At 41.7% G+C, this 115,343-nt stretch carries 95 protein-coding genes, 1 pseudogene and 1 riboswitch (1 of these 97 running past the window's edge); of the genes and pseudogenes, 48 read left to right on the top strand and 48 right to left on the bottom strand.

Annotated features, from left to right (window positions below):
• Positions 1-218, bottom strand: partial view of a type I restriction enzyme HsdR N-terminal domain-containing protein gene (locus VM932_RS03650; protein WP_293163291.1) — the start only. The gene continues 229 nt to the left of window position 1, outside the view; the window shows 218 of its 447 coding nt (coding positions 1-218); its start codon is at positions 216-218; the stop codon falls past the left edge of the window.
• A 26-nt stretch (positions 219-244) separates the two neighbouring features.
• Here VM932_RS03650 and holA point away from each other — a divergent pair, with 26 nt between their 5' ends.
• A complete protein-coding gene (holA, locus tag VM932_RS03645; RefSeq protein ID WP_326277213.1) occupies positions 245-1,246 on the top strand; it encodes a DNA polymerase III subunit delta in 1,002 nt (333 codons plus the stop codon).
• A 2-nt stretch (positions 1,247-1,248) separates the two neighbouring features.
• On the opposite strand, the gene VM932_RS03640 is transcribed toward holA, so the two are convergent.
• The 6 genes from VM932_RS03640 to VM932_RS03615 all read right to left on the bottom strand — a co-directional run bounded on the left by VM932_RS03640 (position 1,249) and on the right by VM932_RS03615 (position 11,520).
• Positions 1,249-1,626 carry a DoxX family protein gene (locus VM932_RS03640; RefSeq protein ID WP_163624625.1) on the bottom strand — a complete coding sequence of 126 codons (378 nt, stop codon included), beginning with the start codon at positions 1,624-1,626 and terminating at the stop codon, positions 1,249-1,251.
• A gap of 101 nt (positions 1,627-1,727) precedes the next feature.
• Positions 1,728-4,136, bottom strand: coding sequence for an alpha-ketoacid dehydrogenase subunit alpha/beta (locus VM932_RS03635; RefSeq protein WP_326277212.1), 2,409 nt, complete (start codon positions 4,134-4,136; stop codon positions 1,728-1,730).
• A 327-nt stretch (positions 4,137-4,463) separates the two neighbouring features.
• Positions 4,464-7,349 carry a gluzincin family metallopeptidase gene (locus tag VM932_RS03630; protein ID WP_326277211.1) on the bottom strand — a complete coding sequence of 962 codons (2,886 nt, stop codon included), beginning with the start codon at positions 7,347-7,349 and terminating at the stop codon, positions 4,464-4,466.
• Positions 7,309-7,995, bottom strand: coding sequence for an LOG family protein (locus VM932_RS03625; protein ID WP_326277210.1), 687 nt, complete (start codon positions 7,993-7,995; stop codon positions 7,309-7,311). The genes VM932_RS03630 and VM932_RS03625 overlap by 41 nt, the downstream gene beginning before the upstream one ends.
• A 20-nt stretch (positions 7,996-8,015) precedes the next feature.
• Positions 8,016-10,877 carry an excinuclease ABC subunit UvrA gene (gene uvrA / locus VM932_RS03620; RefSeq protein ID WP_326277209.1) on the bottom strand — a complete coding sequence of 954 codons (2,862 nt, stop codon included), beginning with the start codon at positions 10,875-10,877 and terminating at the stop codon, positions 8,016-8,018.
• Positions 10,878-11,187: 310 nt separating this feature from the next.
• The gene (locus tag VM932_RS03615; RefSeq protein WP_326277208.1) at positions 11,188-11,520 is read right to left on the bottom strand and encodes a hypothetical protein; all 333 of its coding nucleotides are present in this window, start codon (positions 11,518-11,520) and stop codon (positions 11,188-11,190) included.
• Positions 11,521-12,109: 589 nt separating this feature from the next.
• Here VM932_RS03615 and VM932_RS03610 point away from each other — a divergent pair.
• Genes VM932_RS03610 through VM932_RS03600 form a run of 3 tightly spaced genes read left to right on the top strand, consistent with a single transcriptional unit; the run spans position 12,110 to position 14,938 of the window.
• The gene (locus tag VM932_RS03610) at positions 12,110-13,849 is read left to right on the top strand and encodes an AAA family ATPase (RefSeq protein ID WP_326277207.1); all 1,740 of its coding nucleotides are present in this window, start codon (positions 12,110-12,112) and stop codon (positions 13,847-13,849) included.
• 37 nt (positions 13,850-13,886) lie between these two features.
• A complete protein-coding gene (locus VM932_RS03605; protein ID WP_326277206.1) occupies positions 13,887-14,591 on the top strand; it encodes a hypothetical protein in 705 nt (234 codons plus the stop codon).
• Positions 14,592-14,599: 8 nt separating this feature from the next.
• On the top strand, positions 14,600-14,938 hold the full coding sequence (locus VM932_RS03600; RefSeq protein ID WP_326277205.1) for a YegP family protein: 339 nt from the start codon (positions 14,600-14,602) through the stop codon (positions 14,936-14,938).
• A gap of 62 nt (positions 14,939-15,000) precedes the next feature.
• Here the strand turns inward: VM932_RS03600 and VM932_RS03595 are convergent, their stop codons facing one another.
• The 4 genes from VM932_RS03595 to VM932_RS03580 form a co-directional block, all read right to left on the bottom strand.
• Positions 15,001-15,621 carry a JAB domain-containing protein gene (locus tag VM932_RS03595; RefSeq protein WP_326277204.1) on the bottom strand — a complete coding sequence of 207 codons (621 nt, stop codon included), beginning with the start codon at positions 15,619-15,621 and terminating at the stop codon, positions 15,001-15,003.
• 137 nt (positions 15,622-15,758) lie between these two features.
• Positions 15,759-17,954 (bottom strand): transferrin receptor-like dimerization domain-containing protein, encoded by a 2,196-nt coding sequence (locus VM932_RS03590; protein WP_326277203.1) that lies wholly within the window; start codon positions 17,952-17,954, stop codon positions 15,759-15,761.
• A gap of 799 nt (positions 17,955-18,753) precedes the next feature.
• Complete coding sequence (locus VM932_RS03585; RefSeq protein WP_326277202.1) at positions 18,754-20,211, bottom strand: Gfo/Idh/MocA family protein; 1,458 nt, start codon at positions 20,209-20,211, stop codon at positions 18,754-18,756.
• A gap of 204 nt (positions 20,212-20,415) precedes the next feature.
• Positions 20,416-21,165, bottom strand: coding sequence for a hypothetical protein (locus VM932_RS03580; RefSeq protein ID WP_326277201.1), 750 nt, complete (start codon positions 21,163-21,165; stop codon positions 20,416-20,418).
• 363 nt (positions 21,166-21,528) lie between these two features.
• Between VM932_RS03580 and VM932_RS03575 the strand changes: the two genes are divergently transcribed.
• Positions 21,529-21,810, top strand: a complete 282-nt coding sequence (locus tag VM932_RS03575; RefSeq protein WP_326277200.1) for a hypothetical protein — start codon at positions 21,529-21,531, stop codon at positions 21,808-21,810.
• A gap of 327 nt (positions 21,811-22,137) precedes the next feature.
• Here VM932_RS03575 and VM932_RS03570 read toward each other — a convergent pair whose 3' ends face one another.
• Positions 22,138-22,758: a GntR family transcriptional regulator gene (locus VM932_RS03570; RefSeq protein WP_293163338.1), complete on the bottom strand. Its 621-nt coding sequence runs from the start codon at positions 22,756-22,758 to the stop codon at positions 22,138-22,140.
• A 70-nt stretch (positions 22,759-22,828) separates the two neighbouring features.
• The gene (locus VM932_RS03565) at positions 22,829-23,302 is read right to left on the bottom strand and encodes a hypothetical protein (protein ID WP_326277199.1); all 474 of its coding nucleotides are present in this window, start codon (positions 23,300-23,302) and stop codon (positions 22,829-22,831) included.
• 186 nt (positions 23,303-23,488) lie between these two features.
• Here VM932_RS03565 and VM932_RS03560 point away from each other — a divergent pair, with 186 nt between their 5' ends.
• The 4 genes from VM932_RS03560 (at position 23,489) to VM932_RS03545 (ending at position 27,183) form a co-directional block, all read left to right on the top strand.
• Positions 23,489-24,277 (top strand): hypothetical protein, encoded by a 789-nt coding sequence (locus VM932_RS03560; RefSeq protein WP_326277198.1) that lies wholly within the window; start codon positions 23,489-23,491, stop codon positions 24,275-24,277.
• A 102-nt stretch (positions 24,278-24,379) separates the two neighbouring features.
• The gene (locus VM932_RS03555) at positions 24,380-25,750 is read left to right on the top strand and encodes an aldehyde dehydrogenase (protein WP_326277385.1); all 1,371 of its coding nucleotides are present in this window, start codon (positions 24,380-24,382) and stop codon (positions 25,748-25,750) included.
• 131 nt (positions 25,751-25,881) lie between these two features.
• On the top strand, positions 25,882-26,679 hold the full coding sequence (locus tag VM932_RS03550; protein WP_326277197.1) for a universal stress protein: 798 nt from the start codon (positions 25,882-25,884) through the stop codon (positions 26,677-26,679).
• 285 nt (positions 26,680-26,964) lie between these two features.
• Entirely contained in the window at positions 26,965-27,183 is a 219-nt protein-coding gene (locus tag VM932_RS03545; RefSeq protein ID WP_326277196.1) for a hypothetical protein, read from the top strand.
• A 59-nt stretch (positions 27,184-27,242) separates the two neighbouring features.
• Here VM932_RS03545 and VM932_RS03540 read toward each other — a convergent pair whose 3' ends face one another.
• The 6 genes from VM932_RS03540 to VM932_RS03515 form a co-directional block, all read right to left on the bottom strand.
• Entirely contained in the window at positions 27,243-27,671 is a 429-nt protein-coding gene (locus VM932_RS03540; protein WP_326277195.1) for an FKBP-type peptidyl-prolyl cis-trans isomerase, read from the bottom strand.
• A gap of 183 nt (positions 27,672-27,854) precedes the next feature.
• Complete coding sequence (locus tag VM932_RS03535) at positions 27,855-28,049, bottom strand: hypothetical protein (RefSeq protein WP_326277194.1); 195 nt, start codon at positions 28,047-28,049, stop codon at positions 27,855-27,857.
• A 176-nt stretch (positions 28,050-28,225) separates the two neighbouring features.
• Complete coding sequence (locus VM932_RS03530; RefSeq protein ID WP_326277193.1) at positions 28,226-28,807, bottom strand: YdeI/OmpD-associated family protein; 582 nt, start codon at positions 28,805-28,807, stop codon at positions 28,226-28,228.
• A gap of 4 nt (positions 28,808-28,811) precedes the next feature.
• Positions 28,812-29,198: a DoxX family protein gene (locus VM932_RS03525; protein WP_326277192.1), complete on the bottom strand. Its 387-nt coding sequence runs from the start codon at positions 29,196-29,198 to the stop codon at positions 28,812-28,814.
• Positions 29,199-29,298: 100 nt separating this feature from the next.
• Entirely contained in the window at positions 29,299-29,760 is a 462-nt protein-coding gene (locus tag VM932_RS03520; RefSeq protein ID WP_326277191.1) for an SRPBCC domain-containing protein, read from the bottom strand.
• A 1-nt stretch (position 29,761) separates the two neighbouring features.
• Entirely contained in the window at positions 29,762-30,085 is a 324-nt protein-coding gene (locus VM932_RS03515) for an ArsR/SmtB family transcription factor (RefSeq protein WP_293163383.1), read from the bottom strand.
• A 565-nt stretch (positions 30,086-30,650) separates the two neighbouring features.
• On the opposite strand from VM932_RS03515, the gene VM932_RS03510 reads away from it, so the two are divergent.
• The 3 genes from VM932_RS03510 to VM932_RS03500 are packed head-to-tail and all read left to right on the top strand — an operon-like array spanning position 30,651 to position 31,571.
• On the top strand, positions 30,651-30,857 hold the full coding sequence (locus VM932_RS03510) for a (4Fe-4S)-binding protein (RefSeq protein ID WP_326277190.1): 207 nt from the start codon (positions 30,651-30,653) through the stop codon (positions 30,855-30,857).
• Positions 30,858-30,863: 6 nt separating this feature from the next.
• Positions 30,864-31,148, top strand: coding sequence for a GNAT family N-acetyltransferase (locus VM932_RS03505; RefSeq protein ID WP_326277189.1), 285 nt, complete (start codon positions 30,864-30,866; stop codon positions 31,146-31,148).
• Between the two features lie 9 nt (positions 31,149-31,157).
• On the top strand, positions 31,158-31,571 hold the full coding sequence (locus tag VM932_RS03500) for a thiol-disulfide oxidoreductase DCC family protein (protein WP_326277188.1): 414 nt from the start codon (positions 31,158-31,160) through the stop codon (positions 31,569-31,571).
• On the opposite strand, the gene VM932_RS03495 is transcribed toward VM932_RS03500, so the two are convergent.
• Both VM932_RS03495 and aroC read right to left on the bottom strand, forming a co-directional pair.
• Entirely contained in the window at positions 31,568-32,905 is a 1,338-nt protein-coding gene (locus tag VM932_RS03495) for a dicarboxylate/amino acid:cation symporter (protein WP_326277187.1), read from the bottom strand. The genes VM932_RS03500 and VM932_RS03495 overlap by 4 nt on opposite strands.
• Positions 32,906-32,962: 57 nt before the next feature.
• Positions 32,963-34,027 (bottom strand): chorismate synthase, encoded by a 1,065-nt coding sequence (gene aroC, locus VM932_RS03490; protein ID WP_326277186.1) that lies wholly within the window; start codon positions 34,025-34,027, stop codon positions 32,963-32,965.
• Between the two features lie 356 nt (positions 34,028-34,383).
• Between aroC and VM932_RS03485 the strand changes: the two genes are divergently transcribed.
• Positions 34,384-35,301: a UDP-2,3-diacylglucosamine diphosphatase gene (locus VM932_RS03485; RefSeq protein WP_326277185.1), complete on the top strand. Its 918-nt coding sequence runs from the start codon at positions 34,384-34,386 to the stop codon at positions 35,299-35,301.
• Here VM932_RS03485 and VM932_RS03480 read toward each other — a convergent pair.
• The gene (locus VM932_RS03480; protein ID WP_326277184.1) at positions 35,272-38,175 is read right to left on the bottom strand and encodes an FAD-binding and (Fe-S)-binding domain-containing protein; all 2,904 of its coding nucleotides are present in this window, start codon (positions 38,173-38,175) and stop codon (positions 35,272-35,274) included. The genes VM932_RS03485 and VM932_RS03480 overlap by 30 nt on opposite strands.
• 101 nt (positions 38,176-38,276) lie before the next feature.
• Between VM932_RS03480 and VM932_RS03475 the strand changes: the two genes are divergently transcribed.
• Together VM932_RS03475 and VM932_RS03470 are read left to right on the top strand one after the other, a co-directional pair.
• Positions 38,277-38,777: a hypothetical protein gene (locus VM932_RS03475; protein ID WP_326277183.1), complete on the top strand. Its 501-nt coding sequence runs from the start codon at positions 38,277-38,279 to the stop codon at positions 38,775-38,777.
• Between the two features lie 99 nt (positions 38,778-38,876).
• Entirely contained in the window at positions 38,877-39,998 is a 1,122-nt protein-coding gene (locus VM932_RS03470) for a DUF4369 domain-containing protein (protein ID WP_326277182.1), read from the top strand.
• A 241-nt stretch (positions 39,999-40,239) separates the two neighbouring features.
• Here the strand turns inward: VM932_RS03470 and VM932_RS03465 are convergent, their stop codons facing one another.
• Both VM932_RS03465 and VM932_RS03460 read right to left on the bottom strand, forming a co-directional pair.
• Complete coding sequence (locus VM932_RS03465) at positions 40,240-41,154, bottom strand: patatin-like phospholipase family protein (protein ID WP_326277181.1); 915 nt, start codon at positions 41,152-41,154, stop codon at positions 40,240-40,242.
• Positions 41,151-43,241 carry a M1 family metallopeptidase gene (locus tag VM932_RS03460; protein ID WP_326277180.1) on the bottom strand — a complete coding sequence of 697 codons (2,091 nt, stop codon included), beginning with the start codon at positions 43,239-43,241 and terminating at the stop codon, positions 41,151-41,153. The genes VM932_RS03465 and VM932_RS03460 overlap by 4 nt, the downstream gene beginning before the upstream one ends.
• 46 nt (positions 43,242-43,287) lie before the next feature.
• Here VM932_RS03460 and recG point away from each other — a divergent pair, with 46 nt between their 5' ends.
• The 5 genes from recG to leuB all read left to right on the top strand — a co-directional run bounded on the left by recG (position 43,288) and on the right by leuB (position 50,245).
• Entirely contained in the window at positions 43,288-45,393 is a 2,106-nt protein-coding gene (recG, locus tag VM932_RS03455; protein ID WP_326277179.1) for an ATP-dependent DNA helicase RecG, read from the top strand.
• 200 nt (positions 45,394-45,593) lie between these two features.
• Positions 45,594-47,006, top strand: coding sequence for a 3-isopropylmalate dehydratase large subunit (gene leuC, locus VM932_RS03450; protein ID WP_326277178.1), 1,413 nt, complete (start codon positions 45,594-45,596; stop codon positions 47,004-47,006).
• Positions 47,007-47,026: 20 nt separating this feature from the next.
• Entirely contained in the window at positions 47,027-47,623 is a 597-nt protein-coding gene (gene leuD, locus VM932_RS03445) for a 3-isopropylmalate dehydratase small subunit (RefSeq protein WP_326277177.1), read from the top strand.
• Between the two features lie 30 nt (positions 47,624-47,653).
• The gene (locus VM932_RS03440) at positions 47,654-49,171 is read left to right on the top strand and encodes an alpha-isopropylmalate synthase regulatory domain-containing protein (RefSeq protein ID WP_326277176.1); all 1,518 of its coding nucleotides are present in this window, start codon (positions 47,654-47,656) and stop codon (positions 49,169-49,171) included.
• A 15-nt stretch (positions 49,172-49,186) separates the two neighbouring features.
• A complete protein-coding gene (gene leuB, locus VM932_RS03435; RefSeq protein ID WP_326277175.1) occupies positions 49,187-50,245 on the top strand; it encodes a 3-isopropylmalate dehydrogenase in 1,059 nt (352 codons plus the stop codon).
• Between the two features lie 254 nt (positions 50,246-50,499).
• Here the strand turns inward: leuB and VM932_RS03430 are convergent, their stop codons facing one another.
• The 10 genes from VM932_RS03430 to VM932_RS03385 all read right to left on the bottom strand — a co-directional run bounded on the left by VM932_RS03430 (position 50,500) and on the right by VM932_RS03385 (position 63,155).
• A complete protein-coding gene (locus VM932_RS03430) occupies positions 50,500-52,092 on the bottom strand; it encodes an NADP-dependent glyceraldehyde-3-phosphate dehydrogenase (protein ID WP_326277174.1) in 1,593 nt (530 codons plus the stop codon).
• Positions 52,093-52,253: 161 nt separating this feature from the next.
• Positions 52,254-53,519, bottom strand: coding sequence for a threonine ammonia-lyase (ilvA, locus tag VM932_RS03425; protein ID WP_326277173.1), 1,266 nt, complete (start codon positions 53,517-53,519; stop codon positions 52,254-52,256).
• Positions 53,520-53,536: 17 nt separating this feature from the next.
• Entirely contained in the window at positions 53,537-55,012 is a 1,476-nt protein-coding gene (ilvC, locus tag VM932_RS03420; RefSeq protein ID WP_326277172.1) for a ketol-acid reductoisomerase, read from the bottom strand.
• Between the two features lie 24 nt (positions 55,013-55,036).
• A complete protein-coding gene (gene ilvN, locus VM932_RS03415) occupies positions 55,037-55,564 on the bottom strand; it encodes an acetolactate synthase small subunit (protein WP_326277171.1) in 528 nt (175 codons plus the stop codon).
• Positions 55,565-55,639: 75 nt separating this feature from the next.
• Positions 55,640-57,373 carry a biosynthetic-type acetolactate synthase large subunit gene (ilvB, locus tag VM932_RS03410; RefSeq protein WP_326277170.1) on the bottom strand — a complete coding sequence of 578 codons (1,734 nt, stop codon included), beginning with the start codon at positions 57,371-57,373 and terminating at the stop codon, positions 55,640-55,642.
• 36 nt (positions 57,374-57,409) lie between these two features.
• Positions 57,410-59,086 carry a dihydroxy-acid dehydratase gene (gene ilvD, locus VM932_RS03405; protein ID WP_326277169.1) on the bottom strand — a complete coding sequence of 559 codons (1,677 nt, stop codon included), beginning with the start codon at positions 59,084-59,086 and terminating at the stop codon, positions 57,410-57,412.
• Between the two features lie 359 nt (positions 59,087-59,445).
• Positions 59,446-60,285: a 5-oxoprolinase subunit C family protein gene (locus VM932_RS03400; protein ID WP_326277168.1), complete on the bottom strand. Its 840-nt coding sequence runs from the start codon at positions 60,283-60,285 to the stop codon at positions 59,446-59,448.
• On the bottom strand, positions 60,278-61,012 hold the full coding sequence (pxpB, locus tag VM932_RS03395; RefSeq protein ID WP_326277167.1) for a 5-oxoprolinase subunit PxpB: 735 nt from the start codon (positions 61,010-61,012) through the stop codon (positions 60,278-60,280). The genes VM932_RS03400 and pxpB overlap by 8 nt, the downstream gene beginning before the upstream one ends.
• On the bottom strand, positions 61,009-61,752 hold the full coding sequence (pxpA, locus tag VM932_RS03390; protein WP_326277166.1) for a 5-oxoprolinase subunit PxpA: 744 nt from the start codon (positions 61,750-61,752) through the stop codon (positions 61,009-61,011). The genes pxpB and pxpA overlap by 4 nt, the downstream gene beginning before the upstream one ends.
• 206 nt (positions 61,753-61,958) lie before the next feature.
• The gene (locus VM932_RS03385) at positions 61,959-63,155 is read right to left on the bottom strand and encodes an Nramp family divalent metal transporter (RefSeq protein WP_326277165.1); all 1,197 of its coding nucleotides are present in this window, start codon (positions 63,153-63,155) and stop codon (positions 61,959-61,961) included.
• 181 nt (positions 63,156-63,336) lie between these two features.
• On the opposite strand from VM932_RS03385, the gene VM932_RS03380 reads away from it, so the two are divergent.
• Positions 63,337-63,780 carry a hypothetical protein gene (locus VM932_RS03380; protein ID WP_326277164.1) on the top strand — a complete coding sequence of 148 codons (444 nt, stop codon included), beginning with the start codon at positions 63,337-63,339 and terminating at the stop codon, positions 63,778-63,780.
• Here the strand turns inward: VM932_RS03380 and VM932_RS03375 are convergent.
• From VM932_RS03375 to VM932_RS03345, 7 genes and pseudogenes are all read right to left on the bottom strand, one after another.
• The gene (locus VM932_RS03375) at positions 63,777-64,226 is read right to left on the bottom strand and encodes a hypothetical protein (RefSeq protein WP_326277163.1); all 450 of its coding nucleotides are present in this window, start codon (positions 64,224-64,226) and stop codon (positions 63,777-63,779) included. The genes VM932_RS03380 and VM932_RS03375 overlap by 4 nt on opposite strands.
• A 151-nt stretch (positions 64,227-64,377) precedes the next feature.
• Positions 64,378-65,884 (bottom strand): annotated as a pseudogene (locus VM932_RS03370) (YifB family Mg chelatase-like AAA ATPase).
• Between the two features lie 110 nt (positions 65,885-65,994).
• The gene (locus VM932_RS03365; RefSeq protein WP_326277162.1) at positions 65,995-68,382 is read right to left on the bottom strand and encodes a penicillin acylase family protein; all 2,388 of its coding nucleotides are present in this window, start codon (positions 68,380-68,382) and stop codon (positions 65,995-65,997) included.
• A gap of 82 nt (positions 68,383-68,464) precedes the next feature.
• Positions 68,465-70,444, bottom strand: coding sequence for a protein-disulfide reductase DsbD family protein (locus tag VM932_RS03360; protein WP_326277161.1), 1,980 nt, complete (start codon positions 70,442-70,444; stop codon positions 68,465-68,467).
• The gene (gene tilS, locus VM932_RS03355) at positions 70,441-71,748 is read right to left on the bottom strand and encodes a tRNA lysidine(34) synthetase TilS (RefSeq protein ID WP_326277160.1); all 1,308 of its coding nucleotides are present in this window, start codon (positions 71,746-71,748) and stop codon (positions 70,441-70,443) included. The genes VM932_RS03360 and tilS overlap by 4 nt, the downstream gene beginning before the upstream one ends.
• Positions 71,749-72,165: 417 nt before the next feature.
• Positions 72,166-73,455 carry an anthranilate synthase component I family protein gene (locus VM932_RS03350; RefSeq protein ID WP_326277159.1) on the bottom strand — a complete coding sequence of 430 codons (1,290 nt, stop codon included), beginning with the start codon at positions 73,453-73,455 and terminating at the stop codon, positions 72,166-72,168.
• A 3-nt stretch (positions 73,456-73,458) separates the two neighbouring features.
• A complete protein-coding gene (locus tag VM932_RS03345) occupies positions 73,459-73,995 on the bottom strand; it encodes an NADPH-dependent FMN reductase (protein WP_326277158.1) in 537 nt (178 codons plus the stop codon).
• A 130-nt stretch (positions 73,996-74,125) separates the two neighbouring features.
• On the opposite strand from VM932_RS03345, the gene VM932_RS03340 reads away from it, so the two are divergent.
• On the top strand, positions 74,126-75,322 hold the full coding sequence (locus tag VM932_RS03340) for a heparan-alpha-glucosaminide N-acetyltransferase domain-containing protein (protein WP_326277157.1): 1,197 nt from the start codon (positions 74,126-74,128) through the stop codon (positions 75,320-75,322).
• Between the two features lie 131 nt (positions 75,323-75,453).
• Here the strand turns inward: VM932_RS03340 and lpdA are convergent, their stop codons facing one another.
• Together lpdA and VM932_RS03330 are read right to left on the bottom strand one after the other, a co-directional pair.
• Positions 75,454-76,857 (bottom strand): dihydrolipoyl dehydrogenase, encoded by a 1,404-nt coding sequence (lpdA, locus tag VM932_RS03335; RefSeq protein ID WP_326277156.1) that lies wholly within the window; start codon positions 76,855-76,857, stop codon positions 75,454-75,456.
• A gap of 204 nt (positions 76,858-77,061) precedes the next feature.
• Positions 77,062-77,526, bottom strand: a complete 465-nt coding sequence (locus VM932_RS03330) for an Lrp/AsnC family transcriptional regulator (protein WP_293163492.1) — start codon at positions 77,524-77,526, stop codon at positions 77,062-77,064.
• A 150-nt stretch (positions 77,527-77,676) separates the two neighbouring features.
• Here VM932_RS03330 and VM932_RS03325 point away from each other — a divergent pair, with 150 nt between their 5' ends.
• The 10 genes from VM932_RS03325 to ribB all read left to right on the top strand — a co-directional run bounded on the left by VM932_RS03325 (position 77,677) and on the right by ribB (position 88,113).
• Positions 77,677-78,897, top strand: a complete 1,221-nt coding sequence (locus VM932_RS03325; RefSeq protein WP_326277155.1) for an aminotransferase class I/II-fold pyridoxal phosphate-dependent enzyme — start codon at positions 77,677-77,679, stop codon at positions 78,895-78,897.
• A 71-nt stretch (positions 78,898-78,968) separates the two neighbouring features.
• Positions 78,969-80,459 (top strand): Na+/H+ antiporter NhaC, encoded by a 1,491-nt coding sequence (gene nhaC / locus VM932_RS03320; RefSeq protein ID WP_326277154.1) that lies wholly within the window; start codon positions 78,969-78,971, stop codon positions 80,457-80,459.
• Positions 80,460-80,668: 209 nt separating this feature from the next.
• Entirely contained in the window at positions 80,669-81,313 is a 645-nt protein-coding gene (locus VM932_RS03315) for a peroxiredoxin (protein WP_326277153.1), read from the top strand.
• A gap of 5 nt (positions 81,314-81,318) precedes the next feature.
• On the top strand, positions 81,319-81,633 hold the full coding sequence (locus tag VM932_RS03310; protein WP_326277152.1) for a thioredoxin family protein: 315 nt from the start codon (positions 81,319-81,321) through the stop codon (positions 81,631-81,633).
• Positions 81,614-81,871, top strand: coding sequence for a DUF6952 family protein (locus VM932_RS03305; protein ID WP_326277151.1), 258 nt, complete (start codon positions 81,614-81,616; stop codon positions 81,869-81,871). Before VM932_RS03310 ends, VM932_RS03305 begins: the two co-directional genes overlap by 20 nt.
• Positions 81,872-82,006: 135 nt before the next feature.
• A complete protein-coding gene (locus VM932_RS03300) occupies positions 82,007-82,372 on the top strand; it encodes a diacylglycerol kinase family protein (RefSeq protein ID WP_326277150.1) in 366 nt (121 codons plus the stop codon).
• Positions 82,373-82,434: 62 nt separating this feature from the next.
• Entirely contained in the window at positions 82,435-84,819 is a 2,385-nt protein-coding gene (locus VM932_RS03295) for a DNA translocase FtsK (RefSeq protein ID WP_326277149.1), read from the top strand.
• A 4-nt stretch (positions 84,820-84,823) separates the two neighbouring features.
• Positions 84,824-85,471 carry an outer membrane lipoprotein periplasmic chaperone LolA1 gene (gene lolA1 / locus VM932_RS03290; RefSeq protein WP_326277384.1) on the top strand — a complete coding sequence of 216 codons (648 nt, stop codon included), beginning with the start codon at positions 84,824-84,826 and terminating at the stop codon, positions 85,469-85,471.
• A gap of 3 nt (positions 85,472-85,474) precedes the next feature.
• Positions 85,475-86,977 (top strand): LptF/LptG family permease, encoded by a 1,503-nt coding sequence (locus VM932_RS03285; protein ID WP_326277148.1) that lies wholly within the window; start codon positions 85,475-85,477, stop codon positions 86,975-86,977.
• Positions 86,974-88,113, top strand: a complete 1,140-nt coding sequence (ribB, locus tag VM932_RS03280; RefSeq protein ID WP_326277147.1) for a 3,4-dihydroxy-2-butanone-4-phosphate synthase — start codon at positions 86,974-86,976, stop codon at positions 88,111-88,113. The genes VM932_RS03285 and ribB overlap by 4 nt, the downstream gene beginning before the upstream one ends.
• Positions 88,114-88,593: 480 nt before the next feature.
• Here the strand turns inward: ribB and VM932_RS03275 are convergent, their stop codons facing one another.
• Positions 88,594-90,456, bottom strand: a complete 1,863-nt coding sequence (locus tag VM932_RS03275; RefSeq protein ID WP_326277146.1) for a TonB-dependent receptor plug domain-containing protein — start codon at positions 90,454-90,456, stop codon at positions 88,594-88,596.
• A gap of 69 nt (positions 90,457-90,525) precedes the next feature.
• Positions 90,526-90,756, bottom strand: a riboswitch (cobalamin riboswitch).
• Between the two features lie 269 nt (positions 90,757-91,025).
• Here VM932_RS03275 and VM932_RS03270 point away from each other — a divergent pair.
• From VM932_RS03270 to VM932_RS03250, 5 genes are all read left to right on the top strand, one after another.
• Entirely contained in the window at positions 91,026-92,177 is a 1,152-nt protein-coding gene (locus VM932_RS03270) for an ABC transporter substrate-binding protein (RefSeq protein WP_326277145.1), read from the top strand.
• On the top strand, positions 92,178-93,209 hold the full coding sequence (locus VM932_RS03265; protein WP_326277144.1) for a FecCD family ABC transporter permease: 1,032 nt from the start codon (positions 92,178-92,180) through the stop codon (positions 93,207-93,209).
• The gene (locus VM932_RS03260; RefSeq protein WP_326277143.1) at positions 93,209-93,988 is read left to right on the top strand and encodes an ABC transporter ATP-binding protein; all 780 of its coding nucleotides are present in this window, start codon (positions 93,209-93,211) and stop codon (positions 93,986-93,988) included. The genes VM932_RS03265 and VM932_RS03260 overlap by 1 nt, the downstream gene beginning before the upstream one ends.
• An 858-nt stretch (positions 93,989-94,846) precedes the next feature.
• The gene (locus VM932_RS03255) at positions 94,847-96,181 is read left to right on the top strand and encodes a DNA recombination protein RmuC (RefSeq protein WP_326277142.1); all 1,335 of its coding nucleotides are present in this window, start codon (positions 94,847-94,849) and stop codon (positions 96,179-96,181) included.
• A gap of 10 nt (positions 96,182-96,191) precedes the next feature.
• A complete protein-coding gene (locus VM932_RS03250; protein WP_326277141.1) occupies positions 96,192-96,557 on the top strand; it encodes a 6-phosphogluconate dehydrogenase in 366 nt (121 codons plus the stop codon).
• On the opposite strand, the gene VM932_RS03245 is transcribed toward VM932_RS03250, so the two are convergent.
• Positions 96,547-96,777 carry a DUF559 domain-containing protein gene (locus VM932_RS03245; RefSeq protein ID WP_326277140.1) on the bottom strand — a complete coding sequence of 77 codons (231 nt, stop codon included), beginning with the start codon at positions 96,775-96,777 and terminating at the stop codon, positions 96,547-96,549. The two genes, VM932_RS03250 and VM932_RS03245, sit on opposite strands and share 11 nt — an antisense overlap.
• A 207-nt stretch (positions 96,778-96,984) precedes the next feature.
• On the opposite strand from VM932_RS03245, the gene VM932_RS03240 reads away from it, so the two are divergent.
• The gene (locus VM932_RS03240; protein ID WP_293163549.1) at positions 96,985-97,530 is read left to right on the top strand and encodes an acyl-CoA thioesterase; all 546 of its coding nucleotides are present in this window, start codon (positions 96,985-96,987) and stop codon (positions 97,528-97,530) included.
• Here VM932_RS03240 and pgl read toward each other — a convergent pair.
• Positions 97,511-98,236, bottom strand: coding sequence for a 6-phosphogluconolactonase (gene pgl, locus VM932_RS03235; protein WP_326277139.1), 726 nt, complete (start codon positions 98,234-98,236; stop codon positions 97,511-97,513). The two genes, VM932_RS03240 and pgl, sit on opposite strands and share 20 nt — an antisense overlap.
• A gap of 43 nt (positions 98,237-98,279) precedes the next feature.
• A complete protein-coding gene (gene zwf, locus VM932_RS03230) occupies positions 98,280-99,812 on the bottom strand; it encodes a glucose-6-phosphate dehydrogenase (RefSeq protein ID WP_326277138.1) in 1,533 nt (510 codons plus the stop codon).
• 165 nt (positions 99,813-99,977) lie between these two features.
• Here zwf and gndA point away from each other — a divergent pair, with 165 nt between their 5' ends.
• From gndA to VM932_RS03190, 8 genes are all read left to right on the top strand, one after another.
• Entirely contained in the window at positions 99,978-101,387 is a 1,410-nt protein-coding gene (gene gndA / locus VM932_RS03225; protein ID WP_326277137.1) for an NADP-dependent phosphogluconate dehydrogenase, read from the top strand.
• A 10-nt stretch (positions 101,388-101,397) separates the two neighbouring features.
• A complete protein-coding gene (locus tag VM932_RS03220) occupies positions 101,398-102,249 on the top strand; it encodes a ChaN family lipoprotein (protein WP_326277136.1) in 852 nt (283 codons plus the stop codon).
• Between the two features lie 91 nt (positions 102,250-102,340).
• On the top strand, positions 102,341-104,368 hold the full coding sequence (locus tag VM932_RS03215; protein WP_326277135.1) for a S9 family peptidase: 2,028 nt from the start codon (positions 102,341-102,343) through the stop codon (positions 104,366-104,368).
• A 185-nt stretch (positions 104,369-104,553) separates the two neighbouring features.
• The gene (locus VM932_RS03210; RefSeq protein ID WP_326277134.1) at positions 104,554-106,230 is read left to right on the top strand and encodes a hypothetical protein; all 1,677 of its coding nucleotides are present in this window, start codon (positions 104,554-104,556) and stop codon (positions 106,228-106,230) included.
• A gap of 201 nt (positions 106,231-106,431) precedes the next feature.
• Complete coding sequence (locus VM932_RS03205) at positions 106,432-107,055, top strand: class I SAM-dependent methyltransferase (protein WP_326277133.1); 624 nt, start codon at positions 106,432-106,434, stop codon at positions 107,053-107,055.
• A gap of 183 nt (positions 107,056-107,238) precedes the next feature.
• A complete protein-coding gene (locus VM932_RS03200; RefSeq protein WP_326277132.1) occupies positions 107,239-108,990 on the top strand; it encodes a serine hydrolase in 1,752 nt (583 codons plus the stop codon).
• A gap of 378 nt (positions 108,991-109,368) precedes the next feature.
• Entirely contained in the window at positions 109,369-111,051 is a 1,683-nt protein-coding gene (locus VM932_RS03195) for an N-acyl-D-amino-acid deacylase family protein (RefSeq protein WP_326277131.1), read from the top strand.
• A gap of 172 nt (positions 111,052-111,223) precedes the next feature.
• Complete coding sequence (locus VM932_RS03190) at positions 111,224-112,672, top strand: serine hydrolase domain-containing protein (protein WP_326277130.1); 1,449 nt, start codon at positions 111,224-111,226, stop codon at positions 112,670-112,672.
• Position 112,673: 1 nt separating this feature from the next.
• On the opposite strand, the gene VM932_RS03185 is transcribed toward VM932_RS03190, so the two are convergent.
• Positions 112,674-112,934 (bottom strand): MoaD/ThiS family protein, encoded by a 261-nt coding sequence (locus VM932_RS03185; RefSeq protein WP_326277129.1) that lies wholly within the window; start codon positions 112,932-112,934, stop codon positions 112,674-112,676.
• 208 nt (positions 112,935-113,142) lie between these two features.
• Between VM932_RS03185 and VM932_RS03180 the strand changes: the two genes are divergently transcribed.
• On the top strand, positions 113,143-114,225 hold the full coding sequence (locus VM932_RS03180; RefSeq protein WP_326277128.1) for a vWA domain-containing protein: 1,083 nt from the start codon (positions 113,143-113,145) through the stop codon (positions 114,223-114,225).
• A gap of 73 nt (positions 114,226-114,298) precedes the next feature.
• Positions 114,299-115,246 (top strand): 3-keto-disaccharide hydrolase, encoded by a 948-nt coding sequence (locus tag VM932_RS03175; protein WP_326277127.1) that lies wholly within the window; start codon positions 114,299-114,301, stop codon positions 115,244-115,246.
• The last annotated feature ends 97 nt before the right edge of the window (positions 115,247-115,343 follow it).

Raw genomic sequence — 115,343 nt, 5'->3', positions numbered from 1 at the left:
TAGCGTTTCTTGAGTTTGTTGACCGTTAGTTGCTTTTCGGCATTCACCAGGCTTTTAGGGTAGTTTTTCGTATACACCAAAAAATGAAGTACATGCTGTCGTACCCATTCTTCAGGTTGGAGTACCACAAATTTTTTACGTATATCGTCAAAAATGTACTGTCTATTTTGGCTATTTTTGATTCGAAATGAATAAGACGGAAAGTTCAAAGCTTGCATGCTACAAAACTGGTGATATAAATTGAATGGACAAAGTAAAAGAGATTGTATCGGAAATCAATAAGGGAAACCCAAAACCTATTTATTTTTTAATGGGGGAGGAGCCTTACTATATTGACCGTATTTCCCAGTACATAGCCGAAAATGTTCTTACGGAAGATGAAAAGGGGTTTAACCAAATGGTGCTTTATGGCAAAGAGACCTCTGTTGATGAAATAGTAGCCAATGCCAAGCGATTTCCGATGATGGCCCAGTACCAGGTTGTTATAGTTAAAGAGGCACAGCACCTTTCCAGAACCATCGAGAACCTTGTTCCGTATGCCGAGAACCCCCAACCAACCACTATTTTGGTGCTTTGTTACAAGTATAAAAAATTGGATAAGCGTAAAAAGCTCTACAAGACCATAAAAAAGAGTGGGGAACTTTTTGAAAGTAAAAAGCTTTACGATAATCAAGTTGCAGATTGGATAAGAAGAACCTTGGCCAGCAAAAAATATAAGATATCGCCAAAGTCTTGTGTGATGCTCGTGGAGTTTTTGGGAACGGACTTGAGCAAAATCAGCAATGAGCTTGATAAATTGACCTTGGTGGTGCCCCCAACTACCGAGATCACACCTGATTTGATAGAGGAGCATATCGGTATCAGCAAGGATTTCAACAATTTTGAGCTAAAAAAGGCAATTGGTGAACGCAACGTAAAAAAAGTGTCCCAAATTATGGACTACTTTGCACAAAATCCAAAGGACAATCCATTTGTGGTTACTGTTACGCTGTTGAACACATTTTTTACACAGTTATTGCAGTATCATGGGCTTAAGGACCATTCTCCAGGCAATGTGGCCAAAGTGTTGGGGGTAAACCCATACTTTGTGAACGAATACGTAGTGGCCGCAAAAAACTACCCTATGAAAAGGGTGAGCGGTATTATCTCCTGTCTAAGGACATTGGATTTAAAAGGCAAAGGGGTAGGGGCCAGCAATATGACACAAGCTGACTTATTAAAAGAACTCCTTTCCGAAATAATTTAGGATTACCTTTTGTCCACACTGTATTTACCTGGACCCAATAGCATGATGACCACAAATATGGTTAGGTAAAGTAAAGCCATCTCCTTTTTTCCGAATGGATCAGCTCCGTGGATCATAAAACCTGCAACAAACATAGTTATTGCGGTAGGTATAGCGGCCCATCTGGTTTTAAAACCTATAATGATTAAAAGTGGACAGATAAATTCACCAACAACGGCCAAAAAAAGAGACGGAGCTTGACCAATGCCAAAAGGGTTGGCAAATTCCGTGTTACCGTTGATTAGATTCATAAGTTTAGGGTAACCGTGGGTTAGCATAAATGCAGAGGGAACAATTCTTAGCAAAGCAAGCCCTAGGTGTATCAAAGTATTGTTTTTCATTCTTGGGGAAAATTTTAATCCATGTGAATGTATAAATTATGTTTTAAAAAACGTAACAATAATTGACGAAAAGTGTTTTTGGGTTGACGTACGCCAAAACATTACCTAAGCGCTGGATAGGAGTTAGGGTCGGATTCGTGCATAATTTGGTAAACCTTCTCAAAGATATCCTCGGCGTTGGGTTTGGAAAAGTAATCCCCATCTGATGCGTAAGCTGGACGGTGCGCTTTTGCCGACAAAGTTTGCGGAGCACTGTCCAAATAACGGTAGCCTCCTTGTTTTTCAACCACTTCTTGCAATAAATAGGCAGAACATCCACCGGGAACATCTTCATCGATTACCAAGAACCTGTTGGTTTTTTGCAGGCTTTTTACCACATCATGTTCCAAATCAAACGGAAGTAAGGATTGGGCATCGATCACTTCAGCATCTATACCTACTTCCAAAAGGTCGTTGGCTACTTTTTCCACGATCCTAAGGGTAGATCCGTAGGATAGCAATGTAATGTCCGTTCCTTCTTTTAGGGTTTCCACTTTACCGATCGGCGTGCAAAACTCACCTAAATTGGAAGGTTTCTTTTCTTTTAAACGATACCCGTTCAGGCTTTCGATAATCAAGGCAGGTTCGTCACTTTTCATAAGTGTGTTGTAGAAACCTGCGGCCTGTGTCATGTTTCTAGGAGTAAGGATGTACATTCCCCGCAACAAATTGATCAATCCGCCCATAGGTGAGCCAGAGTGCCATATTCCCTCCAAGCGGTGTCCTCTGGTACGTACAATAAGCGGTGCCTTTTGTTTTCCGACGGTTCGGTACATTAGCGTTGCCAAATCGTCGCTCAATGTTTGGATAGCGTAAAGGATGTAATCCAAATATTGTATTTCGGCAATGGGGCGCAGCCCACGTAGTGCCATTCCAATTCCTTGGCCTATTATGGAAGTTTCACGTATTCCCGTATCGGCAACCCTTAATTTTCCATATTTCTTTTGAAGCCCTTCAAGCCCTTGGTTTACATCTCCGATATTTCCGGTATCCTCGCCAAATACCAAAGCTTCCGGGTACTTCGAGAAAAGGGCATCAAAATTATCCCTTAAAATGATTCTTCCATCAACCTCGTCCTCATTGGAATAGGAGGGGAGTACTTGTTTCACTTTGGTGGCTTTATTGCCAAGTTCATTATATAGATGTGAGCTAAATTGTGGTTCGTTGGTTGCCAAGAAATCGTCCACCCATTGTTGAAGCTGTTTTTTCTCGGGTGTGGATTCTCCCAAAAGGTAACGGAGCGCTTGTCTGGATTTGGACGCTAAATCTTTTTTCAGGGGTTCCTCGATGGCAATTAAGTCGTTTTTCAACTTGTTTATAAAAGCACGATTTGGACTTTGGTTAGCTGCCTTTTCAAGTAGGGGTACCAATTCTTTTTTAGCGGCCAATTGTGGTTTTAAAAACTCGGACCATGCTTCTTTTTTGGCGGCACGCACTTTGTGCTTTATTTCGCGTTCCATTTTTTTAAGGTCCTCTTCGGTGCTTATGCCGTTCTCAAGAATCCACTCTCTAAAACGTTTGTTGCAATCATTTTCCCGCTCCCATTCCAAACGTTCGGAGGACTTGTATCTTTCGTGCGAGCCCGAGGTAGAGTGACCTTGGGGCTGGGTAAGCTCTGTTACGTGGATAAGTACGGGCACATGCCCTTCTCTGGCAATGTCCGAGGCATTTTCAAAAGCATGGATCAGGGCGGTGTAATCCCAGCCCTTTACTTTTAATATTTCAAAGCCTTTTTTGTCGTCATCACGTTGCAATCCGCTAAGGGCTTCGGAGATGTCGCCTTTGGTGGTGTGGTATTCCGATGGCACGGAAATACCATATTCATCATCCCAAATACAGATGACCATGGGTACTTGCATTACACCGGCGGCATTCATTGTCTCAAAAAAATGTCCTTCGCTGGTACTGGCGTTACCGATGGTCCCCCAGGCTACTTCATCCCCATTCTTGGAGAAGTTGGTCTGATCAATGCCTTCAACGTTACGATATATTTTAGAGGCTTGGGCCAAACCGAGCAAACGGGGCATTTGGCCTGCTGTACAAGAAATATCTGCGCTACTGTTTTTTTGTTCCGTTAGGTTTTTCCAAGAACCATCTTCATTTAAACTATGGGTTACAAAATGGCCGCCCATTTGCCTTCCGGCACTCATGGGCTCTTTCTCCAGATCGGTTGTGGCATAGAGTCCGTGAAAAAAGGCTTTTGGACTTAAATAGCCTAATGCCATCATAAAGGTCTGGTCACGGTAATATCCACTTCTAAAATCACCATCTTGAAATGCCCTTGCCATGGCCAACTGTGGAAGTTCCTTTCCATCTCCAAAAATACCAAACTTGGCTTTTCCGGAAAGTACTTCCCGTCTCCCCATTACACTACATTCCCTGCTGGTGACAGCTGTTTCATAATCTTGAAGAATCTGAGATTTGAAATCGTCAAAGGAAATATCGCTACTTGTACTTGGGTTAGGTTTCATGAATTGTTGAGGATTTCTGCGAAATTACTAAAAATCCTTCAAAATTGCAATGCAGAACTTCGTTAATAAAATATAAATAATTCAAAAATACACTTGGTATATTATTTATTTATCATTTTAGCGATGCAAAAAAAGCTTTTGATTATCATATTGACAAAATAAATAATTTATTAAAACCAACTATCTCCAAGGCAAGCCATAAGAATATTTCGCTGATTTCATTTTAACGCCATGGTCAAAAACCGAAATTCTATTTTTGGATTCCCGTTTTTACGGGAATGACAGTTGTAATGAAAACCCCGATGCTTGTGCGGGAATTCTTTTTTATTAAAACCACTTTCTTGTAAACAACCCTATCAAGGTTCTAGGGCTTATGGTAACCACAAAACGAATACGTTGCCCATAATCGTTCTGGGCAATTTCCCAACCTCTATTTGAATATACGGGAAAATAAAGTTCAAAATAATCGGTAACCAAATTTAGCCGTATTCCAGAATCATAAACAAAGCGGGCATTATCTCCTTTGTTTTTTATAAAACCAAGATCGCCATATGCTTCTATCCATCTCCAAATGTTGGTGCTGGCATTTGTGGTGGCTATCCAGTCGTTGGCAAACGGGTTCTCCAGTTTTGATTTAAACCCGCCTTCGGCAATAATAACTTGTTGGCTGTATAGCCCAGAATCTTCCGATCTTCCCAAATAGGCCAGGTCGTACATATAATCTGTGGGCCTGTCCAGGGCAAAGCTAAAAAAGTTGGACTCTGTTTTGTTGCGTAAAAACTTACCTGCATAAAACCTTACGTTCAATTGTCTGTTACTTTGAAACAATTTTCGGTATTCCAATTCAAAAGCTAGTTTGGTAAATTCACTGGAATGTTGGGCATCTACCGACCAAGAGGAATAGTTAAGTATATTGTTGTCCACATCGGTATACCTAACGTTCATAACACTGTAATCTGGATCAGTGTCCAATTCGCCCACAAGATTATCGTCGATACTTCTAAAAACACTCCTGTACCTTAATAGCAAATATTGTCTTCTGTTGGAAAGCAAATCTTCGGGTCGCCACCCAAAACTCACGGAAGGCGTCAATGTGGAAAACCTAGAGTTTTCCTGAAAATGCGAAGACGATGCTGAAAACGAATAATTGGTAACATAGAGCCCGGTTTTTTTATGATATTTACGGTATCTAAAACCAACTTTTCCTACAAAGGTGCGTTCCAAAAAGGAATAAGTGGGCGATATGTCGTACTGGAATTGTCTTTCCAGAAAGGTTTTGTTGTAGAGCCTTAGTCCGGGTGTTATGCCATCGTATAGGTTAAAGTTTGCAATGGGGACATAAAACACCTGATTGTAATAAGGGTCCTCGGTGTCCTTAAAGAATTGGAACTTTAATTTTTTATTGCTCGACAGCCAACCGTTCAAAGTCTTCCAATTATCACGCTGATTGAATTCGGGGATTTTTTGATCGTAGTTCAAAACCAAACGATCTTCACTCTTTCGGGGAATGGTAAAGCTTTCGGTGGTATCTATGTCCGAAAACCAATACTGGGATACCACGGAATCATTTTCGAGTCCAAAAACCGATATGGGCACTTTGGTTCCCCGTTTATTCTTAAGTACAAAGGTGATGGAATCTTCGGTTTTTTCAACCTTCTTGATTTTGAAATCAATCTTTTTGTCTGTGGACACGTATTCTTCAAAAAACCAATCCACTTCCTTATCAGCATATTTTTCGATGGTTTTTCTAAAATCAGCAGCCGATACAAACTGTTTTTGTTTGTAATTTTTGAAGAAATCCAGTACCGTACTGTCTATTTTCTTCTCACCCAAATAAGCGGACAGATAGGACATGCCGAGACCTGCTTTGTACCCATTGGCAATTTTTTGGTTGAACTTGATCAGGGAATCATTGGAGGTTGTTAATGCTTGGTCTATGTTTTTACGTGCAGAGAGCATGCTGAAGAGAGAATACTGCTCGTTAAAATCCATTTTTGCCAAATGGAAGTTTTTTAATCCCCAAATTTTGGAAAGTTTGCCTATCAGCTTTTGATCGGGGTAATGCTCTTCCACATATTTGATCATCAAATAGTATCCAATCGCATCGTTCACCCATCGTTCCTTTCGTGGATCTAGGTATAAAGACTCCTTTAAATAATTGCGAATGGCCGTCTTCAAAAACTTCATCTCAAATTGAAACTGTTCTTCGTAGGGCCTTATAAAGGATGGAAGCTGACTGATTCCGTACAGCGGAGATCTATTATAGTCGAATTCGCTCACCAAAAGATTATCATGAGGGTACCCTCCTAAGTTTTCATGAAGAAATTGTGCAATTTTTATAATGGATATTCCTTGGGATATTTCCTCGTACTTGTTCGATTCAATATCCGTAGTGATGGTGAGGTAATCCGTAACGTGCTTGGTGAACCTTTTATCAATGGTGAGAATAATTTCACAGTTTTTCCTCTTGTCGCCAATAAGCTGCACATGTTGCCCTCCCGGAAAATTTGAAATACTGGACATTCGGTAGTTTGATGCCAAGAACAACCGCTCTGGGAAGGTAAAATTAATTCGGGTCTCCGTAATGTCCGTATAGAGGTCATCAAGGTTTATGTTGTTGTACAATTTCCAGTCACCATCAAAAACAGCTGGGGTCAAGTACCAATCCTGTAAGTTGTAGCCAAGGTTATCGGTGCGTCCGTAACCCGTAAACTTGGCACTGGGCAATTTAATGGTATAGGTAAAAAACAACTGAATGGATTCATGGGGTTTTAGGACTTCGTTCAGCGTAACGGAAATGATATCCGAATTCCCCTCCCGTTTCCAATCCAAACCAGCGTAGTTGTCATCCACAATGGTTTTAATGGTGGTTTTGCCTCTTTCCCTGTCTTTTGCCAAATGTAGACTTCGGTTAAATTCTTCTGCAAACCGCTTGGCAAGTGCCGTGTTTTTGTTGGAATATGCATGGTTCCAATCGTTGAAATACAATGTGGAAAGCCCCTTGTCCGATTGGTTTACATAGGTGAAATGTTGCCGAATGCGTATTTGGTTGGTGGGACCATCGAGTGTGGCCACTATTTCATTTTTGTGCTGTCCCCAAAGTTTGGGACACATCATTATAACAAGCAGCGAAATGCTAAGTAATACCCGATGGTTGATCAATACAATAAGATTAAAAATTTGGACTAAGGGTTCTGCCCTTGTAAAAGGCATCAATAATTTCGACGACTTCATCCTCGGTGTCCACTAATTTGATTAAATCCAGGTCTTTTGCGCTAATATTGCCAGCCTCGACCAGGGTATTCTTGATCCAATCCATAAGTCCTTTCCAGAACTCCGTACCAACAAGTATAATTGGGAATGTATGTATTTTGTGTGTTTGAATAAGTGTGAGGGCCTCAAAGAATTCATCCAACGTACCAAAACCTCCAGGCATTACCACAAAGCCTTGGGAATATTTTACAAACATTACTTTTCTAACAAAGAAATAATCAAAATCAAGGCTTTTGTCATCGTCAATGTAAGGATTGTCGTGCTGTTCAAAAGGCAGGTCTATGTTCAAGCCCACCGATGTCCCTCCAGCTAGGTTGGCCCCTTTGTTACCTGCTTCCATAATACCCGGTCCACCTCCGGTAATGACGCCATAACCGGCCTCGGAAATTTTTTTGGAGATTTTTACCGCCAAATCATAATAAGGGTGACCTTCCCGAACTCTTGCGGACCCAAAAATGGATACACATGGGCCTATTACGCTCATTTTTTCAAATCCATTGACAAACTCGCCCATAATCTTGAAAATGGCCCATGAATCGTTTGTCTTGATCTCATTCCATCCTTTGGAATGTTGTTCTTTTCGCATCTGCATAGTTGTCTCGTATTTTAAACCGCGCGTTTAATTTTTTGTTTTGTGTTTTCTAATTCTTTCCTCAAGAATTTGGCTGTGTAGCTTTTCTTGTCTTTAGCCACCTCTTCCGGAGTTCCCGTTGCAACAACCGTTCCACCACCTCTTCCTCCTTCGTAACCAATGTCTATAATATGGTCCATCATTTTAATAACGTCCATATTGTGCTCGATCACTAAAATGGTGTTGCCTTTGTCCACCAATCGTTCAAGCACTTCCATAAGCACTCGAATATCTTCAAAATGGAGGCCCGTGGTTGGCTCGTCGAGGATGTAAAAGGTATTTCCAGTATCACGTTTGGAAAGCTCCGTGGCCAACTTTACCCTTTGGGCCTCACCGCCGGAAAGGGTAGTGGACTGCTGTCCCAATGATATATAACCCAGGCCTACATCTTTTATTGTCTTAAGTTTACGATGAATTTTTGGAATATTTTCAAAAAAATCCACCGCTTCGTTGATGGTCATCTCCAAAACATCTGCAATGGATTTTCCCTTGTAGCGTATTTCCAAAGTCTCCCGGTTGAATCTTTTACCATTGCAGGTCTCGCATTCCACATAAACATCGGGCAAAAAGTTCATTTCAATCACTTTTAGACCTCCTCCTTGGCAGGTTTCGCAACGCCCTCCGGTTACATTAAAACTAAAGCGACCGGGTTTGTACCCTCGAATGGTAGCTTCGGTAGTTTTGGAGAATAAGGAACGTATTTCGCTAAAAACACCCGTATACGTTGCTGGATTGGAACGTGGGGTTCGACCAATCGGGGATTGGTTGATGTCGATAACCTTGTCAATATGCTGTAAGCCCGTAATTTTTTTATACGGCATCGGTTTTTTTACCCCATTAAAATAATGTGCGTTCATAATAGGGTAGAGGGTTTCGTTGACCAAAGTGGATTTGCCGCTTCCTGAAACTCCTGTGACCCCGATAAGTTTTCCCAAAGGGAAATCTACCGTTACATTTTTAAGGTTATTTCCCGTACAGCCCGAAAGGGTGATTTTTTTACCGGTTCCTTTGCGTCGTTTTTCGGGCACTGGAATTTCGAGCTCGCCCGTAATGTATTGTGCGGTTATTGTATGGTGATCGATCAATTCTTTTGGACTGCCTTCGGAAATGATTTCCCCGCCGTGTTTTCCCGCTTTTGGACCAATATCAATCACATGGTCGGCACTTTCGATCATATCCCGGTCGTGTTCCACCACAATAACGGAATTGCCTATATCGCGCAATGCCTCCAAGGATTGGATCAAACGTTCATTGTCGCGTTGGTGCAGACCAATGCTGGGTTCGTCCAAAATGTAGAGCACGCCCACCAATTGCGAACCTATTTGTGTGGCCAATCGAATACGTTGTGCCTCGCCGCCGGACAAAGATTTGGAACCTCGGTTCAACGAGAGATAATCCAGCCCAACATCCAGCAAGAAACCAACACGGGACTTGATTTCCTTTATGATTTCCTCGGCAATCTTTTTTTGGTTGCCTTCCAGTGTATCTTCTAAATGTGTAAAGAAATTGGCAAGTTCGGCAATATCCATCTGTGCCAGTTCGGCAATGTTCTTACCATCAATTTTAAAATAGAGAGACTCCTTTCGCAAACGAGAACCATCACAAGTGGGACATTCCACTTTGTCCATATAATCTTTGGCCCATCGCTTTATCGAAGCGGAATTGGCTTCTTCGTATTGGGTTTTGATGAAATTGGAAATGCCTTCGTAATCAATTTTATACTGCCTTTTTACGCCAAGACTTTTGGAGTCTACCTCAAAACTTTCCTTGCCACCGTTCAAAATAACGTTCATGGCTTCTTCTGGAATCTTTTCTATGGCATCCGTTAGTTCAAAATTGTAGCGTTGCGCAATGGTTTCCAGTTGTTTAAAGGCCCACGATTTTTTGTATTCTCCCAAAGGTGCAAGGCCTCCTGATTTGATGGATATTTTTTTGTTCGGGATTATTTTATCCTCGTTCACTTGAAACACATGGCCCAGGCCACTGCATTCTGGGCACATTCCTTTTGGCGAGTTAAAGGAAAAAGTATTGGGTTCGGGAGTGGGATAGGAGATACCGGATGACGGACACATTAAATCCCTACTAAAGTAACGCGGCACTGTTTCGCCCTCTTCCAAAATCATGAGCACATTGTCTCCGCTGTACATGGCCGTATTGATGGTTTCGCTCAACCGTTTATGAAAATCCTCGCTATCGCTAACCTTCAAACGATCTATTACAATCTCAATGTCGTGGGTTTTGTAGCGATCCACCTTCATCCCTTTGGTAATGTCGGTAATTTCACCATCAACCCTGACTTTTACAAAGCCTTGCTTTGCAATCTGTTCAAAAAGTTCGCGGTAATGTCCTTTTCTGGACTTGATTACCGGTGCCAACACATTTATTTTTTTGCCGAGGTAGGTTTCAATGATCAAATCTTTGATCTGTTCATCGCTATAGCTTACCATTTTTTCGCCCGTGTTGTAACTGTAGGCGTCTCCTGCGCGGGCAAAGAGCAAGCGTAGAAAGTCGTACACCTCGGTAATGGTGCCCACCGTAGAGCGGGGAGATTTTGAAGTGGTTTTCTGTTCAATGGCGATTACGGGGGAGAGCCCATCAATTTTATCCACATCGGGCCGTTCCAATCCGCCCAAAAACTGTCTGGCGTAGGCCGAAAAGGTTTCAATGTACCTACGTTGCCCCTCGGCATAAATGGTATCGAAGGCTAGGGAGGATTTCCCGCTGCCCGAAAGTCCTGTGATTACAACAAGCTTTTCGCGGGGAATGGTGACATCTATATTTTTTAGGTTATGGACCCTTGCGCCCTTAACCTCAATATGTTCTTCGTAATTGATCATAAATCATAGCAAACCTCAAATGTAGCGATTTGGGATGTAAAAAGGAAGTGGCCTTTTGTTTTCGTTTTTTGTTGATCGATGGTTTATTTCTGAGTTTAGAAACTGTCATTTCTGTAATAACGATTTGGTTCCCGTCCCTGAGCTGTGGTCATTCAACCAATCCGAAAATAAGCGATGTAACAAACGGCACTGGATTCCGTGTAAAGTACGGAATTACACTTGAGAGATTTCTCGTTGCTTCGCCCGCTCAAAATGAAGCAATGGGCAAAGGTGCCGTTATGTTTACGGTTCTTTTCAATTGACCATAAGGTTAAACTAAGTGGCGAAAGTACTTGGGAATGGGCATTTGTTCCATTTTCCAAGTACTTTTTTTATGATGCTCGTCGGTGACCTCTATAAAAAAGTAACTTGCGCCTCCCTTCATTTTTGAAGTAATGTGTTCCACGGTAAAAACCCGTTCTTCAAATAAAAAAATGTATTCTGTGGTTTCCCCGTTCTGGGCTTGCTTCATTTTTCCGTCCCGAAGGATCAAGTTGGGTTTGGCCAAGATACTATTGCTTTTGTGCCAACACAAATAGCGTATTTCTCCGCTACGTAGCTTATCAATTTTAATGGTGTATTGCCCATCGCCAAAATAGGCCAAAATACGCTCAATATCGGGATGTCTCCAAAAAATGGCTAAGTAGGTTTACGTTGGTTTGGAATGGATTCAACGCCAATATGTGCTTGGCTATTGTATTACACCCTGTTTCTTTTTCCCCAATGGGCACCATGTAGCCATCCGGCTATGTAAATAATAAATCCCAAAGCTACCAAGCAGAATATCTGTAAGGCGTTTATAGTTTCAAGTGTAGTCATTGTCTTATTTTGATGACGAAACTACACGATACGCAATAATTCTGCACACCCAATTGACGAATGGCTCATTTGGATTGATGAATGGTGTTTTTGAAGCAACAAAGATTAAAAATTGTACAAAAAAAGTTTGGGAAATTGACCAAGGGCATTGCCGTAGTATGATTTGGACGCTGCGATGGGGGATTGGTAAGAGGAGCAAGAACTTTAGGTTTTTTTTGTGGGGTTACGAGTCTCTGTAATAGTTTGCTTGTTAATTTTTCATATATTTAGATTCTGAAATCCCCCTCAGTATATCTTCCCCTAATATAATGATTTGACCTCCTACTTATTAGTTAACATGACATTTTAGAAATTAACATCGTCTCAAAACAATTATGATTTATAAAGAGTTTACCATTGAGAACTTTAAAGGAGTAGATAAAGTAAATGTTAGCTTAGATAAGGATGAACTGGTTTTATTACTTGGTCTAAATGAATCTGGTAAAACAACAATACTAAAAGGGATTGAAACCTTTGATTATTTGAATGATTTATCAAAAGATTATGATAATAATTTTTTTCGGACAATCAGAAAGAAATCTGACGTAAGTTCGGATACCCCAGCAATGATAACTGCTCTTATTGGACTGGAAGAGATTTTAGAAATTAAGGATTATCAGGGTATTTTCGAACGAGGTCTGTTGAATAAAAATAAAAAGGATAATGTAGAGGCTTTTTTTCACTTTCTCAATAATGAAAAGAAAGTAAAGATTCAAAGGGTTATTCCGTTTAAAGGGGGTAATCCAAAACAATACTATTATCAATTTATTTCAGATCATCCTTTTGCAGAAGATCAGTTTTCTAGAATTCTTGCCAAAGAAATGGTTCATCGGTGCCCTTTCATAATTTACTTTGAAGATTTTAAAGATCGTATCCCTGAAAAAATATTTACGTCCAAAACTAACGATGCGTTTAATGTGGACTGGTATGATATTATTGATGGGCTCTTCTATAACACAGATAAAGAATTTTCAGTAGCAAATTTTAAAAAACTCTATTCAAGGTCAAATAGAAGGGAAAGAGATGCAAAAACGGTACTGAAAAGAGTTAATAAGACTCTAAACACCTCTTTTTCTGAAAAGTGGAAAGAATTGTCAGGTGTTAAAGATATTGAAGAAACTGAACTTACATATAATATACCTAAAAGTTATTTTGAAATTTCTATTACAGATACTGATGGTACAACTTATGCTGTGGATGAAAGAAGTAAAGGTGCACTATGGTATTTGTCATTTTTAATGAAAACTGAATTTAGAAGGAAAAAACTTAGAGTTAATTCAGGTAAACCGATTTTTTTAATTGATGAGCCAGCTAGTAATCTACATTCAACTGCACAGCAAAATATGATATCTGATTTTAAAAAATTGGTTGAAGACACTTCAGTTGTTTATAGTACTCATAGCCAATATCTAATATCTTTAGACAACATCAAAACAACTTACATTATAGAGAGAAATAAAGGCGTAGTGAAAAGCACACTATGGTCTGATTACATAAAAGAGGATAAATCAAATGAAACCTATTATCAGCCATTGGCAAATGTGTTAAAGATAATTCCTAATTCTTTAACCATTCCTTGGAATAAGGCTATAATAACAGAAGGACCTTCTGATCGGAAAGTTTTGTCTACTATGTATAAGATTTTATTTCCAGAACAAATTCCTGATTTTGTAATTTACCCTGGAACATCCGCCCAAAACCTTGAAACATTAATATCTTTTAATCTTGCGTGGAGCGCAGACTTTAGGGTAATGCTTGATTCCGATAAAGAAGGTAAAAGAGCAAAGGAAAAATACTTGAAAAATTTTGATTTAGGGGAAGAATTGGTAATCCTCCTGCCAATTGACAATAAAAAGATAGAGGGTTACTTCAACGAAGATGAAAAGAAAGAACTTTATAAAATCTCTTTTGGAAAAGAAAAAGAGGAAAGAGTTAATAAGAAAGAATTTTCAAGTATGTTTTCAATACTTAATTCACATCCCGAAAAATTGGATGTAGCATCAAAAGCAATTGGAGAAGAAACAATCTTTAGATTTAAAGGACTTTTCAGCGCTCTAGAAATTACCCAAAATTAAATTTTAATAAAACTTGATTTTCTAATCATTGATAATAATGCCAAATAGAAAAGCATTAATTCTGAAACTTCTTCTAACCGAATCAGAGGAAAATGAAACCTTAATCATTGAAAAGCAGTTGGAATTGTACAACTACGATTTCAGCAGTTTTAAAATTGAAAATAATGATCAGCTTAAAGATTCATTAGAAAGTGGAGAGAAATTTGATATTATTTATCTAAGTGCTCATGGTGATGAAAATGGATTTGCTAACGAGGCCGGTGATTATGAATGCTCATGGAAGAATTTTGGAGAATTATTATATAATTCTAGTTGTTTGGATGAGGATAATATTCTGTTATTATCCTGTTGTCAGGGAGGATTAAATAAAGTAGCGTATGATATGTTTTATATTTGCCCTGAAATTGGATATCTATGTGGTCCTAGGCTATCATTAAATAGCGGGGAGATGCTTGCTGGGTTTAGTGTGTTTTTGTTTAATTGTGCATATCTAGGACTGGATCCTACAGTATCTGCCGAGAAAGTATTAAAAGCAACGGATATGCGATTTAAATGTTTTGACAGGTTGGATACTATTACAGAAACAGCATTTCTGGTTCATACTGAGGTACTAGAGATTATTCCTGTTGATTTAAATCAAGACGGGGTCAAAGAAGGTATAATTGTTAACCAAAAACCAAGGGTTAAACCAATTGTTTACACAGAAGAGGATTCAGAACAACAAATTGAGGATTCTAATTAATAGCTAAAATGTCAGCAAAATTTAAAATATTTAGATCTACGAGTGATGGGTATTATTACTTTAGGTTGGTTTCATACTCAGATAAGACCTTGATAGTTAGTGAGGGCTATACAACAAAACAAGCCTGTTTAAATGGTGTTGAATCTATAAAGAAAAACTCACAAATTCCTGGCAAATTCGAAGTAGCTCAGGCTCGAAATGGGAAATATTTCTTTAGACTTATCGCTGGTAATGGTCAAATAATTGGAACCAGTGAATTCTTTTCTTCAAAATCAGCTTTGGAAAAAACTTTGGATTTGGTCCGTATTAATGCAAATACTGCGGAAGTTTTAGATTTAGTTTATTAGACCTATAGTGAATTAAAACTATAATCCACAGAAATGGTTTTGGGTCTTTTGGGATAGAACGTCTAAATCCCCCCAATAACCTTCAAACTCAACCCCGTTAGTTCTTTAATGGTGGCATCGTCATAGCCTTTGGCTTTCATCTTCTTGGCAATTTCAAGGGAGTTCTCCTTTTTGGCCCGCTTTTTCTCCGTATCAATCTTAAATTGTTCCAGTTCCTGCCTTTCGGGGCCCATGATCTCAAACAGGCCGTTTTTCTTTAGTTCGTCCATCACACCTTGGTCGGCAAAACTGGTGTAATGGGTCTCGGTGATCACCAAATGGTCCAGCACCTCCACTTTTATGAGTTTGCCCGCTTTTAGCATGTGGTCGGTAAAGGTAATATCGGCATCGGTAACTTCGTGCGAGCCGCTGGGGTGGTTGTGCACCAAGATCAGTTTGCCGGCTAGTTTGTAGATCGCCATACGGAACACATCGGGCGGGTCTGCATTTACCCTATTGCTGGCCCCAAGGCCAATAAGCTCCACGAACAAGATCTTGTTGTTGTGGTTAAGGCCCACCACCCAAAAATGCTCTTGGCTGCGGCGTATCTTGTTCTCGCGCAGCAATACCTGCTGCATGATCGCATATATGTCCGCGGAGTTGAGCACTTTGATCTTTTGTTCTTGGGTAAGCCGTACGTTCATAATAAATGTGTTGCAATTTGGGTCTGGGAAAGGTAGTCCATGCCCGTGAGAAAAACAAGAATGCCATTCTGTGGCATAAAAAACCGCCCCCCACGATATTTTGCAAGAGACGGTTTGGTTTTGTCAGAGAAATCCAGTTACTGCACTAGGCTGTTCAGTTGCTGTATTTGCGCATCAAAATGTTTAAGGGTGGTGGCCAACACCCCGATTTGTTCCTGTGCTTCTTTCCATTCCTGCTGTTCAATGGCCTCGCGCACGCCTGGAAGTGTTTTTACCCCATAGCCCGTGTAAAATCCGGGGGCATAGATCTGGTGCTTGAACCAATCCCTACGGGGCAGCCCCTTATCCTGCAACAATGCTTGCTCCATGCCCATCAACTTTTGGTTCAGTTGTGCCTTTTTGGCACCGGACAGGGCAAGTACATCGGCCTTGGAAAAGGTGGCTATGCTTTTCTTTAAGTCGGCAACCACATTTTGTATGGGAGAGAAGTCCAAATAGGGTACTTCGTCCTGCAATTTTGCAGGTGCTACGGGTTTTTTGGGATCCATGGTCAATTGGTAGGCATCCTGTTGCACCAATTTGTTGTGTTTTTCCACTTCGGCACGCATATCTTCCAAAGTTTTCATCACCTCGCCCAAATAAGTTTCAATGGTGCTGTGCCATTGGGTGAGTTCAAAAGGCAATACCTCGGCATTTGCCAAACGGAGCGAAATACGTCCTGCGGTGTTGGCCAAGGCCACGCCATAGTCGAACCCGGGATCTTTAAAACGGGTGTAGTGGGTGTAGGTATCGTAAATGGTATGGTATTCCCCACCGGAACCTTCGCCACCATAGCCCAAGTTCAAGGAGGCAATACCCGTATGCTGTATAAAAGGGGTATAATCCGAACCAGAACCGAGGGCGGACAATGTAAAGGAATTGTCGCCACCACGTATTACATTCGCCGCCTTGCGACGCTCCGCTACGGAAACCCCTTTTTGTGGATCGGTCACCGTATGGGCCACTTGGCTCACCATGGCCTGTAGCGAGTGGGAACCTCCGACACCCAAATACCCACGGCTGTTGCCATCGGTGTTGATGTAGGCCACGGCTTTTTCTTTTAGTTCCGGAATATGGTCCTCTACCCATTCCGTAGAACCGATAAGTCCGGGTTCTTCGGCATCCCAAGCGCAATACACTAGGGTACGCTTGGGTTTTTTGCCCGATTTGGCCAATTCTCCGATCACGCGGGCCTCTTCCATTAAGGCGACCATGCCGCTAATGGGGTCGCTGGCACCGTGTACCCATGCATCGTGGTGGTTGCCACGGATTACCCATTCATCGGGGAACTCGTCGCCCTCCAAGGTAGCGATCAGGTTATGGGCAGGCTTCAACTGCCAGTCAAACTCCAATTTTAAATGCACTTTGGCGGGTCCGGGCCCAATGTGATAGGTGAGGGGCAAAGCGCCTTTCCAAGAAGCTGGGGCCACAGGGCCTTTCAGGGCTTCCAACAAGGGTTGCGCATCCTCGTACGAAATGGGCAATACGGGAATCTTGGTGATGGTCGGTGCTTCTTCGCGCTTTAAACGCTTCGCATCTTTGGTGGCGGCATAGCCGGGCGTTAATACATCACCGGGATAGAGCGGCATATCCATTACGGAACCGCGTTGCACGCCCGTTTTGTTTTTATAGGCCCCTTCGGGGTACACATCGCCTTGGTAATAGCCATCATCCTTTGGATCGGAATAAATGATACAACCAATGGCACCCTTTTCGGCAGCCAGTTTGGGTTTAATGCCTCGCCAAGAACCGTAATATTTCGCAATAACGATCTTTCCCTTTACATCGATGCCCAATTTTTCGAGTTCTTCGTAGTCGCTGGGTACGCCGTAGTTTACGAAAACCAGTTCGGCCTCCACATCGCCATCGGTGGAGAAGGCGTTGTAGCTGGGCAATAGTTTATCGCCCTGGGCGGTGTAGGGGTCGCCCTCCACGGGAACGGCTTCCAGTTTGGCGGTGTATTGGGTAGGGGCGGTGAGCTCCAGCACCCGCACCTTGGGGTAGGGGAAAAGCACGTGGTAGGTATCGATCTTGGTTTTGTAGCCCCAAGATTTAAACTGTTTTTCCATCCATTTTACGTTCTTTTCGCCGTATTCGGTGCCTACCCAATGGGGTTCGGCGGCCAATAGTTTCATCCATTGGTCCAAATTGTTGGCGGAAAGTTGTTTTTCGTAGTCAGCTTCGAGTTGTAGTTGCTCGTCCGAAGCTTTTTCACTGAACCCAATGATCTTGTCTTGGGCCGTTACACTGATTGTCCCTAATAATAGGAGTAGGGGTAGTAATTTGTTTTTCATTGTTTTGAATTAGCACTTAAATTTAAGTATTTCCTTGGTTAATTGGTTATTGGTTGTTGAGTTATTCGGTTATTGGGTTATTGGGTTATTGGGTTATTGGGTTATTGGGTTATTGGTTATTGGTTATTGGTTATTAAATTATTGGAAGTCGGGTGTCGGAGGTCAGTTGGCAATAATTCGGATTCTTTCTTTTTGACACTAATTTCACGAATACCACAAATTTTTTCCGTCCTTGCTCTTGATGCTTGAACTTGAACTTGAGTTTGCAGTTGGCAATAATTCGGATCCTTTCTTTTTGACACTAATTCCACGAATGCCACAAATTTTTCCGCCCTTGCTCTTGATGTTTGAACTTGTACTTGTACATGAACTTGAGTTGGCAGTGGGCAGTTGGCAATAATTAGGATTCTTTCTTTTTGACACTAATTTCACGAATACCACAAATTTTTTCCGCCCTTGCACTTGATGCTTGAACTTGTACTTGAACTTGAACTTGAACTTGAACTTGAGTCTGATGCCTGGTTCTCGAATCTCTTGTTAAATATTAAAAATGATGAAGTACACCGAAAGGGTAATACTCTTCAAAAACAAAAGAAGTCTAAAAAGCAACAAATTTTGAATTTGTCGGGTTGTGTCCTTCAACTACGCTCAGGAAAAACTAAAGTTGAAACCCAATGATCATCAACATTTAGGTTCTCGACTACCTACCCGTCCGGCAGGCGGGCGCTCGAACTGACAGACAACAAACTTTTTAGACTTCTTAAAATTTTAAATCCTTAACCGTTGTGGTTTTTGATTGTTACATTTCCCATCCCTCACGGTAGGTGCGGGTAACAAATTGGTTAGCATCATCAAAATTGGTGATGTTCATATTCTCCCCGTCCCACAATAGTTTTTTACGACCATAGAACTCCATATTCCCCTCGGAGTTTTCTCTTCGTAACATATAACTGCGGATAGCGAGATTGCCCATCAACACAGTTTCGGTCATAGGCCCGGCGTAATCAAAAGAAGAGGTAAGGTCTAAATGTTCCTGACTGCCAAAACCTGCCTTGCAGGCATCCACCCATTTGCGTTGGTGGCCATACTCGGGTTCGGGCATTTCCTCAACCTCGGGGCCAAACTCGGTAACACCATTGTTCATGTATAATTTGGGTGTTAAAGGCGAACTATCGTTAATGTTTGTGGAAATAACGCCATGTTCTCCATGGATAAGCACCCCATTTTGACTTCCTGGCCCTCCAATATCACTGTCGGCAGGAATAATCTCTGGATGGGATGGTCTGATTCCACCATCGCTCCACGTCATGGTCAACGGAGCGGCAGTTTTGTCGGTAGCCTCATAATTTAAGGTAATGAACGAAGAAGGTGGACAACCTTCCGGGTGATAATCGGGATTCCACATTTGAGAGAATACTGTGCCTACGCTACATTCAGCTGCAGTGGGGTACCCTAATTTTAGAGTTCTGTAGGGTATGTCGATTAAGTGACAGCCCACATCGCCCAAGGCTCCAGTACCATAATCCCACCAGCCTCTCCAGTTGAAAGGGTGAAGGTTTGGCGTGTATGGTCGCATTGGGGCGGGGCCTAACCATAGATCCCAGAATAGGTCGTCGGGTTTGCAGGAAGGATCGGGTTTGGGCATTTCATTGCCTTGTGGCCATACGGGGCGGTTGGTCCATATTTCCACTTTGGTGATTCTTCCCAAAGCTCCGGAATCTACCCACTTTTGTACCAAGCCCAATAGCGGGTTGGACCCACCTTGGTTCCCCATCTGGGTCACCACTTGTTTGTCCCTTGCCATTTGGGTCAGCATTCTTGCTTCGCGTATATTGTGGGTCATGGGTTTTTGCACATACACGTGTTTGCCGCGTTGCATGGCGTAGGCTGCTGCTGGACCATGGACGTGGTCGGGCGTACTGATGGTCACTGCATCTATATCTTTTACGGTATCGAGCATTTCGCGATAATCGTTGAACAGTTTAGCTTTGGGAAAACGCTCCACCGACCGTTTTGCCGATCCGGAAAAATCGACATCGCAGAGGGCCACCACGTTTTCGCGACCGTTAACGGAGGCGTTGGCAATGTCGCTCGCGCCTTTACCGCCCGCACCTATGGCGGCAATGTTCAAGCGGTCGCTGGGAGCCAAAAAGCCGGGGCCGCCCAAAACATGGCGCGGTACAATAAACACGCCGGATGCCAGCGCAGTGTTCTTTACAAACTTTCTTCTACTTTGGGAATTGGATTTTTTTTCCATTTTTTGTTTACGATGTTTTAATTTTTAATTGCTAAACAAGATAGGAAAAAATGAGCTGAGCCCTTATTGGGATTTTGTGATATGTGTAAAATTAGGTGGGGTGGGAGAGAGGGGATGTGGACTTATCGGTTTAACTATTTAGAACTATATACTGTTAGATAGCACCTATTATTTGCACATAATCGTTGATAGCAAATGTATGCCTCAGTTCAAAGCTCCAGTATAATTCATAATAAAGCGGACTACATTTTTCTCAGGTATTTCAATTAGACTTATAGTTCCTTTTTCACTTAACCTTTGGTTCATTGTCTTTTTGGACATTGAATTTTCTTTTAAATGGAATAGTATTAAATGTCCATTTATCACTATGGAGTATGCTGTTGTGTGTCCAATTTTATGTTTCCTTGGCTGACCAATAAAATTAGAAAACCCGGTTTTATCACCGAATTTAAAAATCACAATCTCAATATCATTTTCTTTTGAAGGATTGTTTTCTAAAATTTGTTTTCTGATTTTGTCCGCATAAGGACCCAAATTAACTTCTTTATATTCAACTCTACTAGAAATATGCGACCTAAAAAGAAGTGAAAGCAAGAACAGCTTTGTTTTTTTATAATCTAGATTCGAAACATTTATAAAATTTAATCCTTCATCATTTGTATTATTTTCACAATTTATCTTTTCCTTTAAATTATTCTTTAGAACTCGAGAAATATATGTTTCATAAACTCCAATTATTTCATTGTCGCATTTATTGCATAATATTCCTCCTTCATAACTTCCTGATGATGGTTTTGAAATTTGTGGATTATCACTTTTTAAATCCTTTGAATCAAATGCTCTTAATTTATGTTTTTCATCATAAAGATTTGCGTGTAAAAAATCGGATATGATATGAGATGTTTTGATTAATTTTTTTTCCTCCTCACAAAGTTTACAAATTCCTACGAGCATATTTTTGCTAACATTAAAGATATGAATCGTTTCTAATGATTTATATCGACCGATACTGAATCAAGTTCAGCAGAGCTAACGAAGTTCACCGAAATTCCCTTCAAAATCAATAGGTTAAGCCCAATGTTTCCACGAAGTTATCAACCGCTACTCAACCCCATTGCAATGCGTTTGTAGATAAAATGTATATTTGGAGTGCGAAACACATCTTTTTATCCTACCGCCCACCAACCTCAACGTGTCTTAAATAGAAGATAAAGGGTAGGCAAACGGGTGCAAGTCCCGAAGACCAATCAGGGCGTAGCTTTGATGTGTTTCGCGGTGACCTATCCTCTTTGTTTAACTTTTTTAACCACTCCTGTTATGCGAAACACAGAAGGTCAAGGGTATTGTCCCCATTGCAAGAAGGACATTACTGAGGACAAAGCGCAAAGCGCACCCAAAATTTCCCGAATGCTTACCCCAGAACAAGTTGAACTCTTGGAGTTTGCCGATTATTTGGATGGCCCGGACTTGGTAAAATCCCTTAAATTGGTACACGATGTTGTCCTTTACCATTCCCATGGACCTATAAACGAGGCGGAAAAAGATGCGCTCTTCAGTCTAAAAGGCCTTTGGGAGTGTATTGAAGGGATTGTGGAGTAGAAATTGGGGGTCTCAGGGAGTATGCTGTAGCCCAATAGCAGTACCGCAGTAATTTAGAAGAAGCCCGGGACTGAGAAATCTCTTTTGGGCTCGGGCCTATGGTAGTTTGACACGAATTACACTAATTTGCACAAAGGGTCTCCAGTCTTACATCTCGATTCTTATCGAAATGACGAAGATTGTCAGAAAAACTGATAGTTTGTCATTCCTGCGTCCCGTTCTTCAACGGGATAAACAAGCAGGAATCCATCCACTGCCGGATTATTTCGAACCGACCAACAGGAGTGTGAGAAGTCTAAAAGATAAATAACTCCAACAATAAAAAAGTTAACCGTTATTAATGTGGATTTGTCCTCCAATATGTTCCAAAATGGACATCCAATGCATTCGTAAAATCAAGGCGGCCGTAGGTACGTTATCTTCTTGGATGGCCTCGACCACGGAGCGGGTTTGCGTACTTAGTTTTTTGAAGAACAAAAAGTCTTGGATAAAATCATGCTCATAAAAATGAAGCCTTAGCTTGAGGTCTTTTAAAATTTGCAACAAAATTTTATTGGTGCAATGCCGTACCAATTGATTGTGGAAATTGTACCGAATTGCAAGTCCTTCGGCAGTACTCTCAGTATTCTCCATTTTGGTTTGGAGCGTGTTCAAAAGATCCATTTCGTCAAAATTAAACACGGAATTCTCCAAAGCCATAACTTCTAGCTGGGCTACTATTTCGATAAGGTTCTTAACTTCGGTTTTGGAAAGTTTTGCCACTACAAAACCGCGATTGGGTATGGCTTGTAATACCTGAGCCTGCTCTAACTGACTCAAAGCTTCGCGAATAGGGGTAACGCTGACCCCGGTATCTCTGGAAAGGGCGGCCAAGTTAATGGTTTTGCCCACTTTTAACGCTCCATTTTGGATTTGAAGCAACAAATGCTCTTTTATTTTATCCCTCAAAATAGATTGTTTGGCCATGGCTTCAAGTCAAGTATCGGGTATTTAATTATTCGCGCTGCAATAAAAATCACTACCGTTTCTCATAAACATAGCTCTCTACTCCCGGTAGTTCCTCCTCTTCATTTTTTATAATTCTATTGCCATCCAATTGTAGGACATCCAAAGTAACGCTGCCTTGAAAAGCTATTTCGTTGCCATCGCTGGCCCAGGCCCCGGTTGACGAATTGGTACCAAAACAATCCACATAGTATTGATTATTGGTAATGGCCGTTATGTTAAAGTTGGATTGTTCGTATTGATAGGTGGTGTCGTCTTTAAGAACCAGGGTTCCCGAAATACAAGTTTCCTCATCCAAGAGATTGGAGGAGAGTTGTCCATCACCATCTAAGTCCACAGCAGCACTTAAATTGACTTCTACCAAATCCCAAGTGCCCACAAGGGCTGCACTGGAAAATCCATTATCGCCGTTACCATCATCATCACTGCAAGAAAAGATGGGGAGCAGGATTAAAAGCAATAGCGAAAGTGATTTGATTTTTTTCATAGAACCTTAATTTACGGGATAATCGAGATTTGACCTCCGAGGCTTGCCTAAAGTTTGCTTACTTCTTGTTGAAAATAACATAATTTCAAGAATAATATTTTAATATCCGCTGTATTTCATCGATTTAACGATGCTATCTACACTAAATGGTAAATGGCAACGTTTTTTTGGTAAATACACAATCAAATGAAGAAACTTACCCTAAGATTTTTATCGATTACTTTTGCCAGCTTTGCGCTGATCGGTTTTCAATCCTGTAGTGATGATGCTAAGCCTGGCGAGGGAGAAGCACTTACCCAAGCGGAATTAAAGACCATTTTAACCACCGACGATATTGCTGGAGCGGCCGATACTACATTGGCAGGACTTTTTGCAGGAAATACCGCCAAAACGTCCACAGCAAAGGACGGGGAGTGCTACTCAGCCGAATATACTGAAACTGGATTTGTGGCAACCTTTAACAATTGCGTGCTCAACGGAACGGACAACGTAAACGGAACCGTGACCGTTACTTACGAGGTAGGGGGGGAGACCGCCGCCTTCACAGCTACTTATCAGGATTTCTACGTGGGCAACATTAAAATAAACGGTACTAGAACTTTTGAAATGTCAGCGAGCAGTGATCAAACTTCTATTACTTTTTCGGTAGTAAGCAACATGTCCGTTGAAATGGAAGATGGTTCTGTAATTTCTGAAAATGGGACAAAAACATTCGGCATCACCTTTGGTGATAGCTTGGAAAGTGCCATTTTTACCCTTTCGGGCAGTTGGACCGTTGAAGCGGATGGAAATACTTATGCCGTGGAAACTTTGGAAGACCTGCAAGGAAATGCTTCTTGTCAGTACATGACCACCGGAACTATGGTTGTTTCCAAAAATGGATTGGCCGTTACCGTGGATTTTGGTAATGGGGAATGTGATAATATGGTCACGATCATCTACCCGAACGGAGCCACAGAAGAGATGACGCTTTAAAACGTCTTTAAAATATATTTTAAAAGCACTGGTCTGTACCGGTGCTTTTTATTTTATGACATTCCTAGTTAGATTGTTTATATTTAAGGAAACAATCTATTTATCGTGAAGCATTTGGTAGCGGCCCAGAATGAGTTTTTTGCCACTCAAAAAACAAAGGAAGTCTCATATAGAAAATACCACCTCAAAAAATTACGGCAAGAAATTCTTGATCAAGAAAATGCTATTTGCAATGCACTTTATGCCGATTTTAAAAAACCGAAATTCGAAAGCCTCGCCACCGAAACCCAATTGGTTTTGGCCGAACTCAAGCATGCTATTAAAAATGTACGCTCATGGAGGGAACCCCAAAGCGTAGGGGCTTCATTGTCCAACTTTCCATCAAAGGACTGGATCCAGGCCGAACCCTATGGAAAAGTACTTATTATTTCGCCTTGGAACTACCCGTTTATGCTCGCCATTGCACCCTTGGTGGGAGCCTTGGCCGCTGGCAATACCGCCATCTTGAAACCATCGGAATTTAGTCCGCATACTTCCAAGATGATTGCACAAATTATTCAAAAAGTATTTCCTCCGGAATACGTAACCGTTGTGGAGGGTGGAGTAGAGGTATCCGCCCAGCTTTTAAAGGAAAAATGGGAGTATATCTTTTTTACGGGAAGCACCCGAGTGGGCAAAATTGTCTATCAAAGTGCTGCGGCACACCTAACACCGGTTACTTTGGAACTGAGCGGCAAAAATCCTTGTATTGTGGACGAAACGGCTTCCGTAAAACTGGCCGCAAAACGTATTGCCTGGGGTAAATTTATCAACGCAGGGCAGACCTGTATTGCCCCGGACTATATTTTAGTGCACAAAAGCATTAAGGATTCCTTGATAGATCATCTTAAACAAAACATCACCCAATTTTATGGGAAAGAAATGGAAACATCGGAGAATTTTGCCCGGATTGCCACCAAGAAACATTATCAAGAGCTTAAATCGATGCTTGAGGGACAGACGCTGTTATTTGGCGGGTCTTTTACCGATGATGACCTCTATATAGCACCCACTTTAGTGGATGAACCCGCGTTGGACAGCTTCATTATGGAAGGTGAGATATTCGGTCCCATTCTTCCTATCATCTCCTACGAAGAGGAAAGTGAATTGCATGATTATATCGCCAAGTACCCGAACCCACTGGCATTTTATATATTCTCCAACGATAAAAAGTTTCAAAAACGCCTGATGAACCAATATTCTTTCGGTGGGGGCACCATAAATGATGTCGTGGTGCACATCAGTAATACCAATTTGCCGTTTGGCGGAGTGGGGCAATCGGGAATAGGGGGGTACCATGGTAAATTTACCTTTGACCTTTTCTCGCACCATAAATCCGTGACAAAAAGAGGTACGTGGTTAGATGTGCCGCTGCGATATGCACCTTACAATATTCCTTTGAAATGGGTAAAAAAAATAAAGCACTTGTTTTGATGGATCAAGGTTTTACCAAATTTTATAAGGTCATTTTAGCAATATCACATTTTTTATCTTAATCTAACGTTAAACCATTGAATATTAAGGGTTTTGGTACTATCTTAGGGTGAATCATCAAAACTACATCTATGGAAGGGAATCAAAAAAAGTATCGCATCTCCGTTTTGTTGGACATGTCCAAGAATTCTTCGTTTGTATTGAACAGTGCCGTGGAATTGGCCAAAAGGGTAGAGGGCACCATTGAGGTTTTCCATGTAAAACCTACCACAAACATTATTAAAGGGGACAGCCAACTCTCCGCCATTCGAACATTGAACCAGGACGACCGATCTACACGAGCGGAGATCAATGAACTTATTTCCAAGATAAGTGAAAAGGAAAACCTTTCCATTGGCTATAAATTGGAGTATGGCAACGTAAAAAACAGGGTGAGGGATTATTTGGCGCTCCAAAACCCGGATATTTTGGTTTTGGGCAAGCGCAGGCCAAGATTGGGAATGTTTTTTGAAAGTATTACGGATTTTGTAATTAACCAGACGAACAACACCAATGTGCTGATTTTGGGCGAGGACGATAAATTCCATTCGTTTGAGGACATTAATTTGGGATTTTTTGGAGCAGAGCTTGCAGAAACCAATCTGGAAGTGATACAAGACCTAAAACGGGACAGTAAAAAACCTGTGCGACATTTTGATATTTCGAACGAGGAAACATCGCAAAACCGGAATTATCCTTGGCACAAAACAGTTTCGTACAAGTTTAGAAAAGGTGCCAATGCCTTGGATGGTCTCGTAAATTATGTGTCACGCACCAATACACAACTTTTGTGCGTGCCCAAAAGCGGCAAAAATTTTATGTTTAAACCGAGCCCTATAAAATCGGTAATTAGAAAAGCCAAGGTGCCATTAATGGTTTTGGCCAAATAAGGGGCTTAGGGGAGTATTGTTATGCTTCCTGATATTTTCTATTTTACATAACATAAATTATAGTACAAATGTCGTCGTGTTGCATTTTAAGGATTTCGCCTTGCGTAAGCTATAATTTTCCATTTTGTAAAATATCCCTCGTGTCAGGGCTATTTATTAGAATTTTCAACAGGGTCATGAAACATTAACTAGCGGTCGACTACCCCGCATCCTTTCATTTGTACCTATAATTTTCGTTATATTTAATTGACGTGCGCAAACGCTCGATTGTTTTACAAAAGCAATATGCTACGCGCTTTTTCTTTTCCACACAATTTGCCCACGCTTGCCCCGGCCAAAAGCAAAAATTTTCTACCCGAATTGAACTATGTTCTTAGATGGTTGGACAAGGCCATTTATATGTTCCATTACCTCCCTGCGGATGCGTTTTCAGAACTGGGCCAAGCGGTTATAGCCATCCATGTGGGACAGCAAGCAAAGTGTTTACCCATGAGCAGGACGTAGACCCAAAAAAAGCCCCATCGTTTTGACAGGGCACCTTTATTCTCTATGTTGTTGTTACACTAAAGTATCTCGACCACTTCAAGGTCGAACACCAAATCTTGGCCCGCCAACGGGTGGTTGGCATCTATAATAATATCTTCCTCTTCTACTTTTGCAACGCGAAACTGTTGTTCTTGCCCTTGTGCATTGGAACCTACCAATCCCATCCCAACTTCTGGCTTAAGATCTTCTGGCAATTGTGATTTTGATATTTTTTGAAAAAGCGCTTCGTTAACCTCTCCATACGCATCTTCCTTATCGATGGTAATGGTTTTCTTTTCATTAACAGCCATATCTATAAGTCCCTTTTCAAATCCTGGTATAAGTTGCCCTTGACCTAAGGCTACTTCCATGGGTTCTCTTTCCAACGAACTGTCAAAAACCTGTCCAGTAGTTAATTTACCCGTGTAGTGTACCTTTACGGTATCATTTTCTTTTACTTTACTCATAATTATAGTTTATAATTTTATAATCAAAACATTGCAAATATACAGGGTATAAAATGGTTAAAAGAATGAGAGGAACATTGGTTTCTTAAAAAAACCGTCCGAAGCCTAGCTAATGCTAGTTTGTTTTTATTTTATTTACTGCAACTTAGAATTAAAACAACAGTTTTTTTTGACTGTTTGCCATTACTTTTTGTTGACATTTACCAACTTATCGTCGTTCCACTTGCCACCAGCGACCACATCGCCCTCTGCATCGTAAAACTTACTGGTTCCGCTACGCTTGTCATCCTCCCACTCACCTGTGTATATTTGGTCCCGGGATATTTCAATGGACAGAAAAACCGCTGTATTGTCCGGTTTTGTGGCTTCTCCATTCATTCTTAAAAATATTGATTTGGGCCGTTGGGTTTTCTTTGGAGGCAAACGTTATGATCCACCCAAGGTCCATGGCTAACTCCATCCCCAAGAAATCTAGATAAAAAGCCTTGCTCGCTTCCAGATTATCGGAATACATATTGGGAACAATTCTTCGCATGGTACTTTTTGTTGATGGTTTACATTTCGTTATATCCTTTCCCTTCAAAAATCTTAGGGATGGACTTCTCTACTCTCGATACACGGGTTTTGGATTGTTTGGCTTGTGAAACATAGAGCATGTACCCGCGTTGGCGCCCTGGGGTCAATGCTTCAAAAGCGGTCTTAAAATCTGTATCGGTATCCAGTTTGTTTTGAAGCTCTTCGGGCATATCAAATTCAGTGGTTTTCTTCATTTTGACTTCCAATCCGGCTTTTTCCACCTCAATAGCTTCATGGATGTAGATTTTCAACAATTTTTCCATATTCAAAATCTCCTTCACATTGGTAAATCGAATCTGGCGGGCCGATTGCACATTTTTGGTCTGTTGAATCAAAATTCCTTCGATATCCTTCAGCAAAACACCCTTATGAAACAACAGCGCACAATACTCCTTAAATCCATGGATCAAGACCACATTGCTCCCTTGAAACGTGTAACAGGGCACACCCCACTTAAGTGCTTCGGTAAGGCCCGTATCGAGGACTATTTTACGTAATTGTCGATAGGCTTCCTGCCATTGGGATGTTTTTTCAAAGAAGAAATCAACTTTTGGGTTCATGGAGTTATTGGTTTTGTGTTGTGATAACTTTTCTGCCAGCTGGTCTAAAATACCAAGAAATCAGGGTCAATGCCAATAACAAGGAAGGTCCAAAGAAATCAGCGGCCCCATCACCTACCGCCAAATGGGAAAAAATAGCCCCTGTCATTGTAAAAACAAAACCGGCATAGGTCCATTCCTTGAGTACGGGAAACTTGGGAATTAGAATGGCCACAAAGCCCAAAAGTTTCCATACCCCGATAATATGAAGAAAGTACAACGGATAACCCAAATGTTCCATCATTTCAACCTCCTCTTCCATCTCAATTGATTGTACAATGCCTGTGGAGGTCATTCCCAGGGCTAGCCAAACGGTGGCTACCCAATAAATAATTTTACTACGTTTTGTCATGATATGATTTTTTAGGCTTTTGTGTTTGCAAAACTTTTTCCTGTCATTTCGACTTCGCTCAATGTGACAGGAAAAAGCTCTTATCGTTGGAGACTTGTTATTATAACTGTTCCATTACTTCCTGCAAGCGGTTATGTGCCATATTAACCCCTTGAGCAAAGGGTAGTTTTAGCATACGGTCCCGATCATCCACCGATTTATAGATCATGTGTATGGTGAGCTTGCTCGTTGTATCGGTAAGGGCCTCAAATTCTAAAAACTCCAACTGGACCGGAAACTGAGCATTTTCCATTTCAAAGGTCCTGATGATTTTTAGATTTGGTACAAATTCGTGTATGGTTCCATTGAACCGATGCTTGTTTCCCTTCGGATCGGTGGTTTCAAACTGATAACTACCGTGTTTCCGATTGTCAAGTTTTAGTACTTGGGTACCCATCCATTGCTCTACGATTTCAGGTTTTTCATACGCTTTAAAAAGCGTTGCCACGGGCAGTTCAAATTCCCTGGTAATCCAAATTTCCTGTTTTCTGTCCTCAGCATGGACTTTGGTTTTTCGTTCCATATTATTTTTTGGGCAGTTGTTTTTTCATAATGGTTTCGAGCGTATTGAACCTATCGTCCCACATATCCCTAAAAGGTGCTATAAAATCGGCAATTTCCTTTAGTTTCTGTGGATTGAAATGATAGTAGATCTCCCTCCCCTGCTGTTCTTGGTTAAGTAGTTCACATTCGGTAAGTATTCGGATATGCTTGGAAATGGTCTGCCGGGATGAATCAAATTCCGCCGCAATGGCTCCCGGTGTCATGGCGTTGAGTGCCACCATGGCAATAATGGCCCTACGGGTCGGGTCGGCAATGGCCTGAAAAACATCTCTTCGTAATTCCATTTACGCAGCTATTTGACTGCAAAAATATATGCAACCACTTAACTGCGCAAATTTATTTTGAATTCAACAATGTAAGGTGCAAGGTCAAAAAAAAATCTATCGAACTTAAAAATCGCTAAACGCTTCTTCCAACAAGGTAAACGAATCCATGACTACTATGTGTAGAATATCGACAAAATTTATTTGACAGCTATTTTGGAAGAAGGGAAAAATGCATATAAAAATAAAACCACTCCTATGGATTTGAAATCCATAGTTTTCAAAAGAATGGAATTCTTTGTCATCTGGCATCAAGTCCTCCCTTAATCTCCCCAAACAGGTTCGGGACATCCTCTCCAAAGGAGGGAAACTGCTCCCCTTGGGGAGACCGGAGAGGGGACCATCCAAAAAATTTATAGAAACTAAAGTAACTGCAATAAAACCTGACTGACGTCAGGTTTAAATCTCGATTATCGAGTAAACTATATTATCTTTACTTAAGCTGGTTCAGTATCCATTTTGTTTCTAAACCTATGTATGCCCAAAAACATTGGTTGGTGATAATGAGAACTAAACCCCAACAATTATGACAAAGAAAGAATACACCAACGGAGAGGTTACCATATTATGGCAACCCGAAAAATGCATTCACTCTGGAATATGTGTAAAAACATTGCCCAAAGTGTATAAACCAAAAGAGAAGCCTTGGGTCAAACCTGAAAATGCCACTAGTCAGGAGTTAATAAATCAAGTAGCAAAATGTCCTTCGGGAGCATTGAGCATAAAAAAGTAGCGTGTTTTGGTTAAAATAGAGAGAGAAGAAGATCAAAGAAAAGGTAGGTTTGTAATTTATGATGACGGTGAATTTGCTGGTGAGATGACCTACACTTGGGCCGGAACAACAAAATTTATCATAGACCATACGGGAATAGAAGAAGCGTTCGGAGGAAAAGGATATGGAAAAATGCTGGTAATGGAAGCTGTAGCGTTTGCTAGGGATAAAGGCGTGAAAATTTTACCGCTCTGTCCATTCTCAAAAGCAGAATTTGATAAAAACAGCAGCATTGCGGATGTCAGGTTTTAGCCAAGTGTTATGAACAAGCTGGAAAACAAAAAAATAATCCTGTTCGATGGTGTGTGCAACCTTTGCAACAGCTCGGTTCAGTTTGTGATCAAACGGGACAAAAAAGATGTATTCCGCTATGCGGCCCTACAAAGTGATGTGGGGCAACAATTGGTGAACCAACGCCATATTGACACCAGTCAGGTAGATTCCATTATCCTTATAGAACCTGGCGTGGCTTACTATACTAAATCCGATGCTGCATTGGAAATTGCCCAAGACCTTGGTGGATTATGGAAATTGACCGCCGTTTTTACATGGGTCCCTACTTCCATTCGAAATGGAATCTATGATTTTATTGCCAAAAACCGCTATAAATGGTTTGGAAAACAGGATACCTGTATGATTCCTACCCCTGAGTTAAAAGCAAAGTTTTTGGATTAACTATCTTTTCCTTTTACCTCATCCAAATGATCATCCCATTCCTCTACATGCGGGTCACCAAGTTTGCCAACAGATTTGGCGACCAACATGGAAACTGTGGCATCACCGGTAACATTTACCACGGTTCGGCACATATCCAATGGTCTATCAACGGCAAAAATCAAGGCCAGACCTATGGCCAATTTATCGGCAGGAAAACCAATGGACTCCAATACAATTACCAACATTACCATTCCCGCACCTGGAACGGCCGCAGAACCGATGGAAGCCAACAAAGCTGTCAATACAATGGTCAACTGATTGCCAAAAGTCAGGTCAAAACCAAGCGCTTGTGAAATAAATACGGCTGCAACACCTTGGTACAAACTAGTACCGTCCATGTTGATGGTGGCACCTACGGGCAACACAAAACTGGATACCTCTTTGTGCACCCCAATGTGTTCCTCTACCCTTTCCATCGTAACAGGTAAGGTAGCCGCACTGGAACTGGTGGAAAAAGCCAACAGTTGTGCAGGACTTATTTCTTTTAAAAACCAAAACGGGTTCTTTTTGGTAACAAGTGCAACCACGGTGGAGTAAAAAACAATCATAAGTGCAAGACCCAATAGAACAACTCCGGCATATTTAAGTAGCGCCAATAACAATTCAGGATCACTGGAAGACACCACTACTCCTGCCAACAAAGCAAATACGGCATACGGAGCGGTCAACATAATCAAATCGACCATTTTGAGCACCACATCATTGAGAGAATCAAAGAAATTTTTTAGTGGTTTTGCTTTTTCCTCTCCAATCAACAGCATAGAGATACCAAGAAAAATAGTAAAAAAGATCACCTGAAGCATCAAAGCATTATCCGTCATGGCCGCCAATGCATTATCGGGCACCATATCTTCCAAGAATTGTAAGGGACCACTATCCTTTTGTCGGGAAGCCTCTTCCAGCTTGGAGGTAACCCCTGCATCGTTTCCATAAGTATCGGTGAGTTTGGTCACCGTTTCTTCCGAAATTCCACTGCCCGGGTTCATTGCATTTACCAACAAAAGTCCGATCGTAATGGCGACAACCGTGGTAACTATATATATTCCAATTGTACGGAGGCCAATATTTCGAAACTTTGAAATGTCCTTAAGGTCCGAAATACCTTTAACCAAGGATGCCAAAATAAGAGGTATGGCAATTAACTTGAGAAGTTTTACAAAAATGGTCCCTAAAGGCTGAATCCAATCATTTACAAATTCCTTGCCCCAGCTAATTTGGGTCATTGCAAATCCAAAAAGAATACCAAGTAGCATCCCGATTAGGATTTGCCAGTGCAATTCCAATTTCTTCATAAAGTAAGATTATGGACGGAAAGATACTTTTTTGATTGGAAACGTCCTAACGCAGACCTAGATTTTGTTGGTACGGGCCAAAAGTGAGTAATCTGCCAAAACCAATGCGGCCATAGCTTCTACAATAGGAACCGCTCTTGGAACAACACATGGATCGTGCCTGCCCTTGCCTTGGGTGGTAATTTTTTCACCCTCTTTGTTGATGGTTTCATAGGATTGTAGCACCGTAGCAACGGGTTTAAATGCCACACTGAAGTAAATATCCATTCCGTTGCTTATTCCACCTTGAACCCCGCCACTACGATTGGTTTTTGTAGTGCCATCGGTATTGAAAGCATCGTTATGCTCGCTCCCCTTCATGGCAACACCGGCAAAACCGCTCCCGTACTCAAAACCTTTTACGGCATTGATGGACAACATTGCTTCTCCCAATCGGGCATGTAGTTTATCAAAAACCGGCTCTCCAAGACCAATGGGTACATTTTGTATGACACAGGTGATAACACCACCAATGGTATCTCCCTCTTTTTTAATGGATTTGATGTACTCCTCCATTTTTTGCGCCATTTCGGTATCGGGACAACGAACGGCATTGGATTCAATCTTGGAAAAATCCAATTCTTGATAAGATTTGTCTAATTTCATCTCGCCCACTTGGGAAACAAAGGCATTTATTTTTACATCGGTCAAAAATTGCTTTGCAATGCTCCCTGCCACTACCCTGCTGGCCGTTTCGCGGGCAGAGCTTCTTCCGCCACCACGGTAATCACGGAAACCGTACTTCTTGTCGTACACATAATCGGCATGAGATGGTCGGTACGAATCCTTGATGTGTGAGTAATCCTTGGATTTTTGGTTGGTATTATGAATGGCAAAGCCGATTGGAGTACCTGTGGTTTTTCCTTCGAACACTCCGGAATAAATTTCAACCGTATCGGGTTCCTTTCGTTGGGTAACTATTGCAGATTGCCCCGGTTTTCTTCGGTTGAGCTCCAACTGAATCTGTTCCAAGTCCAATGATATCCCAGCAGGACAACCATCGATAATGCCCCCCAATGCTTTGCCGTGGGATTCACCAAAGGTGGTGATCCTAAAAAGTTGTCCAAACGAATTTCCTGCCATTCGGTATAAAATTATGTTGCCTCAAAGGTAGATGTTACAAATCTAATTCAAAAACAAGGTTTTGGCTTAGAACTCATTTAAACTTTTTCAATTGGCTAAAGAATTGCCCTTTTGCACCCACTTTTTTGTCTTTTCATCCTTCCGTAGCTCTGCTATGCAACTCGAAAAGGTCTTCAACTGGGCACAAATTGACTAATTTTCGCTTCAATCCTAAAGGTTTAAATAAGTTCTTAATGTTATTGTAACATAATTCATCTTGGGGTGATATTTTTTTAACAATATCCTCATGAATTAATGATTTCAATTTGATTTCTATTTTATTCCTACCGTTTTATTTTGCAGTAAACCCTATACCGTTGAAAAAAAGGAAGATAGAATTGGCAGTTGTCTCAGATGTTCATTTGGGAACTTATGGCTGTCATGCAGATGAACTCATCACATATCTTAATAGCATCCAACCCAAAAAGCTGATTTTAAATGGGGATATTATTGATATTTGGCAGTTTAGCAAAAGGTATTTCCCCCCTTCCCACCTAAAGGTCCTGAGAAAGGTCATAGGCATGGCCTCCAAGGGCACCGAAGTTTACTATATCACTGGAAATCATGATGAAATGCTCCGAAAGTTCAGCAATACTTCAATGGGGAACTTTAAGATCATGAACAAATTGGTACTCAACCTCGATGGTAAAAAAGCATGGATTTTTCATGGTGACGTGTTCGATGTTTCCATACAAAATGCCAAATGGTTGGCCAAGTTGGGCGGCTATGGTTATGACCTTCTTATTGTGATCAATAGTTTCCTGAACTGGTGCTTGGCCAAAATGGGCCGTGAAAAGTATTCGCTCTCCAAAAAAATCAAAAATAGCGTGAAGGGTGCTGTAAAATACATCAACAATTTTGAAAAGACCGCTGCGGAACTTGCTATAGAAAACGACTACGATTATGTGGTCTGTGGACATATCCATCAACCCAAAAAAGAAGTTTACGAAACCAAATATGGTAGTTGCACCTATTTAAATTCGGGCGATTGGGTAGAAAACCTGACCGCTTTGGAATATTCGTTCAAGCGTTGGAAAATATACCATTACAATCACGATAGATTATCCCCGTTCTTTGTGGATGAAGATTTAAAGGAAATGGACATGAACGACCTTATTGCTTCCATTACCGACAAAGAGGTGGACATTGAAGACATTACAGAGCAACACCTTAACGAAAGCGAAGAAAGTATAAACCGTGATTTCTTAGATGACCAAAGCCTTTCTCAAGATTGAAACCGGGTGTTGTGCCTCCCTTTTCGTCCCATCCTTGATTTGATGCCTACAACTTGTTCCGTTCGCCGCGATCAAGGTATCTTCCGAGCTTTTTCTCACAGCTGGGAACAGCTTGAGCTCCCCTACCTGCATACTGGTTTCGTAATGTTCCTTTTCGTAGCCAAAAGAGCCTGCCATTCCACAACAACCGGACGGTATAATGGTTACTTTGTAGTTTTTCGGTAGATTCAACACATCAAAAGTCACCTTTTGGTTGCTCAATGCTTTTTGATGGCAATGCCCATGAATTTTAACGGTCCGTTCCGCTTCGGTGAAGCTATCCGAAGAAATATGTCCTGCAGCAATCTCTGCGGCTAGAAACTCTTCAATCAAAAATGAGTTGGAAGCCAGTTTTTGTAATTGCTCCTTATCATCGTACAATCTTTGGTATTCATCCCTAAAAGATAGAATGGCCGATGGCTCCAAACCAACAATGAGTGTCCCATCATCCAAGATGCCTTTTAACCTTTTCATGTTTTGGGCCACCAATTTTTTGGCTTGCTTCAAGAACCCTTTGGAAAGATAGGTCCGTCCACTTTCACCATAAAACAATTCCACATCATAACCCAATCTGCACAATAGCTCAATGGCATCCTTCCCGATTTGAATATCCAAATACCTTGCAAACTCATCAATATAGAGAACAACGGGTCGTTTGGAAATATCCGTACGCTTTACACGGTACTTTTTAAGATGATCTTTAAAATTGAAGCGTCCCACTTTCGGTAAATTCCGCTCCGGGGCAACGCCGACCGCCTTTTTTAATATGCCACCTACCGTTTTAGACCCGTACATCCAATTGGTGATGCCAGGAAATTTACTTCCCAATGCATTCAATCGGGTGTTGTGGGCAAATAGTTTGCTACGCAACGAATATCCGTTCGCTTCTTGGTAATTGTATAAAAACTCCGCTTTCAACGCAGCAACATCCACATTACTTGGACATTCGCTGGCACAGGCCTTGCAGCTCAAACATAGATCAAAGGCGCTTTTGAGCTCTTCATGATCGAACCGATTGGTTTTTTCTGAATTGGTCAAAAACTCCCTAAGCGCATTGGCCCTGCCACGCGTAGTATCTTTTTCATCTTTGGTGGCTTGGTAGCTTGGGCACATACCCCCGTTCATGTGGTGACTTTTTCTACAATCCCCGCTTCCGTTACATTTTTCCGCAGCTTTTAAAATGCCCTGGCTATCGGAAAAATCCATCAAAGTCTCCACTTCTGGTTCTTTACGGTCAACCTCATAGCGCAAAGATTCATCCATGGGGTAGGCGTCTACAATTTTGCCGGGATTGAGTACCAAATTGGGGTCAAAAAGTGCTTTCACCCTTTTCAACAGCTCATAATTCGCTTCACCTATCATTAGAGGAATAAATTCGGCACGCACAATCCCATCACCATGCTCGCCACTAAAACTTCCTTGATATTTTTTGGTGAGTTTGGCCACATCTGTGGTAATGCTTCGGAACAAAACCACATCTTCCGACTTTTTTAAATTGAGAATGGGGCGCAAATGCAATTCTCCAGCCCCTGCATGGGCATAATACACCGCATCTTGGTTATAGCCTTTCATAATCTGGGAAAATTCCCCGATAAAATCCTTGAGGTCTTCCAGGGCAACGGCCGTATCTTCAATACAGGCCACAGCTTTTCTGTCACCCACCATATTGCCCAAAAGGCCGAGTCCGGCCTTGCGGAGTTCAATGGCTTTGTTAATATCGTCACCGTACAAAATAGGGTTGGCATAACTCAGCCCTGACTTTGCAATAGTTTTTAAAAGTTCATCCAGTTGTTTGTCCAAATCTTCTTTGGAATCCGCTTTTACTTCCAACATTAAAATTCCTGCGGGGTCTCCTTCCACAAAAAAACGGTTGGCCAATTGAGCCCTGTTGTTTTTGGTGCAGTCCAGAATCACCTTGTCCATCATCTCGCACAAATGAAGGTTATGTTGCATCACAGGAGCCACATCGCTCAAACAATCCTCCAAGTTCTTGTAGTGCGTTGCCACCATTGCGGCATATTGCGGCGGTATTTCATCAAGCTGAAGCGTTACTTCGGTGGTAAATGCCAGTGTTCCTTCGCTTCCGGATAATAATTTACATAGGTTGAAATCGACATTATCATCCCCAAAAACATTGTTTTTGAGCAATTCATCCACCGCATATCCGGTATTTCTTCTGTGGATGCTGGGTTTAGGGAACTCGGATTTGATATTGTTCCGTATTTCTGGATTAGAAAGCTCCTCAAAGAGTTTGCTGTAGATTTTTGCTTCCAGCGAGTCACCATCTTTCTTTTCTTCGAATTCTTTTATGGAAATACTGGAGAAAAAAGCATCACTTCCGTCGGACAATACACATTGCATGGCCAAAACCTTGTCGCGTGTAACGCCGTATTGAATGGAAGTGGTGCCCGATGAATTGTTCCCGACCATCCCTCCTATCATACAACGGTTAGAGGTGGAAGTGTTCGGCCCAAAGAAAAGACCAAATGGTTTTAAGTACTGATTGAGCTCGTCACGAACTACACCAGGTTGTACAGTAACTTGCTTTTTATCCTTATCCAAACTGATGATTTTGGTAAAATGGCGACTTACATCGACCACAATACCATCTCCCACACACTGACCCGCCAAAGAGGTTCCCGCAGTACGGGGAATAAGTCCAACTTTATTTTTATTCGCAAATGCGAGCAAGGTTTTTAAATCTTCTGCGTCTTTGGGATAGGCCACGGCGGTAGGCAGCTTCCGATATACCGAGGCATCCGTCGCATAAATGGCCTTGCTCAATTCATCGAACAACAACTCGCCTTTCATTGCTTCAGAAAGGTCTTTTAACATTTTTTTATCCAATTTGGAATACTTTATGGGAACTAAAACGGTTTTTCAAACGTAAATCTAACACAAAACTATCTCTAATTTTTAACTTAAAAGAGAAACACATGAAGATTACCACATTATTTGCAGCACTTATGTTATTTGCAACAGCCAGCTTAAGTGCACAAAGTATATCCGAACACGCCCTAGGATTAAGGTTGGGCGACAGCGATGGCTTTGGGGCCGAAATTTCCTATCAAAAATCCATTGGACAAAATAACCGTGCTGAATTTGACCTTGGCTGGCGGGACAGTAGGTATTTTGATGCCTTTAAACTAACCGGAGTTTACCAGTGGGTTCACCAATTGGATGGCAATTTTAACTGGTACTATGGTGTTGGCGGGGGATTGGGTAGCGTCGATTTTGATCATCCAGATCCTGATTTTGACGATGATTACGATGGCCTTTTTGTATTCGCCGCCGGGGATATTGGTATAGAATATGATTTTGATATTCCTTTGCTACTGTCCTTGGACTTTAGACCTGAAATAGGTTTGGTAGGTTACGACGGTTTTGACAACGATTTTGATTTTGACATAGCACTTGGTATCCGATACCAATTCTAATAGCGTATAGATTTAAGAAGAACCCTTGGCTTTACCAAAATGCCAAGGGTTTTTTTATGCCATAAGTATTGAATACCTTAGCGGTCTAAACATTTTGAAATGAAAAGACTATTTGCAATATCCTTGGGAGTGCTGTTTTTAGCATCTTGTAATTCCGACCCAAAAGGATACACTTTAAAAGGCACCATAACCGGCGAACCTGAAAATGGCACCCAAATATTTTTAAAAACCACAGATTCCGTCAACCAATTGGTGGATGTTGATACCGCAGCGGTTGAAAATGGCTTGTTCAGCTTTAGCGGAAATCAGGTAGAGCCTAAAATGTACTATATTTTTGTAGATAAAGTTCGTGGGAATATGCCTGTGATCGTAGAAAACGGCACGATAGAAGTTGAGTTCCAAAAAGATAGTATAGCTCAGGCCAAACTTAAGGGGACAGAACAAAACGAGATATTTATGGGCTTTTTGGAAGAATCCCGTAAACTATCTGAACGTGCAAGATCTATGCAAGATGACATGCGTTTGGCTGCTCAGGAGAGAGATACTGCCACCGTTACAGCATTGCGCGAGGAGTTTATGGAGTTCCAAGAAGATGCGAAAAGCTTTAATATAAACTTTGCCAAGGAAAACCCAAATGCATATGTTTCTGTATTGATTATTGGAAACCTTTTGGCCACAAAAGCTGCTCCTGCTGATGAAATCAAGGCAATGTTCGAAGGGCTATCACCAGAAATGAAGGCTACAGAACCTGCTAAAAAGATTGCGGAACAACTCGAAAATTTAAAATCCACCGAAGTCGGGGCCGTAGCACCGGACTTTTCTGCCCCTACTCCAACTGGCGATGTACTTGCACTCAGCGATGTTACCAGCAATGCTAAACTCACTTTGGTCGATTTTTGGGCAGCATGGTGCAGGCCATGTCGTGCGGAAAACCCCAATATTGTATCGGTTTATAAAAAGTATCACGAAAAAGGTTTTGACATCCTTGGTGTTTCATTGGATAACAAAGAAGAGCATTGGAAAAAAGCCATTAAATCCGATGGTTTGGTATGGAACCATATCTCGAACTTACAGCGCTTTCAAGATCCAATTGCTCGTTTATACAACATTAACGCGATACCAGCAGCATTTTTATTGGATGAAAATGGCGTTATCGTAGCAAAAGATTTAAGAGGTCCTGCATTGGAACAAAAAGTAGCTGAAATCCTAGGTAAAAGCTAATCAATTACATTATTGATAATCAAAGAAGGTCTTGATGCATTCAGGGCCTTTTTTTGTTGGAGTCGGTTTTACAGTTCGCAGTAAGCAGTGTCAGTTGGCAGTCCGCAGTAACTGAACAACCCAATAACTTAGTCAGAAATCCATTTTTTCTTGAAAAATCAGGCTGAATAGCATCGTATGCTGAAAAAGGGAAGAGATAACTCATCAACAGAACAACGCTACAATCGAGTAACCGAATAGCCTACTCTTGCTTTTCAGGTTCTATTGGGCTCGTTTGCTCGTTCTTGTTCTTGGCATACAAATAACCACGTTTCCACCATAAGGTCATTCGTTCCTTGTTAAAGATCAATGAGTTTGTGGTAAGGACCGTTGGCGTATAGTAAAAATTAATAATCGCCCCCTTTCGATTGGCCACTAACTTGCCAATTCTGATATTTTGGTTTTCGATACGGTCCAGCATAAAGCCAAAAATGGTGGTAATCAAATCAAACGGGTTTTTAGAAGACATCCGGTTTAAATGGTTCACCTCAGTATGGAGCACCACCACATCTACCTCCGTTGCCCCACGATTCAACGCTTCTTCAATGGGGACTAAAGTTCCCAAGCCGCCATCGGCATATTCACAGCCATTTTTTTTGACCAAGCTCATAAACGGTGTGTAGTTGGACGAAATCCATATCCAATCACAGAATTCATCATACGTGCAATCGTTTATGGACTTATACTCTACTTGGTTCAACGAAAGATTGGAAACCGTTACGACCACATCCATCTTACTTTGTTTCAATTCGTCAAATTCCTCCACTGTAATGGATTTACGTATTAATTTTCTGAGATTCTCACTTTCTCCGAAGGTTTTTTTACCCTTGATAAAGTTTTTGATCACATTCCAATGGTTTATGGCAATAATCTCAACCCCATACTTTTTTTTAATGATGAATGGACAATTACTGAAAATACTGTCTTGATTAACGTTTGAATAGATATTCTTGATTTTGTCCAACTTGTTTAGGGCCAAGTGGGAAATCAATAGGCTCCCTGTGGATGTCCCGACAAATAAATTGTAATCGTGTTTGGCTTCTTGAATTAAAAATTGGGCAACACCGCCTGCAAAGGCTCCCTTGCTACCTCCTCCCGAAATGACCAATGCCCTCATTCCCCTAAAGTTTTCTCCAAATATTGTTTTTCTTGTTGACTTAACAAAGGGTAAAGACTCTTAATGCGAGCTGTATTACCTTCAGATTGCAAAAAGTCGTTCAGTATCCCCCTTGCCGATTTTTTAAAGTGCCACACATGATGATTGCAGGCCTCCACCAAGTTTTTGAGCGTAGTATCTGTAAACCCACCTATATTGTTCAAGTATTGGAATGCAAGTAGGCGTGTCTCAAAATGATGTTCAGAACCCGTATAACCACTTAATTCATCAAAATACAATGGTTTTACACCTGAATTGTATTCGGGTGACACCAAAGCTAGAGTTAGCCATAATAATCGAATGTTTTTGTTGGGAAACCCTGTAATCCCATCCGTTTCATTGAGATATTTGCTTCTGTTTTGGGGAAAATCGGACCACAATCGGTATAGAGCAGCCTCTAAGGTCGTGTAGCTCTTATCCTTTAAAAGTCCTTCAATATCCGTTTGAAGTTCACCCGAAATTTTATTCTGCGAAAGGATAATAGCCTGCCGTACTTTTAAACCTTCAGATTTGATGATGTCTCCTAAAAAGTCTACGGACAGCTTACTTCCATAATCCAAAACCAAGTTTTCCTTTAATTGGTTGGATTTTATCTTGGCCCAAGCCCGTTTTAAAATCTTTTCAATATTCTCAGGCTTTTCTGCCATCCTATTTTTAAGCTCAAAATAGGTTTTGATGGATACATTTTTTTCTTCCAAAAAAGCAACTACTTGATCATAAGGAAATTCAGGATTCTCCAACCACAACTTCTCAAAATCTTCAAGGTCGGTATTGGAAACCATTTCCATTTCCCCTATAAAATTGGGAATGGTCACATTTTTAAACGCGTATTTGTTTAGGTAGTTCTGAACGCCTTTTTTAAAAGCTCCCTCTCCCACTCTATCTCTGAGCATTACCAAGACCCAAGCGCCTTTTTCATAAAAAGTAAGGCTGCCTGCATTCGGATTGCGAAGCGCCTCGCCACCGTCATCTCCAGAAAAACGTTGTAAGGCATTGGCCGTTTCCAACAATTGCCAATAGTAATAGTCCTCCCCAAAAATATCCTTTTCCGCCAAATACGCATAAAAAGTGGCAAAACCTTCGTGCAGCCAATGGTGTTCACTGCTAGTTTCGGTCACTAGATTCCCAAACCATTGATGCGCCAGCTCGTGTGCATTCACATTGACGTAATTTTTATCCACAAAAGCTGTCGAATCAATCACATACTGGTTGGAAAAAATGGTACAAGTGGTGTTTTCCATACCCGCGTACAGAAAATCCTGCACGGGAACCTGTTTGTAGTTCTGCCAAGGATAAGCCACGCCTATTTCGTTCTCCAAAAAATCGAAAATTTGCTGTGAGTATCTGTAGGTTGGCTCCACTTTTGTGAAATCCGCAGGTTCGTAATACAGTTCAATCGGGACTCCTGAGGATGATTCAATCGTTTTTTTATTGTAATCCGCGATGGCATACCCCACGAGATAGCTACTCATCGGTTTCTCCATATCAAACTGCCACAAATACCCTTTGGAATCTGACAAGGTGTCTTTCTTTACCAATTTCCCGTTCGCAATTACAGTATAATTCTGTTTTAGGATGATATCCAGATCAAACTCCACCTTTTCAGCCATATCATCAAAACTGGGCAACCAATGACTGGTATATTTTCCTTGGCCTTGGGTCCAAACCTGCTCATTGTTCCTGACACCATCGTCCCATCCTAAAAAATATACCGTTTGTTTTGGTTTGGCTACATATTCTAGTTTGAGCATATGATTACCGCCCTTTTCCAGCTTTTTTTTGATGGTTATTTTTCGACCGTTGTAATCAAAATCTATCTTTGTATGATCCAGAAAAACCGATGAAAATTCCAAGCCTATAGCATCAAGGTAAATGGAACCCACATCTTCAATTACATCAAATTGATAGGTCACGCTACCGTTTATGAGGTTTTCGGAAGGTGTGGGCTCTATCAAAACTTCAGCACGGACAAAGTCAACCTTATCCTGAATTTGGGCGGACAACAACTGCACAAATAAGAAAAAAACAAGAATGGGGCTCAGCTTCATACCATCATCTTATCAAAAGTCCTTCCAAATTACATATTTTAGTTCGATGAATCCCAATTTTCTGCAAACTCCCATAGCATACCTCAAAGGAGTTGGTCCAAACAGGGCCGATGCCCTAAAGGCCGAATTGGGCATTGAGACCTTTAAAGACCTGCTGCACCTCTTCCCTAACCGCTATTTGGACAGAACGAGTTACTATAAAATCAATCAACTGCAACCCAGCGGTGCCGATGTGCAAGTAGTGGGTAAAATTATCCATATAAAAACCGTAGAGCAAAAACGGGGCAAGCGTTTAGTGGCCACTTTTGTGGATGAAACAGGGCAAATGGACCTCGTTTGGTTCCGAGGTCACAAATGGATCAAGGAGAATTTAAAGCTCAACGAACCCTACGTGGTTTTTGGCAAGGTGAACAAATACGGAAGTACATTTTCCATGCCCCACCCCGAAATGGAAACCCTGCAAAAACATCAAAAGGGACTAAAAATGGTGATGCAGCCCATCTACCCTTCTACTGAAAAATTAAGCAATAAGGGAATCACCAATCGGGTCATCGGTAAAATGATGCAACAGTTGTTTTTGGAGTGTAAGGGGCAGTTTCCAGAATCCTTATCTCAAAGTATTTTGGAAGAACTAAAATTGATTTCGAAGAGCTCCGCTCTTTTCAACATTCATTTTCCTAAGAATCAAGAATTGTTGGCCAGAGCACAGTTTCGGTTAAAGTTTGAAGAGTTGTTTTTTGTGCAATTGCGATTGATATCCCAAAATTTACAACGGAAACAAAAAATAAAAGGAATGCCCTTTGAGGCCGTAGGCGAAAAGTTTACCGAATTCTTTGAAAACCACCTCCCTTTTGAACTCACGAATGCCCAAAAACGAGTCATTAAGGAAATTCGGAACGATTTGGGGAGCAATGCCCAAATGAACCGATTGCTGCAAGGCGATGTGGGCTCAGGTAAGACCATTGTGGCATTAATGTGTATGCTATTGGCTATTGACAACGGGTTTCAAGCCTGCTTAATGGCTCCAACGGAAATTTTGGCCACCCAACATTACAATGGGCTCAAGGAACTTTTGGAAAACATGGACGTTAAGATTGCTCTATTGACCGGTTCCACGAAAAAGTCCGAACGCACTTTGCTGCATAATCAGTTAGAAAACGGCAATTTGAACATTCTGGTGGGCACACATGCCGTTTTAGAGGACAAAGTACAATTCAAAAACCTTGGTTTGGCCATTGTGGACGAACAGCACCGATTTGGTGTGGCGCAACGATCTAAATTATGGCACAAAAATCAGACTCCCCCCCATATTCTGGTAATGACAGCAACTCCCATTCCCAGAACCTTGGCCATGAGCCTTTATGGCGATTTGGATATTTCTGTTATTGATGAGTTGCCTCCTGGAAGAAAACCCATCAAAACAGTGCACCGATACGACAGCAACCGATTAAAAGTGTTTGGGTTCATCAAAGATGAAATCAAAAAGGGGAGACAAATCTATATTGTGTATCCGCTGATCCAAGAATCGGAAGCCTTGGATTATAAAGATTTAATGGATGGTTATGAAAGTATTGTCCGTGATTTTCAGCAACCCGAATACCAAATTTCCATTGTACACGGCAAAATGAAGCCGGCTGACAAAGACTATGAAATGGAGCGTTTTGTTAAGGGCGAAACACAGATTATGATTGCCACCACAGTTATCGAGGTGGGCGTGAACGTACCGAATGCTTCCGTAATGATCATTGAGAGCACCGAGCGCTTCGGGCTATCGCAATTGCACCAGCTACGAGGTCGCGTTGGCCGAGGTGCGGAGCAGAGCTTTTGTATTCTAATGACGGGCCATAAACTATCTGAAGATGCCAAAACCCGTTTACAAACCATGGTAGGCACCAACGATGGTTTTGAAATTGCAGAGGTCGACCTTAAACTTCGCGGTCCCGGGGATTTGATGGGCACCCAACAAAGTGGCCTGTTGACATTAAAGATTGCAGACATTGTGAAGGACAATCAAATCCTAAAAACAGCCCGCTACCATGCCATTCAACTGCTGAAGAATGACCCTAGACTTGAAAAATCGGAAAATGCACCTATTTTAAACGCTTATTCCAAAATGATGGCCAACAAAACCATTTGGAATTATATTAGTTGATTCCGATTAGGTTTGTAATTGGTATATGGTACAATTCTTCACACTTCATTGTTATAAATTGAAAATCAACCCTTACCATTTGTTAACTTTAAATACAATCGCTTGAAATTGCGGTTGAACATCGTAATTTTACCACTAACCGATAATCGGTTTCACATACAAATTTTAACTTTGTAGGCTTACAAATTATTGAAGACACAATGAGCAAGACACTATTTGATAAAGTTTGGGATTCCCACGTGGTAAAGCATATTGAGAACGGCCCGGATGTACTCTTTATTGACAGGCATTTGGTCCACGAAGTAACAAGTCCCGTAGCTTTTTTAGGATTAAAGAACAGAGGAATAAAAGTATTGTACCCAGAGCGCACTTTTGCCACCGCGGACCACAATACCCCTACACGAAACCAACACTTGCCCGTAAAAGACCCCTTGTCCGCCAATCAATTGAGGGCTTTGGAGGAAAACGCCAACGCCCACGGTATTCCATACTGGGGACTTGGGCATAAGAAAAATGGAATTGTACACGTAATTGGTCCAGAGAACGGAATAACCGTACCTGGAGCCACCATTGTTTGTGGAGATTCACACACCTCTACGCACGGAGCCTTTGGCGCCATTGCCTTTGGTATCGGTACCAGTGAAGTGGAAATGGTATTGTCCACCCAATGCATTATGCAGCCCAAGCCTAAAAGTATGCGCATCAATGTAAGCGGAGCATTGAGCGAAGCGGTCACCCCAAAAGATGTGGCGCTTTTCATCATTTCCAAATTGTCCACCTCTGGTGCAACTGGCTATTTTGTTGAATACGCCGGAGATGTCTTCAAAAATATGTCGATGGAAGGTCGTATGACGGTTTGTAACCTCAGTATTGAAATGGGTGCCCGTGGCGGCATGATCGCTCCGGATGAAAAGACGTTTGACTACATCAAAGGAAGAGAATATACGCCAAAAGGAAAAGATTGGGATGCTGCCATGGAATATTGGGAAACCCTTTATTCTGATGATGATGCCGAATTTGACAAAGAAGTAACTTTTGATGCCAGCGAGATAGAACCAATGATCACCTTCGGTACCAATCCAGGGATGGGTATCGGAATCAGCAATAACATTCCATTGGCCGAAACCATTGATGGTGCCGTTGCGACGTACAAAAAATCCTTGGAGTATATGGACTACAACGAAGGAGAGCCTATGGTAGGCAAGCCTATCGATTTTGTATTCCTTGGAAGCTGTACCAATGGTAGGATTGAAGATTTTAGAGCTTTTGCCTCCATCATAAAAGGAAGAAAAAAGGCTGACAACGTAACCGCTTGGTTGGTTCCCGGTTCCCACAAAGTGGAAGAGGCGATCAGGGAAGAAGGTATCTTGGATATTTTGACCGAAGCTGGCTTTGAATTGAGAGAGCCCGGCTGTTCGGCTTGCTTGGCAATGAACGATGATAAGATTCCAGCAGGTAAATATGCCGTAAGTACTTCCAACAGAAACTTTGAAGGACGACAAGGCCCCGGCGCCCGTACGCTGCTCGCTAGTCCGTTAGTGGCCGCTGCAGCTGCCGTTACTGGAAAAGTAACTGACCCAAGGGAATTAATGCACGAAGAAGTTTTAGCATAACAACTGAAAATTGAAAAATAATGGCTTACGATAAATTCAACATACTAACAAGTTCAGCGGTACCATTACCTATCGAGAATGTGGATACCGACCAAATAATCCCAGCACGATTCTTGAAAGCTACCGAGCGTAAAGGATTTGGCGACAATCTTTTCCGTGATTGGAGATACAATTCCGACGGAACTCCAAAGGAGCAATTCGTTTTGAACAATCCTATCTATTCCGGAAAAATTTTGGTAGGAGGTAAAAACTTCGGTTCAGGTTCATCTAGGGAGCACGCGGCTTGGGCCGTTTACGATTACGGTTTTCGCTGTGTGGTTTCCAGCTTTTTTGCAGATATTTTTAGAGGCAACTGTTTGAACATCGGTGTACTTCCCGTTCAAGTGACTCCTGAATTTTTGGACAAAATTTTCAAGGCGATTGAGGCTGACCCAAAAACAGAGTTGGAAATCAACCTACCAGAACAAAAGATTGCCATTTTGGCCACGGGTGAAAGCGAAAGTTTTGACATCAACGATTACAAAAAGGACAATATGCTCAATGGCTTTGATGATATCGACTATTTGTTGAACATCCAAGACGATATTGAGAAGTATGCCGAAAACACACCTCTGTAACCTATTGCTCGGAACACGACGGCATAAAAAATGAAAGCACGCACCATTGAAATTATGGACACCACCCTGCGGGATGGTGAACAAACCTCTGGGGTTTCCTTTTCCGCATCGGAAAAGCTCACCTTGGCCAAGTTATTATTGGAAGAACTCAAGGTAGACCGTATCGAAGTGGCCTCCGCCCGTGTTTCGGAAGGAGAACTACAGGCCGTAAAAAATATAACGGATTGGGCTAAAACGGAAGGTTATCTTTCCAAAGTGGAAGTGTTGACTTTTGTGGACAATGGCGTTTCCCTTAAATGGATGCAAGAAGCAGGTGCCAAAGTGCAGAATCTGCTTACCAAGGGTTCATTAAATCATTTAACCCACCAACTCAAAAAGACTCCAGAACAGCATTTTGCAGAAATAGAAAATGTAATTTCCGAAGGGCAAAAACTAGAAATTGACACCAACGTTTACTTGGAAGATTGGAGTAATGGGATGCGAAACTCCAAAGAGTATGTGTTTCAGTTCCTGGATTTTTTGACAAAGCAGCCCGTCAAGCGAGTATTGCTTCCGGATACCCTTGGCGTGCTTACACACACCGAAACAGGGGCTTTTTTTAAAGAAATTGTTGAAAAGTATCCGAACACCCATTTCGATTTTCACGGACACAATGATTACGATTTAAGTGTAGCCAATGTTATGGAAGCAGTAAGAGCAGGCTGTCACGGTTTACACCTTACCGTTAATGGCATGGGTGAACGTGCAGGCAATGCACCACTTGCCAGTGTTGTTGCCGTAATCAACGACTTTTTACCCGAAATCAAGATTGGTGTAAAGGAATCATCCCTTTACAAAGTAAGTAAATTGGTATCTGCCTTTACAGGCTTCAGCATACCTGACAATAAACCTATTGTTGGAGATAATGTATTTACACAAACCGCTGGAATACACGCAGATGGAGACAGTAAAAAGAATCTTTACTTCAATGATTTGCTTCCAGAGCGATTTGGCAGAAAACGCAAATATGCCTTAGGAAAAACATCAGGAAAAGCGAACATCCAAAAGAATCTTCAAGAGCTTGGTTTAACTTTGAATGACGACGAATTGAAAAAGGTTACCGAGCGCATCATTGAGCTTGGCGATAAAAAAGAACGTGTCACCAAAGATGATTTGCCTTACATCATTTCTGATGTATTGGACAGCAATCTGCATCAGCAAAAGGTATTTGTAAAGTCTTACGTGCTCACCCATTCCAAAGGATTGAAGCCATCCACTACCCTTTCCATAGAAATTGAAGGGAAAACATACGAGGAAAGTTCACAAGGAGATGGACAGTTTGACGCTTTTATCAACGCTTTGAAGAAGGTATACAAAAAGGAAGGCAGGGAATTGCCGAAATTGGTGGACTATGCCGTTCGCATCCCTCCAGGCAGTAATTCCGACGCACTTTGCGAAACTATAATCACCTGGCAGACCAAGGAAAAAGACTTTACCACCCGCGGACTCGATTCAGATCAAACGGTATCCGCCATCAAGGCCACGGAGAAAATGTTGAATTTAGTATAACAGATAATAAATAGAATGAAACTAAACATAGCGCTCTTGGCCGGAGATGGAATTGGCCCAGAAGTAATAGATCAAGCTGTAAAAGTATCCGATGCCGTAGCTGCGAAGTTCGGACACGAAATAAGCTGGACTCCTGCCCTTACAGGAGCCGCAGCGATTGATGCCGTAGGTGAACCGTACCCGGATGAAACCCACGAAGCCTGTGTTGCTGCAGATGCCGTTCTTTTTGGAGCCATTGGTCATCCACGTTTTGACAACGACCCATCCGCTAAAGTACGTCCAGAGCAAGGATTATTGAAGATGCGTCAAAGGCTGGGATTGTTTGCCAATGTTCGTCCAACCTTCACTTTTCCCTCGTTGATTGATAAATCTCCATTGAAAAAAGAAAGAATTGAAGGTACCGACCTTGTTTTTCTTCGTGAATTGACCGGAGGTATCTATTTCGGGAAAAGAGGTCGTGAAGACAATGACAATACCGCTTACGATACCTGTACCTATACACGCACCGAGGTTGAGCGTCTGGCCAAGAAAGGTTTTGAAATGGCCATGCAACGCTCCAAAAAGCTATGCTGTGTGGATAAAGCCAACGTTTTGGAAACTTCTCGCCTGTGGAGAGAGACTGTTCAAAAATTGGAAAAAGACTATCCTGAGGTTGAAGTATCCTATGAATTTGTGGATGCCGTAGCGATGCGTTTGGTGCAATGGCCCAGTGCTTATGATGTGTTGATCACAGAAAACCTGTTCGGAGACATTTTAACCGATGAAGCTTCAGTGATTTCTGGGTCTATGGGATTGATGCCCTCAGCATCCTTGGGCGAAAAAACTTCCTTGTTCGAACCCATCCATGGATCATACCCTCAAGCCGCAGGAAAGGACATTGCCAACCCATTGGCCACTGTGCTTTCAGCCGCCATGATGTTCGAGACCGCTTTTGGTTTGAAGGAAGAGGCTGAAGCCATTCGCGAGGTGGTGAACAAATCGTTGGCCGATGGTGTGGTTACCGAAGATTTGGCCGATGGCGGAAAAGCCTACAAAACCAGCGAAGTTGGTGATTGGTTAGCGAAGAATATTTAATCAACCCACACATTAAAACCATAAAGAAAGCCCCGAAAATGGGGCTTTCTTTATTTGTTGCTACTCGCTGTGCATTTTGAATATTTCAGCAGCAAGAGAGTGTAAGTTCGAATATTTTCCAAAGGAAAAAGTATCGAAACAAGGTTTTTGTCAATAAAATTCTGATTCTCGATACATTTTTTTCGTTCCTACAAAAAACACTCGAATTGACGAATTTTCATAAAAATATACAGCGAGCCCTTACCGTATTTACACTACAAAATATAATCCGTACTCAAGAAGTTGCTCACTTTAGCCTCCATTAATTGTTCTACGGTCTGGGTGTTCAAATCATTGTCTTTGAAAGCAACAAATGTTCTGATGGAGAAAGATCTCAGGGCATCATGCACGCTCAAAGTAGATTGTGCTGAGTCTTTTCTTCCTGTAAACGGATAAACATCTGGCCCACGCTGGCAAGAACTGTTAAGGTTTACGCGACAGACCAAGTTGGCTAAAGAATCAATCAGCGGAGACAAAGTATAAACATCCTTACCAAACAAACTCACTTGCTGTCCGTAGTTGGATTCTGCCATATCGTCCAAAGGTTCTTCAATTTCTTTAAATGAAAGTACGGGAATTATAGGCCCAAATTGTTCTTCTTGATATACCCGCATATCTTTGGTCACAGGATACAACACGGCTGGCCATATGTAATTATCAAAATGCTTCCCTCCATTTTTGTTGATGATTTTAGCCCCTTTTGCCAAGGCATCATCCAACAACTCTTGGATATATGCTGGCTTGTCTGTCTCGGGGAGCGGGGTCAAGTTGACGCCATCATCCCAAGGATTTCCGAATTTTAGTCCGTCCACTTTTTCAGCAAAGCTCTTCAAGAATTTATCTTTCACTTCATCGTGTACGTAAACCACCTTCAAGGCGGTGCAACGCTGTCCGTTAAATGACAATGTTCCGGAAATGCATTCATTGACCGTTAAGTCCAATTCAGCATCAGGAAGTACTATGGCCGGGTTTTTTGCTTCCAATCCTAGAACCAAACGCAATCTATTGCTCTTTGGGTGTTGATCCTGCAAAGCATTGGCAGAAACACTATTCCCGATCAAGGCCAGCACATCCACCTTTCCTGTTTTCATTATAGGCGCCGCTACAGCCCTTCCTCGACCAAAAAGTATATTCACCACTCCTTTGGGAAAACTGCTCTGAAATGCCTCCAAAAGCGGTGTGATCAGTAGGACCCCGTGCTTTGCTGGTTTAAAAATGGTAGTATTTCCCATAATGATGGCCGGAATCAACAAAGCAAAGGTCTCGTTCAATGGGTAGTTGTATGGACCAAGACACAAAACAACACCCAACGGGCCTCTTCGAATATGGGCATATACACCATCATGCTTCTGAAATTTAGCACTATCGCGGTCCAATTGTTTGTAATCCTCTATGGTATCATAAATATACTCAACGGTACGGTCAAACTCCTTATAGGAATCCGGTTTGGATTTACCTATCTCCCACATCAGCAGCTTTACGACTTCTTCGCGCTTCTGCTCCATCTTCTTTACAAAAGATTCCATGCATTCAATACGGTCCTTTACTTTCATGGTCGGCCATAGGCCTTGGCCTTTATCATAAGCGGCCAAAGCAGCATCCAACGCCTCCATCGCTTCGGGCTCCCCCATATCGGGCACACTTCCCAAGGTTGTAGGGGTATATTCTTCTGTAGAGGAAATCGTAGAAACCACAGGACTTGTATCCCCACTCCATTTACGGAGCTCTCCATGCACCAAATAGGTTTTTTGATGGATTTCTTCAGTGATTTGATATTGTTCAGGTATTGCTGTTTTAGTTGTAGCCATTACTAGTTGTTTTAAGCGATTAGTGTTGAGTGAAATGGTCGCCCATCCTATACAAAATTAACATAAAAACGAATGATAGCTCTTTAAGTTTTTATGCAATTGGTTTCGAAAACGATGGAAAACCCAGTTTATAAAAACGATGCTTAAAAATGTTGGTGGCATCACACCAAATATTGAAACAAATCGGGTTTGTTGTTGAGATAATCCCCAAAGAAGTTGTTTTCTTTCATTCGTCGGATCAAGGGTTGTAAATCGTCAGGAGATTTAAGTTCCACGCCAACAATTGCCGGTGCGTTCTCCCTACTTGACTTCTTCGAGTATTCAAAATGCGTGATATCGTCAGTAGGCCCAAGGATATCTACCACAAATTCCTTTAATGCTCCCGGGCGCTGTGGAAACCTTACAATAAAATAATGCTTCAACTGGGCATAGAGCAAGGCTCTTTCCTTTATTTCCGCGGTACGGGTAATGTCGTTATTGCTTCCACTGACCACACATACCACATTCTTGCCCTTAATTTCTTCCTTAAAATAATCTAGGGCAGCAATAGTCAAAGCCCCTGCCGGCTCCACAACAATCGCATCCCGATTGTACAGATCCAAGATGGTTTGGCAGACCTTTCCTTCGGGAACGGTGACCATTTTGTGCAGGCACTCCCTGCAAATGGGATAAGTCAATCCTCCTACTTTTTGAACAGCTGCACCATCGATAAACTTATCAATGTTTTCCAACTCCACCAGTTCGCCCTGTTCAATGGATTTTAGCATGGATGGCGCCCCTTCGGGCTCTATGCCAATAATTTTTGTGTTGGGAGACAGGGCACGAAATGTACCACAAAGTCCTGATGCCAATCCTCCTCCGCCAACAGCAACAAAAACATAGTCGATAGGTTCGCTGGATTGTTGCAGAATCTCCAACCCAACGGTAGCCTGTCCTTCAATGGTCTTTTCATCATCAAATGGATGCACAAAGGTTTTCCCTTCTTGCCCACAGAACAATTGGGCCGCTTTTTTGGAATCGTCAAAAGTATCTCCCTCCAAAACCACATCAACCCAATCGCCACCAAACATTTTAGTCTGATCTATTTTCTGTTTTGGAGTCACCACGGGCATATAAATAGTCCCTTTTACCTGTAAATGACTACAGGCAAAGGCAACACCTTGCGCATGGTTTCCTGCGCTGGCACAGACCACTCCGCTATCCAATTGTTTTTGACTGAGTGAACTAATCTTATTGTACGCACCACGGATTTTGTAGCTGCGGACTCTGTGAAGGTCTTCCCGTTTTAGGAGAATATTGGCCCCATGGGATTTGGTAAAGCGGATACTTTGCTGCAAAGGCGTTTCTTCCGCCACTTGGGCGATAATTTTTGCTGCTTGATAAATATCCGCTATTTGCGGAAAATAAGTTTCCACAGTGTCACTCATGGGCCAATGGTTTTGTTTTATCCGATTGGCTTCATGGCCGTCATGGATGCACGCAACCTGGCACCAACAACTTCTACATCGTGCTCACGGATAGCTTTGTTTACGGCAATCAACCTCAGGTTGTCCACTCCGGTATCTTTACCTTCACCAAAGTGCTTACCAATAATATCGGTATCCACTTTTTTCATGAAATCGGTCAAAAGTGGTTTACACGCATGGTCGAACAAGTAACATCCGTACTCAGCCGTATCGGAGATTACGCGGTTCATCTCGAACAATTTCTTTCTCGCAATGGTATTGGCAATTAACGGCGTTTCGTGCAACGATTCGTAGTAAGCCGAATCACCAATAATTCCAGACTCGGTCATGGTCTCATAGGCCAATTCCACCCCAGATTTCACAAAAGCGACCATCAACACACCATTATCGTAGTATTCTTGCTCCGAGATTTCCATATCTCCTGCGGGCGTCTTTTCAAAAGCGGTTTCTCCCGTGGCAGCTCTCCAGTCCAATAGGTTTTTATCCCCATTGTCCCAATCCTCCATCATGGTTTTGGAGAAATGTCCGCTCATAATGTCGTCCATGTGCTTTTGGAACAAAGGACGCATAATTACTTTCAACTCTTCGGCCAAATCATAGGCTTTGATCTTGGCTGGATTGGACAAACGATCCATCATATTGGTGATCCCCCCTTGCTTTAAACCTTCTGTGATGGTTTCCCATCCATATTGAATCAATTTGGAAGCGTAAGCGGCATCAACACCTTTTTCAATCATTTTGTTGAAAGAAAGGATGGAACCGGTCTGCAACAACCCACAAAGAATGGTCTGCTCACCCATTAAATCGGACTTTACTTCGGCCACGAACGATGATTCCAGAACACCTGCCTTATCCCCACCTGTACCGGAAGCATAAGCTTTGGCTTGCTCCAAGCCTTTTCCTTCAGGGTCGTTTTCCGGGTGTACGGCAATCAAAGTCGGTACTCCAAATCCTCTTTTGTACTCTTCGCGCACCTCGGAACCGGGACTTTTTGGCGCTACCATAATCACGGTAAGATCCTCACGCACCTGCATCCCCTCTTCCACAATGTTGAAACCGTGGGAGTAAGATAGGGTTGCTCCTTTTTTCATCAAAGGCATTACTGTGCTTACCACGTTAGTGTGCTGCTTGTCCGGAGTAAGGTTAATGACCAAATCGGCTGTTGGAATCAATTCCTCGTAGGTTCCAACAACAAAGTTGTTTTCCTTGGCGTTTTTGTAGGATTGACGTTGCTCCTTGATTGCAGCTGGACGCAGGGCATAGGAAATATCCAAACCAGAGTCACGCATGTTCAGTCCTTGGTTCAACCCTTGGGCGCCACACCCAACTATTACTATTTTCTTTCCTTTCAGTGCGGTAACACCATCAGCAAACTCGCTGGAATCCATAAATCTACATTTTCCCAATTGGGTCAGTTGTTCGCGAAGTGATAGTGTGTTAAAGTAATTTGCCATTTTAAATATTTGATTTTATGCTATTTAGTTTTCTTGAAATTCCTGTAATATTTCGCTTATTGGCATCGCTGCCTTGGTTACCGTAATTCTACCCGAACGCACAAACTGCATAATGCCATAAGGCAGAAGTGCATCGTGCATTTCGTCTATTTCGTGCCTACGGCCTGTTTTTGCCAGGGCAAAGAACTCACGGTTTACGGTAACGATCTGCGCATTGCTTTCTTTGATGATGTTTTGAATCTGCCTTTCATCGAACAACAAATACGAAGCAATCTTGAACAACGCCGATTCTTGATAAATAGTTTCGTCATCCGTATGGTAATACGCCTTGATGACCTCTATTTGCTTCTCTATCTGACCAACTATCTTGCGTGTCCAATCCTCGGTCGTGAAAACCACAATCGTAAATTTAGAAACACCCTCAATCTCTGATTTTGAAACATTTAAACTCTCAATATTGATGTGTCGCTTTAAGAATATTCCTGATATTCTGTTGAGCAGTCCTACATGATTTTCGGAATACACCGAGATGGTATACCATTGTTTTTCCATAATACTTTGTATGCTTGCAACTTGAAAAACGTGAAGGGAAATGTCCTTGCAGTTGATTAAGGTGCGGTCTATATTCTATTTTAATCTAATGTCAGAAACAGAAGCGCCAGATGGAATCATTGGGAAAACATTGTCCTCCTTTTCCACTTTCACTTCCAAAAAGTATGGGTCTTTGGATGCAATCATTTCCTGCACGGCCGCTTTAAGGTCTGTACGTTCTGTTACTCTTCTTGATTTAATTTGATATCCCTCGGCGATTTTAACAAAATCTGGGTTTGTCATTACCGTGGAAGCATATCGTCTATCGAAGAACAGTTCTTGCCATTGACGCACCATGCCCAAGTGGTCGTTGTTCAAAACCACAATCTTTACGGGCACATTATGTTGGAAAATAACACCAAGCTCCTGAATCGTCATTTGATAACCCCCGTCTCCTATGATTGCCACCACCTCGCGGTCCATAGCGCCCATTTTGGCTCCAATGGCGGCAGGAAGCCCAAATCCCATGGTACCCAAACCACCAGAGGTTATATTGCTCTTGGATTGTTTGAACTTGGCATAACGACAAGCAATCATTTGGTGCTGACCCACATCCGAAACAATTACAGCTTCATGACCGGAAGCTACATTGATTTGCTCAATTACCTCTCCCATGGTCAACCCTTCCTTGGTCGGATAGATGTCATTGTTGATTAAGGTATCATATTCAATTTGATACATTTTATCAAATTCGGCCTTCCACTCCTTGTGCTCATTTTTATTTACTAAAGGCAATATCTCACTCAAAGTTTCCTTGGAATTGCCCAAAACGGCCACATCCACTTTCACATTTTTATTGACTTCCGCTGGGTCTATTTCAAAATGAATAATCTTGGCTTGCTTCGCATAGGTATCTAAATTTCCTGTTACACGATCATCAAAACGCATTCCTATGGCAATGAGCACATCACATTCGTTGGTGAGCATATTGGGGCCATAGTTACCGTGCATCCCTACCATACCCACATTTAGTGGATGGTCGGTATCCATTGCGGATAGTCCAAGAATGGTCCATGCTGCTGGAATTCCTGTTTTTTCTACAAAGGCTTTGAGTTCTGCTTCAGCTTCTCCCAAAATCACACCCTGACCAAACACGATAAATGGTTTTTTGGCACTATTAATCAACCCCGCAGCCTTTTCGACACTGTTTGGTTCTACCTTTGGAACAGGTTTGTAACTCCTGACCTTGGTGCACTTTTCATACACAAAATCCAATTCGTCGAACTGAGCATTTTTAGTTATGTCTATCAAAACAGGCCCAGGCCTTCCTGATTTGGCAATATAAAATGCCTTGGCCATTATTTCCGGAATCTCTTCCACATTGGTAATCTGGTAGTTCCACTTAGTAACCGGTGTAGAAATACCTACGATATCCGTTTCTTGGAAGGCGTCGGAACCCAAAAGGCTTCGGGTCACCTGCCCCGTAATACATACCATTGGGGTAGAATCTATCTGCGCATCGGCAATTCCGGTTACTAAATTGGTCGCTCCCGGCCCAGAAGTTGCCATGGCAACTCCTACCCTACCCGTAACCCTTGCGTAGCCTTGAGCTGCATGTGTTGCACCTTGCTCGTGGCGCGTTAAAATATGGGTCAATCTGTCTTGAAATTTATATAATTCATCGTAGACGGGCATTATGGCCCCTCCGGGGTAACCATAAATCAAATCCACTCCCTCGGCAAGTAAACAATGGATAATGGCCTCTGCGCCAGTAATCCTAATTGCCTTTTGGTTTTTACTATCTTTTTTTTGTGCTTTTAATGTCTCCATAAGCCTATATTTAGGGAGATACCCCTACAATTATTGTTAAAACAAGTCGGTAACACAACCTTTGGAGGCGGATGATACCGTTTTGGCATATTTATATAAGCTTCCTGATTTGATTTTTAACTCAGGTTGCTTCCATTCTTTTCTTCGTTGTTCGAACTCTTCGTCCGATATATTGATGTTGATGGTGTTGTTTACGGCATCAATGGTGATTTCATCCCCATCTTTTACCAAGGCAATCCCGCCACCTACTTGGGCTTCCGGGGAAACGTGACCGACCACGAACCCGTGGGAACCACCAGAAAATCTTCCGTCGGTTATCAGTGCAACATCCTTTCCAAGTCCGGCACCCATAATAGCAGATGTAGGTTTTAACATTTCGGGCATTCCCGGAGCTCCTTTTGGACCTTCGTAACGGATGACCACTACATCGCCTTTTTGCACTTGTCCGTTATGGATTCCATGATTCACCGCAGTTTCGCTATCAAAAACACGAGCTGTTCCGGTAAACTCCAACCCTTCTTTGCCTGTGATTTTAGCCACGGCACCCTCGGAAGCGAGGTTTCCATATAAAATACGAATATGACCGGTATCTTTAATAGGTTGCTCCTTCTTTCTGATGATATCCTGTCCTTCGGCCAAATCAGGGGCATCCAATAGGTTTTCCGCCAATGTTTTTCCGGTAACGGTCATACAATCACCATGAAGCATGCCTTCCTTCAGCATATATTTCAATACCGCTGGAACACCACCTACTTTATGGAGGTCTTCCATCAAGTATTTTCCACTTGGCTTTAAATCGGCCAATAAGGGAGTGGATTCACTAATTCTTGTAATGTCTTCCAAGGTGAAATCGACCTCAGCAGCGTGTGCAATGGCCATAAAGTGAAGCACGGCATTGGTAGAGCCACCAAGCACGGTGACCAACCTAAATGCGTTTTCCAATGATTTTTTAGTAACAATGTCCCTTGGTTTGATGTCTTCCTTCAACAAATGCAACAAAGCGGCACCTGATGCTTCACAGTCCGCCTGCTTTTTATCGTTTACCGCCGGAATGGACGAGTTGAACGGCATGGACATTCCCATGGCCTCAATGGCAGAAGCCATAGTATTGGCGGTGTACATCCCTCCACAAGCTCCAGCTCCTGGGCATGCTTTATGGATGACTTCCTTGTATTCCGTTTCATCTATGGCTCCCGCCACTTTTTGTCCGTAAGCCTCGAAAGCTGAGATGATATCCAATTTTTTATTGTTGTGACACCCCGGAGCAATGGTTCCGCCATACACCAAAATAGATGGGCGGTTGAGTCGCAATTGCGCCATAAGGGCACCGGGCATGTTTTTATCGCACCCTACCACGGTGACCAATCCGTCGTAGCTCATGGCATGGATTACGGTTTCAATGGAATCTGCAATGATGTCCCTAGATGGCAAGGAGTATCGCATTCCTGGAGTTCCATTGGATATTCCATCGCTCACCCCAATGGTGTTAAAGATAAGTCCGACCAAATTGGAGGACTCTACTCCTTTTTTCACATCGAGGGCTAGATCATTCAAGTGCATATTGCAAGGGTTCCCCTCGTAGCCTGTACTTGCAATCCCTATTAAAGGTTTTTGAAGATCTTCATCTGTTAATCCAATCGCGTGCAGCATAGCTTGAGCCGCTGGCAGTGTTGGGTCTTGTGTTACTTTTTTACTAAACTTGTTCAATTCCATTGTCAAATTTCATTCAAATACAGTATTCTTCTGAATTTATACCGCAATTCAAAGATAAATGTTTAAAAAGCCCAAGATTTTTAACAGTTACCTGCTGTTTAAATCCACTGGAAACATAATAAACATAAATAGCTGTTTTTCAGTTTTTTAGATTGATTAAAATTCCAACATTCAATTAATTTTATTGCAATAAAAAAGGCCTGTATCGTATGGGATACAGGCCTTTTAAGTCAATTGCAAGTCTGTATTACCCCTTTTCTGGGATAATAATGACCTCTACAATGACTTGTTTATTTCTTTTCATACTTCAATGGTACGAAAAAATAAGGTTTGGTTTATAAATAAAATGAAACTTGTTTCTAAACAAGTTTAAAATTCAGCTCATCCCCATACTTTTTCTGCGCCAAAATGGAGATAGACTCTTCCGAAAGTTGAAGTATTCTGGGGTAGCCACCTGTGGTTTGACCATCCTTCATTAAAATGATCATGCGGCCTGCTGGGGTAAGTTGAATAGTGCCCGGTAAAGTTCCCGAGGTCAACATGGAATGTGAATGTCCCATAATTAATTCCGAAAGCTGGTAGGCCATTCGGTTATTTTCTTTGGATATGGTGAATGGTGTGGCAAAAATCTCGGTGAGTTGGGCATCTGACAACAAGGAAAACTCTGGACCTTTATAGACCTTTAGTTTATTTATTTCAAAATGCTCCTCAATCTTTACTTCCGATATTTTGGGCTCGTAGTGCAAGGTCTCCCTGTATGGTATCTCATCGCCATCTTTAAGTCTGGCAGATTGAGTGACAGGGTAAAATTGTGAACGGCTATTGAGTAGTTTTTTCGACTGAAAACCGCCTTTAACCGCCAAATACCCCCTGAATCCTTTCTCTAGCCTACCATACGATAAAATATCACCCTTAACCACCTTGATCACCGTGTAATTATCAACAGGTTCGTTGTTCAGGGTGGCCACAATATGTGCTCCGGACAAACTAATATACGTATCGGTATCAAACTGTAGTGTGGGACCCGTCATGGTAATTTCCAAAACGGCATCGTTCTCATCATTCTCCAATAAAAGATTGGCCTTTTTAACTGATTCCACATCCATTGCTCCTGAAATTGGAACACCAATATCCCTGTACCCATACCTACCAAGGTCTTGGATGGTTAAATAAAGGCCCGGTTTTAATACTTTAAGCATTCAAAACAACTTTTTCGGGTTCGTAAATGCCTACTTCGCCCTCAATTTTATGAAGCTTGTACTCTGCTTTGGATATGCTCTCGAACTGTATCTTGTCCCCTACTTTTACAAAACAAGGTTCCTTTTTACCTGGGTCGAATAAGTTAACGGGACAATTCCCTATAATGTTCCAGCCCCCTGGTGAATCTTGCGGATAAATACCCGTTTGCTTGCTGGCCAATCCCACCGAACCCTTTTGAACCTTTAATCTAGGTTCTGCTCTACGGGGAATCTCCAAAGATGTTGGAAGTCCGCCCAAGTACATAAAGCCTGGCAAAAAACCGATTCCATACACCACATATTGGTGCGAGGTATGTTGCTTTATAAGTTCTTCTATTGAAAGATTAAGGGTTTTGGCCGTTTCTTCCATATCCACTCCAAACTCATGGTCGTAGCATACAGGAAGGGTCCATAAATGCTGTACTCTTTCTGTTTTTGATTTGGCTTGCTTTTCTTGGCAGTCAAGAATCAAGTTTTTGGTCTCCTCAAAATCTATATGGTCTTGGTTGTAGACCATGGTCAACGAATTATAGGCAACGGACATTTCCCAGCCAGAAATTTTCAGCGCTTTAAAGGCGTCCATAAAATCGAGGATATCTGCCAAAATGGATTCACTTACCTCTCCGGGCCATTCCACTAAAACAGCTCGTTCTCCGAAGGGCTTGATGCTAATGGGGTAACTTTTCATTTTTGTATCTGCACCTGATTCATGGCTAATTCTTTTGAAAGATACATTAATATTTTTAAGGCAGAAACCGTATCGCCATGAATACAAAGGGTATTGGCTTGGATTTCCTTGGATGCACCATCAACCGATAAAACTCTACCTTTTTTAATAATGGGTAAAATATGTTGCAACACCGCTTCGGGCTCTTCAATTAATGCATTTCCTTGTTTTCTGGGGACGAGCGACAAATCGGAATTGTAGTTTCTGTCCGCAAACGCTTCAAACCAAACCTTAAAACCTTTTTCCATTGCCATTTTTGCCATTACTGAACCAAAGGGAACGTAAAGAATGGCCTTATCCTTATAATCAATAACGGCCTCCAAATACACCTTTGCCAAATTTTCATCCTTAGCGGTTTGATTGTACAAAGCCCCATGCGCTTTAATGTGATGCAATTTGATTTGTTTTTGTTCCAACACCTCATCAAAAGCTGCCAATTGTTTTCTAATACTTTGTATTAGGTCTTGGTTTGAAATGTCCATCACTTCCCTTCCAAAATTGGCTTTGTCCGGGTATGATGGATGCGAACCGACTTTTAGATTATGGTTCTTGGCAAGGGAGACAACATTCAATATGGTTTCTTGATTCCCTGCGTGACCTCCACAAGCAATGTTGCAAGAACTTATGTAAGGAAAAATATCGGCTTCGTTACCAACACCTTCGCCTACATCACAATTAATGTCTATTTGCCATGTTTTCATTGGGTTATTGGGTTATTGGGTTATTTTGTTATTGCGTTAAAAGTCTGAAATCTGATGTCCGAAGCAGGTTTTCTGTTTTAGAATTTGGTGCTCACCACCGGTGTCCGAAGTGTAACGTTGAACGCCCGCCCGCCTGTAGACACAAATTTCACTAACCACCACGAATATTTTTGTACTTGAACTTTAGTTTTTTTCTGCTTACTGAATTAAAAAGGCCCCATGACTTTAAATATACTTTTTGCTCCAAGAAATATAGCGAATACCACAATGGTAATTCCCAGTACATTTTGCATCAGGGAATTCTTGTTTTCTCCCATCACGGATTTTTTGTTCACCACCCATAACAGCAACAAGGCCATCACGGGAAGCAATATTCCGTTGGCGACCTGGGCAAATTGAATCACTTCGATTGGTTTTATATCAAAGGAAAGGAAAACCACACCGCATAAAAGTACAATACCCCACACCATTTTGAATTTTCTGTTCTGCATGCCACCTTGCCAACCAAAACAACTACTTGCCACATAGGCTGCAGCCAAAGGCGCTGTAATGGCAGAGGTAATCCCTGCTGCCAATAACCCTGTTGCCATAAAGTAAACCGCCATTTTTCCGAATAGGGGTTCCAAAGACTTGGCCATGTCCAACGCATGGTTGATATCCGAAATAGGCGCCGCAGAAGCTGTAATAAGTATGGCTATGGAGACCATTCCGCCCAAACCAATAGAGATGATGGTGTCCCAATTCACGGCCTTTAAATCGTTTTTGGAATGCCATTTTTCCTTTACCAACGATGCGTGCAAAAAGAGATTATAAGGAACCACTGTAGTACCCACCAAAGCAATAACCGTTAGCAAACCTCCTTCGGGCAATTGTGGCACAAACATTCCTTTGAGGATTTCTGAAATTGATGGCTGGGTGATGATGGCAGAAATCACAAAACTCAATCCCATAATGCCGACCAACCCAACAAATATCTTTTCCAAAATCTTATAGCTGCTTAACCAGAGCAGCAGAAATATAACACTACCAATGATCGCTGGCAAAAAAGGTTTTATTTGTTGTTGTGATAAAAGCTGTTCAAGTCCAAGAGTGGCGCCGCCAATATTACCAGCTTCGTAAGCGGCATTACCTACCAAAATAGCTCCCAAAACTATCGCGATTACAAAGTTTCGGATCCATGGTGTTTTAAGTTCGGTCCCAACTACATCCACGAGACCGCTTTGGGTCACCAGACCGATTCTACCTGCCATGCCCTGCAATACAATGGTTGCGATAATAGACACCAATAATGCCCAAATTAAAGCGTAGCCAAAGCGTGCTCCGGCCAAGGTGCACATGGTGATGGTTCCCGGGCCCACAAAAGCAGCTGCAACCAACACACCCGGCCCTATTTTTTTAAACATTGGTTCTTTGGTTTAGGAGCGATTAAATTAACAGGATATCTGGACAAAACATGCATTTCATCCAAAAAAGTGTATTTCGTCTAAAAGTAGGTTGTCGTACATCGATTTTTTATACTATTTCAAAAATCTCAAAGTTATAATATCACCAAATCATACTTAGACTTAAACTTGACAAAAACTTATGACATGTAAGGATTGCGGCAAAGACATTAACCCCCAACAGTTTAAAGCTTCTAATGAATCTTTAGGTGTAGCGCTTTGCGAACGACATACGAAACTGATCAAAAAAGTAATTCTCGACAACGACACTCCAATTGACGCCATACATTTGTTTTACGCCTTAAAAGACGCCGGAGTTCACCCTATGCTGGAGTGGTGGGACGGTAAAAGATCTGTTGATATTGCGATTTCCCGTGTTAAACTCAACATTGAGATTGACAAGAATTACAATATGATAACCCACGAACAGGCAATAAGCGATTTGGAAGATGCCATGCATTCTTTTAAGAATGGGTTTACCACCATAAGAATACCGCATTTGGCCATTAAATACTACTTGGATGAAACAGTAGAAAACATTTTGGGCATTATTGCAGGCCTAAAGGCTAATATGAAAGCGATTTAATTGCAGAACTGCATACTGTCCGCCCTTTTGGTTTGCTTATATTCCAAAATATTGATGACTATGGTATGCTCTCCAATATTCTCCAAGTCGTTGATGTAGTCTTTGCCCCTATTTTCAAAGAAATCGGTATCGCCGGGGTTTAATTTGATCATATCTATTTTTCCGTTGCCATAACGGGTAATCACCAAACCTCCGGTGGTACAGACCCAACCATAATTGGTATTGTGTCTTCTAAAAGAAAGTCGATCACCAGGAGCCAAGTGCAAATCCCATAGTTTTATGCTCTCGTCTTCAAAAACCAACTTATTGCTCAACGATTCTTTAATTTCTTGATGCAGTAATTCATCAATCCTTTCTTGCTCCCAAGGGTCAAAGTTCCCTACTGGGTTCAATTCCACACATTGCATATTCTCTGAATTCTCTAAAATCGCGCAAAAATAAGACATAAGACATTTAAAAACAGACGTTTAACCAACATTTAACTATTTCCTTGAGTATCTTTCCAATTAAGGTTGTGCTATTGCGAATTTGTTGAAGAACAGCTCTTTAAACTATATTTTATCCAATACGCTTTTCTTTTGATGTGGTTTGTTCCAATCAACCCAACCAACCTTCCCTATCCAAACTTCGGTATTGAATAGCTTCAGAAATATGGTTTTCCACTACATCTTCGGACTGTGCCAAATCGGCTATGGTCCGGGATACCTTCAAAATGCGGTCGTAAGCCCTAGCAGAAAGGTTTAAATGCTGCATGTCATCTTTTAAAAGGTTTTTGGAAAACTCATTCAACTTACAAAACTTTCTAATATGTTTTGTGCCCATTTGGGCGTTGTAGTGGATACATCCAACCTCTTGAAATCTTTGGGTTTGTATTTCGTGTGCGGCTTCCACACTTTTTCTTATAACAATACTACTCTACCCTTTTCGTTCTTCGGACAATTTGTCAAAAGGAACAGGGGTTACTTCAATATGAATGTCTATTCTATCCAACACCGGACCCGATATTTTCCCAAAATAGCGTTGCATTTCTGCGGGAGAGGATGTGACGGATGTATCAGGGTCGCTAAAATACCCTCCGGGACTCGGATTCAAACTTGCAACCAACATAAAACTACTGGGATAGGTTACCGTAAACTGTGCACGGGCAATGGTTACTTCCCTTTCTTCCATGGGCTGACGCATCACTTCCAGTATACGGCGCTCAAATTCCGGTAGCACATCCAAGAAAAGTACACCATTATGGGACAAAGAAATTTCATCAGGCTGCGGAACTAATTGTATGGTGTGGATTTCTAAAGGGACGCTGACTCATCAACCCCTTATTTTTAACTTTTCCCACAACGCTTTGTATTTTGGTGGTTTCCAAAGCTTCGTGAAGCGTCATCGGAGGCAAAATGGAGGGTAATCTTTTGGCCAACATGGTTTTTCCTGCCCCAGGCGGACCTATCAAAATAATGTTGTACCCACCTGCCGCAGCTATTTCCATACATCGTTTTATACTTTCTTGTCCCTTTACATCGGCACAATCAAACTCTGGAAGATGCAAGTGCTCGTAAAATTCCCTTCGGGTATCCACATGGGTCTGTTCCAAAGGAATATCGGCATCAAAAAAATCAAAGACCTCTTTAATCTTTTCAACGCCATATACTTTTAGTCCTTCTACAACGGCAGCTTCTTTCACATTTTCTTTGGGTAAAATAAATGTTTCAAACCCCTCCTTCTTGGCTTTTAAGGCAATGGGCAAAGCACCTTTTATGGGTTGTAGACTTCCATTCAAAGAAAGCTCTCACATGATCAAGTATGTATTAATGTCTTCTGAACGAATTTGGCAAGATGCCGCCAAAATTTCAATGGCCAAAGTAAGATCGTAAGCCGACCCTACTTTTCTTAGATTGGCCGGAGCCATGTTGATGGTTATTTTTTTGCCGGGAATTCTGTATCCATTGTTTTGAAGAGCAGTCGCAATCCTGTAGTTACTTCCTTTTATGGCATTATCGGGCAACCCTGCCAAGTGGCACCCGATGCCTTTATCTATGTTGACCTCTACGACAATGGTGGTTGCCCCTATTCCAAATACGGCACTACCGTAAACTTTTATGAGCATGATGGAATTTCTCTAGTTGAAAAAAAGACTGAAAAATAGCCAATCCCACTTCAAAAAGAACTCCCTTTTGACGAATACCCTAATTTGAATTGACGAAAGCCCCTTTTGAATTAACGGAAGATTAAAATGGATGCAGCGGTTTCTTGGATTTCCTGCTTGTTCATCATCATTTTACGGAACTTTCCATTGACATACATTTCGGCTTGATCATCGTAGTGTTTGCTAAAAGGGTTTCCAGATTGCCCCGTTGGCAATATACTGATACTGTTCTCCACATCCGAAAAATCAATGACACGTCTTGTGGACGGACCAGAACTTACCTTGTACAACCCTGTACTATCATAAGGGAACGATAGGTTATTGATAACCTCACGAGTTCCTGTAACCGGAAACGGGCCCACATTAAAATATTTACGGAGCGAAGCTACTTGTCCAAACGGGTGTTGGTGCTCCAGAGTGTGTACTTTATCCCAAGTCCACTGGCTAGGGTCGGGGCCAAAGTCCTTAACTAGGGAACTCCAAGCATCGGCAAAGGATTTAATGATTATGTCCTGTCTTGTTTCAGTAATCTCCTTAGTGTTTATGTTATCCCACCATTTCCCATTTTCCATTTTGGCTCCCCAAGCAATCTGTCTTTTGAACAAATGAGTTTTCAAAAACTGTTTGAACATTTCTGGTCCAAGCTCATCCTCCATAGTATTCTTTACCATATAATAAAGTGCTCTATGATAAAGTGTTGGACTAGTGCTCGTTAAAGCGTATTTTCCGTTCCAATTCTTTAAAGAATCTACCATTACCAACTGTTCGGTGTTTAAATGGGTTACATCCAACAGTTTTATCAATTCTGTAACCAATTCCGTGTTTACTGGCGAAGTAACATCCAGCATCATTTTTGAAATTGACTCCTTGTCCCAATCGTCTTTTGCGTCGAGTAGTTGAACTATTCGCTTGGCACGGTTCTCGGGCAAATAATAGCCAGGATACAACATTCCCACAATAGAGTCTGGTTGATTGTTGGCAGAATACACATAATTCCAAGGTGGGTTTTCGGCCATGGGGTTTTCGGAAAAATCCAAATAACGTAGTGGCTCCTCTTTCCCCGTGGTTCCGTCCAAAATAAACTTGGTGGATAGGCCATCGGGCATTTCGTAAAGTTTTGCTGTAGCCCACCAGGACACATTGCCCTCGGCATCACCATACATTACATTAAGCCCAGGTGCATGGATGTTGGGCAAGGCGCTTTTAAATTCCTCCATATCGGTGGCATGGCTCATACTGTAAAGAGTGTGCATCACCCTATTTTTGGGTTTGGTGTATATCCAAGACATGGCCACGGGCCGTTCTCCGGAAATTTGGTCGGCAATGTTATTTAGAACAGGGCCGTGATGCGTTTTCTTATAACTGAAAACCACATCATCCCCGTCCTTTACTTTGATGGTTTTATGGATAAATTCATAATCCTTCCAGCCCTCTAAGGTTTTGTATTTAGTACTGTCGGATGGATGGGTTTCTTCGTAATAAAAATCAATATCGTCATTCTCGAACATGGTGAGGCCGTAGGCCAGCTTTCTATCATGGCCTAACAAAGGGAAAGGAACTCCAGCTAAATGATACCCATATTTTTCATAGGCTGGGGTACTTACATGGGCCTCGTACCATACAGAGGGTTGGGCAAAACCTATATGTGGGTCGTTGGCCAAAATCACTTTACCATTTTTGGTCTTTTGTGGGGCTACCACCCAGCTATTGCTCCCTTCAAACTGCGGAATGGGAAGTTTATCCAAAGCTGCCGATACACTCGCGGTAATATTTGTTCCCATAGTATCTGTTTCGACTCCTTTAAAGTTTTTAATCCAAACCGTGGAAGTATCCGAATGTATGGCCAGGTCATCAATATACTCCTCACCTAGTTTATTGCGTATACTTGTCAACAATGGATCTGTTTTGTGCGCCATGGCAAAACTAAAGGCCATGTATCCAACGGCATTGTAAACATCTTCAATGGTGAATGGCTCCTTTTCAATCCCTGTCAAATAAAACTCAATAGGTGTTGGCCCGTTTTTTACAAACTCATTAATGCCATCCAAATAAGCTCGGGATAGTACTATGGCCTCACTCTGCATGTCCAATGCCGCTATTGTTTCTTTGGTATGGTCAGCGATACCCAAAGACAGGAAAAACTTGTCGGTTTTGATCATGTCCGCACCAAAAACTTCGGAAAGTTGTCCTTTGGCCACCCTTCGCAACAATTCCATTTGCCATAATCTATCTTGGGCATGTACATAGCCCAATGCTCTTATGGCATCTGTTTCATTATCTGCATAAATATGGGGAATCCCGTAGGGGTCAAAATAAGTTGTTACCTCATTGGAGAGGCCCGACAAGGCTTTTTCTCCACCATAATCTGGTTTAAGACTGTTAATAAATATAGTAATGCCAATAATTACAAGTAGAAGCAATCCTGCAAGAACAAGAAGAATCTTTTTGTAGTTTTTCACGAAGATGGGTTAAGTCTATTAATCCATCCTAAGGTATAATTATTTTTTTAGATGGTTGAAAAAAAATATTGACAAATATCAATTATTTATTCATAGAAAGATGGTGTTTTTCCAAGCCGGATTTCAACCATTTCTCATAAGTTTCAGCATCTACATACTGTACCGCTTCGTTTAAAATTTCCAAGTTTGGGGAAAGTAGCACATAATATGGCTGCGATGCAGCATTGAAATTGATTGTCTGGAATGTTCCCCATTTTTGACCAATGGTTTCAATGGCTTTTACCCTTCCAGAATCATATTTAAAATCGAATTGGTGCTCCTCTGGAAGTTCCTTTCTATCATCTACATAAAGGGAAATCAACACGTAATCCTCTTGGATGATGGGGTAAATATCGGGGTCGCTCCAGACGTTTTCTTCCATTTTTCTACAATTTACACAGGCCCACCCCGTAAAATCGAGCAAAATGGGTTTGTTCACCTCTTGCGCATGAGTCAGGCCTTCCTCAAAATCCTTAAAGCAATCCAATCCTAACGGACAATCGCTTTCTGTTTCCACAACGCTGTAAAAACTTGGCGGAGGAAAACCACTCAGCAATTTTAATTGGGTGATATTGAAAAGACCAAGAATCAAGTAAACGCTAAAAGCAAGGCTTAACAAGCCTACTATTTTTCTGGCTGGTGACAAATTTTTCTTGGGGCCATCGTGCGGAAATCTGAATATTCCGAAGAGGTATAATGTCATTAAAACAAAGAGCACTACCCATATCCCCACAAATATTTCCCGTTTAAAAATGCCCCAGTTCCCAACTAAATCGGCATTTGATAGGAATTTAAAGGCCAAGGCCAGCTCCAAAAAGCCGAGCACTACTTTAACGGTGGTCATCCAACCGCCGGATTTTGGCAAGGAATTCAACCAAGCTGGAAACATAGCGAACAAAGCAAATGGCAAGGCCAAAGCCAAACCAAAACCAACCATTCCCGATGTTAAGTTAGTGGCCACATTGCCTTCGGCAAGAGTTGTACTGCCCAAAAGTCCGCCCAAAATGGGTCCTGTACACGAAAAAGATACGATAGCCAAGGTCAATGCCATAAAAAAGACGCCCAGTCCCCCTCCTAATTTGGATGATGCAGAATCCATTTTATTAGCCCATGAGCTGGGCAAGGTGAGTTCGTAATAACCAAAAAATGAAAAGGCAAAGAACACAAAAATGACAAAGAAGAATACGTTGAGCCAAATATTGGTGGCTATGGTATTCAAAATTTGTGAGTCCACCGAATTGAACAAGTGGAACGGCAAGCTCAACAAAAAATAAATTAAAACGATAAAGAATCCGTACAATAAGGCATTGCCTATTCCCTTGGATTTGTTCTGGGTTTGTTTGGTGAAAAAGGAAACCGTTAACGGAATCATGGGGAACACACAGGGCGTCAACAAGGCAATAAGACCACCGATGAATCCCAATCCAAAAATTACCCATAAGTTGGACTTTCCTTCGGAATCGGATACCCCATTTTGATTCAAGAGGTTTTTGTTCTTTAAATCCAATTTAAGAGACTCGCCCAAAGCCAAACTCCGTTCGTCCAAGGACGCTTCTTCGGCCACAAAGCCACTCCCATCCAACGAAATTTGAAAAAGATGATCTACAGGTAGACAGACTTCCTTACAAATCTGATAAAACAGGTTTACCGAAATTTGATTTACCTCTGGATCAAGCAACTTTATCTTTTGGGTGAAGATGGCCTCTTTTTTGAAAAAGGTCTCTTCTACCTCAAAAATATCGCTGTACTCCTTTATGGTCTCACTTTCTTCGGTTTTACCAATAAGTTCGTAGTCCTCGCCTGCTTTTTCAAAAGAAAATTCGCTGGGCAAGGAACCTCCTTCGGCCGTGTATTGCGAATATACGTGCCACCCGTCCATGATTTTGCCCTTGAACACCAGCTCGTATTCAGTGTCGGACAATTTATGTACCTCATGGCTCCAAACCGCAGGATTCTCATCCGTTTGAGCGAATGTGGTTAAATTGATGAAGAATAATCCTAAACAGAGTACTAATAGTCTCATGTAAGTTGTGTAATCTTTATAATTTCTCGGGTTGAATCATCAACCTTGAATCGTTCGTCCGCTCTTTTGCCCACTACCCAAACAATTTTATTGTCCGAGCAGAGCAACCATTGCTTATCTTTTGAAATCACATCCAGTTTTTCATCCTTAAAAAACTTGGACAGTTTTTTCTTGCCCTGCATCCCGAAGGGATAAAAATAGTCGCCTTTTTCCCAATTTCTTAACACTAACGGAAAGTTTAACTTTTCCTTATCCAAAAATACAACATTTCGCCCCTGTTTTTCTAAGGTCTCAACATTTTCCAGCTTTAGTTTTATGGGCAACTCGGATAGAGTTCCATCTATATGAACAAGGTATGTTCCGCTTACCTTGTTCTTTATTTCAGAGAGAATCAGAAAATCCCTGTCCTTGAGCAATCGGTGTGTTTTGGAAACTACTTGTTTGCCACTCATGGAGGACAAAAGGTCTTTTACATCGTTCCATTCTGTAAACCCATAATCTTTGAACAGTCCATACAAGTAAGCATCCAACGGTTGTAGTTGTTCCAGTGCTGCAATGCTAATTTTAATATCACCGTCTCGCTGCTCAAACAACTTGGACTTTAATTCATTTAAATGATTAAGGACCAAATCGTTTGATTGTTGCAAATGATTTTGGGTAGTCAGAAAATTTTGCAAAAAAGTGGGATGCAATTCCTTTAAAACGGGCACAATTTGATGACGAATCTTGTTCCGAAGGTATTTGGTGCTGACATTGCTGCTATCTTCTCGCCAATCAACACCTTTTGATTCGGCATAGGCCAAAATCTCGCTTCGGGAAAAGGGTAGCAACGGCCGAACCACATGTTCGTTCACTTCAGGAATACCGGAAAGGCCTTCTATTCCCGTACCGCGCGATAGATTGATCAAAAAGGTCTCCAAACTATCATCCGCATGGTGGGCCGTTAAAATATAATCATAACCTTTGGTTTTTATCAAACCCGAAAACCATTGGTAACGCAACTCCCTTGCTGCCATCTGAACGGACAAACGCTGGGTTTCGGCATATTTCTCGGCCTCAAATAACATCACAAAGACTTCAATACCAAAATCGGATGCTAGTTGACGTACAAACGTTTCGTCCCCATCACTTTCATCACCACGTAGCTTAAAATTGCAATGTGCCAAAGCGATGTTCAAGTTGGCCGCTTTGCACAAATGTGTCAATACGATACTGTCCAAACCTCCACTGCAGGCCAACAATAGCTTCTTTTCTTTTAGGAAAGGCATCTCCTTGTTAATGTACGCTTTGAACTTTGGGAACATAGCGCGAATTTACAAATAAACCTTAGTCTTCCGGCCATCGACCTTGCTATTCAGTTGTTGGATTCTTTTGTTGTTAGATGTTCGGTGTTGGATGCTCGGTGTCAGAAGTCCAATCCCGGTTGCTGGTTGCTGGTTGCTGGTTTCTGGATGATCCAGTTCTTATATCTTGGTTCTTGAACTTGCACTTGATTCGAGATATTAGTGAAATTCGCGTCCAACCCTTTACCTTTTTGCCCAAAAAAGATTATCGACTGCTCCTTCAAATGCTCAGGATGACAACTCGAAATAAGTGATATTCGTGATGATATGTGCCATTCGTGTCAAAGCCCGATACTTTTAGAGCTTCAGTTATTGGAACTTGAACTTGCCTGCCTGCCGTAGGCAAGGAACTTGACACTTATCAACTAACATCCAGCTTTATTCGCTTTCCTCCAAAACGGTCCGCATAGCTTTAGCTTTAAGCAAACATTCTTCGTACTCCTTTTCTGGGTCGGATTTTGCGGTAATGGCACTTCCAACAGAAAAAGATACATATTTTTTAGTGGCGTTGTACAAAATACTCCGAATCACTACGTTAAAATCAAAATCACCGTTGGGGTCAAAATAACCTACGGCTCCGCTGTACAAACCTCGTTTGGTTTCCTCCAAATCTTCAATAATGTTCATTGCTGAAATCTTCGGGGCACCCGTCATACTGCCCATGGGGAATGTTTCCTTGATCAGTTCTATGGAATTCTTATCCTTTGGAACCGTTGAAACTACGGTGGAGATCAACTGATGTACTTGCTTAAAAGTGTATAGTTTACAGAGCTCTTCGACTTGCACAGAACCTTTTAAAGCGCTCTTGGACAAATCGTTGCGGACTAAATCCGTGATCATGATGTTCTCTGAGCGCTCTTTTTCATCTTGGAACAATTCTTTTTTGATTCTTTGATCATCCTCTTCACCATTTCCACGCGGTGCAGTTCCTTTTATGGGTTGTGAAATCACTTTTTGTCCCATTTTTTTGATGTACCTTTCGGGCGAAGCAGACATCAAATACATATCCCTTAATCTCGCAAATACGGAAAACGGCGGTTCGGAAATGCTGTTTAATTTGTGATGGGTATGCCAAGGGTCAATGGAAATATCTTCTGCATAAAATTCCTGACAAAAATTAGCTTCATAAATGTCGCCACGGTGGATATGCTCCAAAAAACGGTTGGCTTTTTCAAAATAGGCGTCCTTGTGAATCCGCATTTTAATTTTAATGGGGTCGCTCGGCTGTTTCTTTGGGGAATCCATTTGATGAAAATTGATAATCTCAGCATAATCGGCTTCAATTTCGTGGGCAAAAGCGTTCAAATACTTAAAATGAAGCTGTCCATCATCAACCATTATAATTTTGTTAGGTTGATTAAATTGCAGCATAGGAAATCCAAGAACATCTAAATTCTCGGAAATCAAATCTTCCAATTCATTTTTAAAATCATAGGAAAAATACCCAAAAACCCAATCCTTTTGCCAGTCCACAAAAGTTTGAAGCTCATCAACGCCCATCAATATTTGGGATGCGCCAACGGCTAGGCAGGCTTCGAAACTGGAATATGCATCCCGGTGCGAGTTGCTATCCAACCAAATCACGCTCTGGTAAGCCCTAGACCATTGGAGCAGCGCCTTTTTACTTTGTAAAAGGGAGTTTATCTTAAAGGAACGGTGTGTTCGCAATACCTATTGTTTTAGTGCATCCAAAAAGGTGTTCAATGCATTTTGGTGTTCATTTTTTAAGGTTTCGTCCAAAATGCCCTCTTCACTAAACTTATCATAAAAAGATGGCAAGGAAAAGATAGCTACAATTTCCGCACCAAACCTCGGCAGCATATTTTCAACCACCGTCAAGGAACCTTTTCCCCCTCTCTTTCCTCCAGAAGTGGACATTAACAGCACTTTTGTGCCCTCCAAAAACTTGCGGTCCATGCGGGAAAGCCAATCCAATACATTTTTAAAATAGGCCGAAGGATTTCCGTTGTGTTCGTTAACGGACAAAATTAGACCGCTAGCACTATTTATTTGTTCTTTCAATTCCTTCAACGAAGCGGAATACCCCTCTTCTTTTTCAAGGTCTTCACTGAACACGGGAAAAGGGTGTTCTGCCATGTCTAGCGTCTGGATATCATGGTTTTGCACTAATGCAGTCGTGAGTTTTACTAATTTAAAGTTGATAGAAGTGGAAGAATTGCTCCCGGCAAATGCCAAAATTGCAGCCATAGTATAAAATCATTAATTGTTTCGCTAAAATACCCCGATTGAAGCAGACATGCGACTATTTTGCATATTTTTGGCACGAGAAACGTCCAAACTACCTGCTAAACAAGTATATAGGTTGAATGTGAACCAAATGACAGCCAAGAATAACAGGTTATTTTTTATAGACGCCATGCGCGCATGGGCCATTTTGATGATGTTGCAAGGACACTTCATCGATGGTTTGTTGGATCCTGTTTTTAGGGACTCAAGCAATTCTGTTTACAATGTTTGGCTATATTTTAGAGGAATTACCGCTCCTGTTTTCTTTACCGTTTCTGGCTTTATATTTACTTATTTATTGATTCGGGTTCCACAAAACGGAATGGAAAACCCGAGGGTGTCCAAAGGTATTCGTCGTGGCTTACAGCTATTGGCCATTGGTTATTTACTACGTTTGAATCTTGGAGGGCTCCTTAAAGGTGAAATTTACAATTCGTTTTATTTGGTAGATGTGCTCCATTGTATCGGGCTTTCCATTCTAGGTCTTATTGGTACATATTTGCTTACCGCCAATAGAAAAAAATATGTGTTCCCTATTGTTCTGATCAGCATTACTTTGTCACTTTTTCTGTTCGAACGGGTTTACAAGGATTGGACTTTTGCTTTTTTGCCCGATTTTATCGCCAATTATTTTACCAAGGCCAATGGTTCGGTGTTTACCATTGCTCCTTGGTTTGGATATACTACTTTGGGTGCCTTTATCTCGGTGCTTTTTAAGCGATATAAAAACTATAAATATTTATACTCTTTGGCAATTTCCATAGCGTTGGCGATTGGTTATTTTTTAATATATCAATCTTCCAATGTTTTTAAAGGACTTTATGACTGGACCGGGTTGGAATTGTTCAACTTAATACTATCCAACAACTATTTATTTATCCGTTTGGGCAATGTGCTCGTTGTTTTTGCCATATTCATGATCCTTCGCCGATTTATGACGAACAAAACAGTTCTGAAAATTGGTGCAAGTACGCTTTCTATCTACGTGATTCATTTTGTTGTACTTTATGGAAGTTTCACTGGATTGGGGCTGTACCGTTTCTTTAAACATTCACTTTCGCCTGAAATTGTGGTTGCAGGCGCTCTCGCTTTTATGATGGTTTGTACATTTTTATCGTTACAGTACAACCGATACGAAGCGAATATCAAATCACAGCTTGCTTTGGGCATTTCTTATGCCAAGTACCAACTTATTGAACTGAAAGAAATTTCCATTCCTGTGCTAAGAGAGCTTTTTATCAGAGTTCGGTTATTCCTCAGAAGAGTTTTACGTACGGTCAGAAGCTAAAAAAAGCATTCAATCCTAAGACTGAATGCTTTGAGGTTATCTAAAATACGTGTTTTTAAGCAGCATTTTTTACTCGATAATCGAGATTTAAATGCTCCGAGGTTTGCCCGGTTTGCCCAGAGATAATTTACTTAAGCATGTAAAGCTCTATCGTCAGTTGCGGCCAATGCAGCTTCCTTAACGGCTTCGGCAAAGGTTGGGTGGGCATGGCTCATTCGGGAAATATCCTCGGCCGACGCCCTGAATTCCATTGCGGTAACACCTTCGGCAATTAAATCGGCACAACGTGCCCCAATCATGTGAACGCCCAGTACTTCATCGGTGCTCTTATCGGCAAGTATCTTCACAAAACCATCAATATCCATGCTAGCACGGGCCCTTCCCAAGGCACGCATCGGAAACTGACCTGCTTTATATGCTACGCCTTCTTCTTTTAATTGCTCCTCTGTTTTGCCCACAGAGGCAACTTCTGGCCAAGTATAAACAACACCTGGTATAAGGTTATAATCTATATGAGGTTTTTGGCCTGCCAATAATTCAGCGACCATGGTACCTTCTTCTTCAGCCTTATGGGCCAACATGGCACCTTTTACCACATCTCCTATCGCATAAATGTTGGACACATTGGTCTGCAGGTGTTCGTTTACTTCTACTCTGCCCTTATCATCCAATTTCACCCCTGCAGCTTCGGCATTCAATCCATCGGTATACGGTTTACGGCCAACACTTACCAAGCAGTAATCACCAGAAATGGTAATCTCTTTACCCTTTTTGTCATCGGCTTTTACAATTACCTCATCACCTTTGCGCTCCACTGATTTTACTTTGTGGGACAGGTTGAATTTCACCTTTTGCTTTTTCATCACTTTGGTGAGTTCTTTGGACAAAGCGCCATCCATGCCGGGGATAATGCGGTCCATAAATTCCACTACGGTAACATCTGCACCCAAGCGCTTGTATACCTGACCCAATTCCAAACCGATTACCCCTCCGCCTATCACGATCAAGTGTTTTGGAACTTCCTTAAGTTTTAGGGCTTCGGTTGAGGTAATCACTCTTTCTTTATCAATTTCAATAAAAGGCAGGGAAGAAGGTTTGGAACCCGTGGCTATAATGGTATTCTTAGCCTCGATGGTCTCTTCACCGTCTTTTTTTGCAATATTTATGTGTGTGGCATCCTTAAAACTTCCTACGCCATGGTAAACATCAATCTTGTTTTTGCTCATCAAAAACTCGACTCCCTTGGTGGTTTGGTCCACAACAGCTTGTTTACGGGCAATCATTTGCTTCAAGTTCACTTTTACCTCCCCTGGAATATCGATACCGTGTTCCTCGAAATGCTTAACTGCATCTTCATAATGGTGCGATGAGTCCAAAAGCGCTTTGGAAGGTATACATCCTACGTTTAAGCATGTACCGCCAAGCACAGCATACTTTTCTATTAATGCGGTTTTCATTCCCAATTGGGCACATCGAATGGCCGCCACATAGCCTCCAGGTCCAGAGCCGATGATAGCTACATCATATTGATTCATATTGTATTATTTGTAAGGATGATTCTTAAAAATCTGTTCTTTAAAAACAACCGTAAAAATACAAATGTTTTTCGGGACAGTCCTAAACTATTCTGTGGGAAAAGAAACAAGTGTCAAGAACAAAGAGAAAAAAGCCAAGGATCAAGTCTACGTGCATCGTGCTTCAGACAAGTGCCAAGTTCAATAACAGAATAACACAATGAATTAACCACCAATATGTACCGATGGCGTATTTTTCACCTCATTAATCACGAATGAACTCTGTGTATTGCCAATATTGGCTATGGCAGTCAATTTAGTGACCATAAATTCCCGATAACTTTTCATGTCCTTTACATAAATCTTTAAAATATAGTCGTAATCACCCCCCACATGAAAGCACTCGGAAACCTCTTTGAGCTGCAATACCTCGCGCTCAAACTTTAGAACATTCTCCTTGGTATGCTGTACCAAACGTATTTGGCAGAGTACCATAAAGTCTCTGCCTACTTTTTGTTTGTCCACCAAAGCAGCGTATTGGGTAATGACTCCATTGCGCTCCAATCGACGAATTCGCTCATAAACAGCTGTTTTGGACAAATGCAAAACATCTGCATATTGTTTCGTTGTCTTTTTACAGTCCTCTTGGAGCAGTCTTACCAATTCAATATCCATTTTATCCAGTTTCATTCCGACGATTTTTCTATTTGGAACAGCTAAACTCCAATTTTATGGAACAACATCCTAATATTTCTATATTTATTGACTATTCATCATCATTTGATGACATCCATTGATTTTGGGTCTAAAGATTCATATTTTTATCCAAAACAACGCATCATGGACTACAAAGCATCTGATCACATACAAAATCTTCAATATTTTGGTGAATTTGGAGGCGTAAACCCTTCTATATCAGATTCATCAACTTATACTTTTCTCTCAGCAAAGACTATGTTCGACACTTTTGAGGGGAATACTGAAGGTTGCTACCTTTACAGTAGGCACTCCTCCCCTTCCAACTTATACTTGGGCGAGGCCATGGCACAACTGGAAGGCACCGAATCTGCAAATGTGTACGCTAGCGGAATGGGAGCCATAACAGCTGTAATTCTTCAATTGTGCGATTCGGGCGACCATATTGTTTGTAGCAGGACCATTTACGGAGGCACTTACGCTTTCCTGAAGAACTTTGTAAAAAAATTCAATATTGATGTTTCCTTTGTGGACATTACCGATTTGGAAATGGTAGCGAGATCCATCACTCCAAAAACCAAAATGATCTATTGCGAAGCCATTAGCAACCCGCTTTTGGAAGTGGCAGATATAACCTCACTTTCCAAAATTGCAAAAAAGAACGAGATGGCATTGATGGTCGATAACACCTTTTCTCCTTTGACGATAAACGCAGCACAATTGGGAGCAGATATTGTTGTACACAGCCTTACCAAGTTTATCAACGGTAGTAGTGATTGCGTTGCTGGAGCCGTTTGCGGAACAACTGATTTTTGCCTCAGCCTAAAAGATGTGAACAACGGGGCAGGAATGCTTTTGGGCAGTACTTTGGATAGTTTGCGTGCCGCTTCCATCTTGAAGAATATGCGAACGCTTCATATAAGAATCAAAAAGCATAGCGAAAATGCCCATTATTTGGCCAAACAATTTGAAAAGGATGGATTAAAGGTGGTGTATCCCGGTTTGGAAAGTCATTCTGGGTACAGTTTAATGAAATCCCAGATGAATACAGAATACGGATTTGGCGGAATGCTTACCCTGGATGTCGGCTCCGTAGAACGTGCCAATGCCCTGATGGAATTGATGCAAAAAGAAAAGCTGGGTTATTTAGCGGTAAGCCTTGGTTTCTACAAGACATTATTTAGTGCTTCGGGAACTTCAACCTCCTCTGAAATTCCAGAAGAAGAGCAAAAAGAACTTGGTCTCTCCCAAGGACTCATCCGTTTTTCCATTGGTTTGGACAACGACATACACAAAACATACATTACAATGCGCAACTGTATGGAAAAGTTGGATATTTTGTCTCCCGATGCCAGTTTGGCTTAATTCGCAGGGGTGCTGGGTTTGCACAGCATAGTGCAAAATCGTAATATTACCTCCTAACAAACTCAGACCAAATGCCGAATAAAGAGGAAAAACCAACGTTTAGGGAAGATGAACACATTGTAGAAAATAAAGATTTGACCATTACTGAAGCATTGATACCCGTTTTAGCTTTGGTGATTATGTTGGCCTACAACGTTTATGTTTTTGGGGATGATGCCCTAAGCGGTTCCAACCAATTTATACTCTTAATGGGCGGTGCGGTCGCAGCAATCGTCGGTATTTTCAATAAGGTTTCCTATAAACGGATGATTGCTGAAGTGGCTGAAAATGTTCGGTCTACCACTGGGGCATTGCTCATTCTTTTAATGGTCGGTGCACTATCTGGTACCTGGCTGGTCAGCGGTATTATTCCCGCTATGATCTATTACGGGCTTCAAATTCTCAACCCCACCATATTTTTGGCAGCCAGTGTTATTATTTGCGCCATTATTTCCATTGCAACGGGAAGTAGTTGGACAACGGCCGCGACCGTAGGCATAGCATTGATTGGCATTGGTGATGCCTTGGGCATATCATTGGGGATGACAGCAGGTGCTGTGCTTTCCGGCGCTTATTTTGGAGATAAAATGTCTCCTTTGAGCGACACCACCAATTTGGCTCCTGCCATGGCGGGAGGAGATTTGTTCTCGCACATTCGCTATATGACGTACACCACTGTACCAACAATCGTGGTGACCTTGATTGTTTTCATCATTCTTGGTCTTGCCATTGATACCTCAGGAGTTGCCGATACAAGTTCACTTCTCAACAATATTGGCTCAACCTTCAATATAAATGGATGGTTGTTTATAGTGCCATTGATCGTTATTGGTTTGATTGTAAAAAAAGCACCTCCATTAATGGCGCTACTTGTAGGAACATTGCTTGGTGGAGTTTTCGCTCTTATTTTCCAACCAGACATTGTTGCCAAAATCGGTGGAGGCGCATCCTTAAATTTTGAAACCGGTTACAAGGGAGTCCTTAATGCCATAACGGTTGATACTAACATTGCCACGGATGACCCTGCCCTAAATGATTTGTTCTCCTCGGGAGGAATGTCGGGAATGCTCGGCACCATTTGGCTGATTGTCTGTGCCATGGTTTTTGGCGGTATTATGGATGGCATCGGTGCTTTGGAGCGCATTACGGAGTCGCTCCTAAAGCTGGCTAAGACCACTTTTGGACTGTTCGCAAGTACCGTGGGAAGCTGTTTGGCCCTGAACGTAACCGCATCCGACCAATATTTGGCCATTGTGGTTCCCGGTAAAATGTTTTCCAAAGCTTATAAAGAACGTGGCTTGGCCCCAGAAAACTTAAGCAGGACTTTGGAGGATTCAGGCACGGTAACTTCCGTATTGGTGCCTTGGAACACCTGTGGTGCCTATCACAGCAGTGTTTTGGGAGTTGGTGTTGGTGAATATGCACTTTATGCCATTTTTAATTGGCTCAGTCCGTTTATGACATTGCTTTTTGCTGCGTTCAGGATCAAGATCAAACAATTGGTTGAAACCACTGCTAAATAAAATTTTTATTCTACTGTTTTCAATACTTCAATCGCGTTGAGGACTTGGTGAAAATCAACATTTATTTTTGCCACAATCTCAATAATACCAACTCTTTTTTACAGCATTGCCATGACTTATCCTGCTATAAGAAAAACTAATTTCTAAGCTGGTAAAAACCATCAAACCACCCTATTTTTGCCCTTGAAAATTTAAAAAACATCCAATAAATGACTTTAGTAGGAAGAAAATTTCCAAACATTGAAGTAAACGCCATCGATGAGTTGGGCGATACGTTCAAAATCAACATTTTAGAGAAGGCCAAAGCCGAAAATAAGAAAGTTTTGCTTTTTTGGTACCCAAAAGACTTCACTTTTGTTTGTCCAACAGAACTTTTTGCCTTTCAACAAAACCTAAGTGAATTTGAAAAGAGAAATACCATTGTTATTGGAGCTTCTTGCGATACTGCCGAAGTACATTTTGCATGGTTGAACACTGAAAAGGACAACGGCGGAATCGAAGGGGTGTCCTATCCTCTTGTTTCGGACAGCAACAGAAACTTAGCAACTGCCTTGGGTATTTTGGACATTATAAAGGAAGACTACAACGAAGAAACCAACTCCGTTGTGGTAGAAGGAGACAATGTAACCTACAGAGCTACGTACTTGATCGACGAAGAAGGAACAGTATTCCACGAGAGCATCAACCACATGCCATTGGGTAGAAATGTGAGCGAATTCTTGCGTTTAGTAGATGCTTACACCCACGTACAAGAAAAAGGTGAAGTTTGTCCTGCAAACTGGGAAGAAGGAAAAGAAGCCATGAATGCTGACAGAGCTGGTGTTTCCAATTATTTAGCCAATCACGTAAACTAAACATTATGGTTGTAGAATTGGACAAGGACAACTTGAACGAGGTCATTGCCGAGAATGACAACGTAGTGGTGCAGTACAGTGCATCTTGGTGCGGCAATTGCAGGATCATGAAACCAAAGTTCAAAAAGGAAGCCTCTTTGAACGAGGACATAAAGTTTGTAATGGTCGACGCCGAAAAATTCCCGGAATCCAGAAAGCTTGCCAATGTGGACAATCTGCCCACTTTTGCGGCTTTTTCCAAAGGAGCTTTAAAAAATCAGGTGCAGACCAATAAATATGATGTTTTAAAAGACTTGATTAATGAAATTGCCCATAATTAAACAATTGGTGGATTTTGCCGAGGAGCACGATGAAGACTATTTACAAGAAACCGCAGACACCCTGGAAAGCGTTTGTGAGGTTTCGAGCTTAAAGGACGAAGAATTGGATATGATCGGGGAGTTGATCTCCAATATTTATGGAGCGCTTGAAGTATCCAGCGAAATCAAAAATGGCACTTCAAAAAAAGAAGCGCTTAACGGTTTTATGTCCAGAGTGCTCGGCTCAATAGACAAGTAACATACATTATATAAAACAGCAAATAAGAACCTTCCTGTAACAGACTTCGGGAAGGTTTTTTTAGTATTTTTGACACCGAGCGCATTAAACTTTCGGCTAGAAGGTTAATGTCAAAAAAAAATTGAAGCATTCTAAATGCCAAAAGAATCTTTTCTTCAGAATAGGATAAAAAGTATAGGATATGCCCTAAAGGGCATGTTCCTTTTGTTGCGCACAGAGCCCAGCATTAAAATTCAGTTCGTTATAACATTGGTGGTCACTGCTTTTGGCTTTTATTTTCAAATATCGAACACCGAATGGATTCTCCAACTGTTGGCCATTGGTTTGGTAATGGGTGTGGAAGGGATAAACACCGCCATTGAAAAAATCTGTGATTACATTCAACCTAATTTAGACCCCAAAATCGGTTTGATAAAAGATATTTCCGCAGGAGCCGTTATGATAGTATCGGTCTTGGCAAGCATCGTTGGCCTTATCATCTATGTGCCTAAATTTTTTTAGCAAAATCCAAGACCCCGAGTAGCAACGTAAATTTGTAACTTAGCCCCGCTTAAAAACAATTGATGGCCAAAAAAAGAACAAAATCAAAATCAAAAAAAACTACAACTGCCAAAAAGAAGGTATCCTTTAAGCCTTCCAAGCAGAACAAGATTATTTTTGGTAGCCTTTTGATCGTTCTCAGCATTGCCCTTTTTTTCTCTTTCATGTCGTTTTATTTTACATGGCAAGAGGATCAAAGCATGCTTTCCCAATTTGCGGACCGTAATGCCCAAGCAAGCAACCTGCTCAATAAATTTGGGGCCAGTGTAAGCCATTTTTTTATGTACAAAGGCTTTGGTTTGGCCTCTTTTGTGTTTCCGTTCTTATTGGCCATCACCGGGCTCTATCTCTTTTTGGGATTGAATGGAAAAAGACTAATATTCAAATGGATTTGGGGCTTGGTCGGTGTAATTTGGGGATCTATTGCCCTTGGTTTTTTTGCTGCTGACTTTCCATTGCTTGGAGGACTTGTAGGTTACGAAATGAACGATTTCCTTCAAGATTACACAGGCAAAATCGGTGTGTTCTTGATTTTGATTTTTGTTTTGATGGTAATCTTGGTCCGACAGTTCAATTTTACCCCCGAGGGGTTTGCCAATTTCTTCCGTCGTCAAAAGCAAAAAATCAAGTCAGATTTTGATGAAGAGCCATCAACCCAAAACACCCAAACCATTAATGAAGATGGGGAGGGCAGCATTGAGTTGAGTGCAGATGATAAGGTTCCTGAAAAAATAGACACCTACACCCATAAAGAAAACATCCCTCCGTTAAACAATGAAGCGGGACTCGATGTAAATCTTCCGCAAGAGGAAGAATCCGATATTGATTTAAAGGTGGAAGAAGCCACCGTTGAGGAAGAAACCGATGTAACAGCTGCCAGATTGGTCAAGGATTTTGGGGAATTCGACCCAAAACTGGAATTGGGCAACTACAAATTCCCCACATTGGACCTTTTGGAAGCCCATGGTGCCTCTGGAGGAATCACCATCAACCAAGAAGAGCTTGAGGAAAACAAAAATAGAATTGTTAGCACCCTCAAAAATTATAAAATAGGAATCGCCCAGATCAAAGCGACCATTGGTCCTACCGTAACCCTTTATGAAATTGTTCCTGAAGCGGGAATACGAATCTCCAAAATCAAAAATCTAGAAGACGACATTGCTCTTTCATTAGCGGCATTGGGAATCCGAATCATTGCTCCTATTCCCGGCAAAGGCACCGTGGGTATCGAGGTGCCCAACAAAAACGCCACCATTGTTTCCATGCGTTCGGTAATCGCTTCCAATAAATTCCAGAAAGCGGAAATGGAATTGCCCATTGCCTTTGGAAAAACCATTAGCAACGAAACTTTTGTGGTTGACCTTGCCAAAATGCCCCACATGCTTATGGCTGGTGCTACGGGTCAAGGTAAATCAGTTGGATTGAACGCCGTCATCACCTCACTCCTTTATAAAAAGCATCCCGCAGAGGTTAAATTTATTTTGGTAGACCCCAAAAAGGTGGAATTGACCCTTTACAACAAAATTGAACGTCACTTTTTGGCAAAACTGCCCGATTCCGAAGAAGCCATCATTACGGACAACACCAAGGTAATCAATACCTTGAATTCCCTTTGCATTGAAATGGACAATCGTTACGAGTTGCTCAAATCAGCTATGGTGAGAAACGTTAAGGAATATAATGTCAAATTCAAGGCCAGAAAATTGAATCCGAACGATGGACATAAGTTTTTGCCATACATTGTTTTGGTGATAGATGAGTTTGCGGATTTGATTATGACAGCGGGCAAGGAAGTGGAAACACCAATTGCCAGATTGGCACAATTGGCACGTGCCATAGGTATTCACTTGATTATTGCCACACAAAGACCATCGGTTAACGTAATTACCGGTATCATCAAGGCCAACTTCCCTGCTAGGATAGCATTTAGGGTAACCTCAAAAATTGACTCCAGAACCATTTTAGATGCGCAAGGCGCCGACCAGCTTATCGGTCGCGGAGATATGCTCTACACCCAAGGAAATGACGTTACAAGGTTGCAATGCGCTTTTGTGGATACACCAGAAGTGGCCAAAATTACCGAATACATTGGTTCGCAACGTGCATACCCCGAAGCACACTTATTGCCAGAGTATGTAGGCGAAGAATCTGGCACAAGTCTTGATAATGATATCGCGGACAGGGATGCCATGTTCAAAGAAGCAGCCGAAGTTATTGTAACGGCCCAGCAAGGTTCCGCTTCCCTTATCCAACGTAAATTGAAACTTGGGTACAACAGAGCCGGTAGAATTATAGACCAATTGGAAGCAGCCGGGATCGTAGGGCCATTTGAGGGTAGTAAGGCCCGACAAGTTTTGGTTCCCGACATGTATTCTTTGGAACAACTATTAGAAAATGAAGCAAAATAAGACCATGAACAAGAAAAGTATTCTTTTTATAACATTGTTTACCGTAGGACTTTTTTCTTACGGACAGAACTCCGATAAGGCCAAAGCACTTTTGGACGAAGTTTACAACAAAGTGCAGAGCTACGATAATATTTATATTGATTTCCAATCTACCTTGGAAAATACCGAGGCCGACCTAAAACAGGAAACCAACGGAAACGTAACCTTAAAGGGCGAAAAATACGCACTCAACTATTTCGGGGCCAAACAAATGTACGATGGCAACAAAGTTTACACCGTGGTTCCAGAAAACGAAGAAGTAACCATTGAAGAGGTTAACGAGGACAACGACAACGTGAGCCCATCAAAAATGTTGACATTTTATAAAACGGGACACAACTACCAATGGGATATCCTTCAAAATATAGGGGGCAGAAAAATTCAATATGTAAAGTTGATTCCGATTGACTCCAATACCGAGATAAAATCCGTGCTTTTGGGAGTGGATACACAGACCAAGCACATCTATAAACTAATCCAAACGGGAAACAATGGCACCAAAACCACCATTACCGTTAATTCTTTCAAAACCAATCAGCCCATATCAAGTACTCTGTTTACCTTTGACGAGAAAAAATACGAGGACAAAGGATATTATATTATAAGAAACTAGGCATTGAAAATACTTGATCAGTATATACTAAGAAGATTTCTTTACAACTTCTTCAGTTCTTTTTTCATTCTCATCGTCATATTCATTTTTCAGGGAATATGGCTGTTCATTGATGATTTGGCGGGAAAAGGACTGGGCATGGTAATTATTGGCAAGTTTATTTTCTACTTTATCCCAACATTGGTGGACAAAGTGTTGCCACTTACGGTGCTCCTCTCCTCCATTCTTACCTTTGGTACGTTTGCAGAAAACTATGAGTTTGCCGCCATGAAGGCTTCCGGTATATCATTGCAACGCGGCATGCGAAGCCTTATCGTGTTTGTACTTTTCTTAGGTGTGGTCACTTTCTTTTTTGCCAATGATGTGATTCCAATATCAGAACAAAAAATGTTCAACCTAAGGCGAAACATTGCCAAAGTAAAACCTGCAGCCGCCATTACCGAAGGTGTTTTTAGTGATTTTGAAGGAACCGGCGAGGGCATGAACATTAAGGTGGACAAAAAGCATGGGGAGCAAGATCGCTTTTTGGACAATGTCATCATCCATAAAAAAACAGATCAGAACATCAACAATACAGTAATCAAGGCAAAATCCGGTGAGTTGATCAGTAGCGAAAAATCGGATATTATTCAATTGGTATTGAAAGATGGCAACTACTACGAAGATGTTATGCCCAAAGATGCCAAAGAACGACGAAAGCAACCGTTCGCCAAATCAAATTTTGAGACCTATACCATCAATATTGATATTTCGGAACTCAATGACCAGGATTTGGAAGAAGATCAGAATATCACCACAAACAAGATGAAAAATGTGGGGCGGCTGATCAAGGATATTGATTCCCTTCGCGAAAACAACCTTGAAAAAGTAGTTGCATTTTCCAAAAACGTCGTTAATCGCATGGGGGCATTTCCGCCCAAAGTGCCAAAAGATACTACCATGCAAAAATTGGAACTCATTCAACCTCAAAAAAAGGTGGAGGAGACCCAACAGGATTCCATTAGAACTATTGATCAATTTATAGAAAGTCTGGAACAATGGGAGCAAATTCAAGTAATGAAAAAAGCCCAGAACGAGGTTTCCAGTATATTGAACACGGTGACTTCCAAAAAGAACGAACTGCAAAGCAGGTACAAGTTCTATAACAGCCACATTCTATCGCTGCATCAAAAATATGCACTGGCACTTTCGTGCATTATTTTGTTTTTTGTAGGTGCACCTTTAGGGGCTATAATTCGTAAAGGAGGATTGGGATTGCCCATGGTGGTCGCTATTATTTTATTTTTAACCTATTATTTTATTGGTGTATTTGCCGGCAACTATGCAAAGGAAGGAAACATTCACCCCGCCATTGGGGCCTGGCTCCCAACAATGATCATGCTGCCCTTGGGCATATCTCTCACCAGACGTGCAACTGCGGATAAGGGGTTAGTAGGATTTGGTCACTTTATAGACCGGATTAAATCAATATTTAAAAAGAAAGATAAAGAAGCTGAAGATCAATGATCGCCAAGAACAAAAAAATACAACTAAACGCCATTGAAGAAGCCATTGCCGACGTTAGAGACGGTAAGGTAATTATTGTAGTGGATGATGAAAACAGGGAAAACGAAGGCGACTTTATTGCTGCTGCCGAAAAAGTTACCCCCGAAATGATCAATTTTATGGCCATGCACGGCCGTGGGCTTATCTGTGCCCCCTTAACCGAGGATAGATGCGAGGAACTGGAGCTGAACATGATGGTACAAAACAATACGGTATTGCACCAAACCCAGTTTACCGTTTCCGTGGATTTATTGGGGTATGGATGCACAACTGGTATCTCGGTACATGACAGGGCCAAAACCATTAGTGCCCTTGTAAACAAAGACACCAAACCCCACGAACTGGGAAAGCCTGGACATATTTTTCCGCTCAGGGCAAAAAATGGAGGCGTATTAAGGCGTACCGGGCACACCGAGGCTGCAATAGACTTTGCAAGATTGGCCGGGCTGGAACCTGCAGGTATTTTGGTGGAAATTTTGAACGAGGATGGAACCATGGCACGATTGCCGCAATTGATGAAGGTTGCCAAAAAATTTGATCTTAAAATTGTTTCCATTGAGGATTTGATTGCGTACCGCATGGAACACGATAGCCTTATAGAACTTAAAGAGGCATTTAACATAAGCACCAGATTCGGAGAATTTAGACTTCGGGCATATAAGCAGACAACAAACGATCAAGTACACATTGCCTTGCTAAGAGGAAATTGGAAAAGTGGAGAACCTGTTCTTACCCGTATTAATTCCACCCTAGTGAACAATGATATGCTGGGCACTTTGACCAACAATCCGGATGAGACACTGCAACGCATGTTCAATGCATTGAACGCCGAAGAAAAAAGTGCCATTATTTTTATAAATCAAGAAAACCAATCCATGAACCTATTGAGTAGATTGTCCGAATTCAAAAAGCTTCAGGAAGGGGGAATCAACAAGGCTCCAAAGATTGAAATGGACAACAAGGACTTTGGCATTGGTGCACAAATACTTCACGATATCAATATTTCCAAGATTCGATTATTAACGAATTCCGGACAAACCAAGCGTGTGGGCATGGTTGGTTATGGTCTTGAGATAGTGGAATATGTGAATTACTAATAGACAAATACAAGTTCAAGTTTGTCATTCTGAAAGTGTAAAACATTTGGAGAATCTTTCAATCAAAAAGCATTACTCTCATTACTGTAAAGATTAACTGATTCGTGGCCATTTGTGTAATTCATGTCTGTTGTTAGGCAGAGGTTATTGTAGTTTGATGCTCGATGCATGAAGTGTCACGTTGAGGCCTTCGGATACGCTCAGGATAAACTAAGGTTGGAATGTCGAAAGTCAGTGGTCAGGCGTGCCTTATCTTTGTATCGAAAAAGAGATTCTTCGTTTCACTCAGAACTACCATATTAATGAACTACCTCGGGACAAGCCAGTGAGGTATTCAAAAGAACAAACCTTAAGCCCATTTAATTGGGATTAATAAAACTAGTACTTCTAAAATATTAATCAAAAGTATAACCTGAACTTACCAGCCCATTAGACGGACAAGTTCAGGTTCACAAAAATTGATGTTACAGATGGGCTTTATTAAAGGTTCAGGTTGAGACCCACCCTAAAATTTCGGCCACGAGTTGTGAATCCAAGCAATTCCCTGTAATCCTCATTCAACAAATTGTCCGCATTTACGAACACATTTAGCTTGTTTTTGATCAGTTCGTGTCCAATGGAAAAATTCAGTAAAGAAAAAGGTTCCAAAGCAATATCCGTAAAGGTTGCAAAATCCGTATCAAACCGTTGACCTGTATAAGCATAGCTTAACGATGCACTCGTACTCTCACAAAACTGGTACCACAAGGACATATTGGCTTTGTGTTTTGGAATACGGATGGCATTGTCCCCTTTGCGTTCCGTGAAGGTGTAATTGGCATTAACGCTAAAAGTGCTCCAAGGCAACCACGTAGTTTCCACCTCTACCCCATTGGCATCAATTTCATCCGCAATGTTAATACTCATAAAATTGGCATCGTACCCAATGGCATTGGTTTCATTTCTATCAAAATAAACAGTGCTAATTCTCAACTTTTCATTGAGTTTGAATTCAACACCCCCCTCAATGGTCGAGTTTTCTTCAGGTTCCAACTCCAGATTCCCGCCAAAGGCACCGAACAATTGCGTTAAATTCGGTGTGATGTACGATGTGGCATAAGACCCCATCATTTTCACATATCCGTTTTCAGTGTCAAAAACATAAGAAGGATTCACATTATACACAAAATGGTTTCCATATTCAGAGTGATTGTTCCATCTGGCACCCACATTCAAGTTCAGTCCAAAATCTGAAACATACACGACATTGGCATAAGGATCCACAATGGTAAAATCAACATCTTCTGTAAAAATAGCTTCATCCTTGATGTAATTCATTCCTAAAATGGTATGGAATTGCTCACCAAAAACATATTTGTTGTACAGGTCCAACACCCAATTGCTTCCCTCGGTGGTGCTTTCGCCAAAGGTATCATTGGCCACGGACTCATAATGGGTAAACGCTGTATTTAGATGGACCGAACCTTTCCCATAGCCATATTCGGATGACAACCCGACTCTTTGCTGCTCATTCTCACCCAAATTAGGTGCTTCTGCCTGTGTGGCATCGTACTCATTTTTAAACTTGGTCTGGTTTCCATAAACCTGAACCCCAAAAGCATCAGAGAATTGATACCCAAGCCTTAAATTGGCACTGTAATGTGAAAAAATATCCTCCTCATTCTCCGGCGTTACTGCAGCTGACAGGCCGCTTTTATATCTATTGGAAAAATCCACCCCGTAGGTAAACTTGTCCAAAGTACCGTTCACATTTGCCGAATTTTGAATACTCCCTAAATTATAATTTTGGTCATCTGCTGTTTGATTGGTGCCCACACTTGTTTCAAAATTTCCTGCAATCTTTTGTTTTGAAGCCCTTTTCGTAGTGATGTTGATCACGGCCGTAACCGCATTGGTACCATAAAGTGTACTGGCAGCCCCTTTAATGATCTCGATGGACTCTATGCTGTTTGGAGAAAGCAGCCGAAGATCGTACTCCGCCGAAAAAGTGGAGGGGTCCGACACCCGAACACCATCAATGATCACCAAAACCTGACGACCACGGCCACCACGGGCATAAACCCCAAGCACATCGCCATCCCTACCACGGCTACCGGCAATCTCGATACCACTTTTGGTGTTGATGATTTCCGCAACTGTCCTGCCTTGGTTGCGCTGCATTTCTTCGGCCGCAATCTTGATTACCGTTTTACCTGAGTTTTCTCTTTTCAACTCAAATTTTGAATCGCTAACAACAACCTCGTTCAGTCGCTGCACCTTAAGTGAATCTTGCTGTACGTTTTGCGCAAAAATTCCATTACCCGCCAAAAGGGCGGTAATTAACCATAAATGATTTTTTTTCATTTCGTTTAATTGAATAAACGGGAGAATAGTATGATATTCATACGTAAACTTTTATCCCGAAAGTTTAACATTGTTTGTTTGAATCTGGCAGGTCTCCTGGCTTGTGTTTTGCCTCCTACCTTCCCACCCATCGGGCAGTGGTTTTGAAGAAGAGACAATCGCCTACTGCGCACCTATGTTTAAAACATCGGTGCCGGTTCGGCACATACTTACAGTTGCGGGAACAGCTCCGGTTTTGCACCGGATTCCCTTTTAATCCCACGGAAAAAATCCGTGCGAACCAAAATTCGTGGCCAAAGCTAATCAATCTGTTTAATCTTTTATGCAAAAGTTTAAAATGATTTCATCTGTCAATCTGAGCTGTCATCCTAGCGCAGCCGAAGAATTCGTTTAGCATCCCAACCCACCTTTCCTTCGAGAAAATTCATGTAATTCGTGTCATTATATTATTGAAAAAATAGGTGAGGTGTCTTCCCGAAAACTTTCGGGACGCTCAACATGACAATTTTGACTTTAATGATGAGGTTCATCAAACTACAGAAATATTTAAATAATCTTACTTTTGGTTCATGGCAAAAAAACAGCAATCAATTTTATTTTTGGGGTTCCTTTTGGTTTGGTTGATAGGTTGCAAGCAAGAAAAAAAATCGCAACCTGCTCAAAAACAGGGATCAACACCCTCCATAACCTATGCAACGGGTTTTACGGTAAAAAAAGAAGCCGATTTCACCGTTATTGAAGTCACTGCAGCTTGGCCTGGGGCCGATAACTTTAAATATGCCTTGGTACCTAAAGAAAAATTACCATCGATTACTTTCCCGCAAGGTGAATATGATGCCATTGTGGGTACCCCAGTCGAAAAAATAGTGCTCACTTCAACCACTCACATAGAGCCTTTAAAGCAACTCGGGGAACTCAAAAACATAGTCGGATTTCCCAACACCGATTACATTTCTTCACCAGAGGCAAGAAAGCTTGTGGAAAACGGTCAAATTCAAAACTTGGGCATGAACGATGTCCTCAACACAGAAATGGTGCTGATACTGAACCCTGAGCTCATCATCGGATTCAGTATTAACGAAGAAAACAAGGCGTATCATATTTTAGAACGAGCAGGAATACCCGTGGTTTACAATGGCGATTGGGTGGAGCAGACCCCATTGGGCAAAGCAGAATGGGTGAAGTTTTTTGCGCCCTTCTTTCAAAAAGAAAAATTGGGAGATAGCATTTTTACCGAAATTGAAGCATCCTATAAACAGGCCGCTGCATTGGCAAAAAAAGCAAAATCCAGACCAACAGTGCTAACTGGCGGATTATACAAAGACGTTTGGTACGTGGCTGGAGGCAGCAGTTGGATGGCCCAGTTCCTGAAAGATGCCAATGCCGATTATCTTTGGTCCAACACCGAAGAAACGGGAAGCATTGGTCTTAGTTTGGAGTCCGTTTTGGAGCAGGCACAAGATGCCGAATTTTGGTTTAACCCTTCTTCCCAAACTTCTTATAAGGAATTGAGCAATGCCAACACCCATCACCAACAATTTTATGCCTTCGCCAATAAAAAAGTGTATTCAAACGCCATTGAAAAGGGAGAAACTGGCGGGCTTATTTTTTACGAATTGGCACCGCACCGCCCAGATATTGTTTTGAGGGATTTCATCAAAATATTGCACCCGGAGCTATTGCCCGAGCATCAATTGCTGTTCATTAAACCATTACAATAAATGCAAGGAGCAAAAACATACCGGTTTTCCTTTCTGTTGTTGATACTGGCATTGATGCTGTCCTGTCTTCTCAACATTAGTTCGGGTTCCGTTTCTATTCCTTTTACAGATATGCTATCCACGCTTTTTGGAAAAACTTCGCAAGTTGCATCTTGGGAATACATTATCTGGGATTATCGGGTTCCCAAGGCGTTTACCTCCATTTTGGTGGGCGGAGGACTTTCCTTGAGTGGGCTTTTAATGCAAACCCTGTTCAGAAATCCGTTGGCAGGCCCTTTTGTACTGGGGATTAGTTCTGGGGCCAGTTTGGGTGCCGCCTTACTTTTGATGGGCGCTTCGTTGTTGGCAGGATATACTTCCATCTCTTTTTTGGGTGATGTTTCCCTGGCCATTGCCGCAAGTATTGGTAGTTTTTTGGTACTCTCCGTAGTAATGATTGTTGCCCAACGCGTGAAAGATACCATGGCTTTGTTGATCATTGGACTGATGTTCGGCAGCATCACCTCCGCAATTGTAAGTGTGTTGGCCTATTTTTCGAGTGCCGAGAACCTGCAACGCTTCATCTTTTGGTCCTTTGGAAGTGTGGGCAACCTTTCAACAGGGCAGTTACTTTTATTGCTTGTAATCGTTGCCTTGGGAGTTTTGCTCAGTATACTTTCCATAAAATCGTTGAACGCCTTTCTTTTAGGGGAACACTACGCACAGAGTTTGGGAATTTCCTTAAAAAAATCCAGATTGACCATAATTATCGCCACTGGGCTGTTGGCAGGAGGTATAACCGCATTTGCAGGGCCCATTGCTTTTGTTGGACTCGCTGTTCCACACCTTACCCGCCAAATTTTTGATACCATGGAACACAAAGTACTGATTCCCGCCGTAATGCTCTATGGTTCCATTTTAATGCTCCTGTGCGATACTTTGGCGCAATTGCCCAATTCCGCCAGTGTGCTGCCCATAAACGCCATTACATCCTTGGTTGGAGCTCCTGTAGTGATATGGCTTTTGGTGCGCAAACGTAAAATGATGTTCTAATGTCCAATAACAACAAAAACATACTGTCCGTTAAAAATTTGACCGTTGGGTACGAATCCAAAATAGTTGCTGAGCGCATCAATTTTGAGTTGGAAACTGGAATGTTGTGCGGAATTGTGGGCATCAACGGCATTGGAAAATCGACCTTGTTGCGCACTTTGGGGGGATTTCAGCCTAAACTTGATGGAAACATCAAGTTGAAAGGCAAAAATTTGGAAAAATATACATCATCTACCCTATCTAAGGAGCTTAGTGTGGTTTTGACCGAGCAGCCTGCCTCCAAAAACTTGACTGTACAAGAATTAATCGCCTTGGGCAGGCAACCCTACACCAATTGGTTGGGCACATTGACCGAAGACGACAAACATCGGATCAAGGATAGTTTGGATACTTTTTTATTGAAAGAACTCAAACACCGTAAATGTCACGAAATCAGCGACGGACAATTACAACGGGTGCTGGTGGCGCGGGCCATGGCTCAGGACACCACTTTGATCTTATTGGATGAGCCAACCACCCATTTGGATTTGTACCACAAAGTGCAAATCCTTAAAATGCTTCAAGAATTGGCGCACGAAAAACAGAAAACCATTCTCTTTACAACCCACGAAATTGAATTGGCCATTCAATTATGTGACCGCATATTGATTTTGGATGGAAAAGACCATCCGTTTGGCGACCCGTGTCAACTTATTGAACAAAAATACTTTGACCGTTTATTTCCTTCGGAAATGGTACAGTTTGATGCCAAGACAGGTTCGTTTAAGGTGACTAAGTAAATTTATAACCAACAAAAATCCCGTTCACCCTAAACTTGTCTGTCTGCCAGTAAAACCATGTTTCAAGGTCTGACTCTTATGGGATTCCGAAGCCTGACTACGGTAAACGGGCAAGAGATCATGGGTTTTAAAAAGGCAATCAGATAGGAAGTCCTCACATAATCTCCCGAAACAAGTTCGGGACAGGCTCTCCAAAGAAGGGAACTTCTCCCCTTTGGGGAGATTAGAGAGGAGACGAGTGCAGCAAAGTAAATTTCCTACCCACGGCAGACACGAATTTCTAGAATGGCCACCAATTGTTTCATTGTCATTTTGAACCGACCAGCGAGAGCGTGAGAAATCTACTTTGTGATGTGTTCCCAGGTTTCTTTAAAAAATGGATTCCTGCCTTCACAGGAATGACAAACTCAAGTATCAAGTTTAAGAGACAAGAGACAAGAACCAAAACACTAGACCCAAGACTTCGTGCTTCGTGCTTCTGACCTCTGGACTAAGTTATATGGTTGTTCGGTTATTGAGTAATTGTGCTACTCCAAACTGACTTCCGCCGTTTCGACTTTAGTTTATCCTAAATGTAGCCGAAGGACTCAACACGATAAATCAAAACAACATTTAACAAGAAAATCGAGCAATTGGTGTAATTCGTGTCAAAAGAAAGATGAAAACCAAAACTCAAGTTCAGAGTTAGGAGTTACTGAGTTATTGGGTTATTGAGTACTGTCGACTGCCAACTGACATCGGACTCCGTGCTTCGGACATCCGACTTCCGACTACGAACTCATTTTATGGATTTCTACTTTGGAAGAAATGACATTTTATCTTTGTAATCCGTTATCTTTATCCTTCAGAAATTTTTTAATGAGCACAGAACTTACCTTTATCATAATTGGCATCATCACATTGGTCGTTGGGCTTTTTGTGGGCATGTACATCCAAAAACTAAAGATTAAATCCACCGAAAGCGTTTGGGGCGAGCGGGAACAACAATTTAACGCTACCATAAAATCCTTGAACGATAAGTTATTGCTAAGCGACGAGGAGCAAAAACAACTCCAGCGCGAAAAAGAACAGCAAAGCAACCAAATTGTGAGGTACCAAGCGGATTTGGAGAATCTTCAGCTCAAAAACAAAGAGCAGAAGGAAGAGGTTGAAAAGCTACAGGAAAAGTTCACGAAGGAATTTGAAAACTTGGCCAACAAAATTTTGGATGAAAAAAGCGAAAAATTCACCAAAAGCAACAAAGAGAACATTGAAAATATCCTGACGCCCCTCAACAAAAAAATTAAGGAGTTTGAGGAAAAAGTAGAAAAGTCGCAAAAGGAAAACATTAGTATTCACTCTGCTTTAAAAGAGCAATTGCTCAATTTACAGACACAAAACCTTAAAATAACCCAAGAGGCCGAAAACCTGACCAAAGCCCTGAAAGGGGACAGCAAAATGCAAGGGAATTGGGGGGAGCTGGTTTTGGAACGTGTTTTGGAAAAATCTGGTTTAGAGAAAGATAGAGAGTACAGTGTGCAACAAAGCTTTAAGCGTGCAGATGGAACAAGAGTGTTGCCCGATGTTATTATTCACTTGCCCGACGGTAAAAAAATGGTTGTGGATTCCAAGGTATCGTTAACGGATTATGAACGTTACACCAATGCCGAAGAAGAGGATAGACCCAAATTCCTAAAGGATCATATCAACTCCCTGCGCAGACATGTGGAACAGCTTTCCTCCAAAAAATATGAGGACCTATACGAAATGGAGAGTCCAGATTTTGTGCTGATGTTCGTGCCCATTGAGCCTGCATTTGCCGTAGCCATAAATGAAGATGTATCACTGTACAACAAAGCTTTTGAGCAAAACATCGTTATTGTTACCCCTTCTACGCTTTTGGCCACACTACGCACCATTGACAGTATGTGGAGCAACGAAAAACAGCAACGAAATGCCATTGAAATTGCCCGCCAGGCTGGAGCGCTTTACGATAAATTCGAAGGCTTCGTCTCCGACCTTACCAAAGTGGGCAAAAAAATGGATGAAGCGAAAAGCGAGTACCGCGGTGCCATGAACAAGTTGGTCGAAGGACGGGGAAACATTGTCACCTCAATTGAAAAATTGAAGAAAATGGGGGCCAAAGCAAAAAAATCCTTGCCCGAACCTATTTTAATGCGCGCCCATGAGGACGATTTTGAAGAAATGAACTAAAACACGAACCATGAAAAAATTCTTGACCATTTTCATCATCGCCATTATAGTTGGTGTTGTGGGCTATTTTGCTTTTATCTATTATGTGCCCTACAGTGAGGGTTATCGTTCGGGGGAACTCATCAAATTCAGTAGAAAAGGCGTGATGGTCAAAACTTGGGAAGGACAGATCAGTCAAGGTTTGTCAGGCACAAATGTATTTTCGTTTTCTGTAGAGGACAAGGAAGAGGAAATCATTGAAAAGATGAAAAAGTTCCAAGGGCAGTACATCAAGGTCACCTACAAGGAACGCTACGCCACCTTTTTCTGGTTGGGCGATACCAAATATTTTATCACTGAAGTCAAATCTGAAAAATCTCCAATTTTCAGAAATTAATCCACACACCCCTGGCTCCTCTTTTTAGATGGGAAATGGCTTCCCTCCTAAAAAAAGAGGGATTTAGGGAGGTGTATTTCCGTTTGCTTGAAACTGAAAAATATAGTCCGTTCATTTGATTCCGCTTTAGTTTCTGCCACAGAGTAAATTCGGCTTTTATAGCATTATTTCGTAATTGCCTGGCCAACTCTTTTAGCTTTGGATTATATTTGATAATCATTTTACATTGCTGTTATTTACTTTTTAAAAAATTGTATATCCGCAATTGTACCAATGGCATTGATGGTTTTTGTCTTTGTCTTCTTGAGCGCAGTCGAAAGGCTGACAAAGACATCTCGACTACGCTCGATGTGACATTTGGATTGACCACTGGTACAGTCGTGTACAATCGAATTAAAAAAAGGATTCGATTAAACCCCAACAAAATATGAAGAAATTCAAATCATCCAGAGAAAGTAGAGTTTCCATCACCGAACTTATGCTCCCTTCCCATTCCAATTTTGGCGGCAAGGTACATGGGGGGCATATCCTCAACCTTATGGACCAAATTGCTTTTGCCTGCGCATCCAAACATTCACAAAGTTATTGCGTCACCGCTTCGGTGAATCGAGTGGATTTTCTAAATCCAATTGAAGTTGGGGAATTGGCCACACTAAAAGCATCCATTAACTATACCGGAAAAACTTCCATGGTGGTCGGGGTACGCGTGGAATCGGAAAATGTGACCACGGGAGAAGTGAAACATTGCAATTCGTCCTATTTTACCATGGTGGCCAAGGGCAAGGATGGTAAAAATAAGTTAGTTCCCGGTCTTATTTTAAAAACCAAGCAAGATATTCGTCGATTTGCACGCAGCAAGGAACGTAAACAATCTGCTTTTAAACGAGATAGCAAATACGAATCCAACAACTTTAAAGTGAACGAATATTTGGAGTTTTTAGATGGCGAAAACGTTAAGATGGATTTTGATTGAGCCGTGCAGCAGCAGCCTCATCCAAAAACCACAACAAATTCCCCAAAGCTGGATTAACCAAGGATGCCGGGTAAGCCTCGGAACCTTCCGTTTTTTCGACCACGGCCTTCACCTTTTCGGCTTTGGATGCACCGGTGACCAAAAAAGCTACTTCTTTGGCGGTATTGATAACCTTCCCGTTTATGGAAACCCGTTTCTGGCCTGAATCTGGATGCGTAGCTACCACACAATGATCTTCCGAATCCCACAATTCAATTTCATGTGGAAAAATAGATGCGGTGTGACCGTCATCGCCCATACCCAAAATTACCAAATCGAACTGAGGCACCTCCTCTACCCTATCCAAATCCATTTCCAACAAATTGGCATAGCGCAAAGCTTCACCCTCAGGGGACTTTTCCCCCAATATCCGATTAATGTTCTCCTTGGGCACCTTTATTTTGGAAAATAGATGCTCCACCGTCATTTTATAGTTGCTTTCATCATCGGTTGGGGACACACAACGCTCATCACCCCAATAAAAATGCACCTTGCTCCAATCTACTTTGTCCGAAAACTTTTCTACCAATACATCAAAAACAATTTTAGGGGTACTACCCCCAGACAATGCTACATAAAAAGCATCCTTATCTTTTTGTTTATCCGCAAAATAGCTGGAAAACTGTTCAGCAACCTCCTGCTTATCTTTATATATTTTTAAATCCATTGTAAATTTTATTTTCTGTTCTCAACTCTCGGCATTCGACAAATTAACAAATCACACAAAACCCTGGGTCGTCCGCCAAGTTTTCTGTTGGGTTACGCCAGTAGCCCTCATCATCAATCAAGTTATCTGCATTTTCCGGTCCCCAAGCACCTGCCGCGTAACCATACATACGAACGTCCTTACCGTTTTTCCAGTAGTTTAATATAGGATCTACGAACTCCCAAGCCGCTTCAACCTCATCGGCACGGGCATATAGTGTAGCATCTCCTTGCATCGCGTCCAACAACAAGCGCTCGTAGGCCTCCATCACATAAGTTTCGGCCAAGTTGGCATAGTAAAAATCCAAATTGGCCCGCTCAACTTTAAAGCCCTGCCCAGGCACTTTTACTCCGAACTTAATCAAGATTCCCTCATCGGGTTGGATACGGATAATCAACTTGTTATCCATTTCCTGCATTTCGGAGCCTTTAAAAATTTGATGATGCGGCTTTTTAAAGTGAATCACAATTTCGGTCACTTTGGTGGGCATTCGCTTAGCGGTTCGTACATAAAAAGGAACCCCGTGCCAACGCCAGTTGTCCACATAAAATTTTATCGCGGCATAGGTCTCCGTAGTGGAATTCGGGTCTACCCCATCTTCTTTCCGGTACCCTTTAACGTCTTTCCCATCTACTCTGGAAGCCACATATTGGGCCCTAATGGTATTTTCAAACAGTTCCTTTTCGTCCGTCATTATACGCAACGACTTTAACGCCTTTACTTTTTCATTTCGGATTTCTTCTGCATCTGAGCCAATCGGTGGCTCCATCACTACCAACGAAACAATTTGTAACAAGTGGTTCTGGAACATGTCCCGCAAAGCGCCGGACTTGTCATAATACCCACCACGTTTTTCAACACCTACACTTTCCGCATTGGTAATTTCTACATGCTGAATGTAATTACGGTTCCAAAGGGGTTCAAAAATGCTGTTCGAAAAACGGGTCACCAAAAGATTTTGAACGGTTTCTTTGCCCAAATAATGGTCGATTCGGTATATCTGATGCTCTTTAAAATACTTGTGAAGCCCTTTGTTCAACTCTTTGGCCGTCTCCAAGCTGTAACCGAAAGGTTTTTCCACAATCAAGCGTTTCCAGCCATTGTTTTGGGTGTTCATGCCCGCGTTGGACAGGTTTTGTGATATTGTTTCGTAAAGCGTGGGTGGTGTGGATAGGTAATAAATAATATTTCCTGAAGTGTTGTACTCTTCTTTTAGGGCTTCCACCCGCTTACGCAGGCCGCCATAATCGGTATCGTAGCTATCGCCCAAATCCTCGTAATATAGCTTGTTGGCAAAGCTTTTTACCTTGCTTGCTGTCAGGTCCTTCGTTTTTTCTTTTAAATAATCACTTTCATACACTACACGGTCCCGAAATGCCTCATCGGTCAAATTGCTGCGGCTCACCCCTAGCACCACAAAGTTTTCGGGCAACTGGTCGGCCAAATAAAGGTTGAACAAGGATGGCATTAATTTTCTTGCTGTCAAATCACCTGATGCTCCAAAAATCACGAGCATCTGATTATCTGTCTTTTTCATAGTATTTTCGGTTTCTGGCAGATTGTGCTCTTCTTGACACCATTCATTTTTAATAAGGAGTCATTATCTTTGAGCATCACGAATATAAGGTTTATTTTAGGTTCGTAATTCAAGAAATCACAACCTCAAGGTTGTATCAACACCAAAGAAGAAGAAAAATATATAATGGCAGATACGTATGATTTTGGCCTTGTGGGCCTTGGAGTAATGGGACGTAATTTTATTTTAAATGTAGCTGATAACGGTTTTACTGCATTTGGAAATGATTTGGATAAAGAAAAAGTGGATGCTTTAATCAACGAAGGTGGTGATACCGCAAAAGTGAATGCCGCCACCGATGTAAAAACCTTTGTACTGGCGCTGACCACTCCTCGAAAAATTATGTTATTGGTACCCGCAGGAAAAATTGTGGATAGCGTAATCGATGGTTTGCTGCCCCATTTGGACAAAGGTGATATTATTATTGATGGAGGGAACTCCTTTTATACCGATACTGACCGTCGCGAGGCTTATTTAAAAGAAAAAGGCATTAACTTTTTTGGCGCCGGAGTTTCAGGTGGTGCCGAAGGTGCCAGAAAGGGACCGAGCATTATGCCCGGCGGTTCCAAAGAAGCTTATCAACACGTAAAACCTATTTTTGAAGCTGTGTCCGCAAAATACAACGGCGAACCCTGTGTGGCCTATTTGGGTCCAAAATCCGCAGGGAACTATGTGAAAATGGTGCACAACGGTATCGAATACGGTTTGATGCAGTTGACTTCCGAGATATACGATCTGCTCAAAAAAGCAGGTGGCCTTACCAACGATGAGCTTCACAAAACCTATGCTCGTTGGAATGATGGTCGTTTGCAGTCCTTTTTGGTGGAAATCACTTCGGAAATCTTTGAACAAAAAGATGATTTGACGGATAATGACCTTGTAGATATGATTTTGGACAAGGCCAAACAAAAAGGAACTGGAAAATGGACCTCTCAAAATGCCATGGATTTGGGAATCCCCGTCCCTACCATTGATATTGCAGTGAGCATGCGTGAAATATCCGCTTTAAAATCCGAGCGTATTAAAGCCGATGAGTTGTATGACCGTCCCACACTAAAAGCGGTGGACAAAGATGACTTTACCACAAAAGCGGAGCAGGCCCTTTATTTTGCTTTCATCATTACCTACGCGCAGGGTATGCACCAATTGGCAGATGCCTCCAAAGAATATGGTTACGAACTGGAACTGGGCGAAATTGCCAAAATATGGCGTGCCGGTTGTATAATCCGTGCTGCCTTGTTGGCCGATATTACCGAAGCCTACCAAGCCGACAAAGATTTACAGAACTTGTTGCTCTCCCCTTCTTTTGTAGAAAAAGTACAAAGCACAGTAGATGCAGCACGCGAATTAGTGAGTTATGGCGCCACAAACGGTATTCCTTTGCCGGGCCTTTCCAATGCGCTCACGTATTTTGATGCCTACACCAGTAGCCGTTTGCCATTGAACTTGATACAGGCGCAACGCGATTACTTTGGTTCGCACACCTACGAACGTTTGGACCGCGAAGGTATTTTCCATACGGAGTGGGAGGATTGAATCTAATCAAATGAAAAATCTTCTCCTCCTTCTAACCTATACCCTACTAATAACCTTTGGTTATGGACAGAAGAAACCCTACGTTATTTACAATGCCAAGGGGAAAAAGGTCTCTTACAGAAAAATGCTCAAGACCTTGGAGAAAAAGGATATGGTGTTGTTTGGGGAGCTGCACAACAATCCTATTGCACATTGGTTGCAGTACGAGCTTACCGCTGACCTGCACAACAAGCGAGCACTTATCCTCGGCGCGGAAATGATCGAGGTCGACAACCAAGATGAACTCAACGATTATTTATCGGGTAAAATAGACTACAAAACATTGGATTCCACCGCACGACTGTGGAACAACCATAAAACAGATTATGCTCCTTTGGTGGATTTTGCGAAGGACAGTAGTCTTGTTTTTGTCGCATCCAACGTGCCCAGACGTTACGCCAGTATGGTATACAAAGGTGGTTTTGAAGCCTTGGACTCACTCCCCGACCAAGAAAAAGAATGGATAGCTCCTTTGCCCATTGCTTACGACCCCGAGTTGCCAGGGTATCAAAATATCCTAAAAATGATGGGCGACCACGGTAGTCCCACCTTGGTAATGGCACAGGCCATCAAAGATGCGACCATGGCCCATTTTATCCTTCAAAATTACAAGGAGGGTGCTTTGTTTTTGCATTACAACGGTGCCTACCACTCCAATGATTATGAGGGCATTCTTTGGTACTTGAAATTAAAACGACCCGATTTAGAGTATGGTACCATATCTACCGTGAAGCAAAAAGATGTTCATAAACTGGAGGAAGAAAACACCCAATTGGCTGATTTCATTATTTGTGTGGATCAAAACATGACCACAACATATTAATTCATCTTACACCACTTTTATACGGTTGAACCAAAAAATAAGGAGATAAATTCCCTATTTTTAAGAATCTAAACTAACTAAACGCTTCCTCATGAAAAAATTACTAGTTGCCCTGTTACTTTTTGTGGCCATCATTCCTTTAGGTTTTTGCCAAGTAAAATCCAATTTGGAGCTATTGGACATCTTCAACATGGAATATGTTTCCGACCCTCAAATTTCCCCAGATGGATCTAAAATCATTTATGTTCGGAATTTTAAGGATGTGATGACGGACCGCAATCTTTCCAATCTTTGGATCATCAATTTTGATGGCTCCAACAATCGTCCGTTAACCACAGGAAACCATAACGATTTTGCCCCAAAATGGTCGCACGATGGAACAAAAATTGTTTTCAAGTCCAATATGGCGGATGACAAAATGAAACTCTACCTTATGTGGCTGGATACCAAGGAAACTCTGGCCCTTACCAATACACCACAATCACCGGGGACAGTTTCATGGTCTTATGATGACAAATACTTGGCATTTAATATGTTCGTGCCCGAAGCCAACAAATCCATCATTAAAATGCCTGAAAAGCCCGAGGGCGCCAAATGGAACGAGCCGCCAAAATACATTGATAAAATGAATTACCGTGGCGATGGTGCAGGGTATTACAAAGGTGGCAATTCACAATTGTTTACCTTGCCCATTAGCGGGGGAACGCCAAATCAACTTACATTTTCGGAATTTGACCATGGCAGTCCTATCTGGTCAAAGGACAACACGCATTTATTTTTTAGCGCCAATTTCCATAAAGATGAGGAGTTTGAACCTGCAGACAGCGAAATTTATAGCATTAATGTAAATAATGGTGAAATTAATCCATTAACCGACCGCTACGGTCCTGACGGTAATCCAGTATTGTCGCCAGATGGTTCCAAAATAGCCTATTTAGGGTACGATGACCGTTTGCAAGGATATCAGCTTACCCAATTGTATGTAATGAACACCGATGGGACAGACTCCCAATTAATTTCTGGTGATTTTGATCGTGATGTGGAAGATATGGCTTGGAACAGCAAGGGTAATGGTCTGTATTTTAGCTACACCGATCAAGGAATGGGCAAATTGGCTTCTATGAGCATATCGGGCAAGGTGGATACTATTACCGATGGCTTAGGCGGTTTATCATTAGGTAGGCCTTATAACGCAGCTAGTTTTTCTGCTTCCGCCAACAACAAATTTGCCTACACCTTGGGAGACAAAAGCCATCCATCGGATTTGGGCGTAGCTGATACTCGAAACACAGAGCGTTTGACCCAAGTTAACAATGACCTGTTTTCCTTTAAAAAATTAGGCAATGTGGAAGAAATCTGGTGGGAGTCCTCCTATGATCAACGCAAAATTCAAGGTTGGGTCGTAACCCCTCCCGATTTTGACCCCTCCAAAAAATATCCAATGATCTTGGAAATACACGGTGGGCCGTTTACCAGCTACGGAGCAGTGTACTCTGCCGAAATTCAGGCCTACGCCGCTGAAGGTTATGTGGTTCTCTATGCTAACCCACGTGGAAGTACAAGCTATGGCGAAGAATTTGGAAACTTGATTCACCACGATTATCCCAACCACGATTATGAGGATTTAATGTCCGGCGTGGATGCCGTTTTGGAAAAAGGCTACGTGGACGAAGAAAATCTGTTTGTGACCGGTGGTTCTGGTGGCGGTGTACTTACCGCCTGGATCGTGGGTAAAACCGACCGTTTTAAGGCCGCCGTTGTGGCAAAACCCGTAATTAACTGGACAAGTTTTGTGCTCTATGCAGATGGTGTGCAGTTTTTCTCCAAATATTGGTTCGGAAAAAAACCTTGGGAAGATCCAGAAAACTACATGAGACGCTCACCCCTTACCTATGTGGGCAATGTAACCACACCAACAATGCTGTTAACGGGCGAAGAAGATTACCGTACCCCTATTGCAGAATCGGAGCAGTTTTATGCCGCTCTAAAATTGGAGAACGTTGAAACAGCAATGGTACGTATTCCTGGGGCCGGACATGGTATTGCCAACAAACCCAGTAATTTGGTTGCAAAAATAGCTGCTGTTCTTGCTTGGTTTGAGAAGTACAAAGATGAATGAAGATTACTTGACTTTATAAGCTTTAATTTATCTTCACTAGTCGTAATGGATGCAGTGAATATAACCCTATACCTCCCAACACTTTAGTGTTGACAACACCTTTGAACAATTATTGTTTGTAAAAGAAAATTCAACGAAATTGCCTGAATTGTTAAAATCTTTTCTGAATAAAAAACCGTAGTCATTTGAAAACAACCAATTTCCTTCTTTCTTTTTTACTTATGTTATGTATTAGCTGTCAAACTGAAAAGAAAGAAGCAACCGCAGTCAATCAAACCCAGATTAAAAATTTTACATCTAACGATTATCAAGATTTAGTTGCCCTATTTAAAGCGTGGAGAACCTTCGAAAATCCACCACTTCGCGATGGTGCTCCAGATTACACGGCAGAAACTTTTGAAAAACGTTGGCCAAGGTTCAAAGAATTACAATCAAAACTGCAATCTATCGACACAACAAATTGGTCCGTAGAAAATCAAGTGGATTGGATGATTGTTTGGGCTGAAATGAACGGTTACGACTTTAATCATCGCATTTTAAAGCCTTGGAGCCGAGATCCTGCTTTTTATAAAACGGTTTGGGCCAATAGAAGCGATGTTCCTGCTCACGAGGGGCCAACCAATCATGGTACAACAGAATTATGGACCTACACATTCCCCCTATCCTCAGAAGAAAGGTCTAAACTCTTGTCCGACCTAAAGGTAATTGCGCCATTCAATACACAGGCCAAGAAAAACTTAACCGGAAACGCAAGGGACTTATGGGTAACCGGGATTCGGGACATTCAAAATCAGAGTAGCGTGCTAACCGAATTAAAAAAGAGAACTTCCGTTAAAGATGACTCGGAATTGGTTTCCGTTATAGACGATGCCATAGCTTCTACCAATGACCTTGTGTCTTGGTTGCAGGCTGAATCCGAATCAAAAACCGGGCCTTCGGGCATTGGCAAAGACAATTATACCTGGTATTTACAGAATGTACACTTGGTACCACTAACTTGGGAGGATGAGGTGATGATTCTGAAGCGCGAGCTTGCCCGTGCTTGGACATCTTTAAAATTGGAGGAACACCGAAATAGAAATCTGCCACCTTTGGTGGCTGCGGATTCCCCCGAAGCCTACGACAAAATGGCCGACGAAGCCGCAAATAGCCTGATCAATTTTTTGAATGAACAAGACATTGTAACCGTAAAACCCTATTTTGAACCCGCCCTACGCGAGCATTTAGGTGAATTTATACCCAAGGAGACCCGCAACTTTTTTGCCATTGGTGAGCATTACGACCCAAGACCTCTATTTTCCCATTTTTACCATTGGTTTGAACTAGCACGTATGGATACCGAACCCCATACAAGTGAAATACGCAAAGGCCCTTTGTTATATAACATTTGGGATTCAAGAAATGAGGGGACGGCTACCGCGGTTGAAGAAATGTTTATGCAAGCTGGGTTGTATAATGATAGCCCAAGAACCAAAGAGATTGTGTATATCATGATCGCACAGCGCGCTGCACGGGGTTTGGGATCGTTGTACGCCCACGCCAATGAAATGACCATGGAGGAAGCTGGAGGGATTCACAGTGAGTATACGCCCCGTGGATGGATGAAAACCGAAAAAGAGCTGCTCATTTTTGAACAACACCTGTATTTGCGCCAACCCGGCTATGGAACCAGTTATATTACCGGTAAATATTTATTGGAAAACGCATTGGCCGACTATGCCAAACTGAAAGAATCACAAGGCGAGCCATTTGTGGTAAAAGATTTTTTTGATACCCTGAACAGTATTGGGAGCATCCCAGTTTCATTGGCGCACTGGCAGATGACAGGCAAAAACGATGGCTTGGAAATGATTAAGGAGTGAAATTATAACCTTTTATCAACCAACACTTTAGTGTTGATAACGCTTAATAAGTCTTTTTGCCAGTAACTTAAAATTCTGCGAACTTCGGTTCTTCTACTGAACTTGGTTCAGTATCGGTCGATATAAATAATTTAAACGAATCATATCTTAAACGATAACGAAACATTCTCCCACCCCCAGCTTTACATCAAAAAAAACAAAATGGCATCCGATTGGCTTAAAAAGTGGAACACCAAATTTGGACAAACTAAATATGCATACGGCACCTGGCCCAACAAGTATTTAAAGGAAAAACTAGCTACCCTACCAACAGGTACCATACTTTTCCCTGCCGAGGGAGAGGGGCGCAATGCCGTACATGCCGCCCAATTGGGCTGGGAAGTCTCCGCTTTCGACATCAGCGAAGTAGGACAACAAAAAGCATTGAAACTGGCTGAGAAAAAAAAGGTTTCCATTGACTATCAGGTTGGAGAACTCCCCAATTTGGGCTACCGCGAAGAACAGTTCAACGCCATCGCCTTGATCTATGCCCACTTCCCTCCCAACATCCGTTCGGGCTATCATAAATTGTTGCACAGCTACTTAAAAAAAGGAGGAACCATCATTTTTGAGGCATTCAGTAAGGCGCATTTGGCATATAAAAAGAAAAATCCAAGCGTAGGTGGCCCCGGTAATCTGGATGCTTTATTTTCCATAGAAGAACTACAATCCGATTTTACCGACTACGAAATCTTGGAACTCAAACAAACCACAGTGGAGCTCAACGAAGGCGATGGTCATGTGGGCACGGGTTCCGTAATACGATTTTTGGGCAGGAAGAAATAGTTGATGCTTTTCTATACGGTTGATCCTAACTTGGGTCTATTTGAAGGTTTTGGCCCCTAAAATCCTTAGTTTTATCGCAAAACAGATGGTTTTACCGGTGTTGACATAAAGGTGACATACAAATGTCGTGGTACTGTCGTGCCTCCACAGATACCTTTGTTCCAGAATTTAAAACCAAAAATTATGAAGAATTCATCAATTGGGGAACGACTCAAGTATCAACGAAAAATTAAGGGGTATTCACAAGAAGAATTGGCCCACAGAACCAATGTCACGGTACGCACCATTCAACGCATCGAAAAAGAAGAGGTCTCTCCGCACCTAAATACCATTAAACTCTTGGCAGTAGCCTTGGAGATAGAAGTAGATGAGCTGGTTCCATTGGAAAATCCAAAGGAGGAAACAATTAAAAAGAAATGGTTGCTCTTAATGCACGCTACTCCCCTGACCGGAATATTCCTCCCTTTGCTCAATGTCCTCATCCCACTTTTTCTGTGGATCCATAAACGGGAGGACAACCCAATGTATGACAAGCATGGTATTAAGGTGATTAACTTTCAGATGACGGTGCTTATTTTGGCCATCTTGTCGTTTGTTGGTTTACTGACCATCGAGAAATGGGGATTTATCATTTTTATTTCCGTGGTACCCATTTGCATCGGCATTATCATCTTCAACATCATTTACGTGGTCCAAAAAAACAAGTGCTACTACCCCTTTTCCATTCCTTTTTTAAGGTTGAAAAAGAATAAAACGCTTGGTCTGTTACTCATGGTAGGTTTATCCATATTCTGCAGTTGTTCAAATCCAAAACAGGAAACCATTGAACGATTGGATGGTTCGTTGATTTCTAAAGATTCCATTACCAAAAAGATTGACCAGTTGATGGCAGATACCCAAATATACGGCATGGCCATATCCATTTTTGATGACAACCAACCCGTGTATCAAAAGGTTTTTGGCTATAAGGATTATCCCAATAAAACAGTTTTGACAGATTCAACCAACATTTACGGAGCCTCGTTCAGTAAAGCCGTATTTGGGGTTTTGACAATGAAAATGGTCGAGGATGGTGTGATTGATCTGGACACACCCTTGGAGTCGTACCTGCCCAAAAAAATATACGAGTACGAACCTCAGACCCGTTGGCACGATGACTTTTCCAGTTTGAAGGAAGATTCACTGTACCATAAAATTACGGCAAGGATGTGCCTAGACCATACTACTGGGTTCAAAAATTACAGATGGTTTGAGGAAGACAACAAATTAAGGGTGCACCATACTCCTGGAACAAAATATGGCTACAGTGGGGAGGGTTTTATCTATTTGCAAGTTGTTCTTGAAAAATTAACAGGCAAAGGATTGGAACAGCTTGCCCAAGAAAATATTTTTGAACCCTTGGGCATGGAAAACTCTGCCTACGAATGGAAAACGAGGTTTGACCAGGATTTTGCACTTGGACACAACGAAAAGGGGGAATCCCTCAAAAAAGACAAGGATAACGAGCCCAGAGGTGGCGGAACCTTGGAAACCACGGCAAAGGACTACACCAAATTCTTGACTGCGGTGCTCAATCAAAAATTGATCAGCAAGGAATCTTACGATGAGATCTTTAGTCCGCACATCAGAATTCGCTCTGAAAAACAATTTGGAGATAAGGCCAATACCATTACGGATAAATATGATTCAATACGTTTGGGGTATGGCCTGGGCTGGGGCTATTTTGAAACACCGCATGGCAAAGCTGTTTTTAAAGAAGGGCACGGAAGCGGATTTGTACACCATTCCGTACTTTTTCCAGAATCAGGAAAAGGAATTATGATCATGACCAATTTTGAACGTGGCAACAGCATTTTTAAGGAGTTGCTCGAAGTCACCTTGAAAGACGTGTACACACCATGGGAGTGGGAGAATTATATTCCGTATGGTAAATAAACCACTATGGGTTTGAAAACCATAGTTTAAAGAAAAGAATAAAATTCTTTGTCATCCAGTATCAAACCCTCCCTTAATCTCCCGAAACAGATTCGGGACAGGCTCTCCAAAGAGAGAAACTTCTCCCCTTTGGGGAGACTGGAGAGGGGACCATCCAAAAAAATTATAGAAACTAAAGTAACTGCAATGAAACCTGACTGCCATCAGGCATGTTTGCATGCCTGCTTTGATACTTCGGAGGTTTTAAAATGATTTAATCCAATCAATCGGTTGGGGCTTGGATTTGAAGAAAGGTGAGGCAAAATTTTCATGCTTTGGTAATTTGATAGTGCACAAAAAATCACCTAACTTGTTTTGCCATAACCAAATAACCAGACTATGAAACCAATTTCTTTTCTCATCTCCCTGATCGCCCTGATTATTCTAGCCAGTTGTTCCCAACCCAAAAACTTTGATGTCCTTATTAAAAACGGACAAATCGTGGATGGCTCTGGGGGTCCTTCGTACATAGGGGATTTGGGAATCAATGCCGATACCATTGCAGCTATCGGAAATATTGGAAAAGCCTCAGGAACTATGGAGATAGATGCCACTGGATTGGCAGTTTCTCCTGGATTTATAAACATGCTCAGTTGGGCCACGGAATCCTTGATCGAGGACGGTAGGTCTATGGCCGATATAAAACAAGGCGTGACTTTGGAGGTGTTTGGCGAAGGTTGGTCCATGGGGCCGCTTAACGAATCCATGAAAAAAGAGGAACAGGAAAGTCAAGGGGACATAAAGTATGGTATTGAGTGGAACAGCTTGAACGAATATTTGGAATATCTCACAACCAAGGGGGTTTCTCCGAACGTGGCCTCTTTTGTGGGAGCCACCACCTTGCGGATAAACACTGTAGGTTATGAAAACCGTGCCCCTACTCCACAGGAGTTGGATTCTATGAAATTGATGGTAAAACAAGCCATGGAAGAAGGTGCCCTCGGCGTGGGTTCCTCTTTGATCTATGCGCCTGCATTTTATTCCAGCACCGAAGAATTGATTGAACTCTGCAAAGTCGCCGCCGAGTATGATGGCATGTACATCAGCCACATGCGTAGCGAAGGTTCTCGTTTATTGGAGAGTTTGGATGAGTTGATTCAGATTGCAGATGAAGCTGGTATTAGGGCAGAAATCTACCACCTAAAGCAAAGCGGCAAGGAAAATTGGCACAAGTTTGATGATGTAGTGGCCAAAGTGGACTCTGCCAATGCCGCTGGACTCCATATTACGGCCAATATGTACAATTATGTGGCTGGTGCCACTGGTTTGGATGCCTCAATGCCGCCATGGGTGCAAGAAGGCGGATACGATAAATGGGCAGAACGTTTGCAGGACCCCGCCATTCGTAAAAAAGTGAAAGAAGAAATGACCACACCTACGGATGAATGGGAAAGTTTGATGCAAGCTGCAGGCGACCCCAGTAAAATCCTGTTGGTAGGTTTTAAGGCGGATTCTTTAAAATATCTTACCGGAAAAACATTAAAAGAAGTGGCGGAAATGCGTGGCACTTCGCCCGAGGAAACTGCCATGGACTTGGTAGTGCAAGATGGTAGCCGTGTAGGAACCATTTATTTTTTAATGTCCGAAGACAATGTGAAAAAGCAAATAGCACTGCCTTGGATGAGTTTTGGTTCCGATGCAGGCTCTCCAGCCACAGAAGGTATCTTCTTAAAATCGAGCACTCACCCCAGAGCTTACGGAAACGTGGCTCGTTTGTTAGGCAAATATGTGCGGGATGAAAAGGTGATTTCCTTGGAAGAAGCTGTGCATAAATTATCTCAATTGCCCGCAACCCATCTTGAAATACAAAAACGGGGCAGCCTTACCGAAGGTAATTATGCCGATGTGGTTTTGTTTGACCCCGCTACCATTATCGACAAAGCCACTTTTGAAGACCCTCACCAATATTCCGAAGGGGTGAAACATGTTTTTGTGAACGGCGCCCAAGTACTAAAGGATGGCGAGCATACCGGAGAAACACCAGGGCGTGTTGTTCGTGGGCCTGGATATAAAAATGAGTGACCGGATGTTTCTTGTAGATAACCGAGGGAATTTTCAGTGAGCTTCATTACCTGTGCCGGATTGATTGCTTAAGCATTATTAAAACGATGTTTAGCTTAATCGTTGGGAGTAAATAAAGGTTTGCCACATTCAAGAATAAGTATCGTCTTTGTTGAAATCAATGTTCAATATAATGAAGACATTCAAAATCTTATTTATCCTACTATTTTTATTTCTTTCTACATCTTGTACCAACCAAAAGAAAAAAACTGCTTCTACTGAATTAAAAACCAAAATCGACAATTACCTTTCCAAAACAATGCGATTGCACAACATTCCCGGATTGGCTTTGGCCGTTGTTGAGGGCGATAGCATAATTTATGAAAATTACTTTGGGAAAGCCTCTTTGGAAAACAATGTCCAAGTTGATAAAAATACATTGTTCAGAATTTTTTCGGCAACTAAACTTATCACATCAACAGGAGTATTTCAGCTTATCCAAGACGGAAAACTAAATTTGGATGATGCAATTTCAATCTATCTGGATGATTTACCACCACAATGGCAGGAAATTAAAATTAAAAATCTTTTAAGTCATTCTTCCGGTTTACCGGACATCATAAAATACGAAAGCACTTTATCTGATAAAGCGTTAATGGAAAAGCTTGCAAAAGATAAAATGGACTTTGTTACCGGAAATCAATTCAGGTATAACCAAACGAACTATTGGTTGCTTGCTCAAATTATTGAGAAAATAACAGGGTTGCCGTTTGATGAATATGTGCTTGACAATCAATTTGAAAATCCGAAAAATGGGGTTTTATTTTCTTCCAACTCGCAAGAAAGCATCCCAAATCGTGCTACTAGATATTTTTATAATGATGAAACAAAAGCATTTGAAAAAGACACGAATAACAATGGTATAAGAGGACATTCCGGAAATGGACTTAACATCACACTTGAAAGATTCATTGAATGGAACAAAAGATTGGATAAAAATTTACTTCTGGATAAACAAACCAAATCTAAAATGTGGACACCGTTCAATTTTGTAAATCAAAAGGACAATTTTTTATATGGTTGGGGCAATTACCCAGTGAACGGATTAAAATCTTATGGATTTTCAGGTGGAAATTTAGCTGCTTTCAGAAAATTTGCGGACAATAAAACAACAATTATTTTATTATCGAATGGATATGAAATTCCTGCCTATGACATTATTGTAAATGATGTTGCAAGAATTGTAATTCCACAAATAAAAGGTTCAACCTTAGAAGAAGATGTTATGGGCCTTACCTTAAAAGGTGAATTTGGCAAGGCTGCAGAATCATTCAAAAAACTTAAGGAAGAAAACCCGCTTTCCAATTTTGATAACTTAAAATGGAATATTAACAGCATAGGGAATTCGTACCTGTTCAGCGAAAATTATAATGAAAAAGCACTTGAAGTATTCAAATTTAATGCGGAGGCCAACCCAAAATGGTGGGTGGCTTTGGCTGGGTTAGCGGAAATCTATGAAAAGCGAAAGGATACTTTAAATGCGATTACAAACTATCAAAAAGCAATTTCGTTAAATAAAAACGATGAATGGAGCTATAATGAACAGATGGAAAATAAAATTAACGAACTGAAAAATAATTGACCTAAAAATTGTCGGATCCGGGCGGTGGAATCAGGGCTATTTCATCATAAGAATTTATTTTCTCATTGTCCGAAGCATAATTCTGGTTCACTGCAACGGTTACTTTGGAAATGGATTTAAGTTCTGGATATGTATTTTCTAGAAATTTTTTGAGTTCCCCTACAGTATTTGGAATTTTTCTTCCACTTAAACTTGCTGTTGGAACAGATAGTGTAGGCGTTCCAATAATATCTTTAGTGGCACCGAACAAAAGTATAGTCATAATATCAACCTATTAGTGTTATTGTTTGTTGTTGGTTAGATAGGTTGGTAGGTTTTTATTGGTGTGAAAATATTAAAAATAGCTTGTATCCCTATTATTTTAACAAGCCCATCTTTCTTTTAACTTTTCTTTAATTTAATTCTTGAGGTTACAAATACTTTTCGGTCAATTTCAACGTTGTGCATGCAGAACCTTAACTTTTATGAAAATGAAAAGCATACTTCAGTTTACATTCCCAATATTGTTTAGCCTTATTTTATTTTCTTGCGGAAATGCAGATGATGATGTCAGTTTTGATATTAACGACAAGGAACTGGGACTTGGTGAAGAACCGGATGATTGCCTAGGTTTTGGGGAAAACGAACTTTTGTTGTCCATACAAGATGAATTCACCACTTTGCCCGGAAAAGTTTCCGTGCTATTCAGAGTTTCAGATTTGATGGGGAATCCTATCTCAGGATTATCTGCCGAACAGTTCTCCATATACGAACAAGGACGAAACGATGACTGTTTTGAACCCATATCCCCTTCTGAATCCTTTGCCCGAATTTCCCCAAACTCACAGATATTCAACAACAACACCCTTTTAGTGCTGGACTTGAGCAATAGCGTATTGGAAAGTAGTTTGGACGAATTAAAGGCGGCAACCACCAGTTTCATCAACAATGTAATGCCAACCCCAACTACGGAGTCCTTTAAAATGGCCATTTATTGGTTTGATGGAGAAGACGAACTTCATTTATTAAACCCCTTGACACCTTCCGCTGCCGAATTGACAGCTTCCGTAGATGGTATCACAATGGATATCAGCAACGACCCATCTACTGATTTGTACGGCGCCGTGATTAAATCAACAGACATTGCCGAGGGCTTGCTTGATGAAAACTCAGAAGTAATCAACGCGGCATCCGTGGTATTGTTCACCGATGGAACCGATCAAGCTTCGAGATACAAAGAATCCGATGCTTTACGTGCAGTTGAGGAAGCCGATAGCAATATTTCCTACTTCACTATTGGACTAGGAGCCGAAATAGATACCGAAGTTTTGGAGCAAATCGGGAAAACAGCCAGTGTTTTTGCCAGTAATTCAGAAGAATTGGAGAATACCTTCAACGATATCTCACAACGTGTAGAGGAACAAGCGGGAAGCTACTACCTTTTTGAATACTGCACCCCAAAACGTGATGGAAGTGGCGAAAGTAACCTAGTAATCCAGTTGACGCACAACAGCCTAAAAGGAGCTGTTCAGACCAAGTTTAGCGCCAATGGTTTTACCGGTGGTTGCGAATAGGTTCTAGTACTATAGCGGCTAGTTAATTTTTGGATTAATCGTATCTTGTTCAACAATTAAACTAAACATTCATATGATAACCCAAAGAAAAACGATTTACACATTTATTTGCACCCTACTTTTAGGTTTTACAAGCAATATTTATGCCCAGCACATCAGTCCGTTAGAGGGAAGGTGGGATCTGGAAATAGATTTTATGGGGAAGACCTCCCCTTCTTGGCTGGAAATTAAACATTCGGGAACAGCGACACTTTTGGGCCGTTTTGTCTTCGCTTTTGGTAGCGCAAGACCCATTGCCGAAATAGAAACTTATGGAGACAATAAATTTACCTTTAGTATTCCCAACCAATGGGAGCCCAAGGGAAGCGACATGATCTTTCATGGTGAATTGCAGGGTGAAACATTAAAAGGCACATTAATTTACACGGATGGTTCCGTAATTGATTGGACTGGCGTAAAAGCACCGGAATTGGAATACACCGAGAATCCAAAATGGGGGAAAACCATTGATGTGTTCAACGGAAAAGACCTTTCGGGTTGGCATGTAGATGGCGAAAAAAACCAATGGGTGGTTAAGGACGGTATTTTGACCAGTCCAGAATCAGGCTCCAACCTGATTACGGATGAAAAATTCCAAGACTTTAAACTACACGTTGAATTTCGTTACCCAAAAGGAAGTAACAGTGGTATCTACTTGCGCGGACGCTACGAAGTTCAGATTGTGGATAGCGAAGGTTTGGAACCATCGGACATCTATTTAGGTGGTGTTTATGGTTTTTTGGAACCGAATGAGAACGCATCCAAACCTGCCGGTGAATGGCAGACCTATGATATTACTTTGATAGGACGAAGGGTTACCATAACGCTAAACGGAAAAACAGTGATTTCCGATGCCACCATTCCAGGAATTACTGGAGGTGCTTTGGACAGTAAAGAAGGGGAACCCGGTCCATTTATGATCCAAGGAGACCACGGCCCTATTGAATATAGAAGTTTTGAAGTGACCCCATTAAAGAATTAAGAATTCAACATTCATATAAAAAAGAAGCTGTCTCATAACCGGGACAGCTTTTTTATTGAATATACAGGAGCATTTGCTTGTTTTCATCCTGTATTTA

Source organism: Flagellimonas halotolerans, assembly GCF_035818535.1.
Lineage (GTDB): Bacteria > Bacteroidota > Bacteroidia > Flavobacteriales > Flavobacteriaceae > Flagellimonas > Flagellimonas halotolerans.
The sequence above is the reverse complement of the archived record's forward strand: the minus strand, read 5'-3'. Positions and strand labels throughout refer to the sequence as shown.

Excerpts from the sequence above, each read along its gene's own strand:
- holA (WP_326277213.1), top strand. The coding sequence starts at position 245 with ATGGACAAAGTAAAAGAGATTGTATCGGAAATCAATAAGGGAAACCCA.
- uvrA (WP_326277209.1), bottom strand. The coding sequence starts at position 10,877 with ATGATCAATTACGAAGAACATATTGAGGTTAAGGGCGCAAGGGTCCAT.
- VM932_RS03400 (WP_326277168.1), bottom strand. The coding sequence starts at position 60,285 with ATGCTTAAAGTATTAAAACCGGGCCTTTATTTAACCATCCAAGACCTT.
- VM932_RS03190 (WP_326277130.1), top strand. The coding sequence starts at position 111,224 with ATGAAGACATTCAAAATCTTATTTATCCTACTATTTTTATTTCTTTCT.
- lolA1 (WP_326277384.1), top strand. The coding sequence starts at position 84,824 with ATGAACAAGAAAAGTATTCTTTTTATAACATTGTTTACCGTAGGACTT.
- VM932_RS03495 (WP_326277187.1), bottom strand. The coding sequence starts at position 32,905 with ATGAAGAAATTGGAATTGCACTGGCAAATCCTAATCGGGATGCTACTT.
- ilvB (WP_326277170.1), bottom strand. The coding sequence starts at position 57,373 with ATGGAGACATTAAAAGCACAAAAAAAAGATAGTAAAAACCAAAAGGCA.
- VM932_RS03215 (WP_326277135.1), top strand. The coding sequence starts at position 102,341 with ATGAAAAAATTACTAGTTGCCCTGTTACTTTTTGTGGCCATCATTCCT.
- VM932_RS03310 (WP_326277152.1), top strand. The coding sequence starts at position 81,319 with ATGGTTGTAGAATTGGACAAGGACAACTTGAACGAGGTCATTGCCGAG.
- VM932_RS03375 (WP_326277163.1), bottom strand. The coding sequence starts at position 64,226 with ATGTCTTATTTTTGCGCGATTTTAGAGAATTCAGAGAATATGCAATGT.
- VM932_RS03295 (WP_326277149.1), top strand. The coding sequence starts at position 82,435 with ATGGCCAAAAAAAGAACAAAATCAAAATCAAAAAAAACTACAACTGCC.
- VM932_RS03200 (WP_326277132.1), top strand. The coding sequence starts at position 107,239 with ATGAAGAATTCATCAATTGGGGAACGACTCAAGTATCAACGAAAAATT.
- VM932_RS03220 (WP_326277136.1), top strand. The coding sequence starts at position 101,398 with ATGAAAAATCTTCTCCTCCTTCTAACCTATACCCTACTAATAACCTTT.
- tilS (WP_326277160.1), bottom strand. The coding sequence starts at position 71,748 with ATGTTCCCAAAGTTCAAAGCGTACATTAACAAGGAGATGCCTTTCCTA.
- VM932_RS03460 (WP_326277180.1), bottom strand. The coding sequence starts at position 43,241 with ATGAAGCTGAGCCCCATTCTTGTTTTTTTCTTATTTGTGCAGTTGTTG.
- leuC (WP_326277178.1), top strand. The coding sequence starts at position 45,594 with ATGAGCAAGACACTATTTGATAAAGTTTGGGATTCCCACGTGGTAAAG.
- ilvN (WP_326277171.1), bottom strand. The coding sequence starts at position 55,564 with ATGGAAAAACAATGGTATACCATCTCGGTGTATTCCGAAAATCATGTA.
- VM932_RS03330 (WP_293163492.1), bottom strand. The coding sequence starts at position 77,526 with ATGAAACTGGATAAAATGGATATTGAATTGGTAAGACTGCTCCAAGAG.
- ilvA (WP_326277173.1), bottom strand. The coding sequence starts at position 53,519 with ATGAGTGACACTGTGGAAACTTATTTTCCGCAAATAGCGGATATTTAT.
- VM932_RS03175 (WP_326277127.1), top strand. The coding sequence starts at position 114,299 with ATGATAACCCAAAGAAAAACGATTTACACATTTATTTGCACCCTACTT.
- VM932_RS03585 (WP_326277202.1), bottom strand. The coding sequence starts at position 20,211 with ATGGAAAAAAAATCCAATTCCCAAAGTAGAAGAAAGTTTGTAAAGAAC.
- VM932_RS03480 (WP_326277184.1), bottom strand. The coding sequence starts at position 38,175 with ATGTTAAAAGACCTTTCTGAAGCAATGAAAGGCGAGTTGTTGTTCGAT.
- VM932_RS03530 (WP_326277193.1), bottom strand. The coding sequence starts at position 28,807 with ATGAACCCAAAAGTTGATTTCTTCTTTGAAAAAACATCCCAATGGCAG.
- aroC (WP_326277186.1), bottom strand. The coding sequence starts at position 34,027 with ATGGCAGGAAATTCGTTTGGACAACTTTTTAGGATCACCACCTTTGGT.
- VM932_RS03315 (WP_326277153.1), top strand. The coding sequence starts at position 80,669 with ATGACTTTAGTAGGAAGAAAATTTCCAAACATTGAAGTAAACGCCATC.
- VM932_RS03575 (WP_326277200.1), top strand. The coding sequence starts at position 21,529 with ATGCGAAACACAGAAGGTCAAGGGTATTGTCCCCATTGCAAGAAGGAC.
- VM932_RS03325 (WP_326277155.1), top strand. The coding sequence starts at position 77,677 with ATGGACTACAAAGCATCTGATCACATACAAAATCTTCAATATTTTGGT.
- zwf (WP_326277138.1), bottom strand. The coding sequence starts at position 99,812 with ATGAAAAAGACAGATAATCAGATGCTCGTGATTTTTGGAGCATCAGGT.
- VM932_RS03595 (WP_326277204.1), bottom strand. The coding sequence starts at position 15,621 with ATGAACGTACGGCTTACCCAAGAACAAAAGATCAAAGTGCTCAACTCC.
- leuD (WP_326277177.1), top strand. The coding sequence starts at position 47,027 with ATGGCTTACGATAAATTCAACATACTAACAAGTTCAGCGGTACCATTA.
- VM932_RS03340 (WP_326277157.1), top strand. The coding sequence starts at position 74,126 with ATGACAGCCAAGAATAACAGGTTATTTTTTATAGACGCCATGCGCGCA.
- VM932_RS03440 (WP_326277176.1), top strand. The coding sequence starts at position 47,654 with ATGAAAGCACGCACCATTGAAATTATGGACACCACCCTGCGGGATGGT.
- VM932_RS03545 (WP_326277196.1), top strand. The coding sequence starts at position 26,965 with ATGCTACGCGCTTTTTCTTTTCCACACAATTTGCCCACGCTTGCCCCG.
- VM932_RS03565 (WP_326277199.1), bottom strand. The coding sequence starts at position 23,302 with ATGAAAAAAATCAAATCACTTTCGCTATTGCTTTTAATCCTGCTCCCC.
- VM932_RS03630 (WP_326277211.1), bottom strand. The coding sequence starts at position 7,349 with ATGCCTTTTACAAGGGCAGAACCCTTAGTCCAAATTTTTAATCTTATT.
- VM932_RS03535 (WP_326277194.1), bottom strand. The coding sequence starts at position 28,049 with ATGAATGGAGAAGCCACAAAACCGGACAATACAGCGGTTTTTCTGTCC.
- VM932_RS03640 (WP_163624625.1), bottom strand. The coding sequence starts at position 1,626 with ATGAAAAACAATACTTTGATACACCTAGGGCTTGCTTTGCTAAGAATT.
- VM932_RS03305 (WP_326277151.1), top strand. The coding sequence starts at position 81,614 with ATGAAATTGCCCATAATTAAACAATTGGTGGATTTTGCCGAGGAGCAC.
- VM932_RS03345 (WP_326277158.1), bottom strand. The coding sequence starts at position 73,995 with ATGGCTGCAATTTTGGCATTTGCCGGGAGCAATTCTTCCACTTCTATC.
- VM932_RS03580 (WP_326277201.1), bottom strand. The coding sequence starts at position 21,165 with ATGCTCGTAGGAATTTGTAAACTTTGTGAGGAGGAAAAAAAATTAATC.
- VM932_RS03245 (WP_326277140.1), bottom strand. The coding sequence starts at position 96,777 with ATGATTATCAAATATAATCCAAAGCTAAAAGAGTTGGCCAGGCAATTA.
- pxpB (WP_326277167.1), bottom strand. The coding sequence starts at position 61,012 with ATGAAAAGTTACCCCATTAGCATCAAGCCCTTCGGAGAACGAGCTGTT.
- VM932_RS03600 (WP_326277205.1), top strand. The coding sequence starts at position 14,600 with ATGTCAGCAAAATTTAAAATATTTAGATCTACGAGTGATGGGTATTAT.
- leuB (WP_326277175.1), top strand. The coding sequence starts at position 49,187 with ATGAAACTAAACATAGCGCTCTTGGCCGGAGATGGAATTGGCCCAGAA.
- VM932_RS03635 (WP_326277212.1), bottom strand. The coding sequence starts at position 4,136 with ATGAAACCTAACCCAAGTACAAGTAGCGATATTTCCTTTGACGATTTC.
- VM932_RS03385 (WP_326277165.1), bottom strand. The coding sequence starts at position 63,155 with ATGTTTAAAAAAATAGGGCCGGGTGTGTTGGTTGCAGCTGCTTTTGTG.
- VM932_RS03265 (WP_326277144.1), top strand. The coding sequence starts at position 92,178 with ATGCAAGGAGCAAAAACATACCGGTTTTCCTTTCTGTTGTTGATACTG.
- pgl (WP_326277139.1), bottom strand. The coding sequence starts at position 98,236 with ATGGATTTAAAAATATATAAAGATAAGCAGGAGGTTGCTGAACAGTTT.
- recG (WP_326277179.1), top strand. The coding sequence starts at position 43,288 with ATGAATCCCAATTTTCTGCAAACTCCCATAGCATACCTCAAAGGAGTT.
- ilvD (WP_326277169.1), bottom strand. The coding sequence starts at position 59,086 with ATGGAATTGAACAAGTTTAGTAAAAAAGTAACACAAGACCCAACACTG.
- VM932_RS03240 (WP_293163549.1), top strand. The coding sequence starts at position 96,985 with ATGAAGAAATTCAAATCATCCAGAGAAAGTAGAGTTTCCATCACCGAA.
- VM932_RS03250 (WP_326277141.1), top strand. The coding sequence starts at position 96,192 with ATGAAAAAATTCTTGACCATTTTCATCATCGCCATTATAGTTGGTGTT.
- VM932_RS03300 (WP_326277150.1), top strand. The coding sequence starts at position 82,007 with ATGCCAAAAGAATCTTTTCTTCAGAATAGGATAAAAAGTATAGGATAT.
- VM932_RS03500 (WP_326277188.1), top strand. The coding sequence starts at position 31,158 with ATGAACAAGCTGGAAAACAAAAAAATAATCCTGTTCGATGGTGTGTGC.
- VM932_RS03550 (WP_326277197.1), top strand. The coding sequence starts at position 25,882 with ATGGAAGGGAATCAAAAAAAGTATCGCATCTCCGTTTTGTTGGACATG.
- VM932_RS03470 (WP_326277182.1), top strand. The coding sequence starts at position 38,877 with ATGAAAAGACTATTTGCAATATCCTTGGGAGTGCTGTTTTTAGCATCT.
- nhaC (WP_326277154.1), top strand. The coding sequence starts at position 78,969 with ATGCCGAATAAAGAGGAAAAACCAACGTTTAGGGAAGATGAACACATT.
- VM932_RS03610 (WP_326277207.1), top strand. The coding sequence starts at position 12,110 with ATGATTTATAAAGAGTTTACCATTGAGAACTTTAAAGGAGTAGATAAA.
- VM932_RS03510 (WP_326277190.1), top strand. The coding sequence starts at position 30,651 with ATGACAAAGAAAGAATACACCAACGGAGAGGTTACCATATTATGGCAA.
- VM932_RS03465 (WP_326277181.1), bottom strand. The coding sequence starts at position 41,154 with ATGAGGGCATTGGTCATTTCGGGAGGAGGTAGCAAGGGAGCCTTTGCA.
- VM932_RS03255 (WP_326277142.1), top strand. The coding sequence starts at position 94,847 with ATGAGCACAGAACTTACCTTTATCATAATTGGCATCATCACATTGGTC.
- VM932_RS03185 (WP_326277129.1), bottom strand. The coding sequence starts at position 112,934 with ATGACTATACTTTTGTTCGGTGCCACTAAAGATATTATTGGAACGCCT.
- ribB (WP_326277147.1), top strand. The coding sequence starts at position 86,974 with ATGATCGCCAAGAACAAAAAAATACAACTAAACGCCATTGAAGAAGCC.
- VM932_RS03605 (WP_326277206.1), top strand. The coding sequence starts at position 13,887 with ATGCCAAATAGAAAAGCATTAATTCTGAAACTTCTTCTAACCGAATCA.
- ilvC (WP_326277172.1), bottom strand. The coding sequence starts at position 55,012 with ATGGCAAATTACTTTAACACACTATCACTTCGCGAACAACTGACCCAA.
- gndA (WP_326277137.1), top strand. The coding sequence starts at position 99,978 with ATGGCAGATACGTATGATTTTGGCCTTGTGGGCCTTGGAGTAATGGGA.
- VM932_RS03430 (WP_326277174.1), bottom strand. The coding sequence starts at position 52,092 with ATGGCTACAACTAAAACAGCAATACCTGAACAATATCAAATCACTGAA.
- VM932_RS03525 (WP_326277192.1), bottom strand. The coding sequence starts at position 29,198 with ATGACAAAACGTAGTAAAATTATTTATTGGGTAGCCACCGTTTGGCTA.
- lpdA (WP_326277156.1), bottom strand. The coding sequence starts at position 76,857 with ATGAATCAATATGATGTAGCTATCATCGGCTCTGGACCTGGAGGCTAT.
- VM932_RS03520 (WP_326277191.1), bottom strand. The coding sequence starts at position 29,760 with ATGGAACGAAAAACCAAAGTCCATGCTGAGGACAGAAAACAGGAAATT.
- VM932_RS03360 (WP_326277161.1), bottom strand. The coding sequence starts at position 70,444 with ATGAGACTATTAGTACTCTGTTTAGGATTATTCTTCATCAATTTAACC.
- VM932_RS03540 (WP_326277195.1), bottom strand. The coding sequence starts at position 27,671 with ATGAGTAAAGTAAAAGAAAATGATACCGTAAAGGTACACTACACGGGT.
- VM932_RS03590 (WP_326277203.1), bottom strand. The coding sequence starts at position 17,954 with ATGAAAAACAAATTACTACCCCTACTCCTATTATTAGGGACAATCAGT.
- VM932_RS03260 (WP_326277143.1), top strand. The coding sequence starts at position 93,209 with ATGTCCAATAACAACAAAAACATACTGTCCGTTAAAAATTTGACCGTT.
- VM932_RS03625 (WP_326277210.1), bottom strand. The coding sequence starts at position 7,995 with ATGCGAAAAGAACAACATTCCAAAGGATGGAATGAGATCAAGACAAAC.
- VM932_RS03180 (WP_326277128.1), top strand. The coding sequence starts at position 113,143 with ATGAAAAGCATACTTCAGTTTACATTCCCAATATTGTTTAGCCTTATT.
- VM932_RS03195 (WP_326277131.1), top strand. The coding sequence starts at position 109,369 with ATGAAACCAATTTCTTTTCTCATCTCCCTGATCGCCCTGATTATTCTA.
- VM932_RS03275 (WP_326277146.1), bottom strand. The coding sequence starts at position 90,456 with ATGAAAAAAAATCATTTATGGTTAATTACCGCCCTTTTGGCGGGTAAT.
- VM932_RS03560 (WP_326277198.1), top strand. The coding sequence starts at position 23,489 with ATGAAGAAACTTACCCTAAGATTTTTATCGATTACTTTTGCCAGCTTT.
- VM932_RS03380 (WP_326277164.1), top strand. The coding sequence starts at position 63,337 with ATGACATGTAAGGATTGCGGCAAAGACATTAACCCCCAACAGTTTAAA.
- VM932_RS03205 (WP_326277133.1), top strand. The coding sequence starts at position 106,432 with ATGGCATCCGATTGGCTTAAAAAGTGGAACACCAAATTTGGACAAACT.
- VM932_RS03515 (WP_293163383.1), bottom strand. The coding sequence starts at position 30,085 with ATGGAATTACGAAGAGATGTTTTTCAGGCCATTGCCGACCCGACCCGT.
- pxpA (WP_326277166.1), bottom strand. The coding sequence starts at position 61,752 with ATGAAAACATGGCAAATAGACATTAATTGTGATGTAGGCGAAGGTGTT.
- VM932_RS03270 (WP_326277145.1), top strand. The coding sequence starts at position 91,026 with ATGGCAAAAAAACAGCAATCAATTTTATTTTTGGGGTTCCTTTTGGTT.
- VM932_RS03475 (WP_326277183.1), top strand. The coding sequence starts at position 38,277 with ATGAAGATTACCACATTATTTGCAGCACTTATGTTATTTGCAACAGCC.